93 protein-coding genes, 1 tRNA gene and 1 other RNA gene are annotated in these 101,735 nt (G+C 69.7%); 52 read left to right on the top strand and 43 right to left on the bottom strand.

Annotated features, from left to right (window positions below; genetic code table 11):
- From N2041_RS03120 to N2041_RS03105, 4 genes are all read right to left on the bottom strand, one after another.
- The coding region (locus tag N2041_RS03120) for a right-handed parallel beta-helix repeat-containing protein (RefSeq protein ID WP_297675703.1) at positions 1 to 983 on the bottom strand (983 nt) is incomplete at its 3' end.
- 43 nt (positions 984 to 1,026) lie between these two features.
- Complete coding sequence (locus tag N2041_RS03115; RefSeq protein WP_297675702.1) at positions 1,027 to 1,860, bottom strand: MBL fold metallo-hydrolase; 834 nt, start codon at positions 1,858 to 1,860, stop codon at positions 1,027 to 1,029.
- 12 nt (positions 1,861 to 1,872) lie between these two features.
- Positions 1,873 to 3,105, bottom strand: a complete 1,233-nt coding sequence (locus N2041_RS03110; protein WP_297675700.1) for a PLP-dependent aminotransferase family protein — start codon at positions 3,103 to 3,105, stop codon at positions 1,873 to 1,875.
- Positions 3,106 to 3,254: 149 nt separating this feature from the next.
- A complete protein-coding gene (locus N2041_RS03105) occupies positions 3,255 to 3,500 on the bottom strand; it encodes a hypothetical protein (protein WP_297675708.1) in 246 nt (81 codons plus the stop codon).
- On the opposite strand from N2041_RS03105, the gene gltB reads away from it, so the two are divergent.
- On the top strand, positions 3,381 to 7,913 hold the full coding sequence (gene gltB, locus N2041_RS03100) for a glutamate synthase large subunit (RefSeq protein WP_297675706.1): 4,533 nt from the start codon (positions 3,381 to 3,383) through the stop codon (positions 7,911 to 7,913). The genes N2041_RS03105 and gltB overlap by 120 nt on opposite strands.
- Positions 7,906 to 9,345: a glutamate synthase subunit beta gene (locus tag N2041_RS03095; protein WP_297675698.1), complete on the top strand. Its 1,440-nt coding sequence runs from the start codon at positions 7,906 to 7,908 to the stop codon at positions 9,343 to 9,345. The genes gltB and N2041_RS03095 overlap by 8 nt, the downstream gene beginning before the upstream one ends.
- A gap of 45 nt (positions 9,346 to 9,390) precedes the next feature.
- On the opposite strand, the gene N2041_RS03090 is transcribed toward N2041_RS03095, so the two are convergent.
- The 5 genes from N2041_RS03090 to N2041_RS03070 form a co-directional block, all read right to left on the bottom strand.
- Positions 9,391 to 9,975 (bottom strand): hypothetical protein, encoded by a 585-nt coding sequence (locus N2041_RS03090; protein WP_297675696.1) that lies wholly within the window; start codon positions 9,973 to 9,975, stop codon positions 9,391 to 9,393.
- A gap of 53 nt (positions 9,976 to 10,028) precedes the next feature.
- A complete protein-coding gene (locus N2041_RS03085) occupies positions 10,029 to 11,030 on the bottom strand; it encodes a polyprenyl synthetase family protein (RefSeq protein ID WP_297675695.1) in 1,002 nt (333 codons plus the stop codon).
- A complete protein-coding gene (dxs, locus tag N2041_RS03080) occupies positions 11,027 to 12,949 on the bottom strand; it encodes a 1-deoxy-D-xylulose-5-phosphate synthase (RefSeq protein ID WP_297675693.1) in 1,923 nt (640 codons plus the stop codon). Before dxs ends, N2041_RS03085 begins: the two co-directional genes overlap by 4 nt.
- A 106-nt stretch (positions 12,950 to 13,055) precedes the next feature.
- Complete coding sequence (locus tag N2041_RS03075) at positions 13,056 to 14,297, bottom strand: ATP-binding protein (protein WP_297675691.1); 1,242 nt, start codon at positions 14,295 to 14,297, stop codon at positions 13,056 to 13,058.
- A 7-nt stretch (positions 14,298 to 14,304) separates the two neighbouring features.
- Positions 14,305 to 14,967 carry a response regulator transcription factor gene (locus N2041_RS03070; protein ID WP_297675689.1) on the bottom strand — a complete coding sequence of 221 codons (663 nt, stop codon included), beginning with the start codon at positions 14,965 to 14,967 and terminating at the stop codon, positions 14,305 to 14,307.
- Positions 14,968 to 15,134: 167 nt separating this feature from the next.
- Between N2041_RS03070 and N2041_RS03065 the strand changes: the two genes are divergently transcribed.
- Positions 15,135 to 16,235: a class I fructose-bisphosphate aldolase gene (locus tag N2041_RS03065; RefSeq protein ID WP_297675688.1), complete on the top strand. Its 1,101-nt coding sequence runs from the start codon at positions 15,135 to 15,137 to the stop codon at positions 16,233 to 16,235.
- Between the two features lie 91 nt (positions 16,236 to 16,326).
- Here the strand turns inward: N2041_RS03065 and N2041_RS03060 are convergent, their stop codons facing one another.
- Positions 16,327 to 17,100, bottom strand: a complete 774-nt coding sequence (locus tag N2041_RS03060; RefSeq protein WP_297675686.1) for a response regulator transcription factor — start codon at positions 17,098 to 17,100, stop codon at positions 16,327 to 16,329.
- Positions 17,101 to 17,393: 293 nt separating this feature from the next.
- The gene (locus tag N2041_RS03055) at positions 17,394 to 18,170 is read right to left on the bottom strand and encodes a sigma-70 family RNA polymerase sigma factor (RefSeq protein ID WP_297675685.1); all 777 of its coding nucleotides are present in this window, start codon (positions 18,168 to 18,170) and stop codon (positions 17,394 to 17,396) included.
- A 423-nt stretch (positions 18,171 to 18,593) separates the two neighbouring features.
- Here N2041_RS03055 and N2041_RS03050 point away from each other — a divergent pair, with 423 nt between their 5' ends.
- The 3 genes from N2041_RS03050 to ssrA all read left to right on the top strand — a co-directional run bounded on the left by N2041_RS03050 (position 18,594) and on the right by ssrA (position 20,838).
- Complete coding sequence (locus tag N2041_RS03050) at positions 18,594 to 19,913, top strand: S41 family peptidase (protein ID WP_297675683.1); 1,320 nt, start codon at positions 18,594 to 18,596, stop codon at positions 19,911 to 19,913.
- Between the two features lie 68 nt (positions 19,914 to 19,981).
- Positions 19,982 to 20,437, top strand: a complete 456-nt coding sequence (smpB, locus tag N2041_RS03045; RefSeq protein ID WP_297675681.1) for an SsrA-binding protein SmpB — start codon at positions 19,982 to 19,984, stop codon at positions 20,435 to 20,437.
- Positions 20,438 to 20,478: 41 nt separating this feature from the next.
- Positions 20,479 to 20,838: a transfer-messenger RNA gene (gene ssrA / locus N2041_RS03040) on the top strand.
- A gap of 83 nt (positions 20,839 to 20,921) precedes the next feature.
- On the opposite strand, the gene N2041_RS03035 is transcribed toward ssrA, so the two are convergent.
- From N2041_RS03035 to N2041_RS03000, 8 genes are all read right to left on the bottom strand, one after another.
- Positions 20,922 to 21,641: an MOSC domain-containing protein gene (locus tag N2041_RS03035; RefSeq protein WP_297675679.1), complete on the bottom strand. Its 720-nt coding sequence runs from the start codon at positions 21,639 to 21,641 to the stop codon at positions 20,922 to 20,924.
- 36 nt (positions 21,642 to 21,677) lie between these two features.
- Complete coding sequence (gene ispG, locus N2041_RS03030; RefSeq protein ID WP_297675677.1) at positions 21,678 to 22,844, bottom strand: (E)-4-hydroxy-3-methylbut-2-enyl-diphosphate synthase; 1,167 nt, start codon at positions 22,842 to 22,844, stop codon at positions 21,678 to 21,680.
- A 102-nt stretch (positions 22,845 to 22,946) separates the two neighbouring features.
- Entirely contained in the window at positions 22,947 to 23,393 is a 447-nt protein-coding gene (locus tag N2041_RS03025) for a hypothetical protein (RefSeq protein WP_297675675.1), read from the bottom strand.
- Complete coding sequence (locus tag N2041_RS03020; RefSeq protein ID WP_297675673.1) at positions 23,381 to 23,776, bottom strand: hypothetical protein; 396 nt, start codon at positions 23,774 to 23,776, stop codon at positions 23,381 to 23,383. Before N2041_RS03020 ends, N2041_RS03025 begins: the two co-directional genes overlap by 13 nt.
- 119 nt (positions 23,777 to 23,895) lie before the next feature.
- Positions 23,896 to 26,277 (bottom strand): cation-translocating P-type ATPase, encoded by a 2,382-nt coding sequence (locus N2041_RS03015; RefSeq protein ID WP_297675671.1) that lies wholly within the window; start codon positions 26,275 to 26,277, stop codon positions 23,896 to 23,898.
- 28 nt (positions 26,278 to 26,305) lie between these two features.
- Positions 26,306 to 26,515, bottom strand: a complete 210-nt coding sequence (locus tag N2041_RS03010; RefSeq protein WP_297675669.1) for a heavy metal-associated domain-containing protein — start codon at positions 26,513 to 26,515, stop codon at positions 26,306 to 26,308.
- A gap of 25 nt (positions 26,516 to 26,540) precedes the next feature.
- Positions 26,541 to 26,816, bottom strand: coding sequence for a metal-sensing transcriptional repressor (locus N2041_RS03005; protein WP_297675667.1), 276 nt, complete (start codon positions 26,814 to 26,816; stop codon positions 26,541 to 26,543).
- A gap of 58 nt (positions 26,817 to 26,874) precedes the next feature.
- Positions 26,875 to 28,077, bottom strand: a complete 1,203-nt coding sequence (locus N2041_RS03000; protein WP_297675665.1) for a CoA transferase — start codon at positions 28,075 to 28,077, stop codon at positions 26,875 to 26,877.
- A gap of 76 nt (positions 28,078 to 28,153) precedes the next feature.
- Between N2041_RS03000 and N2041_RS02995 the strand changes: the two genes are divergently transcribed.
- The 8 genes from N2041_RS02995 (at position 28,154) to dnaG (ending at position 39,344) form a co-directional block, all read left to right on the top strand.
- Complete coding sequence (locus N2041_RS02995; protein ID WP_297675663.1) at positions 28,154 to 28,771, top strand: class I SAM-dependent methyltransferase; 618 nt, start codon at positions 28,154 to 28,156, stop codon at positions 28,769 to 28,771.
- The gene (locus tag N2041_RS02990) at positions 28,768 to 29,676 is read left to right on the top strand and encodes a deoxyribonuclease IV (protein WP_297675662.1); all 909 of its coding nucleotides are present in this window, start codon (positions 28,768 to 28,770) and stop codon (positions 29,674 to 29,676) included. The genes N2041_RS02995 and N2041_RS02990 overlap by 4 nt, the downstream gene beginning before the upstream one ends.
- A 27-nt stretch (positions 29,677 to 29,703) precedes the next feature.
- Complete coding sequence (locus N2041_RS02985) at positions 29,704 to 30,009, top strand: hypothetical protein (protein WP_297675660.1); 306 nt, start codon at positions 29,704 to 29,706, stop codon at positions 30,007 to 30,009.
- Between the two features lie 380 nt (positions 30,010 to 30,389).
- Positions 30,390 to 32,228, top strand: a complete 1,839-nt coding sequence (gene glmS, locus N2041_RS02980; RefSeq protein ID WP_297675658.1) for a glutamine--fructose-6-phosphate transaminase (isomerizing) — start codon at positions 30,390 to 30,392, stop codon at positions 32,226 to 32,228.
- A gap of 103 nt (positions 32,229 to 32,331) precedes the next feature.
- Positions 32,332 to 34,638: a phosphoenolpyruvate synthase gene (ppsA, locus tag N2041_RS02975; protein WP_297675656.1), complete on the top strand. Its 2,307-nt coding sequence runs from the start codon at positions 32,332 to 32,334 to the stop codon at positions 34,636 to 34,638.
- Between the two features lie 94 nt (positions 34,639 to 34,732).
- Positions 34,733 to 35,785 (top strand): deoxyguanosinetriphosphate triphosphohydrolase, encoded by a 1,053-nt coding sequence (locus tag N2041_RS02970; RefSeq protein WP_297675654.1) that lies wholly within the window; start codon positions 34,733 to 34,735, stop codon positions 35,783 to 35,785.
- A gap of 91 nt (positions 35,786 to 35,876) precedes the next feature.
- Complete coding sequence (locus N2041_RS02965) at positions 35,877 to 37,427, top strand: CARDB domain-containing protein (protein WP_297675652.1); 1,551 nt, start codon at positions 35,877 to 35,879, stop codon at positions 37,425 to 37,427.
- Between the two features lie 78 nt (positions 37,428 to 37,505).
- Positions 37,506 to 39,344 (top strand): DNA primase, encoded by a 1,839-nt coding sequence (dnaG, locus tag N2041_RS02960; RefSeq protein WP_297675651.1) that lies wholly within the window; start codon positions 37,506 to 37,508, stop codon positions 39,342 to 39,344.
- Positions 39,345 to 39,621: 277 nt separating this feature from the next.
- Here the strand turns inward: dnaG and N2041_RS02955 are convergent, their stop codons facing one another.
- Positions 39,622 to 40,170 (bottom strand): TetR/AcrR family transcriptional regulator, encoded by a 549-nt coding sequence (locus tag N2041_RS02955; protein WP_297675649.1) that lies wholly within the window; start codon positions 40,168 to 40,170, stop codon positions 39,622 to 39,624.
- A complete protein-coding gene (locus N2041_RS02950) occupies positions 40,145 to 41,569 on the bottom strand; it encodes an HD-GYP domain-containing protein (protein ID WP_297675647.1) in 1,425 nt (474 codons plus the stop codon). The genes N2041_RS02955 and N2041_RS02950 overlap by 26 nt, the downstream gene beginning before the upstream one ends.
- Positions 41,570 to 41,863: 294 nt before the next feature.
- Between N2041_RS02950 and N2041_RS02945 the strand changes: the two genes are divergently transcribed.
- Positions 41,864 to 43,057, top strand: a complete 1,194-nt coding sequence (locus tag N2041_RS02945; protein WP_297675646.1) for a CoA transferase — start codon at positions 41,864 to 41,866, stop codon at positions 43,055 to 43,057.
- Between the two features lie 3 nt (positions 43,058 to 43,060).
- Here the strand turns inward: N2041_RS02945 and cysS are convergent, their stop codons facing one another.
- Together cysS and N2041_RS02935 are read right to left on the bottom strand one after the other, a co-directional pair.
- Positions 43,061 to 44,275 (bottom strand): cysteine--tRNA ligase, encoded by a 1,215-nt coding sequence (gene cysS, locus N2041_RS02940; protein ID WP_297675644.1) that lies wholly within the window; start codon positions 44,273 to 44,275, stop codon positions 43,061 to 43,063.
- 63 nt (positions 44,276 to 44,338) lie between these two features.
- Positions 44,339 to 46,711 (bottom strand): CoA transferase, encoded by a 2,373-nt coding sequence (locus tag N2041_RS02935; protein ID WP_297675642.1) that lies wholly within the window; start codon positions 46,709 to 46,711, stop codon positions 44,339 to 44,341.
- Positions 46,712 to 46,904: 193 nt separating this feature from the next.
- On the opposite strand from N2041_RS02935, the gene N2041_RS02930 reads away from it, so the two are divergent.
- Entirely contained in the window at positions 46,905 to 47,744 is an 840-nt protein-coding gene (locus N2041_RS02930; RefSeq protein ID WP_297675640.1) for an SH3 domain-containing protein, read from the top strand.
- Positions 47,745 to 47,851: 107 nt separating this feature from the next.
- Positions 47,852 to 49,603, top strand: coding sequence for a DEAD/DEAH box helicase family protein (locus N2041_RS02925; protein WP_297675638.1), 1,752 nt, complete (start codon positions 47,852 to 47,854; stop codon positions 49,601 to 49,603).
- Between the two features lie 12 nt (positions 49,604 to 49,615).
- Here N2041_RS02925 and N2041_RS02920 read toward each other — a convergent pair whose 3' ends face one another.
- A complete protein-coding gene (locus tag N2041_RS02920) occupies positions 49,616 to 50,083 on the bottom strand; it encodes a YbaK/EbsC family protein (protein ID WP_297675636.1) in 468 nt (155 codons plus the stop codon).
- A 63-nt stretch (positions 50,084 to 50,146) separates the two neighbouring features.
- Between N2041_RS02920 and N2041_RS02915 the strand changes: the two genes are divergently transcribed.
- The 6 genes from N2041_RS02915 to N2041_RS02890 all read left to right on the top strand — a co-directional run bounded on the left by N2041_RS02915 (position 50,147) and on the right by N2041_RS02890 (position 54,600).
- Complete coding sequence (locus tag N2041_RS02915; RefSeq protein ID WP_297675634.1) at positions 50,147 to 51,406, top strand: acyl-CoA dehydrogenase family protein; 1,260 nt, start codon at positions 50,147 to 50,149, stop codon at positions 51,404 to 51,406.
- Between the two features lie 53 nt (positions 51,407 to 51,459).
- Positions 51,460 to 52,191 (top strand): MBL fold metallo-hydrolase, encoded by a 732-nt coding sequence (locus N2041_RS02910; RefSeq protein WP_297675632.1) that lies wholly within the window; start codon positions 51,460 to 51,462, stop codon positions 52,189 to 52,191.
- A gap of 43 nt (positions 52,192 to 52,234) precedes the next feature.
- Complete coding sequence (locus tag N2041_RS02905; RefSeq protein WP_297675630.1) at positions 52,235 to 53,422, top strand: thiolase family protein; 1,188 nt, start codon at positions 52,235 to 52,237, stop codon at positions 53,420 to 53,422.
- A gap of 14 nt (positions 53,423 to 53,436) precedes the next feature.
- On the top strand, positions 53,437 to 53,844 hold the full coding sequence (locus tag N2041_RS02900; RefSeq protein WP_297675628.1) for an OB-fold domain-containing protein: 408 nt from the start codon (positions 53,437 to 53,439) through the stop codon (positions 53,842 to 53,844).
- Positions 53,845 to 53,898: 54 nt separating this feature from the next.
- Positions 53,899 to 54,303 (top strand): hypothetical protein, encoded by a 405-nt coding sequence (locus N2041_RS02895; RefSeq protein ID WP_297675627.1) that lies wholly within the window; start codon positions 53,899 to 53,901, stop codon positions 54,301 to 54,303.
- An 87-nt stretch (positions 54,304 to 54,390) separates the two neighbouring features.
- Positions 54,391 to 54,600 carry a hypothetical protein gene (locus tag N2041_RS02890; protein ID WP_297675625.1) on the top strand — a complete coding sequence of 70 codons (210 nt, stop codon included), beginning with the start codon at positions 54,391 to 54,393 and terminating at the stop codon, positions 54,598 to 54,600.
- Positions 54,601 to 54,692: 92 nt separating this feature from the next.
- Here the strand turns inward: N2041_RS02890 and N2041_RS02885 are convergent, their stop codons facing one another.
- The 3 genes from N2041_RS02885 to N2041_RS02875 form a co-directional block, all read right to left on the bottom strand.
- On the bottom strand, positions 54,693 to 58,127 hold the full coding sequence (locus tag N2041_RS02885) for an FtsX-like permease family protein (RefSeq protein WP_297675624.1): 3,435 nt from the start codon (positions 58,125 to 58,127) through the stop codon (positions 54,693 to 54,695).
- Between the two features lie 6 nt (positions 58,128 to 58,133).
- Complete coding sequence (locus N2041_RS02880) at positions 58,134 to 58,871, bottom strand: ABC transporter ATP-binding protein (protein ID WP_297675622.1); 738 nt, start codon at positions 58,869 to 58,871, stop codon at positions 58,134 to 58,136.
- 68 nt (positions 58,872 to 58,939) lie between these two features.
- On the bottom strand, positions 58,940 to 59,437 hold the full coding sequence (locus N2041_RS02875; RefSeq protein WP_297675621.1) for a DUF309 domain-containing protein: 498 nt from the start codon (positions 59,435 to 59,437) through the stop codon (positions 58,940 to 58,942).
- A gap of 93 nt (positions 59,438 to 59,530) precedes the next feature.
- On the opposite strand from N2041_RS02875, the gene N2041_RS02870 reads away from it, so the two are divergent.
- The 3 genes from N2041_RS02870 to argS all read left to right on the top strand — a co-directional run bounded on the left by N2041_RS02870 (position 59,531) and on the right by argS (position 62,027).
- Positions 59,531 to 59,692: a hypothetical protein gene (locus N2041_RS02870; protein ID WP_297675619.1), complete on the top strand. Its 162-nt coding sequence runs from the start codon at positions 59,531 to 59,533 to the stop codon at positions 59,690 to 59,692.
- An 86-nt stretch (positions 59,693 to 59,778) separates the two neighbouring features.
- On the top strand, positions 59,779 to 60,321 hold the full coding sequence (locus N2041_RS02865; RefSeq protein ID WP_297675618.1) for a DUF402 domain-containing protein: 543 nt from the start codon (positions 59,779 to 59,781) through the stop codon (positions 60,319 to 60,321).
- Between the two features lie 5 nt (positions 60,322 to 60,326).
- Positions 60,327 to 62,027, top strand: coding sequence for an arginine--tRNA ligase (gene argS / locus N2041_RS02860; protein WP_297675617.1), 1,701 nt, complete (start codon positions 60,327 to 60,329; stop codon positions 62,025 to 62,027).
- Here argS and N2041_RS02855 read toward each other — a convergent pair.
- On the bottom strand, positions 61,996 to 62,739 hold the full coding sequence (locus N2041_RS02855) for a DUF429 domain-containing protein (protein WP_297675615.1): 744 nt from the start codon (positions 62,737 to 62,739) through the stop codon (positions 61,996 to 61,998). The genes argS and N2041_RS02855 overlap by 32 nt on opposite strands.
- A 46-nt stretch (positions 62,740 to 62,785) precedes the next feature.
- Here N2041_RS02855 and N2041_RS02850 point away from each other — a divergent pair, with 46 nt between their 5' ends.
- Genes N2041_RS02850 through N2041_RS02835 form a run of 4 tightly spaced genes read left to right on the top strand, consistent with a single transcriptional unit; the run spans position 62,786 to position 67,215 of the window.
- Positions 62,786 to 63,400, top strand: coding sequence for a nitroreductase family protein (locus N2041_RS02850; protein WP_297675614.1), 615 nt, complete (start codon positions 62,786 to 62,788; stop codon positions 63,398 to 63,400).
- Positions 63,397 to 64,215 (top strand): inositol monophosphatase, encoded by an 819-nt coding sequence (locus N2041_RS02845; RefSeq protein WP_297675612.1) that lies wholly within the window; start codon positions 63,397 to 63,399, stop codon positions 64,213 to 64,215. The genes N2041_RS02850 and N2041_RS02845 overlap by 4 nt, the downstream gene beginning before the upstream one ends.
- A gap of 39 nt (positions 64,216 to 64,254) precedes the next feature.
- Positions 64,255 to 65,943 carry a DUF885 domain-containing protein gene (locus tag N2041_RS02840; protein WP_297675610.1) on the top strand — a complete coding sequence of 563 codons (1,689 nt, stop codon included), beginning with the start codon at positions 64,255 to 64,257 and terminating at the stop codon, positions 65,941 to 65,943.
- Positions 65,944 to 65,964: 21 nt separating this feature from the next.
- Complete coding sequence (locus N2041_RS02835; protein WP_297675609.1) at positions 65,965 to 67,215, top strand: competence/damage-inducible protein A; 1,251 nt, start codon at positions 65,965 to 65,967, stop codon at positions 67,213 to 67,215.
- Here N2041_RS02835 and N2041_RS02830 read toward each other — a convergent pair.
- A complete protein-coding gene (locus N2041_RS02830; RefSeq protein ID WP_297675607.1) occupies positions 67,191 to 67,739 on the bottom strand; it encodes a hypothetical protein in 549 nt (182 codons plus the stop codon). The genes N2041_RS02835 and N2041_RS02830 overlap by 25 nt on opposite strands.
- A gap of 58 nt (positions 67,740 to 67,797) precedes the next feature.
- On the opposite strand from N2041_RS02830, the gene N2041_RS02825 reads away from it, so the two are divergent.
- The 6 genes from N2041_RS02825 to N2041_RS02800 all read left to right on the top strand — a co-directional run bounded on the left by N2041_RS02825 (position 67,798) and on the right by N2041_RS02800 (position 71,743).
- Positions 67,798 to 68,559: a sulfite exporter TauE/SafE family protein gene (locus tag N2041_RS02825; protein WP_297675606.1), complete on the top strand. Its 762-nt coding sequence runs from the start codon at positions 67,798 to 67,800 to the stop codon at positions 68,557 to 68,559.
- A 73-nt stretch (positions 68,560 to 68,632) separates the two neighbouring features.
- Positions 68,633 to 68,917 (top strand): muconolactone Delta-isomerase family protein, encoded by a 285-nt coding sequence (locus N2041_RS02820; protein ID WP_297675604.1) that lies wholly within the window; start codon positions 68,633 to 68,635, stop codon positions 68,915 to 68,917.
- A 5-nt stretch (positions 68,918 to 68,922) separates the two neighbouring features.
- Complete coding sequence (locus N2041_RS02815) at positions 68,923 to 69,423, top strand: flavin reductase family protein (RefSeq protein ID WP_297675602.1); 501 nt, start codon at positions 68,923 to 68,925, stop codon at positions 69,421 to 69,423.
- A gap of 3 nt (positions 69,424 to 69,426) precedes the next feature.
- On the top strand, positions 69,427 to 69,738 hold the full coding sequence (locus N2041_RS02810) for a putative quinol monooxygenase (protein ID WP_297675600.1): 312 nt from the start codon (positions 69,427 to 69,429) through the stop codon (positions 69,736 to 69,738).
- 73 nt (positions 69,739 to 69,811) lie between these two features.
- Positions 69,812 to 70,540 (top strand): Rieske (2Fe-2S) protein, encoded by a 729-nt coding sequence (locus N2041_RS02805; RefSeq protein ID WP_297675599.1) that lies wholly within the window; start codon positions 69,812 to 69,814, stop codon positions 70,538 to 70,540.
- Between the two features lie 48 nt (positions 70,541 to 70,588).
- A complete protein-coding gene (locus tag N2041_RS02800; RefSeq protein WP_297675597.1) occupies positions 70,589 to 71,743 on the top strand; it encodes an aminotransferase class V-fold PLP-dependent enzyme in 1,155 nt (384 codons plus the stop codon).
- On the opposite strand, the gene N2041_RS02795 is transcribed toward N2041_RS02800, so the two are convergent.
- Positions 71,734 to 72,594: a 3-hydroxyacyl-CoA dehydrogenase family protein gene (locus tag N2041_RS02795; protein ID WP_297675595.1), complete on the bottom strand. Its 861-nt coding sequence runs from the start codon at positions 72,592 to 72,594 to the stop codon at positions 71,734 to 71,736. The genes N2041_RS02800 and N2041_RS02795 overlap by 10 nt on opposite strands.
- A gap of 153 nt (positions 72,595 to 72,747) precedes the next feature.
- Between N2041_RS02795 and N2041_RS02790 the strand changes: the two genes are divergently transcribed.
- The 7 genes from N2041_RS02790 (at position 72,748) to N2041_RS02760 (ending at position 79,459) form a co-directional block, all read left to right on the top strand.
- Positions 72,748 to 74,499: a PEP-utilizing enzyme gene (locus N2041_RS02790; protein WP_297675593.1), complete on the top strand. Its 1,752-nt coding sequence runs from the start codon at positions 72,748 to 72,750 to the stop codon at positions 74,497 to 74,499.
- Positions 74,500 to 74,603: 104 nt separating this feature from the next.
- A complete protein-coding gene (locus N2041_RS02785; RefSeq protein WP_297675591.1) occupies positions 74,604 to 75,068 on the top strand; it encodes a MaoC family dehydratase N-terminal domain-containing protein in 465 nt (154 codons plus the stop codon).
- On the top strand, positions 75,065 to 75,490 hold the full coding sequence (locus tag N2041_RS02780) for a hypothetical protein (protein ID WP_297675589.1): 426 nt from the start codon (positions 75,065 to 75,067) through the stop codon (positions 75,488 to 75,490). Before N2041_RS02785 ends, N2041_RS02780 begins: the two co-directional genes overlap by 4 nt.
- 63 nt (positions 75,491 to 75,553) lie before the next feature.
- Positions 75,554 to 76,591, top strand: a complete 1,038-nt coding sequence (locus N2041_RS02775) for a pirin family protein (RefSeq protein ID WP_297675587.1) — start codon at positions 75,554 to 75,556, stop codon at positions 76,589 to 76,591.
- Positions 76,592 to 76,602: 11 nt separating this feature from the next.
- Entirely contained in the window at positions 76,603 to 77,748 is a 1,146-nt protein-coding gene (locus N2041_RS02770) for a CoA transferase (RefSeq protein WP_297675585.1), read from the top strand.
- On the top strand, positions 77,745 to 78,221 hold the full coding sequence (locus tag N2041_RS02765; protein ID WP_297675583.1) for a hypothetical protein: 477 nt from the start codon (positions 77,745 to 77,747) through the stop codon (positions 78,219 to 78,221). The genes N2041_RS02770 and N2041_RS02765 overlap by 4 nt, the downstream gene beginning before the upstream one ends.
- Positions 78,218 to 79,459 carry a CoA transferase gene (locus tag N2041_RS02760; protein WP_297675581.1) on the top strand — a complete coding sequence of 414 codons (1,242 nt, stop codon included), beginning with the start codon at positions 78,218 to 78,220 and terminating at the stop codon, positions 79,457 to 79,459. Before N2041_RS02765 ends, N2041_RS02760 begins: the two co-directional genes overlap by 4 nt.
- A gap of 8 nt (positions 79,460 to 79,467) precedes the next feature.
- Here the strand turns inward: N2041_RS02760 and N2041_RS02755 are convergent, their stop codons facing one another.
- The 5 genes from N2041_RS02755 to N2041_RS02735 are packed head-to-tail and all read right to left on the bottom strand — an operon-like array spanning position 79,468 to position 84,112.
- On the bottom strand, positions 79,468 to 80,601 hold the full coding sequence (locus N2041_RS02755; protein WP_297675579.1) for a hypothetical protein: 1,134 nt from the start codon (positions 80,599 to 80,601) through the stop codon (positions 79,468 to 79,470).
- Entirely contained in the window at positions 80,598 to 81,875 is a 1,278-nt protein-coding gene (locus tag N2041_RS02750; protein WP_297675577.1) for a GTP-binding protein, read from the bottom strand. The genes N2041_RS02755 and N2041_RS02750 overlap by 4 nt, the downstream gene beginning before the upstream one ends.
- Positions 81,875 to 82,783, bottom strand: coding sequence for a sulfate adenylyltransferase subunit CysD (gene cysD, locus N2041_RS02745; RefSeq protein ID WP_367187677.1), 909 nt, complete (start codon positions 82,781 to 82,783; stop codon positions 81,875 to 81,877). Before cysD ends, N2041_RS02750 begins: the two co-directional genes overlap by 1 nt.
- Positions 82,784 to 82,797: 14 nt before the next feature.
- On the bottom strand, positions 82,798 to 83,364 hold the full coding sequence (cysC, locus tag N2041_RS02740) for an adenylyl-sulfate kinase (protein ID WP_297675573.1): 567 nt from the start codon (positions 83,362 to 83,364) through the stop codon (positions 82,798 to 82,800).
- 49 nt (positions 83,365 to 83,413) lie between these two features.
- Positions 83,414 to 84,112, bottom strand: a complete 699-nt coding sequence (locus tag N2041_RS02735) for a phosphoadenylyl-sulfate reductase (protein ID WP_297675571.1) — start codon at positions 84,110 to 84,112, stop codon at positions 83,414 to 83,416.
- A 140-nt stretch (positions 84,113 to 84,252) separates the two neighbouring features.
- On the opposite strand from N2041_RS02735, the gene N2041_RS02730 reads away from it, so the two are divergent.
- Positions 84,253 to 86,028, top strand: coding sequence for a nitrite/sulfite reductase (locus N2041_RS02730; protein WP_297675569.1), 1,776 nt, complete (start codon positions 84,253 to 84,255; stop codon positions 86,026 to 86,028).
- A 13-nt stretch (positions 86,029 to 86,041) separates the two neighbouring features.
- On the opposite strand, the gene N2041_RS02725 is transcribed toward N2041_RS02730, so the two are convergent.
- Positions 86,042 to 86,728: a hypothetical protein gene (locus N2041_RS02725; protein ID WP_297675568.1), complete on the bottom strand. Its 687-nt coding sequence runs from the start codon at positions 86,726 to 86,728 to the stop codon at positions 86,042 to 86,044.
- 70 nt (positions 86,729 to 86,798) lie between these two features.
- On the opposite strand from N2041_RS02725, the gene hemB reads away from it, so the two are divergent.
- Positions 86,799 to 87,773 carry a porphobilinogen synthase gene (hemB, locus tag N2041_RS02720; protein WP_297675566.1) on the top strand — a complete coding sequence of 325 codons (975 nt, stop codon included), beginning with the start codon at positions 86,799 to 86,801 and terminating at the stop codon, positions 87,771 to 87,773.
- Here hemB and fdhF read toward each other — a convergent pair.
- The 6 genes from fdhF to N2041_RS02690 all read right to left on the bottom strand — a co-directional run bounded on the left by fdhF (position 87,736) and on the right by N2041_RS02690 (position 94,340).
- Positions 87,736 to 89,868 (bottom strand): formate dehydrogenase subunit alpha, encoded by a 2,133-nt coding sequence (fdhF, locus tag N2041_RS02715; protein ID WP_297675564.1) that lies wholly within the window; start codon positions 89,866 to 89,868, stop codon positions 87,736 to 87,738. The genes hemB and fdhF overlap by 38 nt on opposite strands.
- A gap of 1 nt (position 89,869) precedes the next feature.
- Complete coding sequence (locus N2041_RS02710) at positions 89,870 to 90,514, bottom strand: 2Fe-2S iron-sulfur cluster-binding protein (protein ID WP_297675562.1); 645 nt, start codon at positions 90,512 to 90,514, stop codon at positions 89,870 to 89,872.
- Positions 90,511 to 91,953 carry an NADH-ubiquinone oxidoreductase-F iron-sulfur binding region domain-containing protein gene (locus tag N2041_RS02705; RefSeq protein ID WP_297675705.1) on the bottom strand — a complete coding sequence of 481 codons (1,443 nt, stop codon included), beginning with the start codon at positions 91,951 to 91,953 and terminating at the stop codon, positions 90,511 to 90,513. The genes N2041_RS02710 and N2041_RS02705 overlap by 4 nt, the downstream gene beginning before the upstream one ends.
- A gap of 37 nt (positions 91,954 to 91,990) precedes the next feature.
- Positions 91,991 to 92,410: a hypothetical protein gene (locus tag N2041_RS02700; protein WP_297675560.1), complete on the bottom strand. Its 420-nt coding sequence runs from the start codon at positions 92,408 to 92,410 to the stop codon at positions 91,991 to 91,993.
- Between the two features lie 122 nt (positions 92,411 to 92,532).
- A complete protein-coding gene (locus tag N2041_RS02695) occupies positions 92,533 to 93,432 on the bottom strand; it encodes an NAD-dependent epimerase/dehydratase family protein (protein ID WP_297675558.1) in 900 nt (299 codons plus the stop codon).
- On the bottom strand, positions 93,429 to 94,340 hold the full coding sequence (locus N2041_RS02690) for a MerR family transcriptional regulator (RefSeq protein WP_297675555.1): 912 nt from the start codon (positions 94,338 to 94,340) through the stop codon (positions 93,429 to 93,431). The genes N2041_RS02695 and N2041_RS02690 overlap by 4 nt, the downstream gene beginning before the upstream one ends.
- A gap of 65 nt (positions 94,341 to 94,405) precedes the next feature.
- Between N2041_RS02690 and N2041_RS02685 the strand changes: the two genes are divergently transcribed.
- From N2041_RS02685 to N2041_RS02675, 3 genes are all read left to right on the top strand, one after another.
- Positions 94,406 to 95,878: an NAD(P)/FAD-dependent oxidoreductase gene (locus tag N2041_RS02685; RefSeq protein ID WP_297675553.1), complete on the top strand. Its 1,473-nt coding sequence runs from the start codon at positions 94,406 to 94,408 to the stop codon at positions 95,876 to 95,878.
- Positions 95,875 to 96,333 (top strand): SRPBCC family protein, encoded by a 459-nt coding sequence (locus tag N2041_RS02680; RefSeq protein ID WP_297675551.1) that lies wholly within the window; start codon positions 95,875 to 95,877, stop codon positions 96,331 to 96,333. Before N2041_RS02685 ends, N2041_RS02680 begins: the two co-directional genes overlap by 4 nt.
- Before the next feature lie 71 nt (positions 96,334 to 96,404).
- Positions 96,405 to 96,695, top strand: a complete 291-nt coding sequence (locus N2041_RS02675) for a hypothetical protein (RefSeq protein ID WP_297675549.1) — start codon at positions 96,405 to 96,407, stop codon at positions 96,693 to 96,695.
- Here the strand turns inward: N2041_RS02675 and N2041_RS02670 are convergent.
- Positions 96,646 to 97,539, bottom strand: coding sequence for a formyltetrahydrofolate deformylase (locus tag N2041_RS02670; protein ID WP_297675547.1), 894 nt, complete (start codon positions 97,537 to 97,539; stop codon positions 96,646 to 96,648). The genes N2041_RS02675 and N2041_RS02670 overlap by 50 nt on opposite strands.
- Positions 97,540 to 97,792: 253 nt before the next feature.
- Here N2041_RS02670 and N2041_RS02665 point away from each other — a divergent pair, with 253 nt between their 5' ends.
- From N2041_RS02665 to N2041_RS02650, 4 genes are all read left to right on the top strand, one after another.
- Entirely contained in the window at positions 97,793 to 99,499 is a 1,707-nt protein-coding gene (locus N2041_RS02665) for a peptide ABC transporter substrate-binding protein (protein WP_297675544.1), read from the top strand.
- Positions 99,500 to 99,579: 80 nt separating this feature from the next.
- Positions 99,580 to 100,527 carry an ABC transporter permease gene (locus tag N2041_RS02660; RefSeq protein ID WP_297675541.1) on the top strand — a complete coding sequence of 316 codons (948 nt, stop codon included), beginning with the start codon at positions 99,580 to 99,582 and terminating at the stop codon, positions 100,525 to 100,527.
- 25 nt (positions 100,528 to 100,552) lie between these two features.
- Entirely contained in the window at positions 100,553 to 101,524 is a 972-nt protein-coding gene (locus N2041_RS02655; protein WP_297675539.1) for an ABC transporter permease, read from the top strand.
- 64 nt (positions 101,525 to 101,588) lie between these two features.
- Positions 101,589 to 101,664: transfer RNA gene (locus N2041_RS02650), tRNA-Ala, on the top strand.
- The last annotated feature ends 71 nt before the right edge of the window (positions 101,665 to 101,735 follow it).

The raw sequence follows: 101,735 nt of genomic DNA, 5'->3' as shown, positions 1-101,735 counted from the left end.
GCTGTCCCCTGGATGCCGGCAGGCGTTGCGCGCGAGATCGATGGGTGCCCGACCCCGCCGTTCGCCCCGGCCGCGACCGCGATAGCCGGCCCGGGCAGCTCGGCGAACGTATTGGCCCGGAACGTGTTCCGGGACGACGCGGGAAGGTCGTTCGCCGCAGCGACGGAGATGCCCGTCCCGCAGCGGCGGAAGCTGTTCGACGACACGAGGGTGCCACTGCTCCCCGGCTCGAGCGCCAGGCATGCCTCTGCGATGTCGTCGAACTCATTTCCTTCGATGCGGGTGCCGGTGACGCCGCCTGCGCTTCCCGCGACGTTGACGCCGTGCTCGAGCCGCGTGAACCGGTTCGCCGCCGCGCCGCTGCCGCCGATGACGGACCCGCTGGCCGTCACCGCGACCCCCGTGCCGGCGCGCTCCCCTTCCGCTGGCCCGGAAATTTCGTTCCCGGAGACCGAGACCGCCGCCCCGCTGACCCGGACCGCGACGCCGCAGCCGCGAAACGTGTTGCCCGCTGAACCGCCGACGGCTGAGCCGTCCCCATCGGCGACGACGCACGCGCCGGTGAACCCCTCGAACGTCAGGCCCCGTACCGACGTGCCGGCGCCGGCCAGCCGCAGCCCGTCCTGCGGCGTCGAGAGGCTGGCCGAGCCGCCCCGGAGCACGACGCCGGCGCCGGCTCCGTCGACCGCGGCCCCCGGCCGGGTGAGCGCCGGCAACGGCGCGCTCCCCACCGCGATGACCGTCTCCGAACCCGCCGGGAAGACCCCTGCATCGAAGCGGATGGTGGTCGCCGCGCTCCCGGAGTTCACGACCGCTATCGCCGTTTTGAGCGTGCAGTTCGACGGGTGCGGACACGTGCCGGGCCCGTCCGTCGTGGATGTGACATAAAGAACGCCCGAATCATCCGCCGCCGCCGGGACGCTTCCCCGGGCGACCGGGAGCAGGACCACGAGGAGCGCCAGCCCCGCTGCGAGTCGTCGCATCAGGGCAACGCTACCGGGCCGCGGCCCGCGCCGGCAAGACAGCTCACAGCGGTTCGAAGACTCGCCGGCCGTCCCGCCGCGTCAACCGTCCGATGCCCGGGTGCGGCCAGTGCCCGGCGAACCACAGCAGTCCTTCGGAAATCGCCCGCTCGAACAGCGCGTCCCGGGTCGCGGCCGACTGCACGGGGTCGACGTCGAACGCCGGGGACCAGTCCGGGTGGATGAACTGCGCCGGGTGGTGCGAGGCGTCCCCGATGATGATGCCCCGGTCGCTGCCATCGACGACCCCGATGGCGACGTGACCGGGGGTGTGCCCCGGCGTCGGCACGAACACGAGGTGCTCATCGAGCGCCGTTTCGTCCTCCACGAACCGGATGCGGCCCGTGTGGCGGAGCGGCGCGACGCAGTCCCGCAGGTGCTCGTTCCCGGGCGCTTCCAGGCGCTCGGGCGCCATCCAGTAGTCCCACTCCTGCCGCTGGATGACGAACTCCGCGCGGGGAAAGAAGACTTCCGGCTCGCCGCTGGCGCCGTCCACCGTGTTCCAGCCCACGTGGTCGATGTGGAGGTGGGTGTGCACCACGAGGTCGATGTCGGCGGGAGCGAGCCCGGCATCGCGCAGCGCAGCGTCGAGCCGGCCGGCCGGAAAGCCCGGCCGTTTCCTCGGGCCGAGGCCCGTATCGATGAGCATCGTCTTGCCCGCCGACCGCACGAGGTAGCAGGTGATCGCCATCGTGAACAGGCCGCGCTCGTCGGCCTGGTGGCCGAACTCCTCGAGAAACGCGTCGGCGTGCTGCGGCACGAAATGCCGCGGGTTCATCAGCACCGGCGCATCCAGCAGCGGCGCAATCGTTACGGAGCCGATCGAGACCGTGTCCATCCCGGGCGGCCCCTACTTGATACCCGCGCGGGCTGCGACGTCTGCCATCGCCTCGCCGAGCCGCTGGATGCCCTCGTCGATCTCTTCCATATCGACATAACTGAATGCCAGCCGCAAGTGGTTCGTCGCCTGGCCGTCGGCGAAGAACTGCGGCCCCTGTCCGACGATGACGCCGCGCTCGTTCGCAGCGAGCTGCACCTCGCGCGAGCTCATGCCCGGCCGGAGCTCCAGCCACAGGAAGAACCCGCCCTTCGGACGGGTGTAGCTGATGTACGGCGCGCAGTACTTCGCCAGGGCCGCCTCGACCCGTGCGAGCTTCCGGCGGTAGATGCCGCGCAGCCGTTCGATGTGCCGGTCGAGGTCGCCGTTCCGGATCATCTCGGCGATGACGCGGCCGAGGAACGGGCTCGTCCCCATGTCGTACCGCAGCGCCGCGATGCGGGAGATGAGCGCCGGCGGCCCCTGGATCCAGCCCATCCGCAAGCCCGTCGCGATCGTCTTCGAGAAGCTCGCGACCTTCACGCCGTGCTCGCCCCCGCTCAGCGCGAACAGCGACGGCGGCGGCGGCTCCTCGAACCAGAGTTCGCCGTAGGCGTCATCCTCGAGGATGAACGTTTCGTAGCGCCGGGCGAGCTCGAGCAGGTGCTGCCGCCGCTCGAGCGTCATCGTGCAGCCGGCCGGGTTCTGGTGGTTCGGGATGCAGTAGATGAACTTCGCGCGCCGCCCCTGCGCCGCCAGCTCCGCCAGCTTCGCCTCCAGGATGTCCGTCCGCATCCCGTCCGCGTCGAGCGGGATGGCGACCTGCTCCGCACCGAACGACCGGATGGTCCGCATCGAGCCGGGGAAGTTCGGGCTTTCGACCATCACCACATCGCCCGGGTCCAGCAGCGTTTCGCAGACCATGCCGATCGCGTGGGCCGAACCGCTCGCGATGATGACGTGGTCCTTCGTCACCGAGATGCCGTCGAGCCGGGTCCACCGCTCCGCAATCGCCTCCCGGAGCGGCGCGGGCCCGAACGTCCCGCCGTATTCGAGCGCCTCCTTCCGCTCGCGTTCGAGCACAGCATGCGCGGCCCGCAGCAGTTCATCCGCCGGCAGCGAGGGGATATCGGGTAGCCCCCCGGCAAACGAAATGAGGTGGCGCGGGTCGGGCGTGGCTGCCGCCCAGACCTGGGGGCCGAGGATGCGGGCGCGCGCGCTGACCAGCGCATCGACGCGGTCAGGAGTCCAGTACGGGTCGGTCATCGGGCAGCTCCGGCGGCGAGGGTGCCCGGATTATACGCGCTCGTCGAAACGATTCCCGCAGTCCGCCGAACCGGGGACTTGAGACGCCGGTTGACCGGCCTGTTATACTTCAAGCTCACCCACCTTCTCGCGTGAGATTGCGAAGCATTTCACAAATGGCGCACCGAAATCACGGCGACGCCCGCGGCTCTCTTCATTTCGCAATCCCGCCGGGTGGTGACACGCTTCGAGAGGGACGCAGCATGCAGCAACCCCGGAGGCCTGCGCAGCAGGGTCTGTACCGTCCAGGGCTGGAACATGACGCCTGTGGCGTCGGCTTCATCGTTCACCTGAAGGGCCAGCGGTCCCACAAGCTGGTCGATGATGCCCTCTCCGCCCTGGAGCACCTGCACCACCGCGGAGCCTCCGGCAGCGAGCCGAACACCGGCGACGGCGCCGGCATCCTCATCCAGATGCCGCACGAGTTCCTCCGTCGCGAGTGCGCCCAGCTCGGCATCCGCCTGCCCGAGGCCGGCCACTACGGGGCTGGCCTCTTCTTCGCCTCCCGCGACCCTCGCGCGACCGAGCAGGCGAAGGCCCTCTTCGCGGCCATCGTCGAAGAAGAAGGCCAGCACCTCCTCGGGTGGCGGAAGGTCCCGACGAACAACGCCGACCTCGGCGCGACGGCCCTCGCCGCCGAGCCCGACATGTGGCAGGTCTTCATCAGCCGCGGCGCCGGGATCGAGAACGACGACGCCTTCGAGCGCCGCCTCTACGTCATCCGGAAGCGCTTCGAAAAGGCCATCCAGCGCTGGGGCATCCGCGACGCGGAATGGTTCTACTTCCCCAGCCTCTCCTGCCGCACCCTCGTCTACAAAGGGATGCTCACCGCCACCCAGCTGCGCGGTTACTTCCCGGACCTCAGCGACCGCCACCTCATCTCGGCGCTCGCCATGTTCCACTCCCGCTTCAGCACCAATACCTTCCCGAGCTGGGAGCTGGCCCACCCCTACCGGATGATCGCCCACAACGGCGAGATCAACACCCTGCGCGGCAACCGCAACTGGATGGCGGCGCGCGAAGCGCTCTTCGCTTCGCCCTACTTCCCGGACATCCACAAGATCCTGCCCGTCATCAACGAGCACGGCAGCGACACCGCCAGCCTCGACGAAGCGCTCGAGCTGCTGGTGATGGCCGGCCGCAGCCTACCCCACGCCATGATGATGCTCATCCCCGAGGCGTGGCAGGAGCACGAGAGCATGGACCCGGCCAAGAAGGCCTTCTACGAGTACCACTCCTGCCTCATGGAGCCGTGGGACGGCCCGGCCTCCGTCGCCTTCACCGACGGCCGCAACATCGGCGCCGTGCTCGACCGCAACGGCCTCCGGCCTTCCCGCTACTACGTCACGAAGGACGACCTCGTCATCATGGCGTCCGAGGTCGGCGTCCTCCCGATCGAGCCCGAGCGCGTCCTCCTCAAGGGCCGGCTCCAGCCGGGCAAGATGTTCCTCGTCAGCCTCGAGGAAGGCCGCATCATCGATGACACCGAGCTGAAGATGAAGCTCGCGAACGAGCGGCCTTACGCCCAGTGGCTGAAGGACAACCTCATCCACATCGACGATATCCCCGCAACGGAGACGCCGCCGCCCCCGCCGCCCGACATCCTGCTCCAGCAGCAGATGGCCTACGGCTACACCATCGAGGACGAGAAGTACCACCTCGGGCCGATGGCGGAGAAGGGCGAAGAAGCCGTCGGCTCCATGGGCACCGATACGCCCCTCGCCGTCCTCAGCGACCGGCCGCAGCCGCTCTACAACTACTTCCAGCAGCTCTTCGCCCAGGTCACGAACCCGCCGCTCGATGCTATCCGCGAAGAGCTCGTCACCTCCGTGAAGACGGTCATCGGGCCCGAGGGCAACCTGCTCGACCCCGAGCCGGAGAGCTGCCATCTCGTCAGTCTCGACAATCCGTTCATCGACAACGAGCAGCTGGCCAAGTTCAAGTCGCTCAAAGACCACGCCCTCCGGGCTACGGTCCTCCCGATGCTCTTCCCCGCGAAGGCGGGCCCGGCCGGCCTCGAAGCCGCGATGGAGGAACTGTTCCGCGCGGCCGACCGCGCCATCGATGACGGCGCGAAGGTGCTCATCCTCTCGGACCGCGGCGTCGATGCCGAACACGCGCCGATCCCCTCCCTGCTCGCCGTCGCCGGCCTCCACAACCATCTCGTCCGCGAGAAGAAGCGCACGCAGGTCGGCCTCATCGTCGAAACCGGCGACGCGCGCGAGGTGCATCACTTCGCGCTGCTCATCGGCTACGGCGCCGGCGCGGTGAACCCGTGGCTCGCCCTCGATTCGCTCGAGCAGGTTCGCCAGGACGGCTACATCACCGCCGACTACCCCATCGAGAAGCTCCGCGCGAACTACCTGAAGGCGATCAAGAAGGGCGTCGTGAAGGTGATGTCCAAGATGGGCATCTCCACCATCCAGAGCTACCGCGGCGCCCAGATCTTCGAGGCCGTCGGCCTCAGCGAAGCCTTCATCGACAAGTACTTCACCAACACCGTCTCCCGCATCGGCGGCATCGGCATCCACGAGGTCGCGCAGGAAGTCCTCGCCCACCATCAGCGGGCCTTCCCCGACCGCGACGGCGGCCTCCGCGAACTCGCGTGGGGCGGCCAGTACCAGTGGCGCCGCGACGGCGAATACCACCTCTTCAACCCCGAGACGGTGTTCCGCCTCCAGCATTCGACCCGCACGGGCCAGTATCAGATCTTCCGCGAATACACCCGGCTCGTGGACGACCAGAGCAAGCGGCTCGCCACGCTCCGCGGCCTCTTCGAACTCAAGTCGGACCGGCCGCCCATCCCGATCGAAGAAGTCGAGCCGGCTGAGAACATCTACAAGCGGTTCGCCACCGGGGCGATGTCGTTCGGCTCCATCAGCGCCGAGGCGCACGAGACCCTCGCCATCGCCATGAACCGCATCGGCGGCAAGAGCAACACCGGCGAAGGCGGCGAGGACCGCCGCCGCTACACGCCCGACCCGAACGGCGACTCCCGCCGGTCCGCCATCAAGCAGGTCGCATCCGGCCGCTTCGGCGTCACCAGCGAGTACCTCGTGAACGCCGACGAAATCCAGATCAAGATGGCGCAGGGCGCGAAGCCCGGCGAAGGCGGCCAGCTACCCGGCACGAAGGTCTACCCGTGGATTGCCGAGGTGCGCCACGCCACCCCGGGCGTCGGCCTCATCAGCCCGCCGCCGCACCACGACATCTACTCCATCGAAGACCTCGCCCAGCTCATCCACGACCTGAAGAACGCGAATCCGCGCGCCCGCATCAGCGTGAAGCTCGTCGCCGAAGTCGGCGTCGGCACGGTCGCCGCCGGCGTGGCGAAAGCCAAGTCCGACCACGTCCTCATCTCGGGGCACGACGGCGGCACCGGCGCGAGCCCCCTCACCTCCATCAAGCACGCCGGCCTGCCGTGGGAGCTCGGGCTCGCCGAGACCCAGCAGACGCTGGTGATGAACAAACTTCGCGACCGCATCGTCGTCCAGGTGGATGGCCAGATGAAAACCGGGCGCGACGTCATCATCGGCGCGCTCCTCGGCGCCGAGGAGTACGGCTTCGCGACGGCCCCGCTGGTCGTGATGGGCTGCATCATGATGCGCGTCTGCCACCTCGACACCTGCCCGGTCGGCATCGCTACCCAGAATCCCGCCCTGCGCGAGAAGTTCGCCGGTCGCGCCGAGCACGTCGTCAACTTCTTCAAATTCATCGCCGAAGAGGTGCGGGAGTACCTCGCCCAGCTCGGCTACCGCTCGCTCGACGAGATCATCGGCCGCTCGGACCTCCTCGATGTGCGCCGCGCCGTCGACCACTGGAAGGCCCAGGGCCTCGACCTCAGCGCCATCCTCTACCGGCCGCAGGTCGATGCCAGCGTTGCGACGCGCTGCATTACGACCCAGGACCACGGCCTCGAACGGGCGCTCGACAACGAGCTCATCCGCCTCGCCCAGCCAGCCCTCGAGCGCGGCGAAAAGGTCGTGCTCGATATGCCGATCCGCAACGTGAACCGCACCGTCGGCACGATGCTCGGCAGTGAACTGACCCGGCGGTACGGCCACACCGGCCTCCCCGACGACACCATCGATATCACCTTCCATGGCTCGGCCGGCCAGAGCTTCGGGGCCTTCCTTCCCGCCGGCATCACGCTCCGTCTCGAAGGTGATGCCAACGACTACATCGGCAAGGGCCTCTCCGGCGGCAAAATCATCGTCTACCCGCCGAAGGACGCGACCTTCGTACCCGAAGAGAACATCGTCATCGGCAACGTCGCGCTCTACGGTGCGACGAGCGGCGCAGCCTTCTTCCGCGGCGTCGCGGGCGAGCGGTTCATGGTCCGCAACTCCGGCGCGGTCGCCGTCGTCGAAGGCACCGGCGACCACGGCTGCGAGTACATGACCGGCGGCCGGGCGGTCATCATCGGCCGCACCGGGCGGAACTTCGCTGCCGGCATGAGCGGCGGCATCGCCTACGTCCTCGACGAAGACGGCGACTTCCACACCCGCTGCAACATGGAGATGGTCGGCCTCGAACCGCTCGAAGAGCCGGAAGACCTCGACCTCGTGAAGGGGCTGCTGGAGCGGCACGTCCAGTACACCGGCAGCACGGTCGCCCAGCGCCTGCTCGCCGACTGGCCGGCGGCTGCCCGCAAGTTCGTCAAGGTCATGCCGACCGACTACCGCCGCGTGCTCGAGCAGCAGCGCTACCAGTCGCAGGACGGCGCGCAGGGCACGCACACCCCGACCGTTGGAGCTGCCCGTGGCTAAGCCGACCGGATTCCTCGAGTACTCCCGCGAAACGCCGAAGCGCCGGCCCGTGGACCAGCGCGTCCACGACTGGCTCGAAGTCTACGAAGAGTTCCCGCTCGAGAAGCTCAAGACCCAGGCCGCCCGCTGCATGGACTGCGGCATCCCCTTCTGCCACCAGGGCTGCCCGCTCGGCAACATCATCCCCGACTGGAACGACCTCGTGTACCGCGACCGGTGGCGCGACGCGATTGACCGCCTGCACGCGACGAACAACTTCCCGGAGTTCACCGGCCGCCTCTGCCCGGCCCCGTGCGAAGCCGCCTGCGTCCTCGGCATCAACAACGACCCGGTCACCATCAAGCAGGTCGAACTCGAAATCATCGAGTATGCGTGGCAGGCGGGCTGGGTGAAGCCCCAGCCGGCTACCCACCGCACCGGCAAGACGGTCGCCGTCATCGGCTCCGGCCCGGCCGGGCTTGCCTGCGCGCAGCAGCTCGCGCGCGCCGGCCACGAAGTCACGGTCTTCGAACGAGATGACCGCATCGGCGGCCTCCTCCGCTACGGCATCCCGGATTTCAAGATGGAGAAGCGCTTCCTCGACCGCCGCCTCGCCCAGATGGAGGCCGAGGGCGTCGTCTTCCGCGCGGGCGTCAACGTCGGCAAGGACATCGACGCCCGGGAACTGCTCGAGGAGTTCGACGCCATCTGCCTCGCCGGCGGCGCGACCCAGCCGCGCGACCTCCAGGTGCCCGGCCGCGAGCTCAAGGGCGTCTACTTCGCCATGCAGTACCTCCCGATGCAGAACCGCCGGAACGCCGGCGACGAGATCCCCGAGGACGAATTCATCAGCGCGAAGGACAAGCGCGTCATCATCCTCGGCGGCGGCGACACCGGCGCGGACTGCCTCGGCACCGCGCTCCGCCAGGGCGCACGCGAAGTCCTCCAGTACGAAATCCTCCCGAAGCCGCCGGCCAGCCGTCCGCCCGAGCAGCCCTGGCCGCTCTACCCGAACATCTACCGCGTCTCCTCGGCCCACGAGGAGGGCGGCACCCGTGACTACTGCATCATGACGACTCGCCTCTCCGGCGAAAACGGCCGCCTCACGACGCTCCACGCCGTGCGGGTCGAATTCGTCAACGAACACGGCCGCCAGGTCATGCGCGAGATTCCCGGGAGCGAGTTCTCGGAGCCGGTCGACCTCCTGCTCCTCGCCATGGGCTTCCTCGGCCCCGAGAAAGGCGGCCTCCTGGAGCAGCTCGGCGTCCAGCTCACCGAACGCGGCAACGTCTGGGCCGACGAGAACAAGATGACGTCGGTGCCCGGCGTGTTCACCGCCGGCGATATGACCCGGGGCCAGTCGCTCATCGTCTGGGCGATCGCCGAGGGGCGCGCCGCGGCCCGCGGCATCGACCAGTACCTGATGGGCGACACCCGCCTCCCGATCAACTGACCGCCCCTCGGGAATTTCCGGGAAATTCGAACGGCGCCCCGCGGCTCAGCCCCCGGGGCGCTCCGTTTTCGCGGGCCCGAGGGGGTATTCGTGCGCGATGACCCGTGCCGGCACACCCACCGCCGTCGCGTTCGCCGGCACGTCCGAGATGACCACCGCGTTCGCGCCGATGCGCGCGTTGTCGCCGACCGTTACCGGCCCGAGGATCTTCGCGCCCGTCCCGATGAAGACGAACCGCCCGATGGTCGGCCCATCGAGCGAGACATCCGGGCCGCCCGTGTTCAGCCCGATCGTGACGAACGGGGCGATGGAGCAGAACGGCCCGATGCGCGTCGTCCCGTCGATGACCACGTGGCCGTGGTTGAGCAGCAGCCCCGGCCCGATTTCCACCCGGTCGCCTATGGAGACGCCGGCGAGCAGCATCGTCAGCCGGCGGCACAGGTTCGGCAGCAGCGGAATCCCGCGCCGCCGCAGCCACGCCTGCAGCCGGTAGATGAGCACGACCTGCGCCTCGGGCGAGAGGATGATGCTGGCGGCAGCTTCCGCGCGCGGCCCGAGCCACCGGCGGACCAGTGGCACCGCGTGCCACGTCACCGCCTGGCGGATGTCTTCGCGCACGTTTTCGAACATCTCCGGCCTCCGCGCCCCGGTCGGGTCACCGGGCGATCGTCGCAGGGCAGGGGCTAGCGGTCACGCTCCGCGATGAAGCGGGCGAACGCCCTGAGCCGCTCCCGAGCGCCCTCAGCGATCGCGATGTCCGTGAGCAGCGCGTCTGCCTCTGCCGAAAACCGCCGGGCGAGCGCCCGCGTATGCTCCCGGGCGCCGCTTTCCTCAAGCAGCTCGAGCACCCTCGCCGTGTCGCCGTCAGAAGCCGGCGCATCGCGGTAGAGCGTCCGCAGCGCGTCGCGGCTCCGGCCGGATGCCAGGGCGAACACGACTGGCAGCGTCTTCTTCCGGCGCGTGATGTCGCTGGAGGTCGACTTCCCAGTTGCCGCCGCGTCGCCCCACGCGCCGAGGTAGTCGTCCTGGACCTGGAACGCCAGCCCGAGCCGTTCGCCCCACGCGCGAAACCGTTCGACCGTCTCACGCGGAGCGCCTGCCAGTGCCGCCCCGATGCCGGCCGCCGCGCCGAGCAGCGCGCCGGTCTTGCCCTCGACCATCGCAAGGTATTCCTGCTCGGTCACGTCGTCGCGGGCTTCGAAGGCGATGTCCGCCCATTGCCCCGCGACCATCCGCTCGACGGCCTCGAACAGGATCGCGAGCGCCAGCGGCGCGCCCGGCAGGCGGCTGTCGGCCAGCTGGCGCAGGCCCCGCGTGTAGAGGAAGTTGCCCAGGTTGATCGCCTGCGGCTCTCCGACGATGCGCCACGCCGTCGGCCGGCCGTGGCGGAGTGCATCGCCATCCTGGATGTCGTCGTGGACGAGCGAAAAGTTGTGGACCAGCTCGACAGCGGTGGCGCCAGGCAGCGCCTGCTCGGGCTGGGCTCCAGCCGCAGCCGCGACCTCGAGGCACATCAGCGGTCGCAGCCGCTTCCCGCCGCCGGCTGCCGCCCGCCCGTCGGCGTCTTCCCATCCCATGACATAACGGGACAAGCGGACCAGATCAGCCGGCCCATCCGCCAGGGCGCGCCGCAGCGCGTCTTCGATGAGCGGCAGCCCGCCCTGGAACTCCGGCGGCAGGCTCATGCCCGGGCGAGGTCGGCCGGGGCCGGGGCCGACCAGCCCCGGACCGCCAGAGCCTCCCGCGCCGCGGCCGCGATGCCCTCGGCATCGAGCCGGTGCAGGTGGCGCATCGTCGCCTGCGGCCCGTGGTCGACGATCGCGTCCGGCATGGCCAGCGCGCCGAGGTACCGGTCAGCGAGGCAGTGGTCGGCGAGCAGTTCGAGCACCGCGTCGCCGAAACCGCCGGCCCGGACGTTCTCCTCCGCGGTGATGATGCCGGCGGTCGTGCGGGCCGCCTCCAGCAGCAGCTCGGCATCGAGCGGCTTGGCGAACCGCGCGTTGATGACCGCTGCGTCGATGCCGTCGGCCTCGAGCAGGCTCGCCGCCTTGAGGCACTCGGTCACCGGCGCGCCGAAGCCCACGAGCGCGATGTCGCGGCCGGCCCGGAGCAGCTCCCCTTTCCCGACCGGGATGCGCTCCATCGGCAAATCCGTCGGCGCGCCGGGTCCGCTCCCGCGCGGGTAGCGGACCGCGAACGGGCCCTCGTGGTGGACCCCGGTATAGAGCAGGTCGCGCAGCTCCCGCTCGTCCTTCGGCGCGCTCACGACCATGTTCGGCAGGCAGCGCAGGTAGCTGATATCGATGAAGCCCTGGTGCGTCTTCCCGTCGTCCCCGACGAACCCCGCCCGGTCCATCGCGAACACGACCGGCAGGTTCTGCACCACCACGTCGTGCACCACGGAGTCATACCCGCGCTGCAGGAACGTGCTGTAGATCGCCGCGATGGGTCGGATGCCCTGGGTCGCGAGCCCCGCAGCGAACGTCACCGCGTGCTGCTCTGCGATGGCCACATCGAACACGCGGTCCGGGTGTTTCGTATGGACCGGTGCGAGGCCCGTTCCCTCGAGCATCGCCGCCGTGATGGCGACCACCCGCGGGTCCGACTCGATCAGCTCCTGCACCGCCTGCGCGAACACCTGGCTGTAGGTCGGCTTTGGTGCCGGCGCCGCAGGGTCCGACTTCTTCAGCCAGTAGGTGCCGCTGTGGCTCTTGATGGGGTCGGCCGCCGCCTCCGGCACGCCGTGCCCCTTCTCTGTGAGCACGTGCAGGAGCACCGGCTTGCCTTCGACCTTTTTGATCGCCCGCAGCGTCGCTTCGAGCTCCCGGATGTCGTGGCCGTCGATCGGGCCGTAATACTCGAAGCCGAACTGCTCCCAGAAGCTGGCCGGCACGAGCAGGTCGCGCAGGCTCGCCTTCACCCGCTTCGCGCCCTCCCAGACCTGCCGGCCGAGGGGCAGATGCTCGACCAGTTCACCGATCTCCCGCTTGGCGTTGCGGTAAAGCGGGTCGACGCGAAGCTTGTTGACGTTCCGGCTCAGCGCGCCGACGTTCGGCGAGATCGACATCGCGTTGTCGTTCAGGATGACGATGAGCCGGTGCAGGCCGAGATGGCCGGCGTGGTTCATCGCCTCGAGCGCCATGCCGCACGTCATCGCGCCGTCGCCGATGACCGCGATGGCGTAGAAGTCCTCGCCTTTGAAGTCGCGCGCGACCGCCATGCCGACCGCCGCCGAGATCGAGGTCCCGGCGTGGCCGGCGCCGAAGACGTCGTGCTCGCTCTCCTTCCGGTCGGCGAATCCGCTCAGCCCGCCGAACTGGCGGATGGTCGCCATCCGGTCCTTCCGGCCCGTGAGGATCTTGTGGACGTACACCTGGTGGCTGACGTCCCAGACGATCTTGTCCTTCGGCGAATCGAAAAGCCGGTGCAGTGCGATCGTCAGTTCGACGACGCCGAGGTTGGAGGCGAGATGGCCGCCGCCGCCGATGCCGTCGACCGTCTGGACCAGGAATTGCCGAATCTCGGCGGCCAGCGCCTCGAGCTGGTCGTACGTGAGCCCACGGAGGTCGCGCGGGCTGTCAATCCGATCGAGTAGCTGCGTCACGCCGTCATCTCCTCCTGCCTCCAGTAGGCCACGACTCCCGTGGAGGGGCGGTACGGTGGCTTACCGGCGGTCCCCCGTTCGACCCTACGAAGGGCCGATGGCCCGGTCAAGCCTGCCGTCCCGGCTCCCACGCGAGCGCACCGCCCCGCGGAGCCGGTGCCGGCGAATCGGACGGTTCCAGCGCCTTCGGCAGCTCGATCCAGAACGTACTCCCGGCGCCCGGTTCCGACCGCACGCCCACGCTGCCGCCCATCGCCCCGATGAGCTCCTTCACGATGGCGAGGCCGAGCCCCGTGCCGCCTTCCCGCCGGCTCCGCCCCTTATCCACCCGGTAGAAGCGGTCGAAGATGTGCGGCAGCGCCTCCGGCGGGATGCCCGGGCCGTTGTCCTCGACTTCCACCCGGGCCGCCTTGCCAGCGTCCGCCACGCGGACGGTGACCGTGGAGCCTTCGCCCGAGTACTTGATGGCGTTATCGACGAGGTTCAGGACGCACCGGTGCAGCAAGTCGGGGCTGGCAACCGCCTCCGCCGGCTCCCGCACGTCGCGGCGGAGGGCGACGCCGCGCTGGGCGGCGAGCGGCTGCAGCTCCGCGATGACGTCGGCAGCCAGCGATGCCAGGTCGACCTCTTCGCGCTCCACCCGAGCGCCGTCGTCGTTCGTGAGGAGCAGCAGGTCTTCGCTCAGGCGCGTCAGCCGCTCCGTCTGGCTCTTGATGGTCGCGACGAGCTCGCGGTACTCCTCGAGCGAGGCGTCCGGGTCCATCTCGGTCACCTCGATGTTCGTTCGAATGGCCGCGAGCGGCGTCCTCAGCTCGTGCGAGGCGTCCTGCACGAATTGCCGCTGCCGTTCGAACGAGGCTTCCAGCCGCCCGATCATCGAGTCGAAGGTGTCGGCCAGCGCCCACAGCTCGTCGCGCGGCCCCTGGTAGTTGATGCGGCGGCTCAGGTTCGTTGCGCTGATTTCGGAGGCCGCCTCCGTGATGTCCCGCACCGGCCGGAGCAGGACGCCGGAAAGAACATACCCGCCGATGCCCGACGCGATCGCGAGGCCCAGCACCGAAACGAGCGACCAGTACTGCAGCCGGTCGAGGCTGTGCGAGTAGATGCCGTCTTCCACTTCGCGCAGGCTGTACGTTTCGGTCTCGATCGGCACCACGATCGCCTGCGCTGGGCCGGTCCGGACTGGCGTGTACACCACGTCGTTGGAGCGCGACAGTTCGAAGACGCGCGGCTGGTCGAACCGCACGGCGAGGTTCAGCGCGACGACGAAGGCGACGCCGAAAACCAGCAGCAGGCTGGAGTACCAGACCGTGAGCCGGAAGCGGATGCTCCGGAAGAACGGCGGCATGCGCACCCTAGAGGACGTAGCCCTTTCCGCGGATCGTCTCGATCAGCTGTTCCTCGAATCCTTCATTCAGTTTGCGGCGCAGGTTGTTCATGTGCACCTTGACCGTCTGGGTGAAGGGGTTGGCGTGCTCGTCCCAGATGTTTTCCAGCAGCTCTTCTTGCGGGACCGCCCGGCCCTCGTTCCGCGCCAGGTAGTAGAGGAGCGCGAACTCCTTCGGCGTCAGGTGGATCTCCTTGCCCGCCCGCCGGCAGCGGTTCGTATTCGGGTCCAGCTCCAGCCCGCGCGTTTCGATGACGGGCTCGCGCATCGACCCTTCCCGCCGGGTGATCGCCCGGATCCGGGCCGCCAGCTCGCTGAAGGCGAACGGCTTGACGAGGTAGTCGTCGGCGCCCTGGTCGAGCCCCTCGATCCGCTCCCGGATGGAGCTCCGCGCCGTCAGCATGATGATGCCGCCCGAGAACCGGTCCTCCCGCAGCCGCCGGCAGACTTCGATGCCGTCCACGCGCGGCAGGTTCAGGTCGAGGCAGATCACGTCATAATTCGTTTCCGCGGCCATCTCCAGCGCCTCGGCGCCGTCCCGGGCCACGTCGACGTCGTACCCCTGCTTCACGAGGCCCCGCTCGATCGCTCCCGCGATGGCCTCTTCGTCCTCGACGACCAGCACGCGCATCGCCGACCCTCCTTCGTCGTTGCCGATTTCTTTCACCGTACCGCACCGAAACCGAAGCGAAGGTAAAGAAATCCTCTGAACGAATAGGGGGCCACGACCGCTCGGGGCGGCCGCGGTATCATCCCCGTGGCGGCGCGGAGCCGCCCATCCCGAATCGAGGCGCAACGATGGTTCTCGCTGAACGCCCCACCCGCGAACTCTCCCTCGGCGACATCGCCGACATTCTCGGCGACGAAGCCTCCTCTCTGCTCGAGCACCGCTGCGAAGGCATCCCGGCGGAAAGCCTCCACCTCCCCGGACCCGATTTCGTGACCCGCGTCTGGGCCCAGTCCGACCGCTCCCCGCAGGTGCTCCGCAATCTGCAGGCGATCCTCGGCCACGGCCGCCTCGCCGGCACCGGCTACGTCTCCATCCTCCCGGTCGACCAGGGCATCGAGCACTCCGGCGGCGCGTCGTTCGCCAAGAACCCCGCTTACTTCGACCCCGAGAACATCGTCCTCCTCGCGCTCGAAGGCGGCTGTAACGCGGTCGCCTCGACCTTCGGCGTGCTCGGCGCCGTGGCCCGCAAGTACGCGCACCGCATCCCCTTCATCGTCAAGATCAACCACAACGAGCTCCTGACCTACCCGAACAAGTACGACCAGATCATGTTCGGCACCATCAAGGAGGCGTGGAACCTCGGCGCGGCGGCCGTCGGCGCGACCATCTACTTCGGGTCCGAGGAGAGCGCCCGCCAGATCGTCGAAGTCTCCGAAGCGTTCGCCTATGCGCACGAGCTCGGCATGGCGACCGTCCTCTGGTGCTACCTCCGCAATCCCGGCTTCAAGGTCGACGGCGTCAACCACGAGACCTCCGCCGACCTGACCGGCCAGGCGAACCACCTCGGCGTCACGATCCAGGCCGATATCGTGAAGCAGAAGCTGCCGGAGCAGAACGGCGGCTACCGGGCCCTCAACCAGAAGGGCAGCTACGGCAAGTTCGACGAGCGGATGTACACGAAGCTCACGACCGACCACCCGATCGACCTCACCCGCTACCAGGTTGCGAACGGCTACATGGGTCGCGTCGGCCTCATCAACTCGGGCGGCGCCAGCGCCGGCGAAAGCGACCTGAAGGAGGCCGTGAAGACCGCCGTCATCAACAAGCGCGCGGGCGGCATGGGCCTCATCTCCGGCCGGAAGGCCTTCCAGCGGCCGATGAACGAAGGCATCGCCCTGCTCAACGCCATCCAGGACGTCTACCGCTGCGAGGGCGTGACGATCGCCTGACCGGCTCTACGCCAGGATACGACATAACAGCCCCGGCAGGTTCCTGCCGGGGCTGTCGGTTTCGTTGACGGTCGCGGGATTGCCGGGCCGCTCAGGCAGCCTCCACCGACCGCGCGGCATCGCGCCGGTTGCTCCGCCGCTCGAGCATGTACCCGAAGCCGCGCACATTGACGATGTAGCTTGGCTCTGCCGGGTCGTGCTCCACCTTCCGGCGAATCCGGCGGATGTAGACCTTCACGATCTCCTGCGCTTCGCGCTCAGAGTAGGTGTAATCCTGCACGGCGCGCAGGATTTCGACCGGGCTGACCACCTTGCCGGCGTTCTTCGCCAGGTAAGCGAGGATCTTGAACTCGGTCGGCGTGAGCGGGATCGTCTCGCCGTTGCGGACGGCCTGGCAGCGGTCGAAGTCCAGCACGAGGTCGCGGACCGTAATCGTGCTCGGGCCGTCGTCCTCCTCAGGCTCGGCCTGCGCCGCCGTCCGGCGCCGGAGCATCGCCCCCAGCTGCGCGTTGAACATCTCCGCGCCGTCGGTGTCGCGGACGCAGACGTCAGCGCCGGCTTCGAGGGCGAGGCTCAGTCCGTGCGGATGCGGCCCGGGCGCGACGACGATGATGTTCGCCTTGCAGGCGCGCGCCACCTGCCGGACGAGCGCGATATCGTCATCGTGGCGCGGATCGATGGCGAGCACGACCAGGTCCGGGTCGAACTGCGCCAGCAGCCGCTCGGTCTCGCGGTCGTGCGGCCGCTCCGTCGTCGTGAAACCGTGGCGCGCCAGCGACGGGAGCACATCAGCCGAGCGGTAGTCGCGCGTGTGCGTCACGAACGCGACCTGGCTTCGGAAGCCGTCATTGAAGCGGTCCGCCATTGCATCACCCCCAGGGCACCGCCGGGCGCGCTGGCCCGCCTGTGCCGTCCTTCGTTCTCGAGCCGGTGCCGCTTCCCGCGCGCGCCGATGGCCGATGGCATCGACCGCGCGACACGGGCTCACTCTCTATCTTCGGCAGGCTGCGCCGGTCTAATAGGGGTCCGGGCGGTGAAGGAGGAACCGTTTCGCACCCGACCCGCCACCCTGCGCCGGTCTCGAGCACGAGACAAAAGAACCGCGGCCGGGCAGGTGATGCCCCGGCCGCGGGAACTGTTCTGGAGAACCCGGCAGGGTCAGGCGACGTCGCGCAGGAGCGAGCGCCGCAGCCGCTTCACCGCCTGGGCGTGCAGCTGGCTCACGCGCGTCTCCGAAACCTGGAGCACCGCCGCGATGTCCCGCATCGTCAATCGCTCGACATAATACAGGCTGATGACCAGCCGCTCCCGTTCGGGAAGCTGGGCGACCGACCGCGCGAGGTCTTCGTACAGCTCCTTCTCCTCGAACGTCCGCGTGAAATCGAGGTCCTCCTCCGCCGTCGGCATCTCGGCCGCCGGGAACGAGTCGCCGTCGTCGTCGCGCTCGAGCATCCGGTCGAGCGACACCGTGACCCAGCGCGACTGTGAGGTTGCCTCCCGGTACTGCTCGACCGAGACGCCCATGTGCTCCGCGGTCTCGGCGTCGGTCGGCGTGCGCCCGAGCAGGACCTCCAGCTCCGACTGTGCGCGCTGCACATCGCGCGCCTTCTGGCGCATCGTCCGGCTGAGGCGGTCCATGCGGCGGAAGGCGTCAATCATCGCGCCCCGGATGCGCTGGACGGCGTAGGCGTGGAAATTCGTCCCCTTCGAGGGGTCGTACCGCCGCACCGCCTCGACCAGGCCGCACGTGCCGTAGCCGACCGCGTCTTCGAACTCCAGGAGCCCCGGAATCTCGAGCGGGAGCGTCCGGGCGACCCGGCGCACCAGCGGGGCGTACTGCATCACGAGGCGCTGCTGTTCTTCCAGCGACAGCCGGTTCGGCGTTTCCTGGCGGTCTTCCCCGGGCTGCTCATCGTAGGCGGACGGCCACTGCATGTTCGTTCTCCCCCGTTGCTGCCACTTCCCCGAACTCCGGGCCGCGCCGGCGAAAGGTGCCGGCAGCGCCCCCGGCCTGGCGGTTCCCCCGATTTGAAACCGTTCGTGCCTTTGTTGTCGGGCGGCTGCGCCGATTGTTCAGGTCCGCCGGGTGACAGAACAACGAGCGCCCCGTGACACCGGAGTGGTGCTTCGGTGACAACCCGAGACATAAGCGCGCCGCGGGGGCGGTCGGGGTGCCCCGGGAGGCCCGTTCCGGGCGTCTTCGCCACACATAACATGGATAGTGCGAAGATCGATACGAACCGGGACGGGCGCCTTCCACCCGGCCGCGTAAACCCCCGGTAATCGCCAAATTGAAGGCCCGGGAATCACGCCTGTACACTCGGGACAACCCCGCGCCCGGCCGCGCAAAGGACGCTCATGGATCTGCCACGCGACACGGCCCGCCACGGCGGCGGCGAACAGCTCGCCCGCGCAGCAGTCGCCGTTTTCCTCCTCCTCAGCATGCTCACGCTCTCCTTCGGGCTCGGCTGGGCGGTCCACGGGCTCATATCGGATGACGCGGCCCCCGCTGCCCAGCAGCCGGGCGGCAATGCTGCCGCCTCCCGCGACACCGTCGGAGCGGCCATCATCGACGAAATCGTCAACCTGCTCGAGACGCGCTACGTCGACAAGGCGGCTCTCGACCCTGAAACGCTCCGCCAGGCGGCCATCGACGGCATCATCCGCTCCCTCAACGATTCCCATACCGAATACCTCACCCCCGCCGAACTCCAGGCCGGCGCGCTGAATCTCTCCTCCAGTTATGACGGCATCGGCGCCACCGTCTCCGACCGCGGCGGCGCCATCACCATCGTCGCGCCGTTCCGCGATTCGCCCGCCGAAAAGGCCGGCATCCGCCCCGGCGACATCATCCTCGAGGTCGACGGCGTGTCGACCGAAGGCTGGACCCAGACGCAGGCCGTCCAGGTCATCCGCGGGCCGTCGGGGACCCAGGTCACGCTCAAGGTGAAGCACACCGACGGCACCATCGAAACGATCACCATCACCCGCGGCAACATCCCGCTCGAGAGCGTCTTCCTCGAGCCGAACCTCGAGGTCATCCCCGGCGAAAGTGGGACGAAGCTCGTCGACCGGAACGGCAACGAGGTCACCGACGTCGCGTACGTCGCCATCACCCAGTTCCACGACCGGACGCTCGATGAGCTCCGCACGAAGCTGAAGGACGTCGAGAGCAAAGGGTACAAAGGCCTCATCGTGGACGTCCGCGGGAACCCCGGCGGCCTGCTCCAGGCGACCGTCGATGTCGTCGACGAATTCCTGAACCAGGGCGTCATCCTGTCCGAAGTCGACGCCGACGGTCGCACGCAGAGCTGGAGCGCCCGCCGGGGAGGCATCCTGACGAACATCCCGGTCGTCATCCTGCAGGACCAGGGCAGCGCCTCCGGCGCCGAGGTCTTCGCCGCTGCGCTCCGCGACAACGGCCGGGCGACCATCATCGGCACGCGCAGCTTCGGCAAGGGCACCGTCAACCAGCTGCAGGAGCTGAAGAGCTGCGGCGACCCGAAGGGCTGCGGCGCGCTCTACATCTCCGTCGGCCGCTGGCTCACCCCGCGCGGCGACCAGATCGAGGGGCTCGGCGTGAAGCCCGATATCGAAGTCCCCATGACCTACGACGATTATGTCGCGCAGGGCGACATCCAGCTCTTCCGCGCCATCGACCTCCTGCGCGGGAACTGACCCCGCGGTACACTGGCACCACGAGCTGCGGGCCCATCCGATGGCGATGGGCCCGCTCCCTTTCCGCCATGTCCGACGCCACCATCGCCCAGAACCGCCGCGCCCGGCACGACTACGAGATCCTCGCCCGGTTCGAGGCCGGCATCGTCCTGACCGGGAGCGAAATCAAATCCGTGCGCGACCACAAGGTCCAGTTCCAGGGCGCCTACGCGCGCATCAAAGACGGCGAGGCGTGGCTCATCGGCGCCCACATCGCGCCCTATGCGAACGCCGGTTACGCCGCGCACGACCCGACCCGCGACCGCAAGCTCCTCCTCCACAAGAAGGAGATTCGCCGCATCGCCCAGATGGTCGACCAGAAGGGCCTCACCCTCATCCCGCTCTCCATGTACTTCAAGCGCGGCAAAGCGAAGGTCGAGCTCGGCGTCGGGCGCGGGAGGAAGAGTTATGACAAGCGCGAAGCCGTGAAGCAGCGCGAGCAGGAGCGCGCCGCCGCCGAAGCCCTCAAGCGCTCCGTCCGCTAGGCGCGCCGCCCCGAACGGGTGTGCTATACTCATGGCATCACGGGGACGAAAGGAATCGACAGGAAGCCAGGTAGCCGGATAGCAGGCCGAGGTTGGCTGTCACCCTCGTAAATCAGGCGGCCAAAAATAAACGGCAACACTCGCCAACTCGCTCTCGCCGCTTAGTGCGGAGCCGTCCTCCCCGGGGCCCGGCCTGGTAGCGCCGGGGTAGGGCGTCACCAAAGCCAGGCTGCCGCGGGCCGACGCCGATACCGCCCGCGAAAGATTGCTCGGCTGGCCGGGTGACGTGGGGACCACCACTGCAGTCACCCGGCGAGACCCTCATCGGTGGGAAAGCCTGTAGGACAATCCGGAGCCGACCTTCACTGGACCGGGAGTTCGACTCTCCCGCGTCTCCACCATCGACATCCGCAGGCCCGCAGATGCGGGCCTCGTTGTTGCTTCCTGTGCGCTCGAAGCCGCCCAGGGCCGCAGCCTCGGCGCCCTAGACAGGCGAAAGGGAGTCGCCGACCCGCACCTCGCCCGGGACGAGCACCGAGCAGTACACGCCGGCGCAGACCTCCCGGCTGAGCCGGCCCAGCTGCTTCAGCACCGCGGGGTTCGGTTCGCCCGTCTCGGGGTCCAGCGTGATCATCTGGCAGCGCCGGTCCGGCTCGTGGACGGCCAGCGTCGTTCCCCCGACCCGCACCTGGCTCCCCACCCATGCCAGCTCGGCGAACGGCTCATCACCGATGTCGACGACCAGGTTCATGCGGAAGCGCCGGTGGTCGGCAGGGACGCCCGCAGCTTGCGCGATGGCCCGGATGGTCGCCGTCGAAATCAGGGAAACGTACGCGACGTCCTGGCTGCCGCGGTAGTCGACGTGCAACCGCACCTGCCTGCCCGACCATGACGCGAGCAGCCCGGCGAGCTCCGGGCTCTCGAGCGGCAGGACCGAGCCGCCCGGCACGGTGACCTCGACCCTCGGCCACGGCCCGGATGGCCACTCGGCCGCACCCGCGATGACTGCGGGGGTGCACTGGAGCAGCTGCGGGCATTCGCGGCCGGTGAACCACGGAAACGGGCTGACCACGCCGTCCTGGACGAACGCGAACGCCCGGTCGAGCGGAATGCCGTGGAATCCGAGGCGCGCCCGCTCCAGCTGCTCACCGCGCATCGACTTCACGGGGTAGCGCGCAATCGCCGTCACCGTGCCCGTCGTCATCGCGCGGAGCTTACAGGAACCGGCGCCGCCGAACCATCAGGTTCTCGAGGTGGCCGCCTTCTTCTCCTCGATGAGACGGTCGAGCTCTTCCTTCAGGCGGTCGAGGACCGTGTCGTAGGGGAACGCGCCCAGCTCCTGCTCGCCCTTCTTCAGGTTGACGAACGTCGGCGCGCACCAGAGGCCGAGGTCCGCGTCGTCGGTCTCGCCCGGGCCGTTCACCCGGCAGCCCATCACCGCGATGGTGATGTCGTACTCCTTCGCGTAGGCGGTCATCTCCTTCACTTTGAAAGCGAGGTCGACGAACGCCTCGTTCTCCACGCGGCTGCAGCTCGGGCAGCTGATGATGTTCAGCCCGCCCTCGAGGAATTGCGGAACCGACCGGAATCGGCCGGCCTCGACATCAGCGATGATCTGCCGCCCGACCTCCACTTCGCGCCACTTCTCCGCGAACGGCAGCGTCAGCGACACCCGGATCGTGTCCCCGATGCCGCGCGACAGGAGCTGCTCAAACGCGATGCGCGTCTTGATCGCGCCGTCCGGCAGCATCCCCGCCTCCGTCACGCCGAGGTGGAGCGGCACCTCAGGACGAATCGCCGCGAACCGCACGTTCGCCTCGATGACCTTCCGGGGGTCGGAATCCTTCAGCGAGACGACGTACCGGTCGAACCCCAGGTCGTCGAGGATGCCGCAGTGCTCGAGCGCGCTCTCGACCATCGCCGTGACGCCCTCGAGGCCCGGCGGGTCCGCGCCTTCGAACTTCGCGTCCATCTCCGGGTCGACCGAGCCGCAGTTCACACCGACCCGCACGGCAAGGTCGTGGCGGGCCGCCGTCTCGGCGATGAACGCCACCTTCTCCCGGACGGTCTTCTGCTTTTCGTGGTGGTGGAGGTGGCCCGGGTTGTACCGCACCTTGTTGACGTGCGGCGCGACCTGCGTGATGAGCCGGTAGGTCTCCTGCAGGTCGACGACGAGGTTCGCCTCCGGCACCCGGGCGCGAATTTCAGCGAGAGCAGCGACGTCCTTCGCGCTGTCGACCGCGATGCGGACCAGGCCGGCGCCCGCTTCGTGCAGCATCTTCGCCTGTGCTGCCGTCGCCTCGATGTCCGTCGTCCGCGTGGCGCACATCGACTGGACGACGATCGGGTTCCCCCCGCCGATGATGACCGTACCGGCCCGGACCGGCCGGGTGTTCGCACGCTTCATGTCCTCAGTCTATCAGCGGGCCAGTGAACGCGGCGTGAGCGGAGCAGGCCGCCGTGCGTCGGCACCCGGCGGCGGCCCGCCCCGCTCGCGGTCGCGCCCCGGCTAGGGCTGCGCGGGCGCCGACCCGATCGCCCAGCCGGTCGCGACGTTCCGCGCGTAGGTCGCATGGCAGGCGCGGTAGACCTCGAAGACGGAGGCCGCCTGCTCGCGGGATGGCACCCCGCCAAAGGTGTAGCGCAGCTGGTTGTCTTCCCACCAGGTATCGGAGACCCAAATGCCCTGGTCGGTCAGGCACTTCCGCTCGGCCTCGATGGCGGCGACGTACTCCTCCCGCGCCACCTCGAGGTCCGCGAGGGCGCCCTGCTGCTCCGCAGGCGCTCCCTCGAGCACCCAGTGCCGTTCGCCAGCAGGAATCACGGCGGCATCGGTCGCGCGGCCGTCGGCGGTCGACAGGGTCCCGGCGGCGAAGGCCATCGCGAGAGCAGCCAGTCCGGAAACGGCGATGGTCATGATGCTCCGGTCGGCGAAGCACCGCGTCAGGGAATCCATGTGTACTCCTCCTGTCCCCACCCGTAACCGGCAACGCCGATCTGGTGGCGGGTGAACGCCTCGCTGATCGCGAGGCCTGTGCTGTCGCTCACGTATGTCGAGCCGTACTTGTACGAGTTCGCGTACCAGTTCCCGCCATACTGGTAGCTCAACTGGACGGTCGTCACCACCGCGCAGGACGACGCAGCCGTACTTGCGACAGCGCCAACGCCCTGCCAGTTGGTCGTCCCAGACCAGGGGCAGTTCCACGAGTCAGTGTTGACCGTCATGGCCGCTGCCAGGCCAGTAAGTCCCAGCCCGGCGACGGCGGCGAGAAGGGCGGCGGTCAGTCGAGAGCGCTGGACGTGTGTCTGTCTGTCTGTCTGTCTGCCTGGGTCATTCACGGAAATCGTGCTCCTTTCCGCGAACCGTGCCGTGTCCGCAGCCGGATGTTACCGGACAGACGATTCATCACGTCAATAGCATTTGCGATGATTTTACAATCGGCTCCCCGCGCCGGGCCTCACTGGTGCGGGCTGGCGTGGCTTTCCGAACCGGTCCCGGCGTTGCCGAACCAGCCCCGGTCGATGCCGGTGAACACGACGAGCGGCACGATGAGGAGGACGAAGGCCGCGGCTATCGCGATGACCGGCCCGCGGCTCGCGCGGAGCACGCCCTCGACGGGCGCGGTGTACTCGTTCCCGGCGGCGCGCGCGAGCGCCCGGGCCTTCGTCCGCAGCCGCAGGCTGTTGGCCATCACGCTCACCGAGCTGAGCGCCATCGCTGCGCCCGCGAAGAGGGGATTGAGCAGCCCGAGCGCCGCGACCGGCAGCGCCACGACGTTGTAGCCGAAAGCCCAGGCAAGGTTCTGCTTGATCGTCGTCAGCGTCTGCCGCGAGAGGGCGATCGCTTCCGCGATCTTCGCCACGTCGCCGTGCAGCAGCGTGACGTCGCCGGTTTCGATGGCGACATCGGTCCCGTTGCTCATCGCAATCCCGACGTCGGCCTGCGCCAGCGCCGGCGCGTCGTTGATGCCGTCGCCCGCCATCGCCACCGCGAGCCCCTGCGCCTGCAGCTCGCGGACGTACGCGAGCTTCTCCTCCGGCCGCATCCCGGCCCGGAATTCGCGGATGCCCACCTGCGCCGCCACCGCTGCCGCGGCGCGCTCATTGTCGCCCGTCAGCATCACCACCCGGAGGCCGAGCCGATGGAGGGCCGCGACGGCGCGCGCTGCGTTCGGCTTCACCTCGTCGAAGAGACCGAGCAGGCCCGCCACTGTTCCATCGACCGCGACGACCGCGACCGTCCGGCCCTGCGACTCGAGGGTGGCGATCGCCTCGCTCAGCGAGTCCAGCGCGAACCCGAGTTCCTCGAACATCGCCCGGTTGCCCACCTGCACCAGGCGGCCCTCGACCATCGCCTGCACGCCCCGCGCCGTCAGGGCTTCGAACTGCGTTGCCGCCGGCGGTTCGATGCCGGCGTCGGCGGCCGCATCGACCACCGCGCGGCTCAGCGGGTGCTCGCTCGGCGACTCTGCCGCGGCCGCCAGCCGCAGCAGTTCGTCGCGCGGAAGCGTCCCGACCGGCACGACGTCCGCGACCACCGGGCGCCCGGCGGTGAGCGTCCCCGTCTTGTCGAGCACGACGACATCGAGCTTCCGCGTCCGCTCGAGCACGCCCGCGTTCCGGATGAGGATGCCGCGGCTGGCGCCGAGGCCCGTACCGACCATGATCGCCGTCGGCGTCGCGAGGCCGAGCGCGCACGGGCAGGCGATGACGAGGACGGCAACGGCCGCCGTCATCCCCTGCTGCCAGTCGCCTGCCGCCCAGCCCCAGGCGAGGAACGTCGTCAGCGCGATCACGATGACGACCGGCACGAACACCGCGGCGACGCGGTCGACCAGCCGCTCGACCGGCGCCTTCGAGCCCTGCGCCTCTTCGACGAGCCGCACCATCCGCTGCAGCGCGGCGTCGGCGCCGACCGCCGTCGCTTCGATGACCATCATGCCGTTCCGGTTGAGCGAGCCGCCGATGACCGCGTCGCCCGGCTTCCGCTCCACGGGGACGGACTCACCGGTCAGCATCGACTCGTCGACCGTGCTCGCGCCGTCGACCACCACGCCGTCGACCGGCACCCGCTGCCCGGGGCGGACCACGATGCGGTCGCCGACCCGGACCTGCTCGACCGGCAGCTCGACTTCCGCGCCGTCGCGGAGCACGGTGGCGGTCGCAGGCGCCTGCGCCAGCAGCGCCCGGATCGCCTGCGAGGCGGCCCCCTTCGAGGTCTCCTCGAAGTACTTCCCCATCGAGATGAACAGCAGCACCGCCACGCTCACGTCGAAGTACATGTGCGTGTCGTGCCGGCCGGTGACCACCACCCAGGCGCTGTAGAGGTAGGCGACCGACGTGCCGAGGGCCACCAGCACGTCCATGTTCGGGTTGAGCTGGCGGAGGCTCGCCCACGCGCCGCGGTAGAACCGCCAGCCGAGGCCGACCTGGACCGGCGTCGCGAGCGCGAGCACCACCCACCCGTGCAGCGCGGGGCTGCCGAAGAGATGGAGCCCGGCGATGTCCATCGCCATGGCCAGGAGGACCGCGGGGACGGCGAACACCGATGCGGCGAGCAGGCGAACGAGGCTGGCGCGCGCCTCTTCCGAGAGGTCGCGCCGCTCCCCGGCGGTCACGGGCGCCGCGCGGTAGCCGGCCTTCTCGACGGCGGCGATCAGGTCCTCGACCGGGACCGGGCCGCCGAGCGTCACCCGCGCCGTCTCCGCCGCGAAGTTCACGCTCGCCGTTTCGACGCCCTCGACTTTACTCAGCGCCCGTTCGACGCGGCGTACGCATGACGCGCACGTCATGCCGCTCACGCTTAGCGTGACGGCTCGTTCCTCCGTGCCAGTTGCCATGGCCGGGCCTCCTGCCGCGCTCAGCCCGTCAGCGGGCCGCGGCTTCGTACCCCTCTTCTTTGACGGCTTCGATGAGCTTCGCGGTGTCGAGCCCCTCGCCCGTCACCTTCGCCGACTTCTCGGCGAGGCTGACGACCGCGTCACTCACGCCGGGGACGGCCTTCAGCGCCGCCGTCACAGCGTTCACGCAGTGGTCGCACGTCATCCCGGTGATGCTGAGTTCGATGACCTGGGCCATGATGACGCTCCTTATGTCGTGATGGTCAGGGTTCGCTGGGCCCCTGGGTCCGGTACAGCCGCTGCAGTTCGGCGATTGCCTTCTCCTCCTCGCCGCCCTTGATCATCTCGAGCACGTGCGTCTTCAGGTGCCCGTCGAGCACGAGCGCATCGAGGCTGCGGAGCGCGCGCTGGATCGAAAGCGAGAGGTCGAGGATGTCCATGCAATAGCGGTCCTCCTCGAGCTGCTTCTCGAGCGCGGCGACCTGCCCGGCGATGATCTTGATGCGGCGCAGCGCCTGCCGTCGGACTTCCGGGGTCATCGAACCTCCAATAGGGTACCCCCCTATCCTCAGGGACCGGGGGACGGATGTCAACCGGTCAGCCGCGCGACCCGATGGCGCCGGCGCTCCGCAGCCGCTCGACCTCGTCCCAGCCGAACCCGAACTCGAGCAGCACCTCCTCGGTGTGCTCATCGAATTCCGGCGCGCCCCGGCGAATCGACCCGGGCGTGGCGCCCAGCTGAACCGCCGGCCCGACCATCTTGCGGCGCTCCCCGGAACGGTGCTCGTACTCCGCGATGTAGCCATTCGCCACCACCTGCGGGTCGCGAATCAGCTGGGCGTAGTCCTGCACCGGGGCGACTGGCAGCCCCTGCCCGCAGAGGTATTCCACCCACTCCCACTGGTCCCGCCCGGCGAAGATGCGGTCCAGCTCGGCGATGAGCTCCGCCCGGTGCTCCATGTGGGCCGGGAGCGCGTTGAATCGGGGGTCGTCGCGCAGGTCAGGCCGGCCCAGCGCCTCGCACAGCGGAACCCACCAGCGGCTCAGCTGGGCCATGCTCAGCGCGATCCAGCCGCCGTCGCGGCAGCAGTAGACGTTCCAGAGCGGCGCGGCGTCCTCCCGGGCCCGCCGCGGCGGCACCTGCCCGGTGAAGAGCGTCCCCGTGATGTTGAACGACTGGAGCATCACCTGCCCGCCGAGCAGCGACGCTTCCACGTGCTGCCCTTCGCCGGTCCGCGCCCGGTGGATGAGCGCCAGCAGGATGCCATAGCTGAGCGATATCGCGCCGACCTGGTCCGCCATCCCGCCGAACGAAAACACCGGCGGCTGGTCGGGCGGCCCCTGCATCATCATCGTTCCGCCGCGCGCCTGCCCGAGGATGTCCATCGCCGGCCACCGGGCGTGCGGCCCCTTCGAACCGTACCCGCTGGCCGTCGCGTAGATGATCGCCGGGTTGCGCGCCCGGAGGTCCTCGTAGCCGAGCCCGAGCCGCTCCATCACGCCCTGCCGCATGTTCTGCACGAAGACGTCCGCCCGCTCCGCCAGCCGCAGCACGGTCTCCCGGCCCTCCGGGTGCTTCAGGTCGACGACGATGCCCCGCTTGTTCCGGTTATGGCTTTCGAAGTAGGCCTCGCTCAGGCCGCGCCCGGGATCCGGCGCATCCGGGCCTTCGATCTTGATGACGTCGGCGCCGAAGTCGGCGAGCATCGCCGTCGCATAGGTTCCCTGCTGCCAGATAGTGCAATCGAGGACGACCAGTCCCGAGAGCGGCAGCCCGGTGTGCGGCGCGTTCGGAAACATCCCTGCCCCCTCCCCGGTTGCGCGGGATCTTGGTGAGGCCGCACCATCCTGTCAACGAACCCGAGGACCGCCACCGATGCCGTCATCCGCCGGACACCGCCGCTTCGCCGCCGCCTGGGACTGGCTCTCCCGCCACGAAAGCGCCCGCGAGCGCCGCCTGCGTGCCCGCCTCGCCGGCCAGGCGACCGGCCGCGTGCTCGAAATCGGCTACGGCGTCGGCTCCAACTGGCCGCACCTGCCGGCCGACGTGGATTATGTCGGCATCGAACCCGACCCCTACATGCGCGAGCGCGCCGAACATCACCGCCCGGCGGGCCGCGAGCTCGACCTCCGCGACGGCGACGCCCAGGCGCTCGACTTCCCCGATGCGAGCTTCGACACGGTCATCGGCACCCTCGTGCTCTGCACCATCCCCGACCCGGCCGCTGCCCTGCGGGAGATTCGCCGCGTGCTCAGGCCCGGCGGTCGCTTCGTCTTCTGGGAGCACGTCAACGCCCGCGGCCGGGCCGGCCGCGCGGTCCTCGGCGCCATCACGCCGCTCTGGTCCCGCGTCGGCGGCGGCTGCCACCCCAACCGCGACACGCTCGAGGCCATCGAGGCCGCGGGTTTCGCGGTCGATGACCTGCGGGTCGGCAAGATCGGGCCGCTGCCCGCCATCTCCGGCATTGCCCGCGCGGCGGAGGCCGCCCCGTGAGAATCGGCGCGCACGTCTCCAGCGCTGGCGGGCCGCACCTCGTCTTCGAACGCGCGCGCGCCATCGGCGCCGAGGCAGTCCAGCTCTTCATCAGCGCCCCCCAGCAGTGGAAGCTCCCGGCCCTCACCGACGAGCAAATCGCCCGCTTCAACCGCGTCCGGGAGGCCGCCGCCATGCCGGTCTTCTTCCACGGCGTCTACCTGATGAACTTCGGCAGCCAGGACCCGGCCATCCTCGAAAAATCACAGGCTTCGCTCCTCGCCTACCACCGGTACGCGGGCCGGATGGGCATCATCGGCACCATCTTCCACGTCGGAAGCCACCTCGGCGCCGGCTTCGACCGGGCGATGATCGAGCGCATCGCCGGGATGCTGACCGCCGTCCTCGAGGACGACCCCGCCAACCCGGCGCTCCTCATCCTCGAGAACAACGCCGGCCAGGGGAACTGCATCGGCGGCAAATTCGCGGAACTTGGCGCCATCGTCCGGGCGATGGGCAGCCCCCCGCGTGTCGGCGTCTGCATCGACACCTGCCACGCCTATGCGATGGGCTACGACATCGCCACGCCCTCCGGTCTCGAAGCCGCCCTCGAAGAATTCGACCGCGAGCTCGGGCTCAGCCGCCTCGTCGCGGTGCACGCGAACGACACGAAGCTGCCGATCGGCACCTTCCGTGACCGCCACGAGAACATCGGCGAAGGCCACCTCGGGCTGGCGGGCTTCCGCACCATCATCGGCCATCCCGCCTTCGCCGAGGTCCCGTTCCTGCTCGAAGTGCCGGGCTTCGAAGGCGAGGGGCCCGACCGGAAGAACGTGCAGCGCCTCAAACGCCTTCGCTCTGAGGCCGGCCTCGCTGCGCCGAAGCTCCCGCCGCTTGACCGTATCCGGCGGGCCGCCGAAGCCTAACGAAAACCGAAAACGAGGACGTGCGCCGTGCCGCTCACCGGGCGTCTCCAGGGTCAGCTGTTCACCGAGTGCGCCGAATGGGTCTGGGAGCAGCTCCAGGACGAGGGCATCCAGCTCCAGGGCGAACTCATCGAACTCATCCTCGAAACCGAGCGCGAACTCGGCCTCCACACCGCGCCGCTCGACGTCATCGCCAGCGCGCTCGCGGAGGAGTTCGACCGCCGCGGCATCGTCGCGCGGCCTTACCCCGTCGATGCCCGCGTCATCCGCGCGGTCCTCGAATGGGAGGATGACTTCCTCGGGTTCGCCGGCATCCCCCGCGCCGAAAGTTGACGGGCCGCCCGCTTCACCGGACACTCGACCCGACCCCCGCGACAGGAGGTGCACGGGAAACCGAAACACCAGGTTCGTCCTTGGCACGCAGGGAGCAGCAAACCAGAAGCGCCAGGTCCGCGCGCCACGCGCGGATGACGAGGCGGGGGCAGTATCGAACCATTCGGCGGATGGCCCCCCGGCTGCACAGCCGCAGGCGACGCACAAACCACGCCGGGCAACCGGGTGACAAAAGCGCGCCCCGTGCACGGGTTCCCCACCCGTTCTCCCTTGCTCCAGTCTGACTCCACCGCTCGACCGCACCGCTCCGCCGGTGCCGAAAGCCGGTGCTGCGTGCCCCCTGCGGCAGGGATGCCTGCCGGGAAGGAGCATCGTTCACCATGTGCGGCATCATCGGGTACGCCGGGCACCGGCCCGCTGTGCCCATCCTCCTCCGGGCGCTCAAAGACCTCGAGTACCGGGGGTACGATTCGGCCGGTATCGCCGTCCTCGACGGCAACAGCCTCGCGATCACCAAGAAGCAGGGCAAAATCGCCAACCTCGAACAGGCGCTCGGCCCCGCGCCGGCGGGGACCGTCGGCATCGGCCATACTCGCTGGGCCACTCACGGCCGGCCGAGCGACCAGAACGCGCACCCCCACGCCTCCTGCGACGGGCGGGTCGTCGTCATCCACAACGGCATCGTCGAAAACTACGCGTCGCTGCGTGAGGAGCTCGCCGCGCGCGGCCACACCTTCCGCAGCGAAACCGATACCGAAACCGTCGCCCACCTCATCGAAGAGGAAGTCCGCGCCGGCGCCGACATCTTCGAAGCGCTCCGGCGCGCCGCCGGCAGGGTCGAAGGCTCGCAGGCGATCGTCGCCATGAGCCTCGACGAGCCGGGCACCCTCGCCGCGGCCCGCCTCGGCAACGCCGGCGGCGTCGTCATCGGCTTCGGCCCGGACGAAACGGTCGTCGCAAGCGACCTCGCAGCCGTCCTCCCCATCACGCAGGAGGTCGCATTCCTCGCCGACGGCCAGGTCGCGCGCATCACGGCGGCAGGCGCCGAAGCGAAGACCGTCACCGGCGACCCGGTCGCCCTCCAGCGGAAGCGCATCCCGATCGACCCGGTGACCGCGCTCAAAGGCCAGTACCCCCACTTCATGCTCAAGGAAATTCACGAGCAGCCCGAGGCCATCGCAGACACCATTTGGAGCCTCGCAACCCTCGACCCGCCCGCGCTCTACTTCGACGACCTCGGCCCTGCGGCCGAGCGGCTCGCGAGCATCGAACGCGTCGTTCTCATCGGCATGGGGACGAGCCTCCACGCGGCGATGATCGGCCAACGCTACATCGAAGCGTTCGCCCGTGTCCCCGCGTGGTCCGATAACGCCTCAGAATTCCGCTACCGCGACCCGGTGCTCGATGACCGCACGCTCGTCATCAGCGTCTCCCAGTCCGGCGAAACCGTGGATGTGCTCGAGGCGATGGCCGTCGCCCGCCAGGCCGGTGCCCTCCAAATCACCATCTGCAACACCGAGGGCGCCCAAACGACCCGCGTCGCCGACGGGACGGTCTACACCCGCGCCGGGCTCGAACGGGGCGTCGCGAGCACGAAGTGCTTCACCGCTGCGGTCGTCGCCCTCTACCTCCTCGCGCTCCGCATCGCCCAGGCGAAAGGCCGGCTCAGCCAGGGTGACCTCGCGGCGCACCTCGCCGAGCTCGCGCACCTGCCGCGGGCGGTGGCCGGCATCATCGCGCAGCGCGATGCCTTCCGGAAAACCGCGCTCCGCCACGCGCAGGCCCAGCACGTCCTGTTCCTCGGCCGCGGCCTCGCGTTTCCCGTGGCGATGGAAGGCGCACTGAAGCTCAAGGAGGTGTCCTACATCCACGCCGAGGGGTACGCCGCGGGCGAGATGAAGCACGGCCCCATCGCGCTCATCGAACCCGCGTTCCCCACCATCGCCATCGCGACGCGTCACGCCTTGCGCGCGAAGATGGTCTCCAACATCGAGCAAATCCAGGCGCGCGGCGGCCCCGTCACCGGCATCGTGACCGAAGGCGACGCCGAGCTTGCGTCGCTCTGTGATGCCGTCATTGCCGTTCCCGCGGTTTCGTCGTGGCTGGAGCCCGTGGCCGCCGTGATCCCGCTCCAGCTCCTCGCCTACGATGTGGCGGTGCACCGCGGCTGCGACGTCGACCAGCCGCGGAACCTCGCCAAGACGGTGACGGTCGAATGAGCGGCCGTCCAGCCAGCCACAAGCGGCCGATTGGCCGGCCGTGCAATCGCCGGCCATCGGCCTATAATCGTGCGACCGAAGCCATCGGTCTGCACTATGCGCGATGCGCGGAGGTATAGACAGATTGGTAAGCGTCACTCGTTCCGTCGTTTGGTTCTCCGAGGTAGGCCGCGAGGATATCGGCCTCGTCGGTGGCAAGGGTGCCAATCTCGGTGAGTTGACCCGGGCCTCCATCCCGGTCCCGCCCGGCTTCGTCGTCACCGCGGATACCTACTTCCGCTTCATCCAGCAGAACGGGCTCGAGCCGGTCATCCGAAAGGAGCTCTTCGGGCTCGACGTGCACGATACGAAGCTTCTGAACGAGCGCGCCGAGAACATCCGCCGCCGCATCATGGAAGCGCCGATGCCGGCCCACATCGCCGACGAAATCCGCGCCGCCTACCGCGAACTCGGCGAAGGCCCCGTCGCCGTCCGCAGCTCGGCCACTGCGGAGGACCTCCCCGAAGCGAGCTTCGCCGGCCAGCAGAGCACGTTCCTCAACGTCGTCGGCGCCGACAACGTCGTCCGGGCCGTCCAGGCCTGCTGGGCCTCGCTCTTCGAAGCCCGCGCCATCTTCTACCGCGAAGAATCCGGCTACGACCACACGAAGGTCGGTCTCGCCGTCCCCGTGCAGCGCATGGTGCAGTCGGAAATCTCCGGCGTGATGTTCACCGTCGAGCCGGTGACCTCCGACCGGACCCGCATCACCATCGAAGCCGTCTACGGGCTCGGCGAAGGCATCGTCTCCGGCGAAATCTCGCCCGACCTCTACCTGGTCGCGAAGGAGTCGCTCCAGATCATCTCCAAGACGGTCACACCGCAGGACCGCATGATCGCCCGGCGGCCCGACGCCGACGGCAGCCACGAAGCGGCGAACGCCTGGCTGCCCGTGCCGGAGCACCTGCGCGAGCGCCAGAAGCTCACCGATGCCGAGATCCGTGAACTCGCCCGCATCGGGCGCGCCGTCGAGGAGCATTACGGTGCCCCGCAGGACATCGAATGGGCCTACGAGAAAGGCCAGTTCTACCTCGTCCAGGCCCGCCCCGTTACGACGCTCAAGCACGAGTTCCACGACGAGGAGGGCGAGGAGGAAACCGCGCCCGTCCTCCTCACCGGCCAGCCCGCATCGCCCGGCGTCGGCGTCGGCGCGGTCCGCATCGTCCACGACCCGCGCGAAATCGACATCGTCAAGCAGGGCGACGTCCTCGTTGCCGAGATGACTACACCCGACTTCGTCCCGGCGATGAAGCGCGCCTCCGCCATCGTCACCGAGCGTGGCGGCCGCACCTGCCACGCTGCCATCGTCAGCCGCGAACTCGGCATCCCGTGCGTCGTCGGCGTCGCCGGCGCCACATCGCTCGAGGTCGGCCGCGAAGTCACGGTCGACGGCTCGGCCGGCCGCATTTACGACGGCCGCGCCGAGGCGCGGCTCGCCTGGTACGAGCGCCAGAAGGAGCGCTACGCGCGGTCGGCCTCCCTCAAGACGACCACGAAGCTGTACGTCAATCTCGCCGAGCCCGAGCTCGCCGAGGTGGTCGCGAAGCGGCACGTCGACGGCGTCGGCCTCCTCCGCGCCGAGTTCATCGTCGCCCAGATAGGCAAGCACCCGCGCCAGTTCATCGAGGAAGGGCACCCCGAGGAGTACACCCGCCGCCTCGAAGAAGGCATCAAGGAGTTCTGCCGCGCCTTCAATCCCCGGCCCGTCGTCTACCGCCTCACCGACTTCAAGACCAACGAGTATGCCAACCTCGAAGGCGGCGCGAAGTTCGAGCCGGCCGAAGAAAACCCGATGATCGGCTACCGCGGTGCCAGCCGCTACCTCCGCGAGCCCGACATCTTCCAGCTCGAACTCGAAGCCATCAAAGGCGTCCGCCGCGAGTTCAAGAACCTCTACGTCATGGTCCCCTTCGTCCGCACCCCGGATGAGCTCCGCGGCGTCAAGCAGCTGATGAGCGAGCAGGGCCTCGTCCGTGGCGACGATTTCAAGCTCTGGATGATGGTCGAGGTTCCCTCGAACGTCATCATCCTCGACCGCTTCATCGACGTCGGGATCGACGGCATCTCGATCGGGTCGAACGACCTGACGCAGCTCGTGCTCGGCATCGACCGCGACAGCGAAGCCCTCGCGGACACCTTCGACGAGCGGAACGAGGCCGTGATGGCGGCAATCCAGACCGCCGTCACCGTGGCGCGTCGCCGCGGCATCACCGCCTCCATCTGCGGGCAGGCGCCGAGCGTCTACCCCGAGGTCACGGAGAAGCTCGTCGAGTGGGGCATCACGAGCGTCAGCGTGAGCCCGGACATGATCGACCAGACCCGCGAAATCATCGCGAACGCGGAGGCGAAGCTGGGCCGCGCACCGGCACACTAGCCTCCCCCCGGCAGCACGTTCAGCGGCCCTGGCGCCATCGCCGGGGCCGCGCTGCATTCGGCCGAGCCGGTCTGCGGTACTACAATCCGGGTCGATGGACCTGAACGTGGTGCGGCGCCGGCTCGAGGCAGCAGAGGCCTCCCTCAGCCCCTACGCCGCGCGCACCGCGACCAGCCGCGGCCGCAAGCGGCCCGAGGCGCCGTCGCCGCTCCGGACCGAGTACCAGCGCGACCGCGACCGCATCCTCCACACGAAAGCCTTCCGCCGGCTGAAGCACAAGACCCAGGTCTTCATCGCGCCCCAGCAGGACCACTTCGTCACCCGGCTCACCCACACCCTCGAAGTCGCCCAGGTTGCCCGGACGATCGCCCGCGCCCTCAACCTCAACGAAGACCTCGCCGAGGCCGCCGCGCTCGGCCACGACATCGGCCACGGGCCCTTCGGCCACGCCGGCGAAGAGGCGCTCGCCGAGTGTCTCCCCGAGGGCTTCCGCCACAACTACCAGTCCGTCCGCGTCCTCGACCGGCTCGAAAACGGCGGCCGCGGCCTCAACCTCACCTTCGAAGTGCTCGACGCCATCGAAAAGAGCTCGAAGGCACGCGAAGACATCTTCGCCGAGGGCTGGGGCGTGCCGGTCACCCTCGAAGGCCAGGTCGTCAAGACCGCCGACGCCATCGCCTACCTCAACCACGACATCCTCGACGCCATCCGCGCCGGCATCATCACCGAAGCCGACCTGCCCGACAGCACGCAGCGACTGCTCGGCCGAAGCCACGGCGAGCGCCTCGATGCCCTCATCTGCGACATCGTCGAAGCGAGCTGGGCAGCGACTGGCGCGGGCCGGGACCCGGTCATCCAGTTCAGCCCTGCCATCCGCGACGCTGCCAACGAGCTGCGCGAGTTCATGTTCCGGCGCGTCTACCTCTACGACGAAACCCGGCGCGAAGCCGAGCGCGGGAAGCGCATCGTCAAGTTCCTGTTCGCCCATTTCGTCGAACACCCGGAAGGCATCTCGCCCGACTACTCCCTCCCGGGCGACCCCGTCGAACGGCGCGCCGCCGACTACGTCAGCGGCATGACCGACCGCTACGCCATCCGGCTGGCCAGCTCCCTCGGCTGTCCCGACGCCATCGGCTGGCACGTCTAGCGCTGCGCAACGGCCTTTCCGGGGCGTTTATGTCCCTGCTCGCCCGTCTTGAAGGTAGAAACCCCCGCGCAGATACTCGGAGCTACCCGCCATGTCCAACCGTTACGGCTCCAGCTTCGACGATGAGCCGGTGATCGGTGCGCCCCCGCCAGCGGAAGAACCCATCATCGGTGCCGGCACGCCGCCGCCTCCCTACCCCCGCTATGCGCCGGGCGCTCCCGACCCCTACCAGGACGCCGCCGACTATCCCGACGACGAGTACTACTGGGAAGAAGAAGACTACTACGGCGGCGATGAGCCCCCGGCCCGCCAGCCGATGTTTTATGTCTTCCTCTTCCTCGCCGCCGTCGTCGGCGGCATCCTCGTGTTCCTCGTCTTCAGCCTCATCAGCGGAGGTGGAGGCGGCAACGGGGGCGGGCCAACCGAATTCGCCGTCCAGATCGACAGCCCGGCACGCGACCAGCGCCTCGAGATCAATCAGCCGCATGACGTCGTCGTCCAGGCCTCGGCCACCGAGCCGATCCGGCGCTTCGAGCTGTTCGTCGGCGACCGCGTTGCCGACGCCGTGGACGTCACCGACACGCCGCCCGATAACCGCTACCGCGTGACCCTCCGCTTCACCGTCGCCGACAAAGGCACCTACGACATCTTCGTGCGCGTTTTCGCCGAATCCGGGGCTTCGAAAGACTCCGCGAAGGTCCGCATCGTCGCCATCGAACCGGTCGGCGAGCGGCCGCAGACCATCCAGGGCCGGGTCGTCGCCGATGCCACCCTGCGCGAAGGCCCCGGCGATACCTTCCCCGAGACCGGCAGCCTTCGCGCCGGGTCGCAGGTCACGATCACCGGCAAGACCCGCGACCTCGCGTGGTTGCTCGTGCAGCCGCCGTCCGGCACGCAGGGCTGGGTCCGCCGGACGGCGATCGAGCCGCTCGATACCCTCGACCTCGTCCCGGTCCGCGATGCCACGCCTACCCCGGCGCCAACGCCGACGCCCACCGCGTCAGCGTCGCCCACGGCCACCGTCTCGCCGTCGCCCTCGCCGGCCGCAAACGCTCCGGACTTCGTGCCCACCAACGCGGTGCTCGCGAGCGGCGGCGCCGTCCTCCGCGTCACCATCTCGAACGTCAGCAACAACGCCTACAGCGGGCCGCTCGTGGTCGCCGTCGGTGGCGATGTTCCGCAGCAGGAGCTGGCGGTCAACGTCAACCTGTCGGCGAATGGCGGCTCGACCGTCGTCGAATTCCTGATTTCGCCGCCGATCACCCAGGGCGGCAAACGCGCCATCGTGACCGTCGACCCGGCCAACATCGTGCGTGAGCAGCGCGAAGACAACAACAGCGCGACGTTCGTCCTCCAGCCCCCGGTCGAGGCGCCCAACCTCGTCATCACCGCAGCGAACGTCACCGCCGGGACCATCGAAGTGACCGTGCGCAACGATGGCGGCCCGCTGCCCGCCTCCACGGTCGTGGTCCAGGTCCAGCTCGGCGGCCAGATCACCAGCAACAGCGTGAGCATCGCCCTCGCCACCGGCCAGTCGTCGCCGGTCATCGCCGTCGCCCGTCCCGCCGGCTCCGGCCAGGCAACGGTGACCGTGTACGTCGGTAACCAGCCCATGGCGAGCACGACGGTCCAGCTTCCCTGACGCTGCCGCGGCCCGGTCGGGACGGAACCCTTCCGCCCGGTCCCCCGGACGGCGCCGCCGGGACGTACCATGTGCACCATGGACGCCGTCGACGCGATCAAACGGCAGGTCGATCTCGTCGCCTACATCGGCCGGTTCACGCAGCTCCAGAAATCCGGGCGGAGCTTCCGCGGTCTCTGCCCCTTCCACAGCGAGCGGACCCCCTCCTTCTACGTGTTCCCCGACCGCGGCACGTGGCGCTGCTTCGGCCAGTGCGGCGAAGGCGGCGACCTCTTCACGTTCGTCCAGAAGCGGGAGAACCTCGATTTCCGCGGCGCGCTGCGATTGCTCGCGAGCGAAGCCGGCATCAGCCTGCAGGACGAAGACCCGAAGCGCCGGTCCCACCTCGAACGGCTCGCCGCCATCGTCTCGGCGTCCGTCGGCTTCTACGAACGGCAGCTCCGCGAGCCCGGCGGCGAGGAGGCGATGGCGTACCTCGTCGAGCGCCGCGGCCTCTCCCCAGAGACCATCGCTGCGTGGCATCTCGGCTGGGCCCCCGCTGGCTGGCACCACCTGCGCGATTTCCTGCTCAACCGCGGCTACACCGAAGCCGACATGCTCGCTGCCGGCGTGCTCGTCGAATCCGAGGAAGGGCGCGAACCGTACGACCGCTTCCGGGGCCGCATCATCATCCCCATCGCGAACGAGCGCGGCGAGTTCGTCGCGCTCGGCGGCCGCGGGCTCCACGGTGAAGAACCGAAATACCTCAACTCGCCCCAGACGGAGATCTTCGACAAAGGCCGCACCCTGTTCGGCCTCCACCACGCCGCGGGCGCTATCCGCGAGAAGGGCGAAGTCGTCGTCGTCGAAGGCTACATGGACGTCCTCGGTCCGTGGCAGGCCGGCTACCGGAACGTCGTTGCGACGATGGGCACGTCGCTCACCCGCCACCATGCGACGCTCCTCAGGCGGTTCGCGCCGCGCATCGTCCTCGCGCTCGACCCCGACGCCGCCGGGATGAACGCTGCCGCCCGCGCCGGCAGCCTCGTGCTCGGGTTCGAAACCGACGAGCAAGCGGCGGCGTCGGCACGCTCCGCCGACGAACTCGCCTCAGACGTCGATGTCGACCTCCGCGTTGCAGCGCTGCCCCCGGGGCGCGACCCCGACGAACTGGTCCGCGAAGACCCGGCCCGGTGGGAGCGGGCCATCGCCGGCGCCGTCCCGTTCGTCGAGTTCCTGCTCGGCCGCCTTTTGGGGGATGCCCGGCCCGCGTCGCCGCTCGAGGCCCGCCACCTCGTCGACCGCCTCCGGCCGGTGCTGCTCGCCGTCCGTGACCCGGTCGAGCGGGCCCTCTACATCCAGCGCGTGGCCCGCCAGCTCGGGGTCACCGAAGCGAGCGTCGCCGAACGTCTCAAGGCGCCGCGCCCTGGCCGGGCGCCGCAGCCCGCTGGCCGCCCCAGCCCGCCGAACCCGGAGGAGGTGCTCCTCGCCATCCTCCTCCAGCACCCCGCGCTCCGCCTCGCCTACCGGAACTACCCCGAGACCCTCTTCACCGGCGCCGTCGAGCGGGAGATTTTCCGCCGCTGGCTGCGCGACCCGGAGACCGCCGCGGAGCCGGTCGACGACATCGGTGCCCGCGCGGCCCGGCTGGCCGCCTACCGTCTGCCGCCGTTGACCGACTTCGAGGCGCGGCGCGCCGCCGACGAAAAGATCGCCGCCGTCCTGCGCGAGCGCATCCGCATGCACCAGGCCGCCCGCGCCCAGGAGGTTTCGGAGGCGGAGCAGCGCCTCGGCCCCAACCGCCTCGCCGAGCTCGCGGCTGCCGCGTGGCGCGGCGAAATCCCGCCCGGCGAGGAGCGGGACCTCGCCGAAGCCCTCATCGAAGAGCTCGAACTCGGCCTCAGCATCCACCGGCGGGAGCGTCCGCCAGCCCGCTGACCGCGAGAATTTACAATTCGAGCGGCATATTCTCCGTTCACCGCTCATTTCCCATCTTGACACCTTTACCGGCGCAGACGTATTACATACCGGCCGGTCGGCATGTTCCGTCCGGAATATCGCGGGAGGTGCCTAATGGCTAGGCTCCGGATGCTCCTCGTTGCTGGCGCGCTGGCTGCGGTCGCGGTCGTTTCGACGGCTGCGCCCATGCTGACCATCCGCTGGTAATCCGGGAGCGCAACACCCAGGGAGGGGGCCGGCATGCCGGCCCCCTTCGTCATGCCCCGCGGTGCGCCCCCGCAACTGACCCGGCAGAACCGCCGTGACGCTCGTGCAGGACTTCGGCATCGATGAGCCGGCCCGTGACCGCGGCGAGGGCGAGCGCTTCCTCCGGCCGCGCCCCCTCATCGATGGCGGCTGCCGCTAGCAGCGCGTGGCGCTCGGCCAGGTAAGCGTCGAGCAGCGCCCGCACCTCTGGCTCCCGGGTGGCGGTCGTCCATGCGTCCATGAGCAGCGCCGCGTGCTCCGCATCGCTCGCATCCCCGCGCAGGTAGCGCCGCGCGGCAGCGTCAGGCCGTTCGCCCCTGCCGAGCGCCGCGGCGACGGCTTCGACGCGCTCCTTCGCTTCGCTCAGCAGTTCGTCGATCACCGCCGTGTACAGGTGGAGCTTCGTCGGGAAGTGAGCGTACACCGCGCCCTTCGAAAGCCCCGCCGAGGCCGCAATCGCATCGAGCGAGCCGCCCTCGTACCCGCGCGCCGCGAAGGCCGCCCGCGCAGCGTCGAGCAGCTGCCGCCGAGTCCTAGCTCGCCGCTCTTCCTGGCGCATCGTCGTCCTGCCTCCAGGCCGGGAGGTAGAGCAGCGGCCGGGCGGGGTTCCCGGGCGTCTCCTGTTTCCAGCGGGGGAAGAGCGCTTCGAACGCCTCCACCACGCGGGGGTCGAACTGGCTCCCCGCGCAGCGCAGTATCTCAGCAAGCGCCGCGTCCGGCGACTGCCCCCGCCGGTACGGCCGGTCGGAGATGATCGCGTCGTACGTGTCACAGACCGCGAAGATGCGCGCCCCGAGCGGAATCTCCTCGCCCTCGAGCCCCCGCGGGTAGCCGGCGCCGTCCCACCGCTCATGGTGCGCCAGCACGATCTTCGCCGCCGGCCGGAGGTACGGCACCTGCGCGAGGATCCGGTAGCCCATCGCGGGGTGACGCCGCATGAACTCCCACTCCTCCTCCGTCAGCCGGTCCGGCTTCAGCAGAATCGCATCGGGGACGCCGATCTTGCCGACGTCGTGCATCAGCGCGCCGCGGTAAATCGTGAGCAGCTCCTCGTCGTCCTTGATGCCCAGCATCTTCGCGATGTCGAGCGCGTGCTGCGCCACGCGGACCGAGTGCCCGCGCGTCTCCTGGTCGCGCACGTCCAGCGCCGTCACGAGCGACTCCAGCGTCCCGGTGTACGCGTCCCGCAGCTGCTCGGACATGTCACGGATTTCGATGTACGCACGGTGGAGCTGCTCGTTCGAACGCTCCAGCCGGATCACGTTCTCCCGCGTCCGCTCCACGAACTGGCTCACCGAGTACCGCGCCAGCACGAGCGGCAGCACCATGACCACCACGGCGGCAACCCCGAGCTCCTGGAAGATGACCGCGAGTCCGCCGGCGACGAGGCCGAGGATGGCGTAATACGGGAACAGCCAGCCGATGTTGTCGCGGAAGCTCGAGGCGATCGGACGGCCGCTCGTGAGGGCGATGATTGCGGCGACCCACGCCCCGTCGATGGCGTACAGGATGAGCGCTGCCGCACCGCCTTCTGCCAGGGCGAGCACGGGCCGGGGCACCTCGCCCTGCCCGGCTGCCTGGATGCCCATCACCCCGAGGGCAGCACACAACGCCGCGAGCGTCTCATGGCCGAAGTTGAACGCGAGCTTGCGCGGGTTCCGCTCACCCGTCAGCCAGCCGGCGATCGCGATCGCGCCGGCCGTCGTCACCGCCCCGGGCGGCCCGAAGAGCACGGCCGCCATCGCCGTGCCTACGAAGCTGACCGAAACCCAGCCGCCGAAGTAGAGCCGGACCGACAGCGCTTCCGTCAGCACCGCCAGCAGCAGCACGACCGCGAGCCCGACCGGGTCGCCGAGCGGCTGGAGGAAGAAGGCCGCGGTGAACGCGATGGCCCCGCCCGCGAACGTCAGGGCGATGAACCAGTCTTCGCGCGGGTTGCGGGTGGATGGGCGGGACATCTCACGGTTACTTATCGACCGCTCAGAATGCCCGCTGCAGCCCCGCGGGCCCGTCCCGCGGATGGCAAATTGTCGTAGTCCTGTCGCCGCAGCGTCCCAGAGGGCCGCCCGGTGAACGGCCGGGACCGTCCGCGCCGCCGGCCAACGCTCCCTCTACCGTATTCAATCGGCCGCGCCGCGAACGTCTGTACCGCCGGGAACGCCCCGTCCTGTGCCGTCGCCGGTGACAGCTGGTGACAGTCCGGTGACGCAGGCGGCCTTCGCAGCGGGCCGGGGCCGGCGTACACTCCCGGCATGGCAGCACCGCTCGAAGGCATCCGCGTCCTCGATTTCACCCGGTATCAGCAAGGCCCCTTCGCGACCGTCATCCTCGCCGACTTCGGTGCCGACGTCATCAAAGTCGAAGACCCGAGCGGCGACTACGGCCGGCGCATGTGGCGGGAGCCCGACGGCTTCTCCGCCTTCTGGGAATCGCTCGACCGCGGCAAACGCTCCGTCTGCATCGATCTTCGCCGGCAGGAGGGCGTCGACCTCGCACTCCGCCTCGCCGATGGCGCCGACGTCCTCGTCGAGAACTTCCGGCCCGGGACGATGGAGCGCTGGGGCCTCGGGCCGGACGTCGTCTGCGAACGCAATCCGCGCCTCATCTACGCCCGCGCTACCGGCTGGGGTTCGAAAGGCCCCATGGCGAAGCTCCCGTCCTTCGACCAGATTGCGCAGGCGTATTCCGGCTTCGCGCAGCACGCCGGCGGCGGTCCCGGCCATCGGCCCGAAATCCCTTACCCCGGCATCGCCGACCAAACGGGCGGCATGAACCTCGCGCTCGGCATCATGACCGCGCTCTACGCGCGCGAGCGTACCGGCCGCGGGCAGGTCGTCGAAGTCTCCCTCCTCGGCACCCAGCTCGCGCTCCAGGCGCCCGAGCTGCTCCACGCCCTCCATTTCGGAAAAGAGCGGCCGCGCGAATTCCGCGCCGCGCCGACCGTCGGCCACTACCAGTGCTCCGATGGCCGCTGGGTGATGATCGTCGGCATCGACCAGAAGTTCTGGCCCCGGATCGCCCGCGCGCTCGGTCTCGACCACCTCATCGACGACCCGCGCTTCGCCCGCGGCTTCGTCCGCTACAAGAACCGGCACGAGCTCGAGCCCATCATGGAGGAGGCGTTCGCCAGCAACACCTCGGCGCACTGGCTCGAGCGGCTCCGTCAGGAGGACGTCCCTGCTTCCATCGTGCAGGACTACCTCGAGCTCGCCGAATCCGAGCAGGCGTGGGCGAACGGCTACCTCGCCGAGACCGACCACCCGAAGTTCGGCCGCCAGCGCGTCGTCGGTCCCCACATCCAGCTCTCCGGGACGCCGCCGCGCCTCAGCTTCCCCGCGCGCGACCTCGGCGTCGATACGGCCGACGTGCTGCGGGAAGCGGGCCTGTCCGAAGCGGAAATCGAGCGGCTGAGCGCCGAGCGCGTCATCGGTCCCGCCGCCGAATGAGGTTCAGGGTGTGAGGTCGCCGTTGGCCGGGCCCCGCGCACCGGCGAACGCGAAGCCGAGCAGCTGCAGCCCGGCACGGACCGCCGCGGCTTCTCCTGCACCCGCAGCGCCGGCGAGCACCCGCAAGGCCGCCCGGTCGGCCGCTTCCAGCGCCCCCGGGACGTCGAAGTCGTCATCGAGCCGTTCCGTCATCGCGCCGAGCACTCCCCGGTCCGGTTCCGCCTCACCGGCCCGCCGCGAGGCAGCCTTCAGCCGCTCGTACCGCTCCGCAAGCTCGTCGAGGGCGCCGGGGACGTAGTTCGCATCGGCGCGCAGGTGGTGGCTGAGCAGGTAGAGCCGCAGGTGGTCCGGCTCGTACCTCCGCATCAGGTCCCGCGCAAGCACGAGGTTGCCGAGCGACTTGCTCATCTTGACCCCTTCGAGCTGGAGCATGCCGTTGTGGACCCACCAGCCGCAGAACGGCTCGACCCCGTAGGCGCATTCGGCCTGCGCGATTTCGTTCTCGTGATGCGGATACTTCAGGTCGCTGCCGCCCCCGTGGATGTCGATTTGCGTCCCGAGGTGCTTCACCGCCATCGCCGTGCATTCGATGCTCCACCCGGGCCGGCCCGGCCCCCACGGGCTTTCCCATGCCGGGTCGCCGGGGTCTACCTGCTGCCACAGCAGGAAGTCGAGGTGACCACGCTTTTTGTGCGCCCGTTTCGACTCCGGGTTCTCCCGCTTCCCGAGCTCCTCCAGCGTCAGCCCGTTGAGCCGCCCGTACCGCGGGAACGATGCGACGTCGAAGAACACATCGCCATCGACGACGTACGCGTGTCCCCGTTCGATGAGCCGCGCCGTCGTCTCGATGATCTCCGGGATGTGGTCGGTCGCGTAGGGGTAGACGGTCGGCCGGAGGACGTTCAGCCGGTCGAGGTCCGCCCGAAGGATCGCGTCGTTTTCGTCCCGGATCTCGGCGATCGGCCGCCCGCCCTGCCGCCGGGAGACCATGATCATGTCGTCGTCGATGTCCGTCACGTTCTGGACGTAGCGCACGCGGTAGCCGAGCCAGCTGAGGTAGCGCCGCAGCGTGTCGAACTGTACGTAGGAGAAGGCGTGCCCGAGGTGGGTGACGTCGTAGGGCGTGACCCCGCAGACGTACATGCGAACCTCGCCGGGGCTGACGGTTCTAAATTCGCGGACCTCGTTCCCCAGCGACGTGAACAGGCGAAACGGCACGTGGCGGCTCCTCGCGGCGGGCTTCGGCTAGCGTAGCAGAGGCTCGGTTTCTCTTCGCAACCCTCAGCTGAGCGCGCCGGACGCCATCAGGTCCGCGATGCGGCCGTCGTCGTAGCCGAGCACCGAAGCGAGGACGTCGAACGTATCCTCACCCACCTGGCGGACGCCTTCGTAGACCGGCGGCCGGGCGCCGTCGAAGCGGGCCGGGAACCGGTCGAGGCCGTACTCGCCCCACTTCTCCGCCCGCGCGCTCCCGAAGAAGTCCCGCGCCTCGAGCTGCGGGTCGTTCTCCGCGAGGTCGCGCGCGTGCTGGACCGGCCCCGCGTGCACACCGGCCCGCTGCAGCCGCTCGGCGAGTTCGAAGGCGTCTTCCCGCCGGGTCCGGGCCGCAATCGCCGCGTCCAGCTCGCGCCAGTTCGCGACGCGGAGGTCGTGGGTCGCGAACTGGCCGCCCGGGTCGATCTCCAGCATGCCGGCGAGCCGGCGCCATTCGTCATCGCCGCGCGCCGCGATGGCGATCCACCGGTCTTCGCCCGCGCACGGGTAGATGCCGTGCGGCGCCCAGGCATCGAACGGGTGGCGGTTGCCCGGCGGCTCCGGGTTCGTTCCGTTGGCCAGGAAGTCCATCAGCGCGGGCGCCATGATGCCGAGTCCCAGTTCGTACTGGGCGAGGTCTACCGCCAGCCCGCGGCCCGTCCGCTCGCGGTGTTCGAGGCCTTCGAGCGCCGCCAGCGCCGCCGCCAGCCCGCTCAGGTGATCCGTCAGCGAAAAGCCGTAGCCGTCCGTCCGCGTCCCTTCCGGGTTCGTGAGGTAGGTGAGCCCGGTCAGCGCGTGGATGGTCGGCGCGTAGGTCACGAAATCCTTCCACGGGCCGTCCTGCCCCATGCCGCCCATCGAGATGACCGTTACCCCCGGGTGCTCCGCCTCCAGCGACGCGTAATCGAGCCCCCAGCGCCGCAGAACTCCCGCCGAGAAGTTCTCGATGATGACGTCCGACTTCAGCGCGAGCTCGCGGGCCACGGCGCGGGCCTCGGGCCGCGTCATGTCGAGCGCCACGCTCTTCTTGTTCCGGTTCCAGCAGACGTAGTAGGGGTGGTCGGGCGAGTTCGCGCCGCCGCTCCGCTTCGCGCTGCTCACCTTGATGACCTCCGCGCCGAGGTCGCCCAGCACCCGTGTGCCGAACGGCCCCGCGAGGACGTGCGTGAAATCGAGGACGCGCACCCCTTCGAGCGGCCGCGCGCGGTCGAGGCCTCCCGCGCCCCCCGCGGAAATCGCTGCCGCCCGCGGCCGCCAGCCGGTCTCGTCCGCCGCGATGCGCGCCGGCAGCGAGAGCGGCGGCCCGTCGGCGTTCGTGCGGAAGAGCCGGCCGGGGAGCTTCGCCCTTCCGAACCCGGGCACCTCCGTCTCGGAGAAATACCTCCGCGCGGCGATCTGCGGGCTTCGCTCGATCGCCTCCCGGACGTTCCACACCACCCCGAACGGCTGGTGGCGCCGCTGCCCTTCGTAGAAGAGGTCTTCGCCGCGCTCCCACGTCGCCACCCACTCCCGCAGCACCTTCATGACGTAGGGGAGGTTCTTCACCATCGCGATGACGTCCGGGAATTTCTCGCGGTCGGCGAGGTCCTGCGCGGCGCCGCATTCGATTAGCCAGGGCACCAGCACCTCGGTCAGCTTGAGCGACGCGGTGACCATCACCCCGTGGCCGTCCTTCGCCGGGTACACCTCGTAGGCGCCGCTCCAGTGGAGGCTGCCCTGCCGCCGGGCGATCGGGGTGCCCCACGTGCCGTTCGGAAAGAACCACTGCATCAGGAGCTGCTCCGTGCAGGAGACCAGCGCCTCGTGCGCCGAGAGGTCGATGCGCACGCCCGCGCCGGTGAGCCGCGCCAACCGGTAGCCGGCCAGCGCGACCACCGCGGCGTACAGCCCTACGGTGTGGTGGGACTGGTTGCCGTAGCCCGTAATCGGCGGGCTCGACGCGTCGCCCGTCAGCCACGCCGACCCGCAGAGCGCGTTGGCGACGAGGTCGTTCACGCGCCAGCCGCTGCGCGGGCCATCGAGGCCCATCGGCGTTACCGAGACGCGCACCAGCAGCGGGTTCGCAGCCCGGAGTTCCCCGTCGTCGAACGGCGGCGAACCCGGGGACCAGTCCTCGAGCAGGATGTCGGCTGCGCGCACGAGCTCGAGGAACTGCCCTCGGCCGCCGGCTTCCGACAGGTCGAGCGAAACGACACGCTTGCCCGCGTTGTAGTACGCCGACTGGATCGACACCCCGCTCGAACCGAAGAACGGTGGTTCACGGTCCAGCGGGTCCCCGTCTGGCCCGACCACCCGGACGACATCGGCGCCGGCCTCGGCCAGCAGGCGGCCGACCAGCACGCCGTTCCACCCGGCGCATTCGAGGACGCGGAGCCCGGAAAGCGGCTGCGGCGCGGTCATGGCGACGATCATAGCCGCGCCTGCCGAAAGAGCAGCCGGGCGCCGGCCCGGCGCGCCCCGGTTTCCCGGGCGTTCACCGGGATTTCCCGTGTTTGCCTTGGGCGCCATGCTGATTTCGCTATCGTTCCGGTTGTCACAAGACACACGGCTGGGGTACGGTGCCCGGAGCCCCCGGGAAACAGGAGCAGGTGCGATGCCGATGACCCGCCACCGGCACACCCTGGCAGCCATCCTGGTCGCCATGCTTGCCGTCTTCGGCGCCGCCGGGCCGTTCAGCCCCGCGGCCGCCGATTCCAGCCATCCGATCGTCGAACGCGCGCTGCGCGACCTCGGCACGTACCAGGGCGAATGCTGGCCCTGGGTGAAGCGCGTCGTCTTCGAAGCGACCGGCCGCGAGATGGGCTTCGATTACCGCGAAGGCTTCCTCGAAGCCGGGGCCGTCGAAGTGTCAGCCGCCGAGGCTGGCCCCGGCGATGTCATCCAGGTCGCCCTCGACAGCTGGACCTCCCCCGATGCTGACTACCCCGGCCTTCACACAGCCATCATCATCCGCAATCGCGGCGACGGGACCTTCGACGCCATCGACTCGAACCAGCTCTGGGACGGCATCGTCCGCCTGCGTCCCGGCTACGACCCGTTCGCCCAGGCCAGGGCGAACGGCCTCCAGGTTCGCATCTACCGGTTCCCCACCGGGGCGGGCCAGCCGCGAGAGGCGGCGTCCCCGGGCGCGCCTCTCGTCCCCGGCGATACGGCGCGCGTCAACACCCCGGGCGATTGCCTGCGGCTCCGGAAGACACCCGGCGGCGACATCATCCAGTGCCTGGCGCACGGTACGCGCGTGACGGTCATCGAGGGGCCCGTGCGCCAGGTCGGCGTCGAATGGTATCGCGTGGCGACTCCCGTCGGTGAAGGCTGGATGGCCGGGCAGTACCTCCAGAAAGAGACCGGCCCCTCGGCCGCGCCGAGCGCCCAGGGCCCGACGCGCCCGCTCCTCCAGTACCGCGCCGTCGTTCCCCTTGCCGCTGCCGATTGACGTCCCGGCTGGAGCATGACGCCTTGTGACGCCGTCCACGGCTGCTGACACCGTCCGCGGACGGTAGCCTGATTTGCGATGCCAGCGACGGGACGGGACCTGCCGGCATGATCGACCTCGACGATGCTCGACTTCGACCCGGCCAGGCCGAGGCGCTCCGCCGCTGGCGGGAAGCGCTCGCCGGCGGCTCGCGCGCCGAGCTGGTGGTCGTGCCCGTCGGCTACGGCAAGACCGTCATCGGCGTCGGCTCGTTCCTAGTCGCCGCCTCCGCGGCCGGCGCCGACAGCTGCCTCTACCTGACGCCTACCGATGTCCTCCGGACGCAGGTCTACGACGGCATCGAACGCGCCCTCGGCCTGCTGGGCGCCCGGTTCGATGCGCGGAAGTACCTCGCCGAGAACGCGACCCTCCACCGCGCAGCCGCCAACCGGGCCAACGTCATCGTCGCCACCTACCAGCAGGTCGCGGCCGCGCCCGAGCGGTACGCCCGCCTCTGCGCGAAGCGCCGCGTGCACCTGGTCTGCGACGAAGCGCACCACCTCGGCGAACGCGGCCAGTGGGCCGGCGCGCTCCGGCAGCTCCCCGTCGCCACGAGCCTGCTGCTTTCCGCGACGCCCGTCCGCCTCGACCGCGAGCCGCTCGCCGGCGCCCGCTACCTCCCCAGCGAGGATGGCGAGGGCCTCGTCATCGACCCGCTCATCCACGTCACCATGCGCCAGGCGTGGCGCGAAGGCCGCATCCTCAAGCGGCTCGCGATGCAGATGAAGGACTACGCCGTCGAGCTCCGCACCCCCGAGGGAGAGACCTACACCTTCACCGCCTCCGAAATGGCCGAGCTGCCCGACTTCGACCAGCGCTGCGTCCGCCAGCAGCTCCGCTGGAACGACGATTATGTTCAGCCGCTCGTCCGCGAATTCGCGCTCACGCTCGAACGGAAGCGCGCCCTCGCGCCAGGCCAGCACCAGGGCCTCGTTTTCGCCGCCACCACCACCCACGCCGACCATCTCGCCCGGGTCTTCGCGAAACACCACCCGGGCCTCCGGTGCGCCGTCGTCCACAGCGGCGAGGATCTCCCGGCGGCCGAAGCCGAGCGGCGCATGCGCGACTTCCACGCCGGCCGTTATGACGTCCTCATCCAGGTCCGGAAAGCCAGCGAAGGCTTCGATGCGCCGACCGTCTCCGTCCTCCTCAAACTCGACGCCGTCTTCAGCCGTGAGCCGGTGATCCAGCAGCTCGGCCGCGGGCTCCGCTTCAACCACAGCCTGCCCGAAGCTCAAAACGTGCTCCACGTGTTCATCGGCCGGGACCCGCGCCTCGCGCCCATCATCGACCACCTCGAACGCGAAGCCGCCATCCCCGCCATCCCCCGGCCCGTCGACCGGGGTGCTCCCCAACCGGACCAGGATGTGCCGGGCGAACCGGCAGAAGAGGAGGCCGGCTCCGACGAACCGCGCGCGCTCCCGGAGGTGGTGGACGTCGAGGAAGCCGGCGACGCCGTCCTCGACGAAACTGGCCGCCTCATCGAAGGCCAGCAGCTGGCCATGTTCGGGGTGCCGGCCCCGCCCCCACCACCCGCCGCGCGAACGGCTGCCCCGGTCGCCGCACCGGCCAACGACCCGCGCGCAACCGTCGTCGACCTCCAGGCCGAGCTGCAGGAGGCAATCGAGTACTGCAAGACGTGGACTGCCCGCGCCGCCCGGGAGCGCGCCCGCCGCTTCGGCCAGCGCGAAAACCACTTCGCCGTCCTCAACGCCGCATTCGCGCGCGAAACCGGCCAGCGCGGCACCCTCGCCACGCCCGCCGACTACCGCCGCAAAGGCGACTGGATGAAGCGGAAGTACCTCGAACTCCTGGGGTAACTGCGGTCCCCTCTAGACCTCGACCAGCCGTGCGCCGGTCAACGCTGCGAGGTCGCCCGGCGGGAGTTCGACGTCGGCGCCGCGCTCGCCGGCGCTCACCAGCACCGTCTCGTGCGCCATCGCCGAGGCATCGAGCAGCACGCGAAAGCCCCTGCCGGTGAGGGCGAGCGCACTGATGCCGCCGAGCTTCAGGCCAGTGAGCCGCTCGGCGTCGGCCGGCGCCGCCATCCGCAGCCGCTTCACCCCGAGCTGCGCTGCCAGCCGCCTCAGGTCCAGCTCCGCCGAACCGCGGACCATCACGAGGTACGGCCGGCCGCGCGGCGGCTCCTCCTCGACCACGAGCGTCTTGAAGACGCGCTCCGGTTCGACCTCCGTCGCGGCGGCCACCCCTTCAGCCGAACGAATCGCCGGGTCGAACCGCACCAGCCGGTGCGGAACGCCCCGCGCTTCGAGCAGCTTCACCGCCGCCGGTTTCTTCATGGGCACCTCGCACCCCGTGCCGGTAGGATACGCGGGCAATTCCCACCTGAGAGGCCTGCCCCTATGGACTTCCAGCTCCCGGCCCACATCCCCGACCTCCTGCGAGAACTCGATGAGTTCATCGAGCGCGAAATCAAACCGCTCGAGCAGGAGAACGACAACATCCGCTTCTTCGACCACCGCCGCGAATGGGCGCGCACCGACTTCGAAAACGGCGGCATCCCGCGCAAAGAATGGGAGGAGCTCCTCGCCGAGATGCGCCGCCGCGCCGACCGCGCGGGCTGGCTCCGCTTCGCGGTGCCGAAGAAATACGGCGGCCGCGACGGCACCAACCTCGAGATGGCCATCATCCGCGAGCACCTCGCCAAGAAAGGCCTCGGCCTCCATAACGACCTCCAGAACGAGTCGTCCGTCGTCGGCAACTTCCCCACCGTGAAGATGTGGGAGCAGTTCGGCACCGAGGAGCAGAAGAAGGAGTTCCTCGAAGGCATGTTCACGGGCAAGACCCGCGTCGCCTTCGGGCTGACCGAGCCGAACCACGGCTCCGATGCCTCGTGGCTCGAAACCCGCGCCGTCCGCGACGGCGACGAGTGGGTCATCAACGGCAAGAAGCGCTTCAACAGCGGCCTCCACAACGCGACGCACGACCTCATCTTCGCCCGCACCTCCGGCGAGGAAGGCAAGCCCCGCGGCATCAGCTGCTTCATCGTCCCGACGAACGCCGAGGGGTTCTCCGTCGACTTCATGTGGTGGACGATGAACATGCCGACCGACCACGCCGAGGTCACCCTCAAAGACGTCCGCGTCCCCGCCACCGCGATGCTCGGCAAGGAAGGCGACGGCCTCGCGCTCGCCAACACCTTCGTCCACGAGAACCGGATCCGGCAGGCCGCCTCAGGCGTCGGCGCCGCGCAATACTGCATCGACCGCGCCGTCGAATACGCGAAGCAGCGCGTCACCTTCGGCCAGCCGCTCGCCACCCGGCAGGCGATCCAGTGGCCGCTCGCCGAGCTCCAGACTGAGTGCGAAATGGTGCGCTGGATGGTCTACCGCACCGCGTGGCTGCTCGACCAGCAGCACCACATGGAAGTGAGCGACAAGGTCGCGATGTGCAACTACCGCGCGAACCGCCTCGCCTGCAACGCTGCCGACCTCGCCATCCAGGTCCACGGCGGCATCGGCTACACCCGCCACATGCCGTTCGAACACATCTACCGCCATCACCGGCGCTACCGCATCACCGAAGGCAGCGACGAGATCCAGATCCGCCGCATCGCCCAGGTGATGTTCGGCATGGGCAGTTCGCGCCGGCCCGCCGAATAGCCGCCGGACCGGCGCGCGCGAACGTTGACCGTCCGCCAGCTACCATGCCGCCGATGACCGCGCTCGACCTCGCCTTCATCGGCACCGGCAACGCTTTCGCCCCGGGCGGGCTCTGCTGGAACGGATTCGTCGCCGGGGGGCGGTTCCTCTTCGAGGCGCCGCCCCAGGCGCTCCAGTCGCTCAACCGGATGGGGATCGACCTGGACGGGCTCGACGCCGTCATCCTCAGCCACCACCACGGCGACCACTTCCTCGGCCTGCCCTTCATCCTCCTGCACTGGAAGTACTTCGGCCGGTCCCGGCCCGCCGTCATCGTCGGCCCGCCCGGCACGCGCGACCTTGCAACGGCGATCGGCCGCTCGGTCTACCCGGGCCTGTTCGATATCGCCTTTGAGCTGCGCTGGGTCGAACTCGCCGACGGGCAGGCTGCGGAGATCGAAGGGCTCCGGCTCACGGCCCGCCGCGTCGAACACGATGCCCGCCTCAGCCTCAACCTGGGCTACGTCGGCGAACTGGGAGGGCGCACGTTCGCCTACACCGGCGACACCGGCTTCTGCGACGCTATCGTGGGGATGGCCCGCGACGCCGAGGTGCTGGTGGCCGAGTGCTCCTCGGTCGACGAGAAGGTGCCCATCCACCTCAACCTCGTCGACGACATCCCCCGCCTGCGGGACAGCATGCAGCCCGGCGCCCGCCTCATCCTGACCCACCTCGGTGCCGGGGTTTCGGCAGACCACCTGCGCGATACCCTCGTCGCCCGCGACCTCGAGCGCTACCGCCTCTGAAACCCGCCGGTAGAATGGGCCGGCGGAAGGAGAGACAGCACCCATGCCACATCCGCTGCGCGGCGCCGCGGCCATCACCGGCCTCGGCATGACCCCCATGGGCCGCATCTACAGGTCCACGAGCGAACTCGCGGCCGAAGCCGTGGCGAAGGCGATCGCCGACGCCGGGCTGAAGAAAGACGACATCGACGGCCTGCTCATCAACGCCGGCATCACCGGCACGACCGGCGGCGGCCTCACCCTCGGGCTCCAGAACTACCTTGGCCTCCGCAATCTCCGCCTCTTGAACCACATGAACGCCGCCGGCTCCACCGCTGCCCAGATGGTCCAGTACGCGACCATGGCCATTCACGCCGGGATGGCGACCCACGTCGTCTGCGTCTTCGCCGATGCGCCGCTCAAGGAGGGCACCTCCGCAGGCGCAGCCTACGGAGGCGCCGCGCGCAACCCCCAGCGCCCGCGCGGCATGGCCGGGCTCTATGCCGCGGCGGGCTACTTCGGCGCCAACACGCCGTACGCGCTCGCCGCGCGCCGCCACATGGCCCTCTACGGCACGAAGCAGGACCACCTCGGCATCATCGCCGTCGGCCAGCGGCAGTGGGCGACGATGAACCCGCTCGCCCAGATGCGCGAGCCGATCACCCTCGAGGACTACCACGCGTCCCGCTGGATCATCGAGCCGCTGCACCTGCTCGACTGCTGCCTCGTCTCGAACGGCGCCGTCGCCGTCATCGTCAGCCCGGCCGACCGGGCGAAGGAGATGCCCCAGCCGCCCGTCTACATCCACGGCATGGGCCAGGGCCACCCGGGCGACAGCGGCCGCGCAGGATCCGACTGGGAGACCGAAACCGGCGCGAAATTTGCCGCCGAAACGGCGTACCGCATGGCCGGCGTCGGCCCGGCCGACTTCACCCAGTGCCAGATTTACGACTGCTACACCTACACCGTCCTCGTCACCCTCGAGGACTACGGATTCTGCAAGAAGGGCGAGGGCGGCCCCTTCGTCGAAGACGGCAAGCTCGGGCCGGGCGGGTCGCTCCCGACGAACACCGGCGGCGGCGAACTCTCCGCCTACTACATGTGGGGCATGACGCCGCTCAGCGAGGCCGTCATCCAGGGCCGCGGCCACGGCGGCGAGCGCCAGGCGAAGAACGACCTCATTCTCGTCACCGGCAACGGCGGGAGCCTCAGCTACCACGCTTGCCTCATCCTCAGCCCCCACCCCGCCTGACCGAGGAGCGACCGATGACCCAGCCCCAGATTCCCGTCCCGGAGCCCGACGAGGCGTCCCGCCCGTTCTTCGATGGCGCGGCCGAGGGCCGCCTGATGCTCATGCGCTGCGCCGACTGCGGCACGTGGCGGCTGCCCTCCCGCCAGCACTGCGATGCCTGCCTTTCCGACCGATTCAGCTGGGAGGCCGCCAGCGGCCGCGGCACGGTCCGCACCTTTGGCATCATGCACCAGCGCTACCACCCTGCGTTTCAGGTCCCCTACAACGTCACCATCGTCGAACTCGAAGAAGGCCCGCGCCTGCCGACCAACCTCGTGGACGTTGCCAACGAGGACATCCGGGTCGGCATGCCTGTCGAGGTGGTCTTCGAGCGGTACGACGATGTCACGCTGCCGCGCTTCCGGCCCGCAGGGCGATTATGACGAGTATATTTCTTCACACTTGACACAGGATTACGCGCGGGCGACGGTTCGGGCGTGAGCAGCGACGCGGAGTTCCGCCTGGTCCTCTGGGCCACCGACGTCGGGGCCCTTGCCGACTTCCTCGCCGCGGTAGCCGGCGCCGAGCCGGTCGCCCGGCATCCCGGGTATGCCGAACTGCGCGCCCCCGGCTGCCGGGTGGAGATCCACGCCGACGAAACCTTCCGGGGCCACCCGTGGTTTCACGCCCTGGCCCGAGAGGGTGTCGCCCGCGGCATCGGCGCGGAGCTGATTTTCCGCGTGCCGGATGTGCTGGCCGCCTACCGGACGGCCCTCCGGCTCGGCGCCCAGGCCATCGCGCAGCCGTACGAGTTCGAAGGCAGGCTCGAATGCTCCGTCATGGGCCCGGACGGCTATGTCTTCGGTCTATGGCAGCCATGGGAATCGGCAACATCGGGCTGAAATTTTCCAATCCGTAACGAAATCGCCTCCACGCTGTGCTACGGTGGTTGTGAAGGAACGCACAAACACCGTGCACGGAGGTGCCACATGAACCTCGACCCGATGACCCTGACCTACCTGACGCAGGTCCACGAGCCGACGCCCGAGGCGCGGTTCCGCGAAGAATACGCCCGCACCCGGGTCTCTCCCGCGCGCAAGCACGAGGAGCTCGTCGACCCTGAGCAGCGCAAGGCGGCCTCGCTCCTCCGCGAGCGGGTCGTCGTGAACATCGGCCGGTTCTTCGCCCGGCCCAGCTGACCCGACCGGGCCGATTCGGCCGGACGCATCCAAAACGACGGGGCTCCCGAAAGGGAGCCCCGTTCGCTTTGCCCTGAGGGGCCGCTGCCGGCCTATTCGTACCGCAGCGCCTCGGCCACCGGCACCCGCGAAGCGCTGCGCGCCGGCAGCACCGTCATCAGCATCGAGGCGCCGAACGCGATCCCGCAGATGACCGCAATCTGCAGCCACGGCACCGCGAAATCAATCTGCTCCGTGCCATCACCGAAGTCGCCCGTCGTGAACAGCACCCAGGCGAGCGACAGCCCGAGTACGAGTCCGACGAAGATGCCGGCGATCGCGATGAAGCCGGATTCCATCAGGAAGCTGAGCGCCACCATGCGCCGCTGATACCCGATGGCCCGCAGCATTCCGATCTGCTGGCGGCGTTCCACCACCGCACGGGACGCGATGACGGCGAGCGCCGCGATGCCCACGATGAGCCCGAGCCCCATGAAGCCCTGGAAGACCAGCAGGAAGCCGGTCTGCTGCCGCTGCTGGTCGGCGAGCAGCTTGTCCAGCGAATCCGCGGAAGCCTGCACCAGCGCCCCTTCGACCTGCTTGGCGTAGACTTCGCTGTCCGTCTCCGGGCGCAGCTTCAGGAAGAACATCTGACCGCGCGCCGCAGGGAACGCCCGCGCCAGCGTCTGCTCCGTGACCACGAGGCCGGTGCCGAAGTCCGGGCTTCCCAGCGAGAAGAACGTGTCCGCCGACTCCTTCAGCTGGCCGATGACCGTCACGGTCGTGACCTCCCCCGTCCCCGGGTCCCGCAGGTCCAGCGTGAACGGTTCGAAGCCATCCGCCAGCGGCTTGAGCCGGAGGCGCAGGTTGTTGCCGCCGAATCCCTGCTGCGAGGCCGTGATGTCGGCCGGCACCAGGGCGAGATTCGGCTCGCTTGCCAGCGCGGCCCAAACGTCCGAGTCGGTGGCGTACCCCGCCGCCCGGTATTTCAGCTTCAGCTCCTGTGCATCGAGGAACCCGGCATCGACGCCGAAGATCTTCACCCGGCTGTACGGAGCCACCTGGCCGTCATCGGTGTTGACGAACCCGTCGCGGTTCTCGACCTCGACCTCCTGCGGGTTGGCTACCCGGGCGATGCCGGTCGCCTCGATCGGCGAAGTGTCGACGCCCGCCGCGGTGAGCGCCGCGCCGAGGTCGTCGATCGGGTTGTTCTCGTTCACCGAGCCGACCACGTCGAATCCGCCCTTCGCCTCGTCGTTCAGGAAGAGCGAAGCGAAATTCGTGTTGATGGTCGACATCATGACGAGCGAGAACATGATGAGCCCGATCATCGCCATCGTCATGCCCGTCCGGAACCGCGACGTCAGCGGATACGCCACGGCGGTCTTCAGCGCGGGGACGATCCGTCCGAAGCGGCTGCCAAGGCTCGCCAGCGCGGGCAGCACGATGTCGGCGTTGTAGACGACGATGAACACCCCGCAGGTCACCATCACGACGCCGCTGAGGAAGAACATCTCGATGTCGCCCTCGAGCGGCCCCGTAATCGGCTCGAGCCACTGGCTCGGCACATACCACAGGGCGAGCAGCAACGCGCTCGTCGCCGTGAACGCCAGCCGTTCGGAGACTCCGAAATACCGCAGGGTGACCGCGGCCCACAGGAAGATGGTGGAGACCCCGAGCAGGAAGAAGAACGCGCTGTCTCGGTCGAGGCCGCCGTAGGTCAGCGCGACGCCCGCGATGCCGAATGCGATGGCCGTCGCTGCCGTCCAGGGCACGCGCACCCTCCACGTCTGGAGCAGCGCCGCGACGAACGCCAGCGGCCAGGCGGCCAGCGCACCGACCGCGAGCCAGCGCGGCAGCGCGTCGGGTTTCCGGTCGCGAACCACGCGCACCAGCAGCAGCGCCGCGGCATACCACGGCAGGATGAGCAGCCAGCCGACGACCGGGAGGAAGATGCCCAGCAGCCACGGCCAGCGGGGCGCCGGCTCGCCGGTCCGCTTCGCCCGCGGCGCGGCGACGTCCGAGTTCCGCAGCAGGTAGAACCACGGGCTGACCAGGCCGAGGACGACGAGCGGCAGCCCCAGTGCGACGCCCGGCGCGCCGAACAGGAAGAACGCCGCCCCGATCGGCAGGCTGAACGCCGCGATGCCGTTGATGGCCGCCCGGTAGTAGCCGCGCCAGGTCGAAGCCTCCGGGTCGACCGGGCTCGTTTCCGGCAGGTCGCGGATCGCCGCCGTGATGTTGATCCGGCTCGCGCGCCACGAGGCGACGAGGATGACGAGGAAGGTCGCGATGATGCCGAGGCAGAATGCCGTCACCATGCTCCGGAGGGTGAACTGGATCGTCAGGTTCAGCCCGAGGCTCTCGCCGCCGAAGTACTGGATGACCTGCACCATCGCCACCGTCACGCCCATCCCCGCGAACAGCCCGACGACGGCCGACCCGAGGTCGTACCCCATCCCTTCGGCGAGGAAGGATTCGACGATTTGCCGGCGCTTCGCGCCGACCGCGCGCGCCATCCCGATCTCCGGCTTCCGCTCGGCCGCCAGCATCACGAAGATGAGGAAGATCAGCAGGATGCCCGCGGCGATCGAGAAGAGCCCGAACACCACGAAAATCGCCGTGAACGCCGAGCCGACCAGCTCGGCCGTGGAAACGAGCCGCTGCTTGATGGGGATGACGCGGTACGGCGTGCCCTCGAGCAGCTGCTCCAGCCGCTCCGTCACGGCATCCGAGCGCTTCAGGCCCCCGTGCGCGTCGCCGACGTTCGAGACGATGACGGCGTCGGCCACTTCGCCCCGCCCGGTGAGCTGGACGAAGGTGTCGAACGCGACCGTCCCGCCGCGCATCGCGAACGGGTCCACCGCCCCGGAGAGCACGTTCGACGGCGTGATGGCGACGACCGTGAACTCGACCGGCTGCCCCTGGTAGAACAGCAGCACCGCATCGCCGACCCGGGCGTCGATCTGCCTGGCGAGGTCCTCGTTGATGGCGATGCTCCGCCCCGTCAGCTGGACAGCCGCGCCGGAGGTGTCCCGCAGGCCCCCGAGCGCCGCCGCATCCGCTTCCCGGAAGGCGACGATACGCGACGACGGCTCGTTGAGCCGTGTCCTCGTGTTGAACACCGGGAGCGTCTCGCGCTGGAGCGGCACGATCGCCTCGATGTCCGGGTCGCCGGCGAGCCGCTGCTTCCAGTCATCGACCGTTGCGAGCGGGATGACCTGCTCCTCCTGCGGTGCGGGGTTCTTTTGCGCATCCCACGAAATCCACTCGTCTGCCTCGCCGAGGATGCCGTACACCTCGGAACTCACGGACGACGTCAGCGTATCCCCCGTGCCGAACGCGGCGCTCATGATGAGCGTGGAGAGCATCAGCCCCACGACGATGAGCGCCGTCTGCGCCTTCCGGCGCGGGATGTTGCGCAGCCCCATCTTGAACATGACGGGGTTGCGCCAGGCGATCCAGCCGATCGCCGCGAAGATGAGCACCGTCACGGCCACGCAAACGGAGGCGATGACGGTCATCGAAACGCCGAACAGTTCGTTCATGGGTCGTTACTCCGCGCCGCTCGCCGCGGCCGCCGCCTGCATCGCCTCGCGGCTGTCCTCCCGGACGATGACGCCGTCGGCCATGTGGATCGTCCGGTGGCAGCGGGCCGCGACCTTCGGGTCATGCGTCACGATGACACAGGTCTGCCGCTCGGCTGCGTTCAGCTCGACGATGAGATCCATGATCTCGTTGGCCGTTTTCGAATCGAGCGCTCCCGTCGGCTCGTCGGCCCAGACGATCGACGGGTGGTTCACGAGCGCCCGTGCGATGGTGACGCGCTGGCGCTGGCCGCCGGACAGCTGCGCCGGCCGCTGGTTCGCCCAGGCCCGCAGACCGACGCGGTCCAGCGCTTCGAGCGCAAGCTCGCGCGCGACCTTCGGCCGCGTCCCCGAGACGATGAGCGGCAGCTCCACGTTCTCCACCGCGCTGAGCACCGGCAGCAGGTTGTACGTCTGGAAGACGAACCCCATGTCCCGCGCCCGGAACTCGGTCTTCCGGTCGTCCGGCATGTGCGCGATGTCCTGCCCGGCGATGTACACGGCGCCAGAATCGAACTCGTCCAGGCCCGAGAAGCAGTTGAGCAGCGTCGTCTTGCCGCAGCCGGACGGCCCCATGATGGCGACCATTTCGCCGCGGCGGACCTGCAGGCTTACGCCGCGGAGCGCCTGCACCTGCACGGTGCCGGTGTCATACGTCTTCACCACATCGCGCGCATCGATGACGACGTCGTCGAATTCGTTCATTGCGATTCCCCCATTCGAACTCGGGTCGAGGCCCGCCGGGCGGGCCGTTGTTGATGAGCCGGGGCGCGTCAGGCAGCCACGGTGACTTCCATGCGGAGCGCCTTTCCGGTCTCGTCGAATCCCCACGCCTTCCAGCGCTGCGCCTCCGCGGCTTGCGCCGCCGGGTCGAAGGCCAGCACGGGCCGCGCATCCAGCGGGAATCGCTGGATGCCGGCAGCACCGAGCGTTTCGAGCGTCTCCAGTGCAAACGTCAGCCAGGCCGCCAAAGGTTCCACCTCCATCCCCATGACTGGCCCCGGGCGGTAGGGCGCGAGGTACGCCCCGGCCGTCTGCAGCAGCCGTCGCGCCCCGGGGTAGCCGCCCCGCGAGAGGTGGACGCAGGCAGCCGCCGCCTGGATGAGCCCCTTGTAGAAGTCGCGCACCGGCCCGCGCTCGAACTGCCAGACCTCCTCGAGGTGCTCGTGCGCCTCGTAGAACCGCCCGGCGTTGAAGTCTGCGCAGTACCGTTCGAAGGCCTCCGGCACGACGAGCACCTTCCGCACGAACTGCTTCCTGCGCTGCTGCATGTCATCCACCTTACAGGCCGAATTGAGATGACCAAAAGCACCGGGCAAGGGAGAATCCGTCCTGCTGACAGCCTCTGACAGGAGCCCGGAGCCATGGCCGACCATCACCACGCCCCCGCCGACCCGAACGCCGCCCCGATGCACACCGACGTGCGCGAATCGTTCGACCCCGGCGCCGTGGCCTTTTGCTACATCCTCGCGGTCATCGCGCTCCTCGCCGGGCTCGTGTCCGGGCTCGTCTTCATCAACGATTAAGAATTGGCTGGCTTACCAGCCAGTATTTTCGAAGAACTTCACGTAAGTTCGGCCTCGGCGGGCGCACCGGCATGTATCATCCGGAAATGGACGTCCGCAGCGCTCGCGCCACTCCCGGGAGCCGGGTCCTCCTCCGGGCCACGAAGTACGACGGCACCGCCCACTGGATTCAGCCCTTCCGCGTGGTCGCCGACGACGGCAACCTCCTCATCACGTCCTACCGCGCCCGGACGCCCATCTACACCTCCCGCGGCGAATTCCGCTCGCCGTACGACTCCGTCGTCTACTTCTGGCGCGACCGCTGGTACAACGTCTTTCGCCTCTCCCGCCCGGGCTGCCCGACCGCACTCTGGTACTGCAACGTCACCACGCCGCCAACGTTCGACGGCTGCCAGATCGGCTACGTGGACCTGGACCTCGACGTGAAGGTCTATCCCACCGGCTGCATCGAGCTCCTCGACGAAGACGAGTTCGAAGCGCATCGCGAAAAGTACGGCTACCCGGACGACCTCGTGGAGCGCGCCCGCGCAGCCGCGGACGAGGTCGCGCAGCTCGCCCGGGAGCACCGCTTCCCCTTTGCCTGCAGCGCGGAGCCGATGCGCAATCGTCCGAGCCACCGTACGCTGTAGGCTCGATGCCCGATACCCGCACCATCCGCCCGTACCTCGAAGGTCTCGTCGCCGCGGCCGCCAAAGCCGCTGTCGCGGCCGGCGACCTGCCGGACGTCGCCATCCCGGGCGCTGCCATCGAACGGCCCAAGGACCCGGCCAACGGCGACTTCGCCTCCACGCTCCCGCTCCGGCTCGCGCGCGCCGCGATGCGGCCTCCGCTCGATATCGCTCGGGCGATCGTCCACCACCTCCCGGCCGACCCGGCGATCGAGCCGCCGGCGGTCGCGCCGCCGGGCTTCATCAACTTCCGCCTCTCCCAGGCCTTCCTGCAGGACCAGGTCGAGCACATCATCGCGGCCGGCCCGGCCTACGCCGACCTCCAGCTCGGCGCTGGCCGCTCGGCCCAGGTCGAATTCGTCTCCGCCAACCCGACGGGCCCGCTCCACGTCGGCAACGGCCGGGGCGCCGCGATCGGCGACGCCCTCGCGAACGCGCTCGCCGCTGCCGGCTACCGGGTCGAGCGCGAGTACTACATCAACGACGCCGGCACCCAGACGGACAACTTCGCCGAGACGCTCTACGCGCGCTACCAGCAGCTCTTCGGCCGCGACGTGCCGCTGCCCGAGGACGGCTACCCCGGGGCGTACATGGTCGAGCTCGCCGAGGAAGTCCGCGCGCGCCACGGCGACGCCTTCCTCCGGCCACCGGGCGAACCGATGCCGCCCGAGCTCGGCCAGCTCGGGATCGAGCTCATGGTCGGCCGCATCCGGAAAACACTCGAAAGCTTCGGCGTCCGGTATGACCGCTGGTACTCGGAGAAGTCGCTCTATGAACCCGGCGGCGCCTACGAACAGGCGATGGCCATCCTCCGCGATGCCGGGATGCTCGTCGAGCGCGACGGCGCCCTCTGGTTCGCCTCCAGCGAGCTCGGCGAGGACAAGGACAACGTCGTCGTCCGCTCCGACGGCCGCCCAACCTACTACGCCAGCGATATCGCCTACCACTGGGACAAATTCCTCCGGCGCGGCTTCGACCTCGTCATCGACGTCTGGGGCGCCGACCACCACGGCCATGTCTCGCGCCTCAAGACCGCGACGAAGGCCGTCGGCGCCGACCCGGAGGCCCTCCAGATCCTCCTCTACCAGCTCGTCACCCTGAAGCGCGGCGGCGAGGTCGTCCGCCTCTCGAAACGGAGCGGCGAGATCATCACCCTCGATGAGCTGGTGGAAGAGGTCGGCGCCGATGCTGCCCGCTTCTTCTTCCTGCTCCGCTCCCCGGGCGCCCAGATGGACTTCGACCTCGACCTCGCGGTCAAGCAGTCCTCGGAGAATCCCGTTTATTATGTCCAGTATGCTCACGCCCGGCTCTGTTCGATCCTCGAACGCGCCCGGGAGCAGGGGCTGACCCCCGACGGCGGCAACGTGCGCCTCCTGACGGCGCCCCACGAGCTCGCGCTCATCCGCGAGATGATGCAGCTGGCCGACGTCATCGAGAACGTCGCGACCCGGTTCGAACCGCAGCATCTGCCGCACTACGCGCAGGATCTGGCGACCGCCTTCCACGCCTTCAACGACGCGTTCAAGCAGCAGAACGACCCGTCACTCAAGGTCATCACCGAGGATGCGGAGCTGAGCCGGGCGCGCCTCCGGCTCGTGCTCGCGGCGCGGATCGCGCTCGCCCGGGTGCTCGGGCTCATGGGGATGTCCGCTCCCGAGCGGATGTAGCAGCCGCCCCCGGCACCGCGATTAGCCCCCCGGCCGCGCTGCCGAACAGGTCGCCGGGCTGCAATCCTTCGTAGGCGGCGACCCACGCCGCCAGCGCACACGCCGCCGCATCCAGCCGGTCCTCCAGCTCCTTGAGCGCCCGCCCGGTGGCGCAGCTCCCGGCCGTCACTGCCGGCGGCTCGATGTCCAGCTCGAGGCCCCGCCGTCCCAGGGCGGACCTCAGGAGGTTGGCATACTCCGCCAGTCCCGCCTGCCGCCCTGCGAGCGTGCCGCGCTTGTACGCCGGCGGGCGCGCCGCGCCCATCACGGTCACCGTCAGCGCCCGCGGGAACGTTTCGAACGCCACCCGCGGCCCCGCGGCGCGCCCGGGCGATGGCGCCAGCTCCCAGCCGGCCGCGCGCAGCAGTCCACCCAGCGCAGGTCCAGCAGTAAACCCCTTCCGTTCCAGGAAATCGCCCCCGACCTGGTAGGCCATCACCCCCGAGCGGCCGAGCCCCCGCGCGAGTTCGGCCTCGGCCGTCCGTCCCGGCTCCGCCGAGAGGGGCGCATCGATACCGGCGACCACCGGCGGCTCGAGTGAGCCGAGCCATGCCGCTGCGTCCCCCGGCCCGGCGACCGCCGTCCACGTGGCGACGCGGCCATCGGACTCGACCAGCGCGAACCCCGACGGCCGCCGCCCCGTCCACGAGAGATCGATGCCCGCACAGCGCACGGCCTCACGGTAGCTGCCTCCCTGCGCCTGTGCCACCATGTTCGCCGTGGACGGCCTCCTCCCCGCGATCCGCACCCGGCGCGCCGGCCGCGCCTTTCGCCCCGACCCGGTCCCGGCCGGCCTCCAGGAGCTGCTCTGGGAAGCCGCCGCGCTTGCTCCCAGCCACGGCAATACCCAGCCGACCCGCGTCCTCGTGGCAGCATCGGAGCCCGCCCGGCAACGGCTCATCGCCGCGCTCAACCCGGGCAATCAACACTGGGCGGCCGCCGCCCCGCTGCTGTTCGCCCTCGCGGCCGACCCTGCGCACGACGTCACCATCGACACGCCGGGGCACTCGCCCCGCGAGCTGTATCCTCTCCACGTCGGTATCGCGCTGGGATTCCTGATGCTGCAGGCCGAAGCGGTCGGCCTCACCGCCCATCCGATGGCCGCCTTCGACGAGGCCGCCGCCAGCGCCGCCTTCGAGGCGCCGCCGGGCGTCCGCATCCTTGCCGTCGTCGCCTGCGGATTCCCGGGCGACCCCGGGGGGCTCCCGGCCGACCTCGCTGCGAAGGAGGCCTCCCCGCGCGACCGCCTCCCGCGCGAGCACCGCGTCGGCATCGACCGCTGGAGCGCCGCTCTCTCGGTGAGCGCCCGCGCCTTGAGGAAGCGCGGCCCGTGAACGACGCTCCGCCGCCGCTGCCGGTCGCTCCGGACGGCACCCCGGCGCTCGAGGCGGCGCGCGCCTGCGCCCGCCTGGCCCGAGATATCGCCCGCGCCGCTGCCGGCCGCGCACCCGTCAGCGCGGTCAAAGGCCGCGGCAACGTGGTCACCGAAACCGACGTCGCCGTCGAGCGCGCCGTCATCGAATTTCTTCGCGAACGGTTCCCGGGCCATGCCATTCTCAGCGAGGAGACAGCCGCGGCGACCCGCTCCGCGGGCTGGATGTGGGTCATCGACCCCATCGACGGGACGAAGAACTTCTCCCGCGGCCTGTCCCACTTCGCCTTCACGCTCGCCCTCTGCTTCGACGACGTGCCGCTGCTCGGCCTCACGACCCATCCCATCACCGGCCTCGAGGTTGCCGCAGTCGCCGGGAGCGGCTGCTTCGTCGACGGCGCGCCCGCGCGGCTCCGCCCGTGCGGCAGCGTCGCTGAGGCCGTCCTCGCGATGGACCTCGGCTACGACGCCGAGCGCGCCCGCGGCCAGCTCGCGCTGGCGTCCCGCCTCTGGCCCGGCATGCAGTCGCTGCGCATCCCGGGGTCCGCTGCCCTCGGCTTCGCAGGCCTCGCCGCCGGCTGGTGGGACCTCTACGTCCACGCCGACCTCCAGCCGTGGGACGTCGCCGCCGGGCTCGTCATCGTCCGCGAAGCGGGCGGCGTCGTCGTGGGGCCGGGCGCCGAACCCGCGTCGCTCCGTTCCGGAGCGGTCATCGCCGGCACGCCAGCAGCCGTCGCGGACCTCCGGCGGCTGGCAGCAGCCGCGCCCGGGGCGTAGAACTCCGCTATCTCCCACAGGGCCCGCCCGGAGGTTGCCGTGACCCGCATCTACGACCTCGCCAGCCAGTTCGTCGACGAACTCGCCGCCGCCGACCCGGTCGCCGCCACGATGATGGGCGTCCCCGGCCACGACGACCGGCTGACCGATTACAGCCCCGAGGGGTACGCCGCTCTCGCCAGCCTCCGGAAGCGCTACCGCAGCCTCCTCGCGGCCGCCGAGCCGGCGGACGACCGCGACCGCATCGCCCGCGACGGCATGCTCGAATACCTCGAGCTCCGCGATGCGCTCGACGATGCGGGCGAGCACTTCTACCTGAGCGGCTTCCGCAACCCCGCGACGACGATGCGCATGGTGTTCGACCTCATGCCCCGCGCAGTGGAGGCGGACTGGGCCGTCATCGCGCGGCGCATGGCCGCGTACCCCGCGGCGCTCGCCTGCTACCGCCAGCTCCTCGAAGAAGCGCTCGCCCGCGGCATTCCCAGCCCCCGCCGGCAGGTCGCGGAGGCCATCCGCCAGCTCCGCGTCTACGCCGGCGAAGGCGGCCCCGGCTACTTCCAGCGGCTCGCGGCCGACGCGCCGGCGGACCTCCCCGCGGCACTCCGGGACGACCTCGCGCGCGCCGCCGATACTGCAGCGGCCGCGATGCTCGAATTCGCCGCGTTCCTCGCCGGGCCGTTCGCCGCCGCAGCGACCGACCGCGACGGCGTCGGCCCCGACCGGTATCAGCTCGCCGCCCGCGTCTTCAACGGCATCGAACTCGACCTCCTCGAGACCTACCGCTGGGGCTGGGATGAACTCCACCGCATCGAGGCCGAGATGCGGGCGACCTGTGAGCGGATTCTCCCCGGCGCTACGATCGCCGAGACGCGCGACTTCCTCGAACGCGACCCCTCCCGGGCGATCGAAGGGGTCGAAAACTTCCGCCAGTGGATGCAGGACCTGCAGGACCGGACGATCGCCGAGCTCGATGGGCGGCACTTCGACATTCCCGAACCGGTGAAGCGCATCGAAGCGATGATCGCCCCGCCCGGCGGCGCCCTCGCGATGTACTACACCCCGCCCTCCGAAGACTTCTCCCGCCCCGGCCGGACCTGGTATCCCACCGGCGGCAAGACCCGCTTCCCGCTCTGGGGCGAAGTCTCCATCGCCTACCACGAGGGCGTCCCCGGCCACCACCTCGAACGCGCCAACGCGAAGTACCTTGCCGACCGGCTTTCGCGCTTCCAGCGCCTGCTCGGCGGAACCTCCGGGTACGTCGAAGGCTGGGCACTCTACGCCGAACGGCTCATGGCCGAGCTCGGCTACCTCGAAGTGCCCGATTACTACCTCGGCATGCTCCGCGCCCAGGCGCTCCGGGCCGTCCGCGTCATCGTCGATATCGGCATGCATCTCGAGCTCGATATCCCGCGCGGGCAGGACTTCCACCCGGGCGAGCGCTGGAACGCCGGCCTCGGCCAGCAGTTCTGCGACGAACGCTCCCAGTTCCCGCCCGACTTCATGGCGAGCGAGGTCATCCGCTACCTCGGCATGCCCGGCCAGGCCATCAGCTACAAAGTGGGCGAGCGCTGCTGGCTCGACGCGCGCGACCGCGCCCGGCGGCAGCTCGGCTCCGCGTTCGACCTCAAAGCGTGGCACAAGGCGGCGCTCGACCTCGGACCGATGGGGCTCGCCCAGCTCCAGCGCGAAGTCGGGCGGCTGTCCGGCGGCGCTTCCCCCGCCGACTGACCGGACGTAGACTTGCCGGCCGTGAAGGCAGAAATCATCGCCATCGGCACCGAGATCCTCCTCGGCGAAATCGTCGATACCAACAGCGCCTATATCGCCCAGCGACTCCCGGAGCTCGGGATCGACCTGCTGTACACGTCGGTCGTCGGCGACAACCTGGGCCGCATCGTCGAGACGCTCGAGCGCGCGTGGAACCGCTCCGACCTGGTCATCACGACCGGCGGCCTCGGCCCGACCGATGACGACCTGACCCGCGAGGGCGTCGCCCGCGTCCTCGGCGAAGAGCCGTACGTCGACCCGGACCTCGAGCAGCGCGTCCGCGCCTGGTTCGCCGGGCGCGGCTACCCGATGCCGGAATCGAACATCAAGCAGGCCTGGCTCATCCCCAGCGCGCGCCCCATCGAAAACCCCCGCGGCACGGCGCCGGGCTGGTGGGTCGAACGGGACGGCCACCTCATCATCTGCATGCCCGGCGTCCCCGCCGAGATGGAGCGGATGTGGACGAAGGAGGTCGCGCCGGAACTCGAGCGCCGGTTCGCCGGCGAGGTGCTCGTCACCCGCACGCTCAAGACGGTCGGCATCGGCGAAGGCACCGTCGACGAGATGGCGCGGCCGCTCTACGCCACCCCCGGCATCGGCATCGGCACCTACGCCCGCGCCGACGGCGTCCACCTCCGCATCGGCGCCAAGGCACGCACCCGCGAAGAGGCCTGGGCGCGCATCCGCCCCGTCGAAGAAGAGCTCGAGCGCATCTTCGGCAACGCCATCTGGGGCAAAGACGACGACACCTTCGAAGGCCATATCGCCGACCTCATGCACGAGCGGCGCGCTACCCTCGCCGTCATGGAGTCGTGCACCGGCGGCCTCCTCTCGAGCACGCTGACTGACGTGCCCGGGGCCAGCTCCTACTTCATCGCCGGCCTCGTCACCTACCAGACCGAGCAGAAGATCGCGTTCGGGGTGCCCGCCGAGGTCATCGCGGAGCACGGCGTCGTCTCGCAGGAGACGGCGAAGGCGATGGCAGCCGCCGCCCGGGAGCGGATCGGCACCGACTACGGCATCGGCATCACCGGGGTCGCCGGCCCGGACCCGCAGGACGGCATCCCGCCCGGCACGGTCCACGTGGCGGTCGCCACCCCCGACGGCGAAACGTACGTCCTGACGACCTCGATGAACCAGGGCCGCCAGGCGGTGAAGCGCCGCGCCGTCACGACGGCGATGCTGCTGCTCCGGCGCGCCCTCCTCGGTCAGCTCGCCGGCCGCCCCTCCTGAGCCAGCCGCACGAGCTCCTCCACCGCTTCGCTGACCGACCGCACGCGGGTGATGTTCGGCCCGGCGAGCCACCGGTTTCGCCCCCAGTCGACCAGGTAGACGCGCGGCAGCAGCTCCGCCAGCCACGTCGCCGTGAACGGGTCGTCCTCGAAGTGCGCCAGCGGGCCGAGCCCGCCGACGACCCGGGCCTTGAACTGGGCGGACGTCTCCGCGGGCGACGGCCGCATTTCGATGCGCGGGACGCGGCCGAGGTATCGCTGGAACCAGCGTTCGGTCAGCGGCCGCGCCTGCTCGCCCCGCGCGGTCACGACCACGCATTCGAACATCTCGGAAAGCCGGGAGAACGCCTCGAGCGCGCCCGGCATCGGCTTCCGGCCGAGGTAGCGCCAGCCCTCGGTAAGCCAAAGGATGCCGCCTTTCCCCTGCGCATCCCGCCGCTTATGTCGCCCGCTTCCCGGGTTGATGCCGAACGGCGGCCGACAGAGCACACCGTCGAGGTCGAAGGTCAAGAGCGGACGCGCCATCCTCCCGAGCCTAGCGCCTCTGGCGCGTAGAGGCGCTCTTTGCCAGCGTAACCCGCGCATGGACCTTCTCACCGGCCTGGGACTGGCCGCTGCAGCTTTTGCGGCCGGGGCCATCAACGCCGTCGCGGGCGGCGGCTCCCTCGTCAGCTTCCCCGCGCTGCTGGCGGCCGGCTACCCCTCGAAAGCCGCGAACGTGACGAACACCGTCGCGCTCTGGCCCGGCTACGTCGGCGGGAGCATCGGCTACCGCGGCGAGCTGCGCCGCCAGCGGGGGCGCGTCATCGCCCTCGCCGCGCCGTGCATCGCCGGCTCCCTCGCCGGCTCGGCCATCCTCCTCTTGACCCCGGAATCCGCCTTCGACGCTATCGTCCCGTTCCTCATCCTGTTCGCCTGCGGGGTGATGGCGTTCCAGGGCCCGCTCTCCCGGCTGGCCCGGACCGCCCATCCGCCGCCCGGGGGCGAAGCGCGGGTCACGCTGCCGCTCCTGGCCGCGGTCTTCGTGCTCGCCATCTACGGCGCCTACTTCGGCGGCGGGCTCGGCATCATCATGCTCGCCACCCTCGCCATCCTGCTCCCGGACGACCTCCAGCACTCGAACGCCCTCAAAGGCCTCCTCTCGGCCGTCATCAACTTCGCCGCGGTCGCCTATTTCGCGCTCTTCGGGCCAGTCGCATGGGGTGCGGTGCTGGTGATGGCGGCCGGCGCGCTGGCCGGCGGCTACCTCGGCGCGGGGCTCGCGCGGCGGCTCGGGCAGCGCTGGCTCCGCATCGCCGTCATCACCTACGGCGTCGCCGCCGCCCTCATCCTCCTCGCCCGGTAGTAGTCCCGCCGTTTCGCCCCGCTCATCGGGCGCGGCTATACTTGCAGCCACGTCCAACCCCCAGGAGCCCGACATGCTGTTTTCTGTCCGGCTGGTTTCCCGGCAGCCGCACGATATGCCCTCCGACCAGTGGCAGGCCCTCGTCGCCGAGCAGCTGCGCGCCGTGAAAGTCCAGTACGACCAGGGCAAAATCCGGGCGATCTACCGCGAAGCCGGCATCGGCGTGCTCGCTATCTACGACGCCGCCGACGCGCGCGAAATGGATACCCTCATCGCCTCCCTGCCGCTCGCGCGGTACTTCGTCGAGACGACCGTCCACGCGCTCTGGGACATGGTCCCGTCGCTCCCGCCGGCCTGACTGCCATGACTGCTCCGACCCTCTCCATCGACGACTTCAAGGGTGCGCTCGGCTCCTGGGCCTCGGGCGTCACGGTCGTCACGACCGAGCTCGACGGGCTCGTCTACGGCATCACGGTCTCCAGCTTCTCCTCCCTCTCGGTCGATCCGGTCCTCGTCCTCGTCAGCCTGGCCGACACCAACCACCTGCCGCGGATGATTCGCCAGTCCGGGCGGTTCGCGATCAGCATTCTCGCGGAGGGCCAGGAAGACGTCTCGAAGTACTTCGCGACCTCCGGCCGCGACCCCGCGCCCGCCTTCGACCCGTCCATCCCGACCGAGCGCTGGGTGACGGGCTGTCCCCTCATCCCCGGCGCCATCGCCCAGCTCGACTGCGAACTCCACGAAGCGCTGCCGGGCGGCGACCACACCATCGTCGTCGGCCGCGTCGTCGGCGCCCGGTTCGACCCGGACCGCGCGCCCCTCATTTACTTCCGCCGCGCATATCGCTCGCTTGCCGAGAGGTAGCAGATGGCCGTCAAAGTCGTCATCGAACGCCGCGTGCTCCCGGGCCGGGAACGGAACGTCCTCGAACTCCTGCGGCAGCTGCGCATCCGCTGCCTCGATGAGCCCGGCTACATCTCGGGAGAGACTCTCCGCGACAGCGAAGACCCCCACAACATCGTCGTCATCAGCACCTGGTTCGGCCTCGGCGACTGGAAGCGCTGGTCGCAGTCGCCCGACCGCCGGGAGTTCGAATCGCGCATCCGCCAGCACCTCGCTGCCCCAGAACGGGTGCGCGTTTTGCTCGAAGGCCTCTCGGAACAGCTGTCCGGTGCCTGATCTGCTCACCCGGTCAGCCGAAACTTTGCGCAATTCTGCACAAGCGGGGTAGTATCCCGTCGGAGGTTTGCCCGTGTCACCTGCCCTGGCTTTCCTTGGTGTTTCCATCCTCGGCACGTGGGGAATCGCGAGTATCGGGCTCATCGCCGGCGGCATCATCCTGCTCTTCTTCCCCGGCGACCCGGTCACCGCGTCCGACAACACGCTCGGGGGCATCGTGCTGCTCGTCGCCGGCCTCATCTCCGGCGGGCTCATGCAGGTCGTCGTGTCGCCGCTCCTCGGCCTCGATGCCCCGGTGCCGATCCGCGCGAAGGAGATCCGCCCGCACGCGCAGATGACCCGCTGGGCGAAGGTCGGCCTCCTGCGCGACTTCCCCGACGGCCTGCCGAAGGAGGTGCGCGCCCGCGCCCAGCGCGTCGTGCTCGTCCGCACCGGCGAAACCGTTCACGCGCTCAACGCCCTCTGCTCGCATGCCCGGCTGCCTCTCGCGGGCTTCCCCGGCTCGCCGATCCGGCCCGAGCCGATCAAGGACAACTGCATCATGTGCCCGTTCCACGGCGCGCGGTTCGATCTCGAGACGGGTAAGGTCGTCCGCCAGCCGTTCTCCAGCCAGTTCAACAACGAGCACCCGTTCCTCGGCGGCATCCAGTCGAAGCTGTTCCGGCTCCTCCGCTTCATCCCGATGCCGTACCAGGCGTTCCCGGTGCCGAAGTTCGCCCGCCCGACGCTCACCGCCGAAGACATGCAGACCTATCCGGTCAAGGTGGAAAACGGCGAAGTCTACGTCGGCCTCCCGCGCTAGGCGCGCATCCGCTTCCCCGCGCACCGTTCATCGGGCATGCTCTCGGGCATGCCCGATCTGCTTTCCTGGCGGTCACGCTTCCCGATCCTCGCGAAGAAGACGTACCTCATCAACAACTCGCTCGGCGCGATGCCCGATACGGTCCCGGCCGCGCTCGCCGAGTACACCGGCCTCTGGGCCGAAGAAGGCGTCGTTGCCTGGGACACCTGGCTCCCGGAAGTCGCGGGCGTCGCCGCCATCCTCGAAGACATCATCCGCGCACCCCGCGGCTCCATGACCATGTGCCAGAACGTCACCAACGCGCTGGCGGCCATCCTCTCCTGCCTCGACTACGAACCGCCGCGGAACCGGCTCGTCTGCTGCGCCGGCGAGTTCCCGACCGTCGAGTATCTCCTCGACGGCCAGCGCCGTCTCGGCTCCGAAGTCGTCCGCGTCGGGGCCGACCCGCTCTCCTTGCCCGCTGAGCAGCTGCTGGAGGCCATCGACCACCGGACGCTCCTCGTCGTCGTCTCGCACGTCCTCTTCCGGACCGCCGAACTGGTCGACGTCCGCCCCATCGTCGAACGCGCGCACGAGTACGGCGCGCTCGTCGTCCTCGATGCCTACCAGTCGATGGGCTCGGTCCCCTTCGACGTGATGGAACTGGGCGTCGACTTCCTCGTCGGCGGGTCCGTCAAATGGCTCTGCGGCGGGCCCGGAGCGGGCTACCTCTACGTCCGGCCCGACCTCGTCGAGCGGCTCGAACCGCGCATGGCCGGGTGGTTCTCCCACGCCCGCCCGTTCGGCTTCGAGCCGCCGCCGATCGTCTACGCGCCCGGCATCGGCCGGTTCCTCGGCGGCACGCCCAACATGCCCGCCATCTACCAGGCGCGCGAAGGCTACCGCATCATCCGCGACGTCGGCGTCGAAGCAATCCGCGCAAAGGCGCTGCACCAGTCACAGCTGCTCATCGACGGTGCGCTCGCGCGCGGCCTCACCGTTCGCACCCCGCTCGACCCGGCTCGCCGCGGCAACCACGTCACCGTCGACTTCCCGGGCGCCGAACAGGTGAAGGACGAGCTCATCCGCCGCGGCTTCGTCATCGACCACCGCCCCGGGGCCGGCATCCGCATCGCCCCGCACTTCTACAACACCGACGAAGAGTGCCTCGCCATCCTCGACGAAATCGCGGGCATCCGGCAGACGATGCCCGTTCAGCCGTAGCGGAAAAAGCCGCGCCCGGTCTTCCGTCCGAGGTGGCCGAGGCTCACCAGCCGGCGCAGCAGCGTCGGCGCCTTGAACCGCGGTTCGCCGTACTCCTCGAACATGCTCTCCGCGATCGCCTTCAGCGTATCCAGCCCGATGAGGTCGGCCGTCGCGAGCGGCCCCATGGCGTGGTTCAGGCCCACCCGGCAGGCGAGGTCGATGTCCTCCGCGGATGCTACTCCGGTCTGCAGCAGTTCGATGGCGTCGAAGATGAACGGCACCAGCAGCCGGTTGGCGATGAAGCCCGGCGTATCCTTCACCTGCACCGTCACCCGGTCGAGCTGCTGACAGAACTGCAGCGCGTCCTGCAGCGTCTCCTCCGTCGTCGACGCCGTCGAGACGATTTCGACCAGCTTCAGCGCCCACGGCGGGTTGAAGAAATGCAGGCCGATGACCCGCTCGGGCCGGCCAGATGCGGCGGCGAGGTCGCTCAGCGGCAGCGAGCTGGTGTTGCTCGCGAGCAGGGCGTCGGGCCGGCAGACCTCGCCGAGCCGCCGGAACAGCCTCGTCTTCACGTCGATGTCCTCCACGACCGCCTCGATGACCGCCTCGACGCGCGCGACCGAACGCAGCTCGTCGATGTCGGCCGCCCCGCGGAGCCGCTCCGCCGCTGCCTCGGCCGATTCCGGGCTGATGCGTCCCCGCTCAGCCTCCCGCGCGAGCCGGCCGCGAATGCCCTCGATCGCCTTCGCCACCCGCGTCTCGTCGACGTCGACGAGCGTCACATCGCAGCCGTGGTACGCCGCGACCTGCGCGATGCCGCTCCCCATGAGGCCCGCGCCGATGACCCCGACCCGTTCGACCCGCATGCTGCCCTCCGCGGATCCTATCGATCCATACGCGCCAGATATCGCAAACTCTCCCGCTGCGGTCAAACTGGCCGCCCGTTCAGCCAACCCCTTCGCAACCGCCGAAACACCCGCTACCATCCGCTCCCTCGACAGTGTTAACAGGAGTGGAGCATGGAGAAGGTCCGCTGGATCGAAGACGCCCCCTACGACCCGAAAGCCTCCTTCTGGACGCGCGCCAACGTCGGCGAAGTCCTCCCCGAACCGCCCAGCCCCGCCGGCTGGGAGCTCGTTTTCGCCAACGGCGGCACGGTCCGCGGCTGGCGCGACTGCGCCGTCAACCGCCTCGGCGTCGGCGACGAGGAGCTCGACCCCGACCCGAACCGCTGTGACTTCATCGGCCTCATCGGCGGCTACGGCTATCTCAACGCCACGTGGATCCGCGTCTGGGGCGAGCGCACGCCCGGCATGTCCGCCGCCGCCATCGACGCCGCCTACTTCGGCGACCACCCGGACGTCCCGCCCTACGTGAAGGAGCCGTGGCACGAAAACCCGGCTACGACCGCCGTCATGGAGAAGTGGCTCGGCTGGGTACTCGGGGACATGGACCAGTCGGAGCTCGAAGCCGACCGGCAGCTCGCCCGCCAGGTGCGCGCTGAGCGCCCCGACCTCTCGAGGCTCTCCGACGTCGAGCTGCTCGAACGCGCCATCTCGATGCGGCCGCTCTGCCGCCGGATGTTCGATCAGCACATCAACCAGAGCGGCGCCGCCTCGATCGGCCCCGGCGCCATCGCGGCCATCTGCGCCGCCATCGGGCGGCCCGCCGACGCCATGAAGCTCATCGCCGGGCTCGGCGGCGTCGACTCCGCCGCCCCCTCGTACGCGATGTGGGAGCTGAGCCGGAAGGTTCGGGCCTCCGCGGAACTGAATCGCCTCTTCGATGTCGGTCCCGCGGGCATCTACGCCCGCCTCCAGGGTTCCGACCACCCCGACGCCCGCGCGTTCCTGGCCGCCTTCGCCGACTTCCTCGCCGAGTTCGGCTCGCGCGGCCCCAACGAATGGGACGTCATGGCCGACACCTGGGAAACCAACCCGGACCTCGCCCTCGCCGCGATCGACCGCATGCGGCTCAGCGGCGACGACAGCTCACCGATGCAGAAGAATGCCGAGCGCGTCGCCGAACGGGAGCGCATCCGCGCCGAAATCCGCGAAGCCCTCGCTGGCGACCCGGCGACGCTCGCCCAGTTCGACGCCGCCATGCAGAGCGCGCTCACCTTCGTCCCCGGCCGCGAGCGCTCGAAGACGAACATCATCCGCGTCATCGAAGAGACGCGGATGGCCCTCCGCGAACTCGGCCGCCGCGCGGTCGAGCGCGGCCAGGTCGACCGCCCGCACGACATCTGCTTCCTGTTCGAAGATGAGCTGCGCGACTACGCGGAGGGCCGGCTGACCGACCTCCGCAGTCTCGTCGAACCCCGCCGCAAGCACTACGAATGGCTCCTCACGCTCGAGCCGCCGTTCATCATCAACGGCACCCCGCCGGAGAACACGACCTGGCGGCGCCGGGCGGAGCATACCGCGCAGAAGGCCGGCCCGGGCGATGTCATCCATGGCGTCCCGGGCTGCCCCGGCAGGGCCCGCGGCACCGCGCGCGTCGTCCTCGACCCGCTCGACCCGACCGTGCTCGAACCGGGGGACATCCTCGTCGCGCCGATGACCGACCCCGCGTGGACGCCGCTCTTCGTGCCCGCGGCCGGCGTCGTCGTCGATGTCGGCGCGACGCTCAGCCATGCGATCATCGTCAGCCGCGAGCTGGGCATCCCCTGCGTCGTCTCGGCCACCGATGCGACGAAGCGCATCCCGGACGGCGCGGTCATCGAAGTCGACGGCGACACCGGCGCCGTGACGGTCATCAGCGTGCCCTGAGCCGCCCTCCCGGAAACGCCGAAAAGCTGGCAGACTACGGGCACCTGAACGTCCGCCCGGCTGCGTGCCCCTGCGCGCCAGGCCGCCGGGCCCCTGGAGGATGCATGGCGATCCCGGAACAGAGCCTCATCACCGATGAGCACCGCGCGGCCATCGGCCGCAAGAGCGACCCCGTCACGGTCACCATCCGCGAGGAAGACGCGCGCCGCATGCGCGACGTCCTCGGCGACACCGACCCGCGCTACGCCGACGGCACCGGCATCGCGCCGCCATACGTGATCGCCATGCTCGGCGGCGGTCCCCGCCGCGGCATGCCCCAGGTGCTGCCCGGCGGCCTCCTCACCCAGCAGGAATGGCGCTTCACCCGCCCGTTCCGCATCGGCGAACAGCTGCAGGCCATCTCGCAGGTCTACGACATCCGCGACCGCCTCGGCGGCCGCTACGGCTACAGCGTCCTCGTCACACAGGGCACCGACTACTACGACGCCGACGGTAACCACGTTGCCGCGGCCATGATCACCATCACCCAGTTCGACCCGAAGATGGCGTCCGGCAGGAGCGACGAATGAGCCAGCGCTACTACGAAGACGTCAACGTCGACGACGAACTCGAACCGCTCGAGCGCGTGCCCACCACCGACATGGCCATCGACTTCTTCGGCCGCGACAACCCGACCAACCCGGCCTTCGCCGATGCCGAAGCCGGCAAGCGCCTCGGCGTCGGCGGCGCGCTCGTCCCCGGCCTCCTCAAGCTCGCCTGGATCACCCAGTACGTCAGCGACTGGGCCGGCACCGAGGGCATGGTGCGCAGTGTCCGTGCGGCCTACCGCCGGCCCGATGTCGCCGACCGGCCGCTCGTGCTCGCGGGCCGCGTCGTCGAGAAGCGCGTCGAAGACGGCGCCCACCTCGTCGAGCTCGAAATCGTCACGCTCGCCGAAGGCCAGCCGAGCACCCGGGCGAACGTCCAGGTCCAGCTCCCCTCCCGGGGGTGACCCTGACGGCGCGGCGGGAAACCTGCTAGGCTGGTAGTTGCATCTGCAACGAAGGAGGCGCCTGTGCCTGCCGTCACGCCAGCCAACCCGCTCACCCTGCCCCGTCTCGACCGGCTCGGGCCGACTGACCGTCCCCGGCCAGTCCACCTCGTTGTCACCGCCCCGACCTACCTCGAAGGCGAAGGCTTCCAGGTGCGCCGGCCCTTCCCGGGCCTCGACCTCGGCATCGCCGACCCGTTCCTGCTCCTCGACCACATCGGCGCGGTCGAATACGCCCCGGGCGAGGCGAAAGGCGCCCCGTGGCATCCCCACCGCGGCTTCGAAACGGTCACCTACATGATCGACGGCGCCCTCGAGCACCACGATTCGACCGGGGGCGGCGGGTACATCGCCGACGGCGCCACCCAGTGGATGACCGCCGGCGCTGGCATCCTCCACGACGAAGTGCCGCCCGCCTGGCTCATCCAGAAGGGCGGCCTGTTCCACGGCGTGCAGCTCTGGGTGAACCTCCCGGCGGCGATGAAATGGACGCCGCCCCGCTACCAGGATATCGGCGCCTCCGCCGTCACCCTCCTCGCCGGGTTCGATGGCGGCGCGCTCGTCCGCCTCATCGCCGGGGAGCTCGGTGGTCACCGCGGCCCCGGCGTGACGCACACCCCAATCGCCTACGCGCACGTGACGCTTCCGCCGGGAACCCGCTTCGAAACGGCATGGCCGCGCGACTTCAACGCGCTCGCCTACGCGCTCAACGGCCGCGGCCGGGCCGGGCTCGAACGGCGTCCGTTCGGCGAGGGCCAGCTCGTCGTGTTCGGCAACGGCGACGGCATCATCATCGAAGCCGACGACATCCAGGACTCGCGCGCCCGCAATCTCGACGTCCTCATCCTCGGCGGCCGCCCCATCCGCGAGCCCGTGGTCTTCCACGGCCCGTTCGTGATGAACACCCGCGACGAAATCTTCCAGGCCATCCGGGATTACCACTCGGGCCGCATGGGCCAGATTCCGCCGACCCGGTTCGACTTTTCGCAGATTCACGGAGACCGCGGCGGCGCCGTCCGGGCTGAGCACCCGGGAGATGAGGAGAAGCGTCAGGGCGCGTAAGATGCGCCTCCGTGAGCCGGCCCCTCGAAGGTCTCCGCGTCATCGAATTTGGCACGTTCGTCTCGGCCCCGTACTGCGGCAAGCTGTTCGCCGGGTACGGGGCCGAGGTCATCAAGGTGGAGCCGCCCCGCGGCGACATCGCCCGCGCCCACGGGCCGTTCCCCCGCGGCGAGCCGGACCCTGAAGCCAGCGCCCTCTTCCTCTACCTCAACACCGGGAAGAAGTCGGTCGTCCTCGACCCGCGCGACCCCGCGGGCCGCGGCCGCCTGCTCCGCCTCATCGAGACCGCCGACGTCCTCGTCGAGAACTACCGGCCAGCCGACCTCGCCGCACTCGGTCTCGACTACGCGTCGCTCGCCGAACGCAACCCGCGCATCGTCATGGTGTCGATCACCCCGTTCGGCCAGCAGGGCCCATACGCGAACTACCGCGGGAACAACCTCATCGCCTTCGCCATGGGCGGCCAGATGTACATCACCGGCACGCTCGAAGGCGGCCCGTTGAAGAACGGCGGCTACCAGGCCGACTACCAGGGCGGCCTCAACGCCTTCTCGGCCGCGATGCTCGCCGTCCTCGCAGCCGAGCGGGACGGGCGCGGCCAGCACGTCGATATCTCCATCCAGCGCTGCATGGCGCCCATTCTCGAGGCCTCGATCCCCTACTACTGCTACCTCGGCCAGTGGAGCGGCATCCGCCGCGGCAACCACATGGCGAGCTTCATCGGCATCTACCCCTGCGCCGACGGCCACATCGGCATCCACCTCATGCCGCGCAACTGGAAGCCGTTCCTCGAGGTCATCGGCCGCCCCGACCTCGGCGAGGACCCGCGCTTCGCCACCCAGGCCGACCGCGTCGCCCACAACGACGAGCTCATGGCCGAGCTCTACGCCTGGGCGGCGACCGAAACGAAACACGACCTCTACCGGAGGGCTGGCGCAGGCCGCGCGCCCATCGCCTTCGTCCACACGATGGCAGACCTGGTCGAAAGTCCCCAGCTGAACGCCCGCGGCTTCCTCCAGCGCATCGACCACCCGGTCGCCGGCGAAGCGGTCTATCCCGGCCCGCCCTGGTGGATGGGGCCCGGCGACTGGGACGCCGGCCGGGCGCCGCTCCTCGGCGAGCACACCGCCGAGGTCCTCGGGAGCCTCCCGGCATGAACCAGCGGGAGCGTGTCGCGCGCGCGGCAGCCTTTTTCGAACAGTGCGATGACCTCGCGCTGCTCCATCGCCTGACCGGAGAGGCCGCGCCGCGGGCGCGGAAATACGTCGCCGCCCTCCTCGCGCGCGGCGACGAGGACACGATCCCGCCGCCGGCCGACCTCCGCCCTGCCCGCGAAGCCGCTTCGCGCGAGGAAGCGCTGGAGACCTTCCGGAAGACCGACGATTTCGCGCTCTTCCAGGTCCTCGCGCGCGCCATCGGCCGCCGCATCGAAGCGCTCGAGATCATCGCCAGCGCGGAATTCCCGGCCGGGGCGCGCGTGATCGTTCCGAGGAAGTCCTCCTATCCGGCCGGCACGCCCGAACTCGCCGGCACCGTCGAGGAATCCGGCACCCAGCTCACCGTGGCGCTGGATAACGGCGAAACCTGGCAGGGCCCGCCCAGCCTCGCCCGCAAGGAGCGCCAGCCATGAGCCAGCCCCTCGACGGCGTCCGCGTCGTCGACCTCACGATGGTCTGGGCCGGGCCGATGGGCACCCGCCTCCTCGGCGACTACGGCGCAGAAGTCATCAAGGTCGAAAGCCCCCGCCAGTGGGACTTGCTCCGCGCCCTCGGCCTCATCCCTCGCGACGTGCCCCGCTGGTACAACCGGTCGGCCTACTTCAACCACAACAACCGGAACAAGTACGCCGTCTCGCTCGACCTCGCCCACCCGCTCGGCCGCGAAACGGTCCTGCAGCTCTGCGCCATCAGCGACGTGCTGGTCGAAAACTACCGCTCCGACGTGATGGACAACCTCGGCCTCGACTACGAGACCGTCCGCTCCGTAAACCCAAGCATCATCTACGTCTCGATGCCCGGCCATGGCAAGACCGGCCCCGAAAAGGACTACGTCGCCTACGGGTCGAACGTCGAGCAGCTCGCCGGGCTCGTCTCAATCTCCGGGTACGAAGACGGCGAGCCGATGAAGACCGGCTTCAGCTACGGCGACCCGATGGCCGCGACGGCGCTCGTCGGCGCGGTCACGCTCGCGCTCCGCAAGCGCCGCCTCACCGGCGCGGGTTGTTACGTCGAGCTCGCACAGCGCGAAAACCTCACCATGTTCGTCGGCGAACACATCGTGGGGTACAGCCTCACCGGCGAACTCCCGCGGCCGATGGGAAACCGCCACCCCCACCACGCCCCGCACAACGTCTACCGCTGTGCCGGCGACGACCGCTGGGTCGCCATCGCGTGCGAGACGGACGAGCAGTTCCGCGCCCTGTGCACCGTCATCCGCCGGCCCGACCTCGCCGACGACCCCCGCTTCGTGACCGCCGCCGCCCGGAAGGCGAACGAGCGCGACCTCGACCCCGAAATCGAGGCGTGGACGCTGCAGCGCGGCCACCACGAGGCGATGCACCTGCTCCAGCGCGCCGGCGTCCCGGCTGGTGCGGTCCTCACGACGCCGGAGCTCGTCGCCGACCCTCATCTCCGCTCGACGGGCGCCTGGGTCGAACACACCCACCCCGACGCCGGCACCTGGGAGATGGAAGCGCCGCCCTGGGTGCTGTCGCGGACGCCGGGCCACATCCGCCTCCACGCCCCCGGCTTCGCCGAGCACAACGACTGGGTGTTCCGCGAGCTGCTCGGCCTCGACGACGCCCGCATCGCCGCGCTGTACGCCGCCGGCGTCGCCGCCGACACCCCCGACGAATCCCTGCACCGGTGATCCGCGGGTCAGGCGAAGAGCAGGACCAGCGGAACCGCCACGATGGCCGCGAGGAAGACCGCGAGCCGCCGCTCGCTCCGCGTCGCTTCATGGGCGAGCCGGAGAATGGCCCGTGAGTACGGCCCGTAGAAGAACGTGAGGATGACCAGCGAGACGACGCCGACCGAGATCATCTCGGTCAGCACGACCGTAAACGCTGTCGCACCCCCGAGGATGAGCGCCCCGGCCAGCGTGTCGATGAACGTCGTGATGTTCGCGCCCATGACGTACGGCAGCACCTGGTCGCGCTTCAGGTAGCCCTTCAGGCTGAGGGGCACCAGCAGCGTGAGCGAAATCGACACACTCATCGTCATCGAGGTGACCGCGCCGCCCATCAGGAACATGAACCACCGCGAGCGCATCCGGTGCATCGCCGCATCGAACCTGCTCGAGCCGGCCTCGAGCTGCGGCAGCGCCCGGTCGAACACGGCGAAGCTGCCGAGGAGGATGACCACCCCGAGCCCGAACAGCGCGCCCCCCGGAAGCCGCGCGTCGAGCCACGCCACGGGCTCGCCGTAGAGCGCATCCACCCAGTCGAGCATGCCCGGCGGCGGCGTGAACTGGAGCCGGTCCAGCCAGCCGTAGTGGAGCGAAATCAGCCCCAGCATGATCGCCGGGCCCTGCGTCGTGAACGTCGTGAGCAACGAGATCACGCCAATCGCGAGGCTGTCGGGATTCCGCTTCCGGGCGACGTACAGGACGAACCCGACAGCGAGGACGATGAACGACGCCCCGAGCCGTGACCCGCCGATGACGCCGAACGCTTCGGACTCGCTGAGCACGCCGCCCGCGAGCAGCGTGACGCCGATCGCGGCGACCGGCGAACCGCTCATCGCCGCATAGGCGAGGAGCCAGCCGAACCCGACGCTGTTCACCGGGCCGGCGATATCGAGGCCGTCGAGCAGCGGCACCAGCGTCCGCGCGCCGGTCTTGAGCACCTGAAGTCCGAGGATGAACAGGAAGATCCCGGTCAGCGCGGCGGCGGCGCGTGAAACCGGCACGCCCGCCCTGCGGACGGCGGCCCGGCGGCCGGCGGGCACAGCTTCAGCCTCGACCTCGCGGCTCCTCGGCGCGAGCGCTTCTTCGCCCGGTCCGCCGTTCATCCGGCACCCGCGGCGGCGGCAGGCGCGGCCGCCCTGGTCATGCCCGCGCCGGTCGTGTGGCGCGTTGCCGGGTCGATGATGATGAAGGCCCCGGTTTCGCGGCAGGCCTCGTACAGGTCGGCAACCACGGGCTCCATCAGCCGGAACTGCACCCGGCCGATATCGTTCAGGCGGAGCTGCGCGGGAGACGGCTCGCGCGTCAGCTGGTGGACGTCGAGCCGGTCGATGAGCGATTCCACCACCGCGCGCGTCCTGCGGGTCGTCTGCTTCAGGAGCACCTGCTGCCCCGGCGCCAGCGGGGCATCTTCACGCATCCAGCACACGTCCGCTTCGACGACGTCCACCGGCGCGATCGGGTCGTGCGCCGCCACGAGCATGCTCCCCCTGCCCGCATCGAGCTCGTCGGTGAGGCGAATCGTCACCGCATCGCCGGCCGACGCCTCGCTGAGCGATTCTTCGAAGCGGTCGATCGCCGACACCTGCGTCACGGCTCCGAGGGGGAGCACGCGGACCGCATCGCCCACCCGGACGGAGCCTGCCGCCACCGTGCCGGCGTAGCCGCGGTAATCCGGGAACTCCCGCGATTGCGGCCGGATGACGTACTGCACGGGAAACCGGAAGGGGGCCCGGCGGGCCGGGTCCGGCACCTGGACAGCTTCGAGGAACTCCAGGAGTGTGGGCCCGTCGTACCAGCCGAGCTCACCCGAGCGGTGCACGATGTTCGCGCCCGTCAGCGCCGCCAGCGGGACGACGGTCACCGCATCGATCCCCAGCGACCGCGCGACGGCGCGGTACTCCTCCTCGATCTCGCGAAAACGCGCCTCAGACCAGCCGACCAGGTCCATCTTGTTCACGCAAAGCACCACGTGGTGGATGCCCAGCAGCGCGGCGAGCGCCGAATGCCGCCGCGTTTGTTCCACCACACCCTTGCGCGCATCGACGAGGATGAGCGCAAGGTGCGCCGTTGAGGCGCCCGTGACCATGTTGCGCGTGTACTGCACATGGCCCGGCGCGTCTGCGATGATGAACTTCCGGCGCGGCGTCGCGAAGTAGCGGTAGGCGACGTCGATCGTGATGCCCTGCTCCCGTTCGGCCCGCAGCCCGTCCGTCAGCAGCGCGAGATTCAGCTCGTCCAGCCCCTGCGCGTGGCTCGCGCGTTCGATGCTCGCCAGCGTGTCCTCGAACACCTGCCTCGTGTCGTAGAGCAGCCGGCCGATGAGCGTGCTCTTCCCGTCATCGACCGACCCGGCAGTCACGAAACGGAGGAGGTCCATCAGAAGTACCCCTCCCGCTTCCGGTCTTCCATCGCGGCCTCCGAGAACTGGTCGTCCGCCCGGCTCGCGCCCCGCTCGGTCACCCGCGCTGTGGCAACCTCCGCGATGATCTCCTCCACGGTTTTCGCCGAAGAACGGACGGCCGCGGTGCAGGTCATGTCCCCGACCGTCCGGTAGCGGACGGTCTCGACGAAGCTTCGCTCGTGCGGCAGCCGCGGCAGGAACGGGCTGACCGCCATCAGCATGCCGTCGCGCTGGAACACCTCCCGCTCGTGCGCGAAGTAGATCGACGGGATCTCGAGCCGCTCCCGCGCGATGTAGCGCCAGACGTCGAGCTCCGTCCAGTTCGAAAGCGGGAACACCCGCATGTGCTCGCCGCGCAGATGAAGGCCGTTGTACAGGTTCCACAGCTCGGGCCGCTGATTGCGCGGGTCCCACTGCCCGAACTCGTCCCGGAACGAAAAGACGCGCTCCTTGGCCCGCGCCTTCTCCTCGTCCCGCCGAGCGCCGCCGATGGCAGCATCGAACTGGTGCCGCGCGATCGCGGCCAGCAGCACCGGCGTCTGGAGCCGGTTCCGCGATGCGCGCGGGCCCCGCTCCTCCTGCACCCACCCCTCGTCGATGGCCTCCTGTACCGATGCAACGACGAGGCGAGCCTTCAGCTCCGCGATTCGCCGGTCGCGGAACGCGATCACCTCAGGAAAGTTATGTCCGGTGTCGACGTGCAGGACCGTGAACGGGAAGCGCGCCGGCCAGAACGCCTTTTGCGCGAGCCGGAGCAGCACGATCGAGTCCTTGCCGCCGGAGAAGAGCAAGGCGGGCCGTTCGAACTCCGCTGCGACTTCCCGCATGATGAAGACGGCCTCGGCCTCCAGGAGGTCGAGGCCGGGGTCGTGGTCGACGGGCATCACCGCATGCGCCGTCACGGCCGCACCTCCGCCGGGGATGGTGCGAGCCCCCGCGTTTCCAGCAGCTGCAGCAGCGCCGCGAGGCTCGCCTCGGCCGGCTCGCTCCCGGTGTCCAGCCGGAGGTCGGGCGCCAGCGGCGGCTCGTACGGGTCGTCGATGCCCGTGAAGCCGGGCCGCCTGCCCGCGCGCGCCTCGGCGTAGAGCCCCTTCACATCCCGCGCCTCGCACGCTTCCAGCGACGCCGCGAGGTGGACTTCGAGGAACGGCACGCCGTCCGCCTCGATCATCGCCCGCGCCGCGTCGCGGGTGTCCCGGTAGGGCGAAATCGCGGCCGTGATGACGGCGACGCCGTTGCGCGCCAGCAGCCGCGCAACCCAGGCGATGCGCAGGATGTTGGTATCCCGGTCCTCCCGGCTGAAGCCCAGTCCCTTCGACAGGTGGGTTCGCACTTCGTCGCCGTCGAGCACCTCGACGGCGAGCCCGCGCTTCCGAAGCTCAGGGGCGAGCAACGCCGTCAGGGTGGATTTGCCTGCCCCCGAGAGCCCCGTGAACCACACCACGAAACCGTTCCGCTGTGTCATCTCGCGTCCTTCCCGGCCCGGCCGTCGGCCGCACCGCTCCTTGTCGTCGTCAGGTGTGCAGCCCGCACTCGTCTTTCTCGAAGCCCTGCCAGCGGCCCGCCCGCCCCTGGACGCCGGGCACCGTACAGTTGTAGCAGCCGATGCTCGCGTAGCCGCGGTCCAGCAGCGGGTTGTACGGAACCCCGTGCTCGAGCAGGTACGCCCACGTCTGCTTCTCCGTCCAGTTCGCCAGCGGGTTGATCTTCACGACCCCGAACTTCGGCGCCCAGGAGACGATCGGCGTGTCGGCGCGGCCTTCCGACTGGTCGCGCCGGAGGCCGCTGACCCACGCGCTCTTCCCTTCGAGCGCGCGGCGGTTCGGCTCCACCTTCCGGAGTTCGCAGCAGAGGTCCGGGTCGCGCATCCAGAGCGCTGCGCCGTACTGCCGCGCTTGCTCCTCATGGGTGAGTTTCGACTTGTACACCTGGACGTTCGTGAGGCCCAGCGCCGGCACGGCCCGCCGCATCGTCTCGTAGGTCTCCTCGAACAGGTAGTCCGTATCGAGCACGAAGACGTGCACGTCCGGCTTGAGCCGCGACACCATGTGCAGGATCGCCATCCCGCTCGCGCCGCCGAAGCTCGCTCCCACCGAGAGGCCGTCGCCGAACGTCTCCACCGCCCAGCGGACGATCTCCTCGGGACTGGCCGATTCGAACCGTTCGTTGAGAGCCCGGTAGTCGGCATCACTGAATGCCGGCGCGGCGGTCATGGGCAGCTCCTTAGCTGAGTAACTCGCTCAACTTTATCCATTCCCACCGTTGCCGGCAAGTCCTCAAGTTGATAAAGTCAGTCAGCTTTCTGCTGAGTTCCTCGGCGGAACTGCGCGAATCTCCACCACCGGGGTGCGCCATGCCCGACGTCGAGACCATCGTCTACACCAACGAGCCCGGGAAGGTGCTCCCGGTCCTCGAACGCGAGCTCGAAGACTTCAAGACCGAGGCTGCCCGCTTCATCAATGGCGAGTGGGACGAAGCGCAGTTCATCGGCTTCCGTCTCAAGCAGGGCGTCTACGGGCAGCGGCAGCCGAACGTCCAGATGATCCGCGTCAAGCTCCCCTTCGGCGGCGTCACCCCGGAGCAGATGGAAGCCTTCGCCGAAGTCGCCGAGAAGTACGCTCCGCTGCGCAAGGGCCACATCACGACCCGCCAGAACATCCAGTTCCACCACATCCCGCTCCTCAAAGCCGCCGAAGCGCTCTTCGTCCTCGGCCGCGCGGGGCTCTCCACCCGGGAGGCGTGCGGCAACACCGTCCGCAACGTGACGGGCGACCCGTGGGCGGGCATCCAGGAAGGCGAGCCCTTCGACCCGACGCCCTACGCCGGCGCGTTCGCCCGCCGCTGGCTCCGCAACCCGCTCACCCAGCTCCTCCCCCGAAAGTTCAAGGTCGCCTTCACCGCGACCGACGCCGACACCGCCATCACCGGCATCCACGACCTCGGCTTCATCCCCCGCATCCGCGACGGCGTGAAGGGCTTCACGATGGTCGTCGGCGGCGGCCTGAGCACGATGCCCCGCAAAGCGCCCGTCCTCTACGACTTCGTGTCCGTCGACGACTACCTCAAGGTCTCCGAGGCGGTGCTCCGCATCTTCAATCGCGCCGATGAACTCCGGAAGAACCGCGCGAAAGCCCGCATCAAGTTCCTCGTCGACCGGGTCGGCATCGACGAGTTCCGCCGGATGGTCGAGGAGGAGCTGAAGGGCGACTGGGCGCAGGGCCGCGATTTCCGCCCCGACCCGCTCCTCTTCATCCACGACGAAGAAGCCAACGCCCCGGCGCGCCGGCCGCACTACCAGCAGCCGAACGGCGACCACCGCGAGTTCACCGCCTTCGTCGCGGCCAACGTCCGCGCGCAGAAGCAGCAGGGCTTCAGCGCCGTCGAAGTCAAGGTCACCCGCGGCGACCTCCGGCCGGAACAGTTCCGCGGCCTCGCCGCCATCATGCGCGACTACACCGGCGGCTACGCCCGCACCACCGTCGGCCAAAACATCGTCCTCCGCTGGGTCCGCGATGAGAGCCTGTACGAAGTCTTCCTGCGCCTGAAGGAGCTCGGCCTCGCCGATATCGGGGCCCAGACCATTACCGACGTCGTCAGCTGCCCCGGCACCGACAGCTGCAAGCTCGGCATCACCTCTTCGATGGGGCTGAACCAGGCCATCCAGGAGCGCGTCGAGGCGCTGAACATCACCGACCCGCTCACCCGGAAGATCCACATCAAGATGAGCGGCTGCCCGAACAGCTGCGGCCAGCACCACATCGCCACCATCGGCTTCCACGGCGCCGCGATGAAGGTCGGCGACCACCAGCTGCCCGCCTACCACGTCTTCCTCGGCGGCAACTACGACAACGGCGAACTCCGGCTCGCCCAGCAGCTGAAGGTCCGCCTGCCCGCAAAGCGCGGTCCCGACGCCGTCGAGCGCTTCATCCGCCTCTACGAATCGAACCGGCAGCCCGGCGAGACCTTCAACGCGTTCTTCGACCGCGTCGGCCCGGCGCCATTCGAAGAAGCGATCGCCGACCTCTGCATCCCGGGCGAGTTCAGCGACGACAACCGCGGGATGTTCATCGACTGGAACCGGCTCGAGCTCTACCGGCTGCAGCGCGGCGAAGGCGAGTGCGCCGTCTAGCGCTGCAGCCCGCTCAGGCGGTGCGGAGGTTCGCCCACGACTGCTCGAAGGGAAGCCCGCCGGCCTGCGCAGCTTCCAGCAGCGCCCGCCGCTGCCGGTGCTCCGGGAGCCTCGCGAGGTAGATCGACGGGTTCGCGCTCACCTCGCCCGCGAACCACTCGTGCCGCACGATCGCCCCGCAGAAGCACTCGAACATCGCTTCCCGGTCGAGGTAGTTCTCGAAGACGAACAGCGAAATGTCGTCGAGCGCGTCTTCGTCGCCTTCCGCGCTCAGCCGGTCGAACATCTCGCCCAGCCAATCGGCGGTCCGTTCCCATTCGGCAGCCGCGCCGGCACAGCCCCGCGCCTCCATCGCCTCGAGCGAGGCCATCAGCACGACGAGGAACGTCGGCAGCCGCCGCGCCGCGTACCCGTCCCGGGCGAGCGCGCACCACCGCGCGTCCTCCTCGCACGACCCATCGGGGGAGAGGACCGGGATCGCGCCCGCCAGCTCGTTCGCCTCGGCGTCCGGCAGCGTCCGAATCCAGTCCCGCACCACTGTGGCATCGACGGCTGCGAGGTTGATGACCGAGAGCGCGGCCAGCCGGCGGTCCGGGGGGCCGTCCTGGATCTCGGCCACGAGCTCAGGCGTCGTCATCCGCCGCATCTGCGCCTCGTGCGCCTGCCACCCTTCGTACTGGGCCGGGAGCCGTCGTTCCATGTCGCTCCAAGGATAGCCCGTGCAGCCCTCCCCGGCCTCCGGGGCTTCACCGATGCTACACTGCCAGCACATGGAACTCGGCACGTTCGCCCGCCACCGCCGGCTTCGCTCCACCGAGGCGATGCGCCGGCTCGTCCGCGAAACGGAGCTCACCCCGGCCCACCTCGTGTACCCGCTCTTCGTCGAGGCCGGCCTCGCGGGGCGTTCGCCGATACCGTCCATGCCAGGCCAGGACCGCCTCGGCCTCGACGCCCTCGCCGGGGAAGCCCGCAGCCTCGCCCGCCTCGGCATCGGCGGCGTCATGCTGTTCGGCCTGCCCGCCGCGAAGGACGGCGCCGGGAGCGGCGCCTGGGCCGCCGACGGCATCGTTCAGCAGGCCATCCCCCGCATCAAAGACGCCGCGCCCGACCTCGTCGTGATGGGCGACGTCTGCCTCTGCGAGTACACCAGCCACGGGCACTGCGGCCCGCTCCGGCCGGACGGCTCGGTGGATAACGACGCAGCGCTCCCGCTCCTCGCCGAAACCGCGGTCTCGCTCGCCCGCGCCGGCTGCGACGTCATCGCGCCGAGCGACATGATGGACGGCCGCGTGCTCGCCATCAGGCGGGCCCTCGATACCGCCGGCTTCTCGAACGTGCCCATCCTTTCCTACGCCGCGAAGTTTGCCAGCGGGTTCTACGGCCCCTTCCGCGAAGCGGCCGACAGCGCACCGGCCTTCGGCGACCGCCGCGGCTACCAGATGGACCCGGCGAACGCCCGCATGGCCCTCGGCGAAGTGCGCGCCGATATCGAGCAGGGCGCCGACATGGTGATGGTCAAACCCGCGCTGCCCTACCTCGACGTCATCCGCGCCGTCCGCGAGGCCGTCACCGTCCCGGTCGCGGCCTACAACGTCAGCGGCGAGTACAGCATGCTCATGGCCGCCATCGATCGGGGCTGGCTGGACGGCGACCGGGTCATCGACGAGACGCTCACGAGCATCCGCCGCGCCGGGGCTGACATCATCATCACCTACCACGCGAAGCAGTGGGCGGAGCGCCGATAGCGCCGACCGGACGGGGCCGTTTCTTCTCCACCCGGACGGCGCAGACCTTGTACTCCGGAATACGCGATGGCTCGTCGTAGGCGTTGTTGGTGAGGAAATTCGCGGCGCTCTCCTGCAGTTTCACGAACGGCACGAAGACCGACCCTTCGCGCACGGCATCCGTGATGACCGCCTTTCCGGTCAGGCGCCCCCGCCGCGACCGCACCACGACCTCGACGCCCTCGTCGATGCCCAGCCTGGCAGCGTCGTCCGGGTGGATGGCGACCGGCACCTCCGGCATCTGCTCGACGAGCGCCTGCACGCGCCGCGTGATCGTTCCGCCGTGCCAGTGGTACAGCACCCGGCCCGTGTTGAGCACGAGCGGGTACGCGCTGTCGGGCAACTCCGCCGCCGGCGCAGCCTGCCGCACCGGCACGAACTTCCCCAGCCCTCGCGGGAACCGGTCCGCGTACAGGAAGCGCGTTCCGGGATGGTCCGGGTTTGGGCACGGCCACTGGATGCCGCCCTCCCGGTCCAATCGCTCGTAGCTGATGCCGCGCAGCTGCGGCGTGAGCCGCGCCATCTCGGCGAACACCTCCGCTGCCGAACCGTAGGCGAACTGCCGCGGGTCGATGCCGGCGCCGGGCGCCATCCGCCGCGCGAGGTCCGCGATGATCGCCCAGTCGGGCCGCGATGCGCCCACCGGCGGGATCGCCGGCCGCACCCGCTGCACCCGACGTTCGCTGTTCGTGAACGTGCCGTCTTTCTCCGCGAACGAACAGGCCGGGAGCACCACGTCCGCGAGCTGCGCCGTCTCGTGCAGGAACAGGTCCTGCACCACGAGGAAGTCGAGCTGCCGGAACAGCGCCCCGGCGTGGGCGAGGTTCGGCTCGGAGAGGAGCGGGTTCTCGCCCACGATATACATCGCCCGGATGTCGCCCGCCTCGATCCGCTCGACCATGTCCGTCGCCTTGATGCCTGGCTCGCGCGGGATGCCCGCGCCCCAGGCTTCTTCGAAAATCGCCGCGACGTCGCCAGCGTACGGCTGGTAGCCCGGCAGCGAATCGGGGATGCAGCCCGCATCGCCGCAGCCCTGCACGTTGTTCTGCCCGCGCAGCGGCGAAATCCCGCAGCCGGGCCGGCCGAGCTGCCCCGTCAGCAGCGCCAGGTTGATGAGCGCCCGCGCGTTGTCGGTCCCGTGGGCATGCTGGGTGATGCCCATACCCCATGCGAGGCAGCTCCCCGGCCGCTCGCCCGGCGGCAGCCCGCGCCGCGGCGGCGGCGCAGCGTACAGCCGCGCCGCCTCGCGCAGGTCCGCCACCCCGACGCCGCACACCGCCGCGTACTCCTCGACCGTCCGCTCCAGCACGGCCGCGCGCCACGCCTCGAACCCTTCGGTCCGGCCAGCGATGAACGCCCGGTCTTCGAGCCCCTCGTCGAGAATCGCGCGCGCCATCCCGTTGAAGAGCGCCACGTCCGTCCCCGGCAGCGGCTGCAGGAAGATATCCGCGCGCTCCGCCATATCGATGCGCTTCGGGTTGACCACCACCAGCCGCGTGCCGAACTCATCGACCGCCTTCCGCATCCGCGAGGCGATCACCGGGTGGTTCGACCCCGGGTCGCAGCCGACCAGCACGAGGCACGAGGCCTCTTCGTAATCGGAGTAGGAGTTGCTCGTCGCGCCGCTGCCGAGCTGGTCCAGCATCGCCTCGACGCTCGGCGAATGGCAGAGCCGCGTGCAGTGGTCGATGTTGTTCGTCCCCATGATGAGCCGGATGAACTTCTGCTGGACGAAGGCATCCTCGTTGGTCGCCTTTGCGCTCGCGAAGCTGCCGAACCGGCCCCGGAAGGCCGGAAGCCGCTCCGCGATGAGGTCGAGCGCTTCGTCCCAGGTCGCCGGCACGAATTCGCCGCCCCGCCGGATGAGCGGCGTCGTCAGCCGGTCCGGGTGCTGCACGAACGTGGTGCCGAACCGCCCCTTCACGCAGAGCATGCCCCGGCTCGAAAGGTTCGCCGGGTCGTCGTCAACCCACCTGATGCGCCCTTCGCGGGTGTGGACCACGATGCCGCAGCCGACGCCGCAGAAGGGGCAGGTCGTCCAGGTCTTCGTCTCCATTTCACCCCTCCGTCGCGCGTTCGAAACGAACCCCGTCCCGCGAAGACGGGGCCGGGCGAAGCGCGTGGGTCGGGCAGGCAGCGACACACGACCCGCAGGCCGTGCAGATGGACGCCGCGAATGCAACGCCCGCGCCCGGTGTCACCCGCGCATGCGTGCCCGTACCGGCGATGCCGATCGCCCCGATGTGCTGGAGCCCCTGGCAGGCCGCCACGCACCGCCCGCAGAGGATGCACGCCTGCTCATCGAAGTGGAAAAACGGGCTGCTCGTGTCGAACGTGTCGCGGGCGCGCCGCGGGTAGGCCGGCTGCTCCAGGCCGTGCTCGCCGTAGGCGGCCCAGAGCTCGGCGCTTCGCGGGCCGCCCTCCACGTCGGGCCGGGGCCCGTGCATCCGCGCGGTCAGCCGGAGCACTGCCCGCCGAAGCCGAACGGCCCGCTCGCTCGCCGTCAGCACCTCCTCGACCCCGGCGGCAGGCGTGTGGCAGGCAGCGACGACACGGCCGTCCGCCTCCACGAGGCACGTCCGGCAGGCGCCGATGGCCGGCAGATTGTCGTCCTTGCACAGGTGCGGGAGGCTGATGCCGAGCGCCAGCACCGCATCGAGGATCGTCCCGGCCGGTTCGACCTCCTGCCCGTCGACTCTCATCGGAACACCTCCGGCCAGAACGCGAGCGCCGAGCGGACAGGGCCGGTCGCCATCTGCCCGAGCCCGCAGAGCGAGGCCGCCTGCACGACCTCGGCCAGCTCGTCGATGTCCGACGTTTCACCCGCGGAAAGCTGTTCGAACAGGAGCGGCGCACCTTCGCGGCACGGCGTGCACTTGCCGCACGACTGCTCGGCGTTGAACGCGGCCATCGTCAGCGCCGCGCGGCGGATGTCGCCCGGTGCTTCGAGGACGACGACGCCGCCCGCCCCGAGCATCGCCCCCGTCGGGTGGTAGCGCCCGGGCAAAGTCGCCACGTCCGCCATCGCCGCCGGCAGGAACCCTCCCGAGGGGCCGCCGCACAACAGCGCCGTCCGCTCGGCCGGCGGCGCGCCCGCCTCCTCCAGGACGTCGGACAGGCGCGTGCCGAGCGCCACCTCGTAGATACCCGGCCGCGCGACCCGGCCACTCAGCGAGAGGAGGCGCGTCCCCGGCGCCTCCGAAGTCCCGAACGAACGAAACGCCGCGGCGCCCTGCCGAAAGATGACGCTCACCGACGCGAACGTCTCGACGTTGTTCACGACCGTCGGCATGCCGAACAGCCCGGCATCGACCGGCAGCGGGGGCCGCGGCCGCGGCACGGCCCGCCTCCCCTCGATGGCGTTGAGCAGCACGGTCTCCTCGCCGAGCACATAGCCGCCGGCGCCGCGGTAGACGAGCACCTGCCCGGCGACCGGCGAGTCGGCGAGCGCGCGTTCGAACGCCTCCGCCGCAGGGTCGGCCGAGCCGTTGATGAACGCGATCGTGACCGCCGGGCGGAGCACCTCCATCGCGATCGCCAGCCCTTCGACGACCCGCTCCGGCCGGAGGCAGAGCAGCGCCCGGTCTTTGAAGACGCCCGGCTCGCCCTCTTCACCATTCATCACGAGCGCCAACGGCGCACCGTGGCGCAGCGCTGCTCGCCACTTCGCCGCTGCGGGGAAGTACGCGCCGCCGCGCCCGCGCAGCCCGGAAGCCGCGAGCTCTTCGAGGGCTGCCTGCGGCCCGAGGGACCGGGCGCGCTCGAACCCGGCCCACCCGCATTCCCATGACGCGAGCAGCGGCCCGGCCCGGCGAACCATGTCCGGAGGGAACGGCCGCTCGTCACCGCTCGCCGGCGGGGCGAAGCACGTGAAGAGACATCCAGCCGGCAGTGTCGGTTCGCGCCAGCCCGGCTGGATGGCGCACGCTACCCCCGCACAGCCCCGCGCGGGGAGGCCCGGTTCGAAGCGGAACTCATGCTGGGAGGTCGCCGCCTCCCACGCTTCAGCTGCCGGGATGCGCAGCTCCCGGGCAATTCCTTCGACCGTCTCAGGATCGAGATAGCCCCGCTCCCGGTGCGCGGCCGCCAGCATCGGCAGGAGCCGGGCACGCCGGGGCAGCGGGAAGGTGGTCGCAGGCATCACGGCCGGGATCGTACGCGCCCGGGGCAGCGGCCCGCTACGCCCTCCGGCCGGCGAGCGCCGGGTTGCCCTGCATCGCAGTGGGGAGGACGGTCTTTCGCGCCGGCTTCAGCGGCTCCTTGCAGGCGGCGACCAGCGTCCGGTCGACGATGTCGCTGATGCCGCGGGCGCGCGCCTCGGCCCGCACGAGCGCGACCGTCGCCGAAATCGTGGCTTCGACGCCGGGCCACGGCTCGCAGCGGATGACGCGGAGGTGGCGGGACGACTCGTTCCATTCGACGACGAGCCGCGGGTGCGAGCCGGGCCCTGCGCAGTACCTCGTGTAGCCGCCCAGGTATTCGTGCGTGATGTGAAGCCCGCGGGCCGAGGGGTCGATGCCCGCCCGGTGAAGCCCTTCCCAGAGCTCCCCGAGAGCCAGGAGAAGCCTGAACGCTACGTCGGAGGTGTCAGCGCGCAATGGTCGTCCCGTGCGGATAGGGTGTCGTCCGCGGCCCCCGCGGTGCCGCAGCCCGATTCTACGCGATCTCCGCCGGGTCCATGCAAGCGGTGGATGCCTGCTATAGATGGCACCCCTGATTGTCAACGCTTCAGGTACGTCGCGAGCCCTTCCTCGAGCGGCGTCAGGCGGAGCCCGAACACCTCCTGCAGCGCCGAGGTATCGGCGATGCCGTCCATCGTGATGAAATCGATGGCGCCGGGCGTCAGCGGCCGGCCCGGAGCGTACTGCACGACGCTCGCGACCAGTTTCATGAGCGGTTTCGGCGAATGCAGGAGGAACCGCCGCTTGCCCGCCACCCGAAGGGCGGTCTTGATGACCTCGTCCATGGTCATCACCGCCGGGCCGCCGATTTCGAAAACGCGGCCCCGCGCCTCGGGCTTTTCGAGCGCTGCGACGACGTGCGCCGCGAGGTCGTTGATGAAGAGCGGCGTGATCCGCGTCTTGCCGTTCCCGATGACCGGCACGAACGGGAGGAACTTCGCGAAGCCGAGGAACCGGTTCAGCGAGACGTCGCGCGGGCCGTAGATCCAGCTCGGCCGGAAGACGACGTACGGCACGCCGGACGCCGCGATGTGCTGCTCCTCCTGCCACTTGAAGCGGAGCCAGTGGTAGGCCGCGTGCTCGGCCGCGCCGACGCCGCTGAGCCCGATGAAGAGCGGCGTGCCGGCGGCTTTCGCCGCGTCGACGAGGTTGCGGGTCCCGCCGAGGTCGATCCGTTCGAAGGTGTAGCCCTTCTTCGGGTTCTCGATGGGCGAATTCGGGAACTGGACGGCATCGACGACGGCATCAGCGCCCGCGAGCAGCGCCGGGAGCGTCGCGGGGGCCATGACGTCGACCGAGACCCATTGCGCCCGGCTGTCGATCGGGTCCTTCTCCGGCCGCGAGCGCGAGCCCACGACCACCTGGTGGCCAGCGTCGAGCAGGGCCGTCGTGATGGCCCGCCCCAGCAAACCGGTCCCGCCTGCAACGGCAACTTTCATACCGCACCTCCTGTGCGAGAACGTCCGAGTTCGTTGACGAGGGCGACGGCATCGAGCAGCCGCGGCCCGCCGTAATGCGCCGTCGGCGCTTCGATGCGGAGCGACGGCTCGGCATCGAACGCGCCGCCCCCGTAGACGACCGACGTCAGCGGCGCCGTCTCGGCGAGCGCCCGCACGACACCCGGCAGGTGCCGCGCCCCGTCGGCCGTGCCGGCGTTCACCGCCAGCACCTCCGGCTGCGCGTCTTCGACCGTGCGGATGAGCGCGTCGTCGGGCACGTCCTGCCCGAGGTAGATCGTCCGCAGCCCCTGGAAACGGAGCATGACCGCCAGCATGAGCAACCCGATTTCGTGGTGCTCGCCCTCCAGACAGGCCAGCACCACCGTCGGCGCCCCCGGCAGCGGCTGCACCTGCCGGCTCAGCTGGTCGAGCCGCGCCCGGACGAAGTTCGACGCGAAATGCTCCTGGGCGACGGTGATCCGCTGCTCGTGCCACGCGGTGCCAATGTCCCGCATCAAGGGAACTACGACGCGTTCGAAGGCCGTCATCAGGTCGAGCGTGTCGAAGAGCTCGGCCCACGCCGCCGCAGCCCGGGGCTCGTCGAAGGCGAGGAGCGCATCGGAAAGCTCGGTGGTGAGGAGCGCGATGCGCGGCCCCGAGCCCTCGCCGGGCGTGGACGCTTCGAGGAGCACCAGTTCCGCCGCCCGCGCGAGCGGCACCCCCTGCTGCGAGAGTTCCTGCATCCGCCGAATCATCGCGATGTCCGCCTCCGAGTAGGTGCGCTGCTGGCCGCCCGTCCGGCTCGGCCGCGGCACCCCGTACCGCCGCTCCCACGCGCGGAGGGCGTGCGCGCTCACCCCGGTGAGCGCTTCCACCTGCGCGATGCGGTAGATGCCGGGCGTCTTCATGCCTTCCATCCTTGCGCAGGCCCGGCCGTTTGTCAAACTCCTGTCGAACTCCCTACGATGGAGGCGTGGTCCAGCAGCAGGAGTTCGACCTCGCCGTCATCGGCAGCGGCTTCGGCGGCCTCGTCGCCGCCGCACTCGCTGCGAAGGCCGGCGCGAAGACCGTCCTCTTCGAGCGGCACACGCGCCCCGGCGGCTGTGCCGGCGATTTCGCGCTCGAAGGGTTCTGGTTCCCGGCCGGCGCAACCGTCGTGACCGGCCTGGAACCCGGCGGCATCCTTCGACAGGTCTTCGACATCCTCGACGTTCACATCGAAAGTTCGCCTCTCGACCCCTCGATCGTGTTCCACCTGCCCGACCGGACCGTGCCGTATCTCGCCGACCACGATGCCTGGGCGGACGAGTTCGCGCGGAGCTTCCCCGGCGCGCCGGCCGGCTACCGCCGCTTCTGGCGCTGGGTCCGCCTCGTCGGCGGCGAGGTCTACCGCATCGGCAGCGCGCTGCCGTCCTTTCCGCTCGAACGGCCCGCCGACGTCCGCCGCTCGCTGCGCGCCGTTCGGCCGTCGCTCGCGCTCGCTGCGCCGTGGCTGTTCTCAACGGTCGGACGGGTCAAGCAGCTCCTCGGCGCCCGCGGGTCGGCGGAGGCGGACGCCCTCATCGATGCGCTCCTGCTCGACGCGACTGGAGCCACTGCCAGCGAATGCTCTGCCGTGCAGGGCGCCATCGCGCTCGACCTCTACCGGCGCGGCTGCCAGTGGGTCGATGGCGGGACCGGCGCGCTCGCGATGCGGCTCGTCCGCGCGGTCCGCAGCCTCGGCGGCGAGGTCCGGTTCGCCGCCGGCATCGCGGGCCTGGTCCGGGAGCACGCAGCCTGGACGCTCGTCCTCGACTCGGGCGAGCGCGTGACCGCCCGGGCCGTCGTCGCCAACGTGCCTCCTGCCGGCCTCGACCTCCTCCTCGGGCGGCCGCCGCGCCTTCCAAAACCGGGCGAAGCATGGGGCGCCTTCGTCCTGCACCTGGGCATCGACGCGGCCGGCCTGCCGCAGCTCCACCCGTTCCACCAGGTCGTCGCCGAGACGGCCGACCTCGACCGGCCCGGCGCGAACGCGCTCGTTTCCATCTACCCCGGCCGCGGCGCGCGGGCCAATCGCTGGAGCATCTCGGTATCGACGCACGTCCAGCCCGCGGAGTTCGCGGTGCCGCCCGCGGAAGCGTGCCAGCGACGCGCCCGGCTGGAGCAGCAGCTGCTCGCCGCCGTCCGCCGCGTCATCCCCGACGTCGATCGTCGCGTGCAGCTGCTCCGCTCGGCGACCCCGGCGACCTACCAGCGGTTTACCGGGCGGCCGGGCGGTTTCGTCGGCGGCCTCCGACAGGTGCCGTCGGTGGTCGCCCTGCGCGCGCCGTCGCACCGGGCCGCGCGGGGGCTCTGGCTCGCTGGCGACCACACGTTCCCGGGCCAGGGCACCGTCGGCACGGCCCTGTCTGGCATCAACGCCGCCCGCGACGCTCTCGAATTCCTCGGCAAGGAGCCGCCGCTGTGACCATCCTCCGTGTCCGCTCGTTCATCCCCGCCTCGCCGGAGGACCTGTTCAGGTTCCACGCCGACGTCCGGAACCTCGGCCGCATCAGCCCGCCGTTCCCGCCCTTCCGCCTTCTTTCGGAGCCGGCCCCTGCACGGGAAGGCGACCTCCAGATCTTCCGCCTCGGCTGGGGTCGGCTCGGCGTGACCTGGGTCGCCCGCATCACCCGCGTCGTCGAAGGCCGCCTCATCGAAGACGTGCAGGAGCGGGGCCCGTTCCGGCGGTGGCGCCACCAGCACCGCTTCCTCCCGGCACCCGGCGGCGCCTGGCTCGAGGACGCGGTGGCGTTCCGCCTCCTGCCAACGCCGGCCGGGGAGTTCCTCGAGTGGCTCCTCGTCCGCCCGGCGCTCCTGCCGATGTTCTGGTGGCGGCACCGCCGGACACGCAACCTGCTGGAAACCCGCCCGGAATCTTGACACTCGGCAGAACCGTTATCGCCGTCCCGGTGGTAGGCTGAGCATCCGCAGCCCCCAGGGAGGAGCGACCCATGTCCGTCTGCGCCATCTGCCAGGCCGAAGGCCAGCCGCCCCGTCACGTCACCAACCCCGTCGGCCTGCTGACGTCACGCTTCGACATCCTCGCGACCGCCACCCACCGCTACGGCGACATCGACGGCGAGACCCACGCCCTCGTCCCGGTCTGCCCGGAACACGTGGTCGATGTCTACCGGGGCCGCATCCCCGGGGTTCGGATGGCGTGGCGGCTGGGCCCGAACGACGAACCGGGCGCTACGGGCGTCCGCGCAGGTCGCGCAGCAGGGTCCGCATCCCGGGCTTGAACACCACCTTCCCGTCGAGCACCACGATCTCCCCGTTCAGATAGAGCTGCACGGCGCGGCTCAGGACCACCCCTTCGAGCGCCCGCCCCTTCCGCCGCACGTCCTCGACCGTGTCGACGCCGACGTCGATGTGGAAGACGTCCTGGAGGATGATCGGCCCGGCGTCCAGCTCCTCCGTCACGAAGTGGGCCGTACACCCCGTCACCCGGACGCCGTCCTCCCACGCGCGGCGGTACGGATTCGCACCGGGGAAATAGGGCAGCAGCGACGGGTGGATGTTGATGATGCGGCCCGCATACGGCTGCACCACCGCGCCCGTGAGAATCTGCATGTAGCGCGCCAGCACCACGAGGTCGGCGCGGTAGTGGCCCAGCCGCTCCAGCAGGAACGCCTCGTGCGCCGCCTTGTCGTCGCTCGGGTGCCACTCGAACGGGATGCCGGCCGCCTCCGCCACCGGGCGCAGCGTCTCGTGGTTCGAAAGCACGCACACGAGGTCGCCCCGCAGGTCGCCGGCCCGCCAGTCCGCGATGAGCTGGTCGAGGCAGTGCGGCTCCTTCGAAACGAGCACCGCCACCCGCTGCCGCTGCCGTTCGCTGTGCAGCGTCACACGGATTTCCATCCCGATCTCGCGGCCGATGGTGAGCAGCCCCGTCACGAGTTCGTCGAGCGTCACCGTCGCCTCGGTGATGTCGATCAGCATGTCCATCAGGAACTGGCCCTGGACGACCCGCTGCTCGATGTCCTCGATGTTGATGCTGCGCTCGGCGAGGTAGGTGCTGATGCGCGCGACCACACCTTTCTGGTCGCGCCCCTGCACGTGAACGATGGCGAGGATGCGGCTCACTCGGTACTCCGCGCTGCTGAGTGCCTTCAGGATAGGCCCGCCTTCGCCACCCGGCGAGCGCCTGCGCATCCGGGCGCGGCCCGAGAGCGTACCCTCGGCAAGGCCAGCGCCTCGGCCCAGGGGAGGAGGTGGGCGAGCGCACATTGCGAATCAGTGACGTCCCGCGCATCCGGGTAAAGATTCATTGACACAAAAGAAACCCGGGAGCACCTTACCGTCCGGTCAATCGAGAAAGAGGAGGGAACCACGACCGATGACCAAACGTTACTGGCGCATGCTGCTCAGCATGCTCGCCATCGTTGCCGTGGCGGCGGCAGCCGTCGCCTGCGGCGACGATGACGACAACGGCGGCTCCGGCGGGTCCGGGGGCGCGACCGCAACCAGCCCCAGCGGCGGCTCCGCCAAGCCGTCCGGCACCATCACCATCGGCGCGACCCAGTTCGAAACCTGGGATCCGCACTTCTCCGACTTCGCGCAGGACATCACCCACTTCGTGTACGTCTGGCGCGGCCTGTACCACCTCGACGTCAACGACCACCCGCAGCCGGCCATGGCAGACGGCCAGCCCCAGGTCTCGAGCGACGGCAAAACCTACACGGTCAAGCTCAAGAAAGACCTGAAGTGGTCGGACGGCCAGCCGTTGACGGCGGAGGACTTCGTCCTCGGCATCCAGCGGACCTGCAACCCGGACGTTGCCGGCCACTACCAGTACATCCTGACGAACATCGTCGGCTGCGACGACTACTACAACGCCGCCGACAAGTCGGCTGCCGAGAAGGAAGAGCTGCGCAAGAAGGTCGGCGTCCGCGCGGTCGACCCGCTGACGCTCGAGGTCAAGATCCAGGAGCCGCAGCCCACCTTCCCGATCCTGCTCGCCCTGTGGCCCACCTTCCCGGCGCCGAAGCACAAGCTCGCCAGCGTCGACGCCCCGTGGCCGGGCCCCATGGAAAACGTTTACAACGGCCCCTTCATGCCGAGCGCTTACACCGAGAAGGCGAGCATGGAGCTCAAGCCGAATCCGAACTGGGTGGGCACGCCGGTCGGTGTCGAAAAGGTCGTCCTCAAGTACGTCGATGACCCGGCCGTCCTCAACAACGCCTACCGCACCGGCGAAGTCGACGCCACCGTCGCGAACAAGCCGGAGCTCGACAAGCTGAAGACCGAATTCGCCAAGGAGCTCCAGCTCTACCCGGCGACCCGCACCATCGGCCTCGAGTTCAACGTCACGAAGTCCCCGGTCGACAAGCCCGAGGTGCGCTTGGCCCTTTCGCAGGCGACGGACCGCGCGACCCTCGTGAAGGTCGTCTTCAAGGACGCCAACACGCCCACCACCAGCTGGGTCCCGCCGGCCCGCAACGGCCTCAAGGGCGGCGAGTACGACTCCATCCTCGGCTTCAACCCGACCAAGGCGAAGGAGAACCTCGCCAAGGCCGGCTACCCGAACGGCCAGGGCTTCCCGCAGCTCACTCTGCTCCTCGTCGACACCCAGACGAACAAGCTCCTCGGCGAGTTCCTCCAGGCCGAGTGGAAGAAGCACCTCGGCATCGACATCAAGCTCGAGTTCGTCGACTCGAAGACCCGCTCCTCCCGGTTCAACAGCTCCGACTTCCAGCTCGTCACCGGCGGCTGGCAGGAAGACTACCCGGACCCGGAGAACTGGTTCCTCGGCCTCTGGGAGACCGGCGCTTCGCTCAACAAGACGAAGACGAGCGTCCCGGCCCTCGACCAGGTCATCGAGAAGGCGAAGTTCAACACGAACGACGAGCAGCGCCGCCAGCTCTACCGCGACGCGGAGAAGATCCTCCTCCAGGAAGCGAACGGCGTGGCGCCGCTCTGGCACACCCTCGCGGCCTTCCTCGTGAAGCCGCACATCTCCGGCATGGTGGAGAACAAGCGGCCAGGCGATACCTTCGTCCCGGGCGACTGGTACATCGAGCTCTGGAAGACCTCGAAGAAGTAGCCGGCGCCGAAGCCTGACGACCACGGCGGCGGCGGGGAGCCCGTTCGACTCCCCGCCGCCGCTCAACCAAGGAACCCGCCATGCTCGCCTACACCGTCCGGCGCGTCCTGGCCATGATCCCGCTCATCGTGGCCATCGCCACCATCACCTTCGTCCTCATGCACGCCGTCGAAGGCGGCCCGTTCGATAGCGATAAGCCGTTGCCACCGGCGACGCTCGAGAACCTCAAGAAACGGTACGGCCTCGACGACCCCCTGCCCGTCCAGTACCTCAACTACCTCAAGAACCTCGCCCAGTTCGATTTCGGCATCTCCATCGCCAACAACCGCAACATCACCGACATCATCCGCGAGCGGATGGGCGTCTCGATCCAGCTCGGCATCGCGACCTTCCTGTTCGCCACGGTCCTGGGCCTCGGGCTGGGCATCTTCTCGTCGCTCAACCAGAACGGCATCGGCGACTACGCGGGCGTCTTCATCGCAACCATCGGCGCCGCGATGCCCTCCATCGTCCTCGCGCCGATTCTCACGATCGTCTTCGCCGTGAAGCTGGGCTGGTTCAACGTCCTCAGCTCCGACTACGGTTTCACGGACTGGTTCCGGGGCGACTTCAGCAACTGGCGGCAGGTGGTCCTCCCGACGGTCGCGCTCGGCTTCCTGCCGATGGCGTTCATCGCGCGCATCACCCGCGCCTCCATGCTCGAAGTCCTCCGGCAGGATTATGTCCGCACCGCGCGGGCGAAGGGCCTCGCCGAGTTCGCCGTCGTCATCCGCCACGCCGCGCGGAACGCCATGATCCCGGTTCTCACCGTGCTCGGGCCGATCTTCGCCGGCCTCATCACCGGCTCCCTCGTCATCGAAACGCTCTTCGCCATCCCCGGCCTCGGGCGCGAATTCGTCCGCTCCGTCCTCATCCGGGATTACGGGCTCATCATGGGCGTCACCGTCTTCTATGCTGTCGTCATCGCGTTCATGAACCTCGTCGTCGACCTGCTCTACGGGTTCGCCGACCCCCGCATCCGCTACTGACACCCCATCCGCCAGGACCAGCCACGTGGCCGCCACCGATCAGCCAATCGCTCAGCCCTACGACTTCCTCGAACAGCAGTTCCACACGAAGCAGCGCGGCCTCTGGGCCCAGGCGTGGCAGCGGCTGCTGCGGAATCGCCTCGCGGTTGCTGCGGGCGTCATCCTTCTCGTCATCCTCACGGTGTCGCTCGCGGCCGACTTCAGCCGCACCGTCCAGCGCTACGACCCGACCGTTCCCGACTTCCAGGCGACCGAGCAGAACCCGAGCCGGGACCACTGGCTCGGCACCGATACGCTCGGGCGCGACCTCTGGGCGCGGCTCCTGCAGGGGACGCTCTTCTCGCTCAAGATCGGCCTCGGCACGCAGGTCATCGTGCTCCTCATCGGCGTCACCATCGGCATGGCCGCCGCCCTCGCCGGCCGCTACAGCGACACCATCCTCATGTGGCTGACCGACCTGGCCTATGCCTTCCCCGACCTCCTCGCGATCATCCTGCTCCGGCAGGTCCTCCTCGGCCGGGACTGGCCGATCATCGGCGAAGGCGACCCGCAAATTCCCGGCTTCAACGGCGTCCTGCTCGTTACCGTGATCGCGATCTCGTTCGTCAGCTGGACGACCGTCGCCCGCCTCGTCCGCGGCCAGATGCTCTCCATCAAAGAGCAGGATTATGTCGCTGCGGCCCGCGCGATGGGCGCCAGCCCGTGGCGGGTCGTCCGCGTCCACATGCTCCCGAACACGCTCAGCGCGGTCATCGTCTCGGCGACCTTCGGCATTCCGCTCGCGATCTTCGCCGAGGCCACGCTCGGCTTCATCGGCCTCGGCGTGCCGCCGCCGAACGCCTCGCTCGGCTCCCTCATCGGCTCCGGCCTCGATTCCATCCAGGTCCACCCGGTCCAGCTCATCTGGCCGACCCTCATGGTCGCGACCCTCATGCTCTGCTTCACCTTCCTCGGCGACGGGCTGCGCGACGCCCTCGACCCGCGCACCCGCCACTGACCGCGGCCGCCGAACGTTTGGCGCAGAACGCGCCCTGCTGGTAGCATGATGGCGAGACAAGGGCGGGGCTGTAGCTCAATCGGGAGAGCGCAACACTGGCAGTGTTGAGGTAAGGGGTTCGAATCCCCTCAGCTCCACCAGCTTTCTCACGACCCCGCATTCGAACACTTCGAGGCCGCCCCTCACAGGGCGGCCTCGCTGTTCCGTGTCC

It is taken from the genome of Tepidiforma sp., from assembly GCF_026419595.1.
Taxonomy (GTDB): Bacteria; Chloroflexota; Dehalococcoidia; order Tepidiformales; family Tepidiformaceae; genus Tepidiforma.
This window is presented reverse-complemented; position numbering and strand designations above follow the sequence as displayed.

What these genes read in the sequence shown, in the direction of transcription:
- N2041_RS02755 (WP_297675579.1), bottom strand. Translation starts at nt 80,601, where the DNA reads ATGAACGGCGGACCGGGCGAAGAAGCGCTCGCGCCGAGGAGCCGCGAG.
- N2041_RS02725 (WP_297675568.1), bottom strand. Translation starts at nt 86,728, where the DNA reads ATGGAACGACGGCTCCCGGCCCAGTACGAAGGGTGGCAGGCGCACGAG.
- cysC (WP_297675573.1), bottom strand. Translation starts at nt 83,364, where the DNA reads ATGACACAGCGGAACGGTTTCGTGGTGTGGTTCACGGGGCTCTCGGGG.
- N2041_RS02905 (WP_297675630.1), top strand. Translation starts at nt 52,235, where the DNA reads ATGCCACATCCGCTGCGCGGCGCCGCGGCCATCACCGGCCTCGGCATG.
- N2041_RS02830 (WP_297675607.1), bottom strand. Translation starts at nt 67,739, where the DNA reads ATGGCGCGTCCGCTCTTGACCTTCGACCTCGACGGTGTGCTCTGTCGG.
- N2041_RS03055 (WP_297675685.1), bottom strand. Translation starts at nt 18,170, where the DNA reads ATGCAGTGGCCGTCCGCCTACGATGAGCAGCCCGGGGAAGACCGCCAG.
- N2041_RS03035 (WP_297675679.1), bottom strand. Translation starts at nt 21,641, where the DNA reads ATGACGACGGGCACGGTGACGGCGATTGCGCGCTACCCCGTGAAGTCG.
- N2041_RS03065 (WP_297675688.1), top strand. Translation starts at nt 15,135, where the DNA reads ATGGTTCTCGCTGAACGCCCCACCCGCGAACTCTCCCTCGGCGACATC.
- N2041_RS02930 (WP_297675640.1), top strand. Translation starts at nt 46,905, where the DNA reads ATGCCGATGACCCGCCACCGGCACACCCTGGCAGCCATCCTGGTCGCC.
- N2041_RS02780 (WP_297675589.1), top strand. Translation starts at nt 75,065, where the DNA reads ATGAGCCAGCGCTACTACGAAGACGTCAACGTCGACGACGAACTCGAA.
- glmS (WP_297675658.1), top strand. Translation starts at nt 30,390, where the DNA reads ATGTGCGGCATCATCGGGTACGCCGGGCACCGGCCCGCTGTGCCCATC.
- N2041_RS02730 (WP_297675569.1), top strand. Translation starts at nt 84,253, where the DNA reads ATGCCCGACGTCGAGACCATCGTCTACACCAACGAGCCCGGGAAGGTG.
- N2041_RS02825 (WP_297675606.1), top strand. Translation starts at nt 67,798, where the DNA reads ATGGACCTTCTCACCGGCCTGGGACTGGCCGCTGCAGCTTTTGCGGCC.
- N2041_RS02925 (WP_297675638.1), top strand. Translation starts at nt 47,852, where the DNA reads ATGATCGACCTCGACGATGCTCGACTTCGACCCGGCCAGGCCGAGGCG.
- N2041_RS03085 (WP_297675695.1), bottom strand. Translation starts at nt 11,030, where the DNA reads ATGAGCCTGCCGCCGGAGTTCCAGGGCGGGCTGCCGCTCATCGAAGAC.
- N2041_RS02710 (WP_297675562.1), bottom strand. Translation starts at nt 90,514, where the DNA reads ATGAGAGTCGACGGGCAGGAGGTCGAACCGGCCGGGACGATCCTCGAT.
- N2041_RS03015 (WP_297675671.1), bottom strand. Translation starts at nt 26,277, where the DNA reads ATGGCAACTGGCACGGAGGAACGAGCCGTCACGCTAAGCGTGAGCGGC.
- N2041_RS02800 (WP_297675597.1), top strand. Translation starts at nt 70,589, where the DNA reads ATGCCCGATCTGCTTTCCTGGCGGTCACGCTTCCCGATCCTCGCGAAG.
- N2041_RS02935 (WP_297675642.1), bottom strand. Translation starts at nt 46,711, where the DNA reads ATGACCGCGCCGCAGCCGCTTTCCGGGCTCCGCGTCCTCGAATGCGCC.
- N2041_RS02790 (WP_297675593.1), top strand. Translation starts at nt 72,748, where the DNA reads ATGGAGAAGGTCCGCTGGATCGAAGACGCCCCCTACGACCCGAAAGCC.
- N2041_RS02820 (WP_297675604.1), top strand. Translation starts at nt 68,633, where the DNA reads ATGCTGTTTTCTGTCCGGCTGGTTTCCCGGCAGCCGCACGATATGCCC.
- N2041_RS03070 (WP_297675689.1), bottom strand. Translation starts at nt 14,967, where the DNA reads ATGCGCGTGCTGGTCGTCGAGGACGAAGAGGCCATCGCGGGAGCGATC.
- N2041_RS02955 (WP_297675649.1), bottom strand. Translation starts at nt 40,170, where the DNA reads ATGCGCCAGGAAGAGCGGCGAGCTAGGACTCGGCGGCAGCTGCTCGAC.
- N2041_RS02870 (WP_297675619.1), top strand. Translation starts at nt 59,531, where the DNA reads ATGGCCGACCATCACCACGCCCCCGCCGACCCGAACGCCGCCCCGATG.
- N2041_RS02810 (WP_297675600.1), top strand. Translation starts at nt 69,427, where the DNA reads ATGGCCGTCAAAGTCGTCATCGAACGCCGCGTGCTCCCGGGCCGGGAA.
- N2041_RS02705 (WP_297675705.1), bottom strand. Translation starts at nt 91,953, where the DNA reads ATGCCTGCGACCACCTTCCCGCTGCCCCGGCGTGCCCGGCTCCTGCCG.
- ppsA (WP_297675656.1), top strand. Translation starts at nt 32,332, where the DNA reads ATGCGCGGAGGTATAGACAGATTGGTAAGCGTCACTCGTTCCGTCGTT.
- N2041_RS03010 (WP_297675669.1), bottom strand. Translation starts at nt 26,515, where the DNA reads ATGGCCCAGGTCATCGAACTCAGCATCACCGGGATGACGTGCGACCAC.
- N2041_RS02695 (WP_297675558.1), bottom strand. Translation starts at nt 93,432, where the DNA reads ATGAAAGTTGCCGTTGCAGGCGGGACCGGTTTGCTGGGGCGGGCCATC.
- N2041_RS03110 (WP_297675700.1), bottom strand. Translation starts at nt 3,105, where the DNA reads ATGACCGACCCGTACTGGACTCCTGACCGCGTCGATGCGCTGGTCAGC.
- smpB (WP_297675681.1), top strand. Translation starts at nt 19,982, where the DNA reads ATGTCCGACGCCACCATCGCCCAGAACCGCCGCGCCCGGCACGACTAC.
- N2041_RS02750 (WP_297675577.1), bottom strand. Translation starts at nt 81,875, where the DNA reads ATGGACCTCCTCCGTTTCGTGACTGCCGGGTCGGTCGATGACGGGAAG.
- N2041_RS02875 (WP_297675621.1), bottom strand. Translation starts at nt 59,437, where the DNA reads ATGCAGCAGCGCAGGAAGCAGTTCGTGCGGAAGGTGCTCGTCGTGCCG.
- argS (WP_297675617.1), top strand. Translation starts at nt 60,327, where the DNA reads ATGCCCGATACCCGCACCATCCGCCCGTACCTCGAAGGTCTCGTCGCC.
- N2041_RS03090 (WP_297675696.1), bottom strand. Translation starts at nt 9,975, where the DNA reads ATGTTCGAAAACGTGCGCGAAGACATCCGCCAGGCGGTGACGTGGCAC.
- dnaG (WP_297675651.1), top strand. Translation starts at nt 37,506, where the DNA reads ATGGACGCCGTCGACGCGATCAAACGGCAGGTCGATCTCGTCGCCTAC.
- N2041_RS02865 (WP_297675618.1), top strand. Translation starts at nt 59,779, where the DNA reads ATGGACGTCCGCAGCGCTCGCGCCACTCCCGGGAGCCGGGTCCTCCTC.
- N2041_RS02735 (WP_297675571.1), bottom strand. Translation starts at nt 84,112, where the DNA reads ATGACCGCCGCGCCGGCATTCAGTGATGCCGACTACCGGGCTCTCAAC.
- hemB (WP_297675566.1), top strand. Translation starts at nt 86,799, where the DNA reads ATGGAACTCGGCACGTTCGCCCGCCACCGCCGGCTTCGCTCCACCGAG.
- fdhF (WP_297675564.1), bottom strand. Translation starts at nt 89,868, where the DNA reads ATGGAGACGAAGACCTGGACGACCTGCCCCTTCTGCGGCGTCGGCTGC.
- N2041_RS02785 (WP_297675591.1), top strand. Translation starts at nt 74,604, where the DNA reads ATGGCGATCCCGGAACAGAGCCTCATCACCGATGAGCACCGCGCGGCC.
- N2041_RS02995 (WP_297675663.1), top strand. Translation starts at nt 28,154, where the DNA reads ATGCCGTCATCCGCCGGACACCGCCGCTTCGCCGCCGCCTGGGACTGG.
- ispG (WP_297675677.1), bottom strand. Translation starts at nt 22,844, where the DNA reads ATGAAGCGTGCGAACACCCGGCCGGTCCGGGCCGGTACGGTCATCATC.
- N2041_RS02900 (WP_297675628.1), top strand. Translation starts at nt 53,437, where the DNA reads ATGACCCAGCCCCAGATTCCCGTCCCGGAGCCCGACGAGGCGTCCCGC.
- N2041_RS02945 (WP_297675646.1), top strand. Translation starts at nt 41,864, where the DNA reads ATGGCAGCACCGCTCGAAGGCATCCGCGTCCTCGATTTCACCCGGTAT.
- N2041_RS03000 (WP_297675665.1), bottom strand. Translation starts at nt 28,077, where the DNA reads ATGTTTCCGAACGCGCCGCACACCGGGCTGCCGCTCTCGGGACTGGTC.
- cysD (WP_367187677.1), bottom strand. Translation starts at nt 82,783, where the DNA reads ATGCCCGTCGACCACGACCCCGGCCTCGACCTCCTGGAGGCCGAGGCC.
- N2041_RS02915 (WP_297675634.1), top strand. Translation starts at nt 50,147, where the DNA reads ATGGACTTCCAGCTCCCGGCCCACATCCCCGACCTCCTGCGAGAACTC.
- N2041_RS02910 (WP_297675632.1), top strand. Translation starts at nt 51,460, where the DNA reads ATGACCGCGCTCGACCTCGCCTTCATCGGCACCGGCAACGCTTTCGCC.
- N2041_RS03005 (WP_297675667.1), bottom strand. Translation starts at nt 26,816, where the DNA reads ATGACCCCGGAAGTCCGACGGCAGGCGCTGCGCCGCATCAAGATCATC.
- N2041_RS02815 (WP_297675602.1), top strand. Translation starts at nt 68,923, where the DNA reads ATGACTGCTCCGACCCTCTCCATCGACGACTTCAAGGGTGCGCTCGGC.
- N2041_RS02920 (WP_297675636.1), bottom strand. Translation starts at nt 50,083, where the DNA reads ATGAAGAAACCGGCGGCGGTGAAGCTGCTCGAAGCGCGGGGCGTTCCG.
- N2041_RS02795 (WP_297675595.1), bottom strand. Translation starts at nt 72,594, where the DNA reads ATGCGGGTCGAACGGGTCGGGGTCATCGGCGCGGGCCTCATGGGGAGC.
- N2041_RS02690 (WP_297675555.1), bottom strand. Translation starts at nt 94,340, where the DNA reads ATGAAGACGCCCGGCATCTACCGCATCGCGCAGGTGGAAGCGCTCACC.
- N2041_RS03025 (WP_297675675.1), bottom strand. Translation starts at nt 23,393, where the DNA reads ATGGATTCCCTGACGCGGTGCTTCGCCGACCGGAGCATCATGACCATC.
- N2041_RS03060 (WP_297675686.1), bottom strand. Translation starts at nt 17,100, where the DNA reads ATGGCGGACCGCTTCAATGACGGCTTCCGAAGCCAGGTCGCGTTCGTG.
- N2041_RS03115 (WP_297675702.1), bottom strand. Translation starts at nt 1,860, where the DNA reads ATGGACACGGTCTCGATCGGCTCCGTAACGATTGCGCCGCTGCTGGAT.
- N2041_RS02765 (WP_297675583.1), top strand. Translation starts at nt 77,745, where the DNA reads ATGAACCAGCGGGAGCGTGTCGCGCGCGCGGCAGCCTTTTTCGAACAG.
- N2041_RS02760 (WP_297675581.1), top strand. Translation starts at nt 78,218, where the DNA reads ATGAGCCAGCCCCTCGACGGCGTCCGCGTCGTCGACCTCACGATGGTC.
- N2041_RS02970 (WP_297675654.1), top strand. Translation starts at nt 34,733, where the DNA reads ATGGACCTGAACGTGGTGCGGCGCCGGCTCGAGGCAGCAGAGGCCTCC.
- N2041_RS02675 (WP_297675549.1), top strand. Translation starts at nt 96,405, where the DNA reads ATGTCCGTCTGCGCCATCTGCCAGGCCGAAGGCCAGCCGCCCCGTCAC.
- N2041_RS02885 (WP_297675624.1), bottom strand. Translation starts at nt 58,127, where the DNA reads ATGAACGAACTGTTCGGCGTTTCGATGACCGTCATCGCCTCCGTTTGC.
- N2041_RS02950 (WP_297675647.1), bottom strand. Translation starts at nt 41,569, where the DNA reads ATGTCCCGCCCATCCACCCGCAACCCGCGCGAAGACTGGTTCATCGCC.
- N2041_RS02890 (WP_297675625.1), top strand. Translation starts at nt 54,391, where the DNA reads ATGAACCTCGACCCGATGACCCTGACCTACCTGACGCAGGTCCACGAG.
- N2041_RS03075 (WP_297675691.1), bottom strand. Translation starts at nt 14,297, where the DNA reads ATGCCGCCGTTCTTCCGGAGCATCCGCTTCCGGCTCACGGTCTGGTAC.
- N2041_RS02965 (WP_297675652.1), top strand. Translation starts at nt 35,877, where the DNA reads ATGTCCAACCGTTACGGCTCCAGCTTCGACGATGAGCCGGTGATCGGT.
- N2041_RS03050 (WP_297675683.1), top strand. Translation starts at nt 18,594, where the DNA reads ATGGATCTGCCACGCGACACGGCCCGCCACGGCGGCGGCGAACAGCTC.
- N2041_RS02665 (WP_297675544.1), top strand. Translation starts at nt 97,793, where the DNA reads ATGACCAAACGTTACTGGCGCATGCTGCTCAGCATGCTCGCCATCGTT.
- N2041_RS02880 (WP_297675622.1), bottom strand. Translation starts at nt 58,871, where the DNA reads ATGAACGAATTCGACGACGTCGTCATCGATGCGCGCGATGTGGTGAAG.
- N2041_RS02660 (WP_297675541.1), top strand. Translation starts at nt 99,580, where the DNA reads ATGCTCGCCTACACCGTCCGGCGCGTCCTGGCCATGATCCCGCTCATC.